Origin of the sequence: Chelativorans xinjiangensis, from assembly GCF_009812055.1 — a bacterium.
Taxonomy (GTDB): domain Bacteria; phylum Pseudomonadota; class Alphaproteobacteria; order Rhizobiales; family Rhizobiaceae; genus Chelativorans; species Chelativorans xinjiangense.
Map to the genome: position 1 here is coordinate 1 of NZ_WQNH01000009.1, position 109,761 is coordinate 109,761.

Sequence of the window (109,761 nt, forward strand, 5' to 3'; positions counted from 1 at the left end):
CGTGAGGATCATGTCGCCGATCCGGGTGTCCCCGTTGTCCAGAACCTCGGGTCCGCCGTGGCCGGCCCCCAGGTTGACCCCCGTTTCGTTCGGGTAAAGCGCTGGGCGTTGCTCCGGCGTGAGGATCATGTCGCCGGTCCGGATGTCCCCGTTGTCCAGAACCTCGGGTCCGCCGTGGCCGGCCCCCTGGTTGACCTCCGTTTCGTTCGGGTAAAGCGCTGGGCGCTGCTCCGGTGTGAGGATCATGTCGCCGATCCTGGTGTCCCCGTTGTCCAGAACCTCGGTTCCGCCGTGGCCGGCCCCCAGGTTGACCCCCGTTTCGTTCGGGTAAAGCGCCGCGCGCTGCTCCGGCGTGAGGATCATGTCGCCGATCCTGGTGTCCCCGTTGTCCAGAACCTCGGGTCCGCCGTGGCCGGCCCCCAGGTTGACCCCCGTTTCGGTCGGGTAAAGCGCTGGGCGCTGCTCCGGCGTGAGGATCATGTCGCCGATCCGGGTGTCCCCGTTGTCCAGAACCTCGGGTCCGCCGTGGCCGGCCCCCAGGTTGACCCCCGTTTCGTTCGGGTAAAGCGCTGGGCGCTGCTCCGGCGTGAGGATCATATCGCCGATCCTGGTGTTCCCGTTGTCCAGAACCTCGGGTCCGCCATGGCCGAACCCCAGGTTGACCCCCGTTTCGTTCGGGGCGCGCGGGAAGCCCGGACCATCGGAGTTGCTCTCTTCCGCGGCATGTATCGCTGGGGCGGGCGGGCATATTACCAGGCGCTGCTCCGCCGTGAGGATCATATCGCCGATCCTGGTGTTCCCGTTGTCCAGAACCTCGGTTCCGCCATGGCCGGACCCCTGGTTGGCTTCCGTTTCGGTCGGGGCGCGCGGGAAGCCCGGACCATCGGAGTTGCTCTCTTCCGCGGCATGTATCGCTGGGGCGGGCAGGCATATTGCCAGAAGCCTCTTTATTGTCGGCGCAATCCAGAGCTCTGGTATATTACGTATCATAGCAATAACCTTTAATATCTATAATAATTGTATAGTTAAATTGCCATCCGGAGAATCAAAATTCGCAAGCCGAAAGACAATGGAAAGCTAACATGGGCCGCATGAAGGGGCAAATCCTGAATTTGAGTTTCAGGCGGCAGTTTCCGACCCAGCATGTAAAGTATCATAGCGATAGAGGCGGTAGCGGACGGAGCGGTGGGACTATATGGCCATCCTTCTCGTCCTGATGGCGAGGGGGGTGACAAAGTCGTCTGTTTCCGCCGCATTTACGTTCAGGTGCCGTTCAGCAAGAGGGCGCTAGGTCTCGCCTGAAGCCGCAAACGATCCCCCCTGGCGGCGTGTTGAAGATGAGGTGAGTTCGATGAAGAACATTCTCAAAACCGGCGTCCTGTCCCTGGCTGTCGCCGCCACCGCGCTGACGTCCATCCCGGCCGAGGCCGGCGATTGGCGCCGCGGCGGTTATGGCGACCATCACCGCTACGAGCGCCATGGCGGGTACGAGCGGCACTACGTGCGGAAGAAGAGGAGGAGCGACGGCGACATGCTGGCCGCCGGCGTGATCGGCCTTGCGGTCGGCGCGATTGCCGCCGGTGTCCTGACGCAGCCGCGCCAGCCCGAACGGGTCTATATCGACCCGCCGCGGCCGGCACCGCAGCCCAGCTACCGCTACGGGCGCGATTACTATCCCGCCGCCCCCACCTACCGCAGCACGGTAAGCTATACGCTGGAGCCCTGGAGCCCCGAATGGTACCGCGCCTGCGACGCGCGCTACCGCAGCTTCGATGCGAACTCGGGCACCTTCATGGGCTATGACGGCCAGCGCCACTTCTGCACGCTGCGCTAGTTTTACAGTTACGATTTACCGCCGCGCCCTTCGCGCCCCCCTCTGTCCTGCCGGACATCTCCCCCACACGGGGGGAGATTGGCCGTCGCGGATGGCTTCGCCAATCGCCAGCGTTACGGGAAAGGCGCCGAAGCAAGCGGCAAGGCAATCTCCCCCCTCGTGGGGGAGATGTCCGGGCCGATGCTGTAAGCGGCACAGCCTCACACCAGAAACGGATTGCTTCGCCGCTCGTCGCCGAACCGGCCGCCCGGCCCATGGCCGCACAGGAAGCCGATCTCGTCGCCGAGCGGCAGAAGCTTTTCCTTGATGGAGCGGATGAGGGCGGCGTGGTCGCCGCCCGGCAGGTCCGTGCGGCCGATGGAGCCGTTGAACAGAACGTCGCCCACATGGGCGAACTTGGCATCGGCGTTGTAGAAGACGATGTGGCCCGGCGCATGGCCGGGGCAATGCAGAACCTTAAAAGAGTGGCCGGCGAAGGAGACGGTCTCGCCCTCGGCAAGGAAGCGGTCGGGCGTGACGTTGCGCACCGGGCCGGGCAGGCCGAACATCTGCGCCTGGGTTTCGAGGTTCATAAGCAGCTCGCGGTCGGCCTCGTGCGGACCGATGATGTCGACGCCGAGCGCCTCCTTCAGGTCCATCGCCCCGCCGGCATGGTCGATATGGCCGTGGGTGAGCCAGATGGCCTCGATCCTCACGCCTGCCTGGTCGATGGCCGCGCGGATGCGCTCCACCTCGCCGCCGGGATCGACCACCACCCCTTTCTTTTCCTCGTCATCGAAGAGGATGGCGCAGTTCTGCTGGAACACCGTGACGATGACGATGGCGGCTTTGAGGGTGGTCATGGCAGTGTCTTCTCTGTTGAGTCTGAAGACGGGGCGCCAACGCCCCTGCCCTATCTATAACGGAACGGGCGGCACCAGCCGCCCGTTCGCGTTCTTCCCGGAGAAAGGTCAGCTTTTCTTCATGCCACCCATGACAGCGCCGACGACCGCGCTCAAGACACCGCCGCCGACGACGCCGCCTACAGCATCGCCCAACAGGCCGCTCAGCGCGCCGGCATCGCCGCCGAGAGAGGAAAGCAGAACGCCGCCGCCCACGCCGCCGACGGCGCCGCTGATGATCTTGGCAGCGTGTCCCATCGCCGCGTTCTTGAACGCCGTACCGACGGCCTCGCCGCCGATGATGCCGGCGATCGCCTGCACGATGATCGGAAGAAGTGCTTCCATAACTATCCCTCCAATAGCGCCGGCCTCGCGTGCCGGCGCCATCATGAAACGCCGAATTAGACCAAAGTCAAATACGGGAGGGCAAGATCAGGGGCCGGCGGCTGGAGGGCCAAGTGCCTCTATTCCGCCGCCATGCGCTGGCTGGGGCGCACCTCGTCGGCATAGTCGTTCATCAAAAGACGAGCGATTTCACCGACTTGGAAGCTATAGGGCCCGATCTCGGAAACCGGCGTCACCTCCGCCGCAGTGCCGCACAGGAAGCACTGCTCGAAGCCTTCCATCTCCTCGGGCATGATGGCCCGCTCGACCACCTCGATGCCCCGGCGGCGCGCCAAACCGATGACCGTGCGGCGGGTGATTCCATCCAGGAAGCAGTCCGGCACGGGCGTGTGCAGCACCCCGTCCTTGACGAAGAAGACGTTGGCGCCGGTAGCCTCGGCCACCCGTCCACGCCAGTCGAGCATCAGGGCGTCGGTATAGCCCTTGGCCTCGGCCGCGTGCTTGGACAGCGTGCAGATCATGTAGAGGCCGGCGGCCTTCGACTTCGAGGGCGCGGTGCGCGGATCGGGGCGGCGGTACTCGGCCATGTCGAGACGGATGCCCTTCAGCCGCTGTTCCGGATCGAAGTAGCTCGGCCACTCCCAGATGGCGATGGCGAGGTTGATACGGTTGTTCTGCGCCGAAACGCCCATCATCTCGCTGCCGCGCCAGGCGATGGGGCGCACATAGGCGTCCTCAAGCCCCTGCTTGACGAGGAGCTGCCGGCACGCCTCGTCGATCTCCTCGACGCTGAAGGGGATGCGGAAACCGAGGATGCGGGCCGATTCGTGCAGACGCTCCGTATGCTCGGTGAGCTTGAAAATCTCGCCGCCATAGGCGCGCTCGCCCTCGAAGACGGCGCTCGCGTAGTGCAGCCCGTGGGTGAGTACGTGCACCTTCGCATCCGCCCATTTGACGAACTCGCCATTGAACCAGATAAAGCCGTCAAGCTGGTCGAAAGGAACCGATGCCATCGTAACCTCTCCTGCGGGAACACGCCCTGAACAACACCCAATACGAAACCGGCGAAAAACCGATTATGCCGGAACACCGCATCCCGAAGCAAACGCATTTGCAGGAAGTTCCGGAAAACCCGCCTCGACGCACCTTTTTGTTCGCCATGGGCCGAAAAGCTTGGCAAAAATTATCAAACGGTCTTAATTATGTCAATATGGCTGACATAATTTTCGTTCACCGGGAAAAACAACGATGAAAAGCCCCATGATGAAAAGGCCCATGAAGCCGAGCCAGCCGCAGGAGGCGACACGGGAAGACGAGGAGGTGGATTTCGCCATCATCGAACTCCTCTTCTTCGCCTACAGGGACTTCACCTCCGACCCCGACGCGATCCTGGCACGCTATGGCTTCGGGCGGGCGCACCACCGGGTGCTGCACTTCGTCAACCGGCGGCCAGGACTGACGGTGGCGGAACTTCTTGAAGTGCTGAGAATTACCAAGCAGTCTCTCGCACGTGTGCTCAAGCAGCTCATCGATACCGGTTATGTGGTGCAGGTGCAGGGACCGCGGGACCGGCGCCAGCGCGAGCTCTACGCTACAAAGAAAGGCCATGCGCTCGCCCTGGCGCTGGCCTTGCCACAGTCCCGCCGCATCCATGCGGCACTTGAGGAGGCGGGCATTGAGGACCGTGCCGCCCTCGAGCGCTTCCTGAAGGCGATGGTGAACCCGGAGCTCAGGGCGCAGGTCGACAGGCCGCCTTCCGGCGGCGACCGTACGAGCGAGAGAGGGAAGATGGAATGATCGAAGGCAACGTTGCCGAAAATGGCGCAGGCGTGCTGCCGAACGGCGCGCTGCCCGACGACGCCCCGCATCTGCTTGTCGTCGACGACGACAAGCGTATCCGCACGCTTCTTCACCGCTTTCTGGGCGAAAACGGCTTCCGGGTGACGATCGCCGGCGATGCGTCGGAAGCGCGCCGCAAGCTCGAAGGGCTGGACTTCGACCTCATCATCCTCGACGTGATGATGCCGGGCGAGGACGGCGTGGCGCTGACGCAGAGTCTGCGGACGCAAAAGACGATGCCCATCCTGATGCTGACGGCGCTCTCGGAGACGGAGAACCGCGTCACCGGGCTGGAAGCCGGCGCCGACGACTATCTGCCGAAGCCCTTCGACCCGCGCGAGCTGGTGCTTCGGGTCAACAGCATCCTGCGCCGCAGCGGCCAGCAGATGCCGCCCAAGCTGGAGCAGGTGGTATTCGGCCCCTACACGTTCCAGATCCCGCGGCGCGAATTGAAGCGCGCCGGCGAGCCGCTGAAGCTTACCGACCGCGAACGCGAGATCATGGCCATCTTCGCCGAGCGCGCCGGCGAGACCATCCCCCGCCACGAGCTCGTCGGCGATGAATCGGAAGTGGGCGAGCGCACCATCGACGTGCAGATCAACCGCCTGCGCCGCAAGATCGAGCGCGACCCGTCGAACCCGGTATGGCTGCAGACCGTGCGCGGGGTGGGGTATCGACTGAGCGTGGAGTAGGGCTGGTTAAGGCGATTTCTGGAGGTGTCGGCGCCCCTTCGCGCCCCCCTCTGTCCTGCCGGACATCTCCCCCGCAAGGGGGGAGATTGCCTTGGCCGCCTGCTCCGGCGCCTCTCCTGCAACGCTGACGATTGGCGAAGCCATCCGCGACGGCCAATCTCCCCCCTCGTGGGGGAGATGTCCGGCAGGACAGAGGGGGGCGCGAAGGGGCGCCGTTTCCACGCCGCCGTGCCGGGGCATGTCCATGTGGTTTGCACCCGGAAGGAACCCCCTCCAGCCACGCAAAATACATCCTTCCCGACCGCCGGGGCGGTCGGGGCATACCCGCGAGCGGCGGGAAGAACGCCGGTCAGGCCGCCGATGTCCGGTGGCGCGCGAACCACAACTCCAGGCCCGCGAGCACGGCGACGATCAACCCGGCGATCACATGCGCCCAGACGGCGGCGGTGATCACGGCGAAGCCGAGGATCCAGGGCGAGATGATCGCCCAGATGCCGAGGACGAGGTTTGCCCATTCCTCCCACTCGGCGAACGAGACCAGGGCTCCGATGGCGACCAGCCCGATGAGGGCACCGGCCACCCAGGCGTTCCAGGCGGCCACCGTTTCGGCCGTGTAACCCAGCATCCAGGGCGTGAGCATCAGGCCGATGCCGACGACGAGGTTGACCACGTCGAGGGCGGTTTCCTGGGTACCACGTGTAACGTCGTTTGCCATGACGACTGCTCCTTTCATTCAACAGGCAACGGGGCCCGCGCTGCTTGCGCCTGCTCGGTCTTCGGCAGGGTCGCAGACGGCGCGTGGGCGTTGTCGCAGGTCTTGGCGATGTCGTAGGGAGGCCAGTTGTCGACGGTCTGCGAACGGGGTTGGATTTTCCGGCAGACCGGGTATCCGGTCAAAGCCGATGCTTGACCGGTAGAGAGAGAAGAAAGGTCGAACGTCCTCATAGCCATATCCTCGTTCGAGCAACATGGTACGAGGGCGCCAAAGAGCTGGCGCCCCTTGACGGTGTCGGCCCCATTCTCGGCGACCGACACAGAAAATTTGGGTGCGAACGTCGCAAGTTTCAAGGACGAGGCTTTCAAGGACGAAGCGGGCCGTTTCCGCCCGCAGGCGGAAACGGCCCTGCACGTGCGGGCTTTTTATGCCGGCAAGAACGACGATGCGCGTGCCGAAGCGGTCGCTTGCCATGCCCCAGCCGAAATTGCCGAGGGCCATCACCAGGACATTGAGGGTCATGGCACTCGATATGGCGGCGCGCGACCAGCCGGTCTCGGTCGACATCGGGTCGAGGAAAACCGCCAGCAAGAACATCGCCCCGATGGCGACGCAGGTCATCAGCGCGCCCGCGCCGACGATCACCCAACGATAAGGAATAGACATGTCCGATTGTCCCCTTGGTCTTCACAATCATCGTTCGGACACCACTTAGTGGTGCGATCCTGACAGATGGTACCCATCTGTTTGGGTCGGACCACTTGCGGTATGCCGTGCAGCGTCGCTTGCGGCCACAGGACGATAGGCCGGTGCCGATCCGACATTTTTTTCAGGCTACGCCTATGGCTGGATAGGGTTCGACCTCCGTGACGCTGCCGGAAAACGCGGCTAGACTGCCGGACGCAGGCGACGTCCCGCTTTACGCGGGCCGCCGCGGCGGGGTAATGCGCCAGTGCGAGCGTTGCCGGTTTCTCAAGGAGCTCCGGCATCCGCAGCACGCGGAAGAGTGAATGGCAAGATACGATCTATCCTGGGGCGAGAGAGACGACCTGCTGGCGCGCGTGGTGCGCGGGCTGCATGCGGCGCGCAAACTGTGGCGGCGGGCGGGGCGGGGCGTGTCGCGCTACCTGCCGAAGCGGCTTTACGCGCGCTCGCTCATCATCGTCATCGCGCCGATGATCCTGCTTCAATCGGTGATCGCCTTCGTCTTCATGGAGCGCCACTGGCAGACGGTGACGCAGCGCCTCTCCCAGGCCGTCACGCGCGACATCGCCGCCGTCATCGACGTCATCGAGACCTATGAGGATGCGCCGGAGGGGGGCGGAGAGGGAGAGGGAGGAGAACAGGACGTAGATTATTCCGAGGTCATCCGCATTGCCCAGGAGCGGCTGGGGCTGCAGATCAGCATCGAGCCGCCGGACCCCCTGCCCCCGCCGGGGCCGAAACCCTTCTTCTCCATCCTCGACCGGGCGCTCAGCGAGGAGATCACGGGCCTGATCAACCGGCCGTTCTGGCTGGATACCGTGGGCAACTCCAACATCATCGAGATCCGCATCCAGCTCGAAGGCAAGGTGCTGCGCGTCTTTGCCCGGCGCAGCCAGGCCTATGCCTCCAATACGTCCATTTTCCTCTTGTGGATGGTGGGAACCTCGCTTGTGCTGCTCACCATCGCCGTCGCCTTCCTGCGCAACCAGATCCGGCCCATCCTGCAATTGGCCGAGGCTGCCGACAGCTTCGGCAAGGGGCGCCCGACGCCGAGCGGCTTCCACCCGCGCGGGGCCGAGGAGGTGCGCCGCGCCGGCTCCGCCTTCCTGTTGATGCGCGAGCGCATCGAGCGCCAGATCGAGCAGCGCACCGCCATGCTGACCGGGGTAAGCCACGACCTCAGAACCATCCTCACCCGCTTCAAGCTGCAGCTTGCGCTGGCCAAGTCGAAGGCGGATATCCATGCGCTGGACCAGGACATCGAGGACATGCGCCTGATGCTCGAAGGCTATCTCGCCTTCGCCCGCGGCGAGGCCGCCGAGGACCCGGGCAAGTTCGACCTCGCCGCCTTTTTCGACAAGATGCGGGAAGAGGCGCGGCTGATGGATTGCGGGTTCAAGGCCTCGCTGTCGGGCAAGCGCGAAGTGCTGGTACGCCCCAACGCGTTTTCGCGGCTGTTGACCAATGTGATCAGCAACGGCTTCCGCTATGCCTCCACCATCTCCGTCGATGCCGTGCACGGCAACGGGAGCCTTGTCATCACCATCGACGACGACGGCCCCGGCATCCCGGCAGAAAAACGCGAGGACGTCTTCAAACCCTTCGTGCGGCTGGACGCGGCGCGCAACCAGGACGAAAGCGGCACCGGGCTCGGCCTGTCGATCGCCCGCGACATCGCACGCGGCCACGGCGGCGATATCACGCTCGAAGACAGCCCGCTGGGGGGCTTGAGGGTGATTGTCCGGGTGCCGGCTTAGGGAAAACGGGAGACCGGACCATGCTCGAAGCGACCTGTCATTGCGGCGCGGTAAAGATTCGAGTGTCGGTAGAGCCTGCCTGGCTAAACGAATGCAATTGCTCGATTTGCCGGCGGCTGGGGACGCTTTGGTCCTACTACCACCCGAGCAAGGTCACCTTCGTGAAGGGCGCGGGCACGACGGTCGCCTATCTCTGGGGCGACCGCGGGCTGGAATTCCACCACTGCCCGACCTGCGGATGCACGACGCATTGGGAGCCGGTGCGGAAGGAAGGGGCGGAGCGCATGGCGGTCAACGCGCGGCTGATGGACCCGGAGAGGATCGCCGGCATCAGGGTGCGGCACTTCGACGGGGCTGAGAGCTGGAAATATCTGGATTGAAGGATGCCTTTGCTCCTTGCGGGCAGGACTATCGCATGTGGGTTCTGAGTCCTTGATAGAACCCTCACCCCTCACCCCTCACCTCAAGGGGGACGAAGCCGTGCTCGGCCTGCCTCCTCCCCCTTGAGGGGAGGGATTGAGAGTGGGGGTTCCGGCGAAGCCGGCAAAAAGGAAAAACTCAATGCAGCCGGCTGCCGTTGGGCACCTGCTTGTCCACCGCGGCAAGCACCACCGCGCCTGCCTCGTCGGCGAAGCCCAGCGTGAGCACCTCGGACATGAACTTGCCGATCTGGCGCGGGGGGAAGTTGACGACCGCCATGACCTGGCGGCCGACGAGGTCTTGCGGCGTATAGTGTACGGTGATCTGGGCGGAGGATCTTTTTATGCCGATCTCAGGGCCGAAATCGATCTTCAGCTTGAACGCGGGCTTGCGCGCCTCCGGATAGGGCTCGGCCTCGACGACGGTGCCGACACGGATGTCTACCTTGAGGAAATCGCCGAAGCCGATTTCCGGTGCCTTCCCGCCGTTCATTGCGCTCACGCCGTGCCGAAGGTCTCGAACAGAACGCTGTGGAGCGCGTCCTGCGCCGAGGTGCCGGACCAGATGACGTACTGGAAGGCCTGGTAGTAGCATTCGCAGGCTTCGAGCGCGCTGTTGAGCATCACCTCCACCTGCAGCCCCGTCGGCTCCACGCCGCCGGCCAGCACCAGCGACTGACGGAACATGATGACGCCCTCGCGCTCCCAAAGGTCGAAGTGGCCGAACAGCATCTGCTCGTTGATGAGCGAGAGGAGCCGCATCACCTCGAGCGCGCGGCCTTCCGGCACCTTGAGGTCGAAAGCGCAGGCAACGTGCAGCGCCTCGAACTCCTCCATCCAGGAGAAGGAGACCTGGTAGTCCGTCCACGTGCCGGCGACCGAGATGGCAATCTCGTCGTCGCCGTTGCGCTCGAAGCTCCAGTCGTTCGTGTGGGCGACATGCTCGATGACATCAACCGGATGGGCGTCACGCGCCATGTCGAGTTCAAGAAGGCTCATAAATCTGCTTTCCCGTTTTTGAAGGCGCTGCGCGCCCCGCCATCTGGCACATGCGGTTTTGAAGCACGCGACCGACGCAATTCGATACTGAGCGGAGCGAGAGAGAAACGAGAGACTTAAAGAACGGGCCCGCCCCAGCCCGGCACATGACTGTTTCGAATCATGTAGCAAATTCAGTCTATTGATGAGAGAAGCCGTGGCCAGTCCTTTTTTCGAATAGACAATCGACGGTGTGGATAGTTCGCTCCGCGACGCGATTGCCCACGGCTTCTAAGCGACTCTCGCGCCAGCATTTTTTGCAATTGCACACAGGCTGGCGACGGCAACAAATTATTTTTTGGATCGCCCGCCGGAGGCCGGTTTCCCACCTCCTTCGCCGGCAGGAAGTTGGGCCTCCAACGCCTCGATTCGTGCTTGAAGGGCAGCGTTCTCCTCGCGCGCCTTGATCGCCATCTCGCGCACCACCTCGAAATCCTCGCGCTGGACGAGGTCCATGGAGTGGAGCATGCGCTCGGCCTGGGTGCGGAAGAGCGTCTCGAACTCGCGGCGGACGCCTTGCGCGGCGCCGGCCGCGTCGGTCATCATCTTGGCGAATTCATCGAGGATGCGGTTCGTGCCGTTGGTCATGTCGTCGCCTCTCCTGATCCCATGATTTGAGGTAGGGCCGGGCGGCGGCGAATGCAAGCGGAGAGAAGGGAGTGGTGGGGAGTGAATTGTGAATAGTGAATAGCGAGTAGTGAGTGGTGAATAGAAGCCGGCGGGAGGCGCTCGCAGCCTGTTCCCGAACTCCCATTCACTATTCACTACTCACTATTCACCATCCGAATTCACCACCCGACGCTTGACCGCGCGCCGGGCCTTACGCATACCGGATGCCGACCGACCGCCGGCGGCGCGAAACAGGAGGCACGATTGAACGACTATCTTCTCCTGCCGCTGGCCGCACTCCCCTTCCCGCAGATCGACCCGGTGATCTTCCAGATCGGGCCCTTTGCGGTGCATTGGTACGGGCTCGGCTACATCGCCGGCATCCTGTTTGCCTGGTGGTATGCCAAGCGGCTGGTGGCGACGGAGCGCCTGTGGGCGCACGACACGCCGCCCATGAAGCCGACGGACCTCGACGATTTCGTCGTCTGGGCGGCGATCGGCGTGGTGCTGGGCGGGCGGCTCGGCTACGTGCTGTTCTACGACCTGCCGCGCTACCTGGCCAATCCGCTCGACATCTTCGCCGTGTGGCAGGGCGGCATGTCGTTCCACGGCGGCATGCTGGGCACGATCCTCGCCATGGTGCTGTTCGCCCGCTCGCGCGGCATCAACGCCTGGAGCATGATCGACACCATCGCCGCCACCGCGCCCGTGGGCCTCGGCCTGGTAAGGCTGGCGAACTTCATCAATTCCGAGCTTTGGGGCCGGCCGACGGACATGCCCTGGGGCATCGTCTTCCCCGATGGCGGGCCGCTGCCGCGCCATCCGAGCCAGATCTATGAAGCGGCGCTGGAGGGGCTGGTGCTCTTCCTCGTGCTTCGCCTTTTGACCCATTCGCGGCTGAGGCTGAAGACGCCGCGCTTCGTCGGCGGCGCCTTCATCGCCGGCTACGGGTTGTCACGCATCTTCGTCGAGTTCTTCCGCGAGCCGGACGCGCATATCGGCTATCTGGCGGGCGATTGGCTGACGATGGGCATGGTGCTGTCGACGCCGATGGTGCTGGTCGGCCTCTGGGCCATGATGACGGCACGCGAGCCTGCCCTAGTGGTGCGATCCTGACAGATGGTATCATCTGTTTGGGGCAGACCACTGGCACGCCAGGAGCCATGACCGAGCTGAAGGAAAAGATCGCCCGTCTTATCGAGGCAGCGGGGCCGATGAGCATCAGCGGCTATATGGCGCTCTGCCTGTTCGACCCCGAGCACGGCTATTACACGGCACGCGAGCCCTTCGGGCGGGGCGGCGACTTCATCACCGCCCCGGAGGTGAGCCAGATGTTCGGCGAGCTTGTCGCCGTGTGGCTCTATGCGGCGTGGCAGGCCTGCGGCGCGCCCGAGGACGCAATCATCGCCGAGATCGGCCCCGGCCGCGGCACGCTGATGAAGGACATGCTGCGCGCGCTCGACCGGCTCGACCGCGGCTTTGCCGCGCGGCATGTCGCCATGATCGAGGCAAGCCCTCGGCTTGCCGCCGTGCAGAAGGAGATGCTTTCGGGGGTGCCTGCGCCAGGAGCATATGGGCGGCCGCAGTGGTACAGGCGCGTGGAAGACCTGCCGGAGGGGCCGCTTTTCATCGTCGGCAACGAGCTCTTCGACGCCCTGCCCATCCACCAGTACGTGAAAAGCGCCGCCGGCTGGCGCGAGCGGGTGGTGGGTGTCGGCGAGGACGGGGCGCTTGCCTTCATGGCCGGCGCCGGGGCTCCGGACCCGACATTGCTTCCGCCAGGAGCCGACGCCGCGCCCGAGAGCGCCGTCTTCGAGGCCGCCCCGTCGCGCGAGGCGCTGATGGAGACGATTGCCGGACGGCTGGCGGCGCAAGGCGGCGCCGGGCTTTTCATCGACTACGGCTACGAGGGGCCGGCACTGGGCGATACGTTGCAGGCGGTGCGCCGCCATGCCTATGACGATGCCCTGGCCCATCCTGGCGAGGCGGATCTGACGGCGCATGTGGATTTTGCGGCGCTTGCGAGGATTGCCGGCGGAGAGGGGCTGGGAGCGTGGCTGATGCCGCAGGGGGCGTTTCTCCTGGGATTGGGGCTCCTGGAGCGCGCCGGGCGGCTGGGCGCGGAAAGGAGCGCAGAGGAGCAGGAGCGCATCCGCGGCGAGGTCGAACGGCTGGCAGGACCGGAGGCGATGGGGACGCTGTTCAAGGTGCTTGCGGTGATGCCGAGGGGCGTTGCCGTTCCGCCGTTCGGCGGGGGTGGCTAGCGGAGTGTTCGGGTGATCGAGCTGGAGGGCTCTACACGCGCTGCACCGACCCCGGATACCGTGACAGATACGAATCGGCGGTCAGCAGCGTGATCCCCTCGACAGTCGCCTGCGCGACCAACATCCGGTCAAACGGATCCTTGTGGATTGGCGGGAGACTGCCTACGGCTGTCGCATGCTCGCTGGTGATCGGCAGTTCGAGATAGCCGTTATCGACGAGCCCGCGGCGCAGAACGCTGGAATCCACTTGGAAATCCCTGCGGCCTAGACTGCTTTTGATCGTGACCTCCCAGAGGCTTGCCGCGCTGAAGACGAGCTCGTTCGAGGCCTTCTCCAGCAATTCCCGAGCTGCCGCGGAAAGACGGTCGGGCTCGCCTGCCGCCCACAGGAGCAGTTGTGTATCCAGGAGCAGTTTCAACGCTCGTCGCCAAAAAGCTCGGCGATCTCTTCTTCGCCCATGCGGTCAAAATCGTCCGGCACCTTTATGTGGCCGGAAAGGAACCCCAACCGACGGATCTCGCCGGCGCCGGGGGCGGCCAACCCGGTCACCTTCACCAGCGGCTTCCCGGCTTTGGCGATGATGAAGGGCTCGCCACCAACAGCACGTTCGATCAGGCGCGACAGATGCGTCTTCGCTTCGTGGATGTTCACAGTGCGCATGGGTTCTACCTATAGACTTAGTCATACAAACTTAGTCTTATACTGCGCCAAGTGCAAGCCCCCGAGGAGAAGCCCATTACCCCCAGGCGATTGCACCGCCCCGCCTCGACGCGGATTGACTTGCCCCCTCCCCTGCCCCACGATCCGCCGCCGAACGAAGCAGGATCGCAAGGCGGCGCATGCTGGATATGACGAAGCCGGAACCGCTCCGGTCGCCCCTCCTCGACGGCGCACGCGCAAAGGGCGTGAAGCATGGGTTCTTCACCCGCGCCGGCGGTGTGTCGGAGGGTATCTATCGCGGCCTCAACATCGGCCTCGGCTCGAACGATTCGCGCGAGGCGGTGCTGGAGAACCGGCACCGGGTGGCGACCTGGATGGGCGTGCCGGCGGAAAACCTGTGCACGCTGCACCAGTGCCATTCGGCCGATGTGATGGTGGTCGAGGCGCCGCTGGGCAAGGTGCGGCCGAAGGCCGACGCCATGGTGACGCGGCTGCCTGGGCTGGCGATCGGCGTTTTGGCGGCCGATTGCGGGCCGGTGCTTTTCGCCGATGCCGAGGCGCGCGTCGTCGGCGCGGCGCATGCCGGCTGGAAGGGCGCCTTGACGGGCATCATGGAGAACACCGTTGCCGCCATGGAGCGCCTGGGCGCCGAGCGCGAGCGGATCATCGCCGTGCTGGGGCCGGCGATCAGCCAGGACAACTACGAGGTGGGGCCGGAATACCGGGAGCGCTTCACGGATGCCGATGCCGGGAACGCGCGCTATTTCCGTCACTCCGCGCGGCCCGGCCATGCCCTCTTCGACCTGAACCGCTATACGCTCGACCGGCTCGCGCGCGCCGGCGTGACGGCAGGGATGCTCGACCGCTGCACCTACGCGGACGAGGAGCGCTTCTATTCCTATCGCCGCGCCACCCATCGCGGCGAACCCGATTACGGACGCCAGATTTCGGCGATATGCCTGGAGGAGTTCTGATGGCGCTTCACTTCGACCGTGCCGAATTCGACGCCCGCCGCGACCGGCTGGTCATCGAGATGTCCGAGCGCAAGCTGGACGCGCTGCTGCTTTTCGCCCAGGAGAGCATGTACTGGCTGACCGGCTTCGACACCTTCGGCTTCTGCTTCTTCCAGTGCCTGGTGGTGAAGGCCGACGGCGAGATGGTGCTCATGACCCGCTCGGCCGACCTCAGGCAGGCGCGCCATACCTCCATCATCGACAATATCGTGGTGTGGAACGACCGTCACGGCGCCAATCCGGCCACCGAGCTGCGCGATCTCCTGAACAACCTCGATCTTCTGGGATGCCGCATCGGCGTCGAATACGACACGCACGGGCTGACGGCGAAGAACGGGCGGATGCTCGACGAGCAGCTGCAGACGTTCGCCAAGATCGAGGATGCCTCAGATGTGGCGGCCCGCCTCAGGCTCCTGAAGAGCCCGACCGAGACGGAGAAGGTCAAGCGCGCGGCAAAGCTCGCGGACGACGCGTTCGATGCCGCCCTTCCGCTGATCAAGCAGGGCGGCGACGAGGCGGCGATCCTGGCGGCCATGCAGGGGACGGTGCTCGCCGGCGGCGGCGACTACCCGGCCAACGAGTTCGTCATCGGCTCGGGCGCCGACGCGCTGTTGTGCCGCTACAAGGCGGGGCGCAGGAAGCTGACCAAGAACGACCAGCTCACGCTGGAGTGGGCCGGCGTCTACCATCACTATCACGCCGCCATGATGCAGACGGTGCTGACGGGCAAGGTCTCCAAGCGGCATCAGGAGCTGTTCGAGGCCGCCCGCGACGCGCTTGTGGCCTGCGAGAAGGCGATGGCGCCGGGCAACACCTTCGGCGACGTCTTCGACGCCCATGCCCGGGAGATGGAAGCGCACGGGCTGACCAAGCACCGTCTGAGCGCCTGCGGCTATTCGCTGGGCGCGCGCTTCGCGCCCTCCTGGATGGACCCGCCGATGTTCTACAGTGGAAGTCCGGAACAGATCGCGCCGAACATGACGCTCTTCGCGCATATGATCATCATGGATTCGGAATCGGGCTGCGCCATGTGCCTTGGCCGTACCTACCTGACCACGGAAGCCGAGCCGGCGCCGCTTTCTCGCCACGGGCTCGAATTGATCGTTAAGTAAGACTTTTGCGGTAGCGCGAATGGGCTTGAAGCGGGGAAGAGAAACGGAATGAGGCAGTTTGCAACGATTATCGGCCTGATGCTGCTGGCGCCGCTTTTCAGCGCCTGCGCGGGAACGGACGTCAACGGCCTCAACCCGCAGCCCGGCCGCGGGATTGCGGCGGTAGAGGCGCAAGGAGGCGATGCCGGCGCCGCGGGCTCCGCAAGCGAGGCGGGCGCGCAGGCGGCGCAGGAAGGCCAGGCGGTCGCCGCCGTCAGCACCGACGCACGCGTGCAGTTCGCCCCGGTGATCGGCGCCACCGAGGAGGCCCTGCCCCCGCTTTCCAGCCGGCTTTCCGCACGTGCCCGCCAGCGCGGCATTCCCATTGTGCAGGGCTCCGGCGCCACGCATATCGTCAAGGGCTATTTCTCCGCCATCGCCGACGGCAACGAGACCACCGTCATCTATGTCTGGGACGTGCTCGACCCTTCGGGCAACCGCCTGCACAGGATCCAGGGCCAGCAGAAGGTGCCCGGCGCCCAGGGCGACGGCTGGTCCTCGGTCACCGGCCAAACGATGGAGACGATCGCCGACAGGACCATCGACGATCTGGCGGCGTGGCTTACGCGGGGCACGGGCTGACGGCAGTTCCGGAACAAAACCCATGCACCGCGCTCACCCAGCCATCAACTGATCCAGGAGACGCAGACCACCGCGATTCCGTGGCTTCTGAACTGTTTGACACAGTCCGCGAAATGCGCGCCGCTTGTGGCAACGTCGTCTACCAGCAATCCAAAGGTGCCTTCGAGCGCGTGTCCCACGTAACTCGACCTGAAATGCATACTCTGTTTCGGATGACTGGATGAGCGACCTCCCGCCACCCTCGTGATGAGAGGCGCGCAGTATCCGATGTTCAGCTCATCGGCGACGTAGCGCGCGACCAATGAGCCGAAATTCTCCTTCTTGGAGGAACTCCCGCCTGGCACACCACAAATAAAGTCGTATGGCTTGCCGTTCGTGATTGTGGACGCGCAGGCTGCGACTTCCCGTGCGATCCCGCGTACAGTCGTTTCATCCGGTACACCTTTAAGGTTGCGCATCGCTGCAACCTGTAGTCGTTTTATGGGCGTCCTCCAGCTTCGTGGAGAAAAAAAAGAGATATCAGAGCGGCTCCGGCGCCTTATACTAGACAACAAAGTTTCATCAAGAAATAAGTAATTTGGGTTTTTATTAAGTAAATACTCTTCAGTTAAATCAACAAACCTAAGAACATCAGTAGGCCCATCTGAAACGCATATACTACTACTTCTCATGCTACCTGCCCCACCAGTGGTAAACATTGAGTTATACATTCATGTACCACAATAAAACAGAATATGTCAAACACGTACAAATTGGCGGAGAGACAACTCCTGGCTACCAGCGGCACATCGGGAGCGGAGCTATCGAGGCTGCGGCCGAGGAAGCATTCACTTCGGCGGAGGATTTTTTCCGCCGATGCTTGCAATAGCCGGCCACCCCGCTAAAAGCCGGACAGAAGTCGAGGCGCTGGCCGGGAACATTCCATGAAGCTCTTTGCGGGCAATTCCAACCGGGTTCTGGCGGAGGCCGTTGCCCGCTATCTCAACATCTCCCTTGGAAAAGCCACGGTGCGGCGCTTCGCCGACCAGGAGATCTTCGTCGAGGTGCAGGAGAACGTGCGCGGCGAGGACGTCTTCGTCCTGCAGTCCACCTCCTATCCCGCCAACGACCACCTGATGGAACTGCTGATCATGATCGACGCCTTCCGCCGCTCCTCGGCGCGGCGGATCACGGCGGTGCTTCCCTATTTCGGCTATGCGAGGCAGGACCGCCGCACCTCCGGCCGCACACCCATCTCGGCCAAGCTGGTGGCCAACCTGATCACCCGCGCCGGCGCCGACCGCGTCTTGACGCTGGACCTGCACGCCGGCCAGATCCAGGGCTTCTTCGACATCCCGACCGACAACCTCTTCGCCGTGCCGGTGATGGCGCGCGACATCAAGGCGCATTACAAGCTGGAAAACGTGATGGTGATCTCGCCGGACGTCGGCGGCGTGGTGCGCGCCCGCGCGCTCGCCAAGCGCATCGACGCGCCGCTCGCCATCGTCGACAAGCGCCGCGACCGGCCGGGCGAATCCGAGGTGATGAACGTCATCGGCGACGTGCGCGGCCGCGACTGCATGCTGATCGACGACATCGTCGATTCCGGCGGCACGCTGTGCAACGCGGCCGAGGCGCTTTTGAACAGCGGCGCCGCCAGCGTAACGGCTTACATCACCCACGGCGTGCTTTCAGGCGGCGCCGTGGCACGCATTTCGGCGTCCAAGCTGAAGGAGCTGGTCATCACCGACTCCATCCAGCCCACCTCCGCCGTCGAGGCGTCGAAGAGCGTCCGCGTCGTCACCATCGCCGACCTGATCGGCGAGGCGATCTCGCGCACGGCGACGGAAGAATCGGTGTCGAGCCTGTTCGATTGAGGGCGGCGCCCTTAGACCAGTTCATCGTTTCATGGAATCGATGAACTGGTCTAACTCATTGTTTTGCCGCAATTCCGGACGGGAAACCGGTTTCCACTTTTCCTGGAATTGCTCTAGCCGATCTTCGCCCCTCGCTCCGCCAAAAGCTCGCGCAGCACCGAACGGTGGCAGCGGGATTCGTCTTCGCAGTAGCAGCCGATCGAGAAGTCGGCGTCGCGCGAAAGCGCGGCAAGAAGGTCCAGGGTGTGCCGGGGCGCCGGCGCGTTCATCTCCACGCGGAACGCCTTGACGAAGGCCGCCCACTCGCGCTCCGTCTTCGCCGCCTGGGCCTTCGCGACCAGTTCGGCGCTGGGCGAAAGCTCCGGGTACCAGAGGTCGAACCAGTCGTCGGCGGAAAAGCGCTCCTTGCGCACGCCGCGCGGCGGGCGCCGCACGGTGCCGATCCGCGTCCCTTCCCCCGAAAGGCGTGGCGTGCCGAGACGAACGATGCGCAGGGTCATGCTTAAAGCTCCGCTTGAATGGCGGGGCGACGATAGCATATTCCGACGACGCCCCGGTACGGCCGGGGTAATCCTTGCGCATGCCCTTGCACCCGCCCCTCCCATCCGCTATAGACCCGCCGTCCGTGCAGACACCCTTGGAGGCAGCGCGGATGGAGGCCGGCCTTGCGCGATGCGCCTGGCGGCTTTCTCGTTTTCAGGGTCCGTTTACGTCCGGAAAACGCTCCGAAACTTGAAAGGAAAAGCCAATGAGCCGTCAGTCATATGAGCTGAAGGCCGAGGCGCGCGAACGGGTCGGTAAGGGGTCCGCCCGGGCAATTCGGCGCAGCGGTAAGATTCCCGCCGTCATCTACGGCGACAAGAAGCCCCCCATGACGATCGCCCTGCCCTACAAGGAAGCGTTCCTGCGCATCCATGGCGGCGGGTTCCTGACCACCATCGCCACCATCGACGTGGACGGCGAGAAGATCCAGGTCCTGCCCAAGGATTACCAGCTCGATCCCGTGCGCGGCTTTGCCGAGCACATCGACTTCCTGCGTATCGGCCGCAACACCATCGTCACCGTCAACGTGCCGGTGCACTTCACGAACGAAGAGTTGGCCCCCGGCATCAAGCGCGGCGGTGTCCTGAACGTGGTGCGCCACGAGGTGGAGTTCACCTGCCCGGCGACCGCCATCCCCGATCACATCGAGATCGACCTGACGGGGCTCGACATCGGCGATTCCGTGCACATCTCGGCGGTGAAGCTGCCCGAGGGCGTGGCGCCGACGATCACCGACCGCGACTTCACCATCGCCACGGTCGCCGCCCCGGCCGGCCTGAAGGCGGAGGAAGAGGAAGCGGCTGAAGCCGAGGCCGAAGAGGCCGAGGAAGAGGCGGAAGAGAAGGAGACGGAAGGCGAGGACAAGGGCGAGGAATAGCCCTTTCCCCTCCGTCGAGGGTAATTTCCCATGCTCCTCATTGCAGGGCTCGGCAATCCCGGCCGGCAATACGAGAACTACCGGCACAATGTCGGTTTCATGGCGGCGGATGCCATTTTTCGCCGCCATTCCTTTTCGCCCTGGTCGAAGAAGTTCAGCGCGCTGGTCTGCGAAGGCCGGCTGGGCGGCGAGAAGGTGCTGCTGATCAAGCCGCAGACCTATATGAACCTCTCCGGCCAGGCGATTGGCGAGGCGATGCGCTTTTACAAGCTCGAGCCCGCCGATCTCATCGTCCTCTACGACGAACTGGACCTGGCGCCGGCGAAGGTGCGCGTGAAGGTCGGTGGTGGCGCCGGCGGCCATAACGGCATCAGATCCATCGACGCGCATTGCGGCAAGGACTATCGCCGCGTGAGGATCGGCATCGGCCATCCGGGCGACAAGGCGCGTGTCACCGGCCATGTGCTGGGCGATTTCGCCAAGGCCGACCGGGACTGGCTGGAGCCGCTTCTGGAAGCGATCGCCGACAACGCCGAGATGCTGGTGAAGGGTGACGATTCCGGCTTCATGAACAAGGTGAGCCTGGCCGTCAAAGGCAAGGCGGAGCCGGCCGGCAATGAGCGGAAACCGGCCGCCAAGGGGCAGAGCCATATCCGCCAGGCACGGCCGCAAAAGCCGTCCGCGCCCTTGCCCGAGACCGGGCCTATGGCAGCCATGCTGAAGAAGCTCTTCGGGGAGAAGAAGTAGCGCCGGTTCAGCACCTGGCCACGGCCGGGCGATGCTTCCAGGGCTTGACGATGGCCGCTCCCTTCGCCCATAGCCCTGCCAACATTCTTTGAACAGCCTTCACCTTACAGGACAAAGCACAAGATGGGTTTCAAATGCGGCATCGTCGGCCTGCCCAATGTCGGCAAGTCGACGCTCTTCAACGCGCTGACGAAAACGGCTGCGGCACAGGCCGCGAACTACCCCTTCTGCACCATCGAGCCTAACACGGGCGAGGTGGCCGTGCCCGATCCGCGGCTGAAGAAGATTGCCGCGATCGCCCAATCGAAGGCGGTCGTGCCGACGCGCATTTCCTTTGTCGACATCGCAGGCCTCGTGCGCGGCGCTTCCAAGGGCGAAGGGCTGGGCAACCAGTTCCTGGCCAACATCCGCGAGGTGGACGCCATCGTGCATGTGCTGCGCTGCTTCGAGGATGACGACATCGCCCACGTCGAAGGCCGCATCGACCCGATGGCCGACGCCGAGACGGTGGAGACGGAGCTGATGCTGGCCGACCTCGAAAGCCTGGAGCGGCGCATCGTGCAGACGCGCAAGCGCGCCACCGGCAAGGACAAGGAGGCGATCGCCGTCCTGCCGATGATGGAGAAGGCGCTGGCGCTGCTGCAGGACGGCAAGCCGGTGCGCCTGCTTCTGCCGGAGCTTGCGGCCGAGGACCTGCAAATCCTGCGCTCGCTCAACCTATTGACATCGAAGCCGGTGCTTTACGTCTGCAACGTCGCCGAGAGCAATGCGGCGGGCGGCAACGCGCACAGCGCGGCGGTGGAAAAGATGGCCGAGGCGCAAGGGGCGAAATCCGTGGTGATCTCGGCGGCCATCGAGGCGGAGGTGGCGCAGCTTCCGGACGAGGAGGCGGCGGAGTATCTGGACGCCATGGGGCTCGAGGAACCCGGTCTCGACCGGCTGATCCGCGCCGGCTACGAACTGCTGGACCTCATCACCTTCTTCACCGTCGGCCCCAAGGAGGCGCGCGCCTGGACCGTGCAGAAGGGCGCCAAGGCGCCGCAGGCGGCGGGCGAAATCCATACGGACTTCGAGCGCGGCTTCATCCGCGCCCAGACCATCGCCTATGACGACTTCGTGCGGCTGGGCGGCGAGACGGCGGCGCGCGAGGCCGGCAAGGCGCGCGACGAAGGCAAGGAATACGTGGTGGCGGACGGCGACGTGATGCTGTTCAAGTTCAATGTGTGACTTGTGCCGGCAGGCCTTGCATTGACCGCCTGGTGAACGGAGCCTTTCAGGGTCGATTATCGAGGCCGCTGGTCCTTGTATCTGGAAGGAAGATGCGATGAGCGGGAAGCGCTGGGCCTACGAGGACTTTTACGAGGGCTGCGTCATCGCCCTTCCCGAGAAGCGCGTCGGCAAGGAGGAGATTGTCGCGTTCGCCTCCGAGTTCGACGCCCAGCCCATGCACCTCGACGAGGAAGCGGGCGAGGCGAGCCTGCTCGGCGGGCTTGCGGCTTCGGGCTGGCACACCTGCTCGATATTCATGCGCATGATGTGCGAGGCCTTCCTGCTCGATTCCACCTCGCAAGGCTCGCCCGGCATCACCGACATGCGCTGGCAGCGCCCGGTGCTGGCCGGCGACCGGCTTTCGGGCGCCTCGACGGCGCTTTCCCGGCGGCTTCTGAAGTCGCGGCCCGGTCTCGGCCTCGTCACCTTCCGGCACGAAGTGAAGAACCAGAATGGCGAGAGGGTGATCCTGTGCGAGAACCCGATCCTGTTCCGCCTTCGCGAGAAAGGTGCGGCATGAGCCTTGAGGCCTACCTGCGGCTCGGCGAGACGGTCACGCTCGGCAGCCACACCTTCACGGCGGACGAGATCAAGCGTTTCGCCGAAAAGTACGACCCGCAGCCCTTTCATCTGGACGAGAAGGCGGCGGAGGAAAGCGTGTTCGGCCGGCTGTGCGCGTCGGGCTGGCATACCTGCGCCATGTGGATGAAGTACAATCTGCAAAACGCGCGGACCGACGACGGCGCCTGGCGGGAGCCGGGGCCGCGGCCGGAATTCGGGCCCTCGCCGGGGTTTTCCAACTTGAAATGGCTGAAGCCGGTCTATGCCGGGGATACGATCACCTTCACGCGCACCGCGGTGTCGCACCGGGCGTTGGCCTCGCGGCCTGGGTGGCGGCTTTTGTCATTGAAGGCGGGGGCGTTCAACGGCGACGGGCAGGCGGTGCTGGAGTTTGATAATGCGGTGCTTTTGAGGGTTGGGTAGGCGAATTCAGCGAGGAATGCCGGCGCCTCCAAGGCACCCGATAGACAGCCTCAATCCCCCTCGAACGCGATGAGCGTGCGCACGTCCACGCCCAGCCCTTCCAGCCTGGCGCGGCCGCCGAGGTCCGGCAGGTCGATGACGAAGCAGGCGGCGACGATATCGGCGCCCATCTGGCGCAGAAGCCGGACGGCGCCTTCGGCCGTGCCGCCGGTGGCGATGAGGTCGTCGACGAGGATGACCTTCTCGCCCGGCTCCACCGCGTCGACGTGCATCTCCATCTCGTCGAGCCCGTATTCCAGGCTGTAGGCGACGCGCACCGTCTCGTGCGGCAGCTTCCCCTTCTTGCGGATGGGGACGAAGCCGGAGGAGAGCTGGTGGGCGATAGCGCCGCCGAGGATGAAGCCGCGCGCCTCGATGCCGGCGATCTTGTCGATCTTGGAGCCGGCATAGGGGTGGACGAGCTCGTCCACGGCGCGGCGGAAGGCGCGCGCGTTGCCCAGAAGCGTGGTGATGTCGCGGAAGAGAATCCCCGGCTTCGGATAGTCGGGAATGGTGCGAATGGCTGAAAGTAGCGTGTCTTCGAGGGAAGGTTTCATCGGCAGCCCCGGCCCGTTGCAGCCCCTTTTGCCCTTTTGCGCGCCAAAAGAAAAGGGCGCCCGGCGGCGCCCCTGGCTTTTTGCCGCGGCCTTAGACCGGTTCATCGTTTCATGGAATCGATGAACCGGTCTAAGTCGTTGTTTTGTCGCAATTCCGGACGGAAAACCGGTTTCCACTTTTCCTGGAATTGCTCTAGTGAACTTCGGCCCACACCTTGCGCTTGGTGAGGTAGACGAGGCCGCCGAAGAGGACCAGGAAGACCATCACGGTGAAGCCGGTTTCCTTGCGCGCCTCCATGTGCGGCTCGGCGGCCCACATCATGAAGGCGGCGATGTCGCGGGCGTACTGGTCGACCGTCTCCGGGCTGCCGTCCTCGTAGGTCACCATGCCGTCCGAGAGCGGCGGCGCCATGGAGAGCGAAACGGCGTTCAAGAAATAGGGATTGTAGTAGGTGCCCTCGGGCACCTCGTGGCCTTCCGCGTCTTCCTCATAGCCGGTCAGGAGCGCGTGGATGTAGTCCGGACCGCCCTCGGCGTATTGGGTGAAGATGTCGAAGACGAAGGTGGGAAAGCCGCGCTCCACGGCGCGCGCCTTGGCGAGAAGCGAGAAGTCCGGCGGCGCGGCACCATTGTTGGAGGCGGCCGCCTGCTGCGGATTGGCGAAGGGCGCGGGGAAATGGTCGGACGGCGTGGCGGGACGGGTGAACATGTCGCCGTTCTCGTCCGGACCGTCTTCGACCTCGTATTCGGCGGCGATGGCGCGAACCTGCTCTTCCGTGTAGCCGAGATCCTCCAGGTTGCGGAAGGCGACCAGGTCGAGCGAATGACAGGAGGAGCAGACCTCGCGGTAGATCTTCAAGCCGCGCTGCAACTGGCCCTTGTCGTAGGCGCCGAAGGGGCCGTCGAAGCTCCATTCGAGCTGCGGCGGCTTCTTCAGCGGGTATTCCGCCGCATCCGCGGGGGTGGCCATGGCAATGCCGAGGCCGAGCGCAGCCAGCCCGTTTAGAAACGTCTTCATTTCCAAGATCCTCTTGCGCATACGCTCGCTCATGCCTCGCCGGCGGTCTGGGCGGCCGGGGTCCCGGGCTTGTTCTTCTCCAGCACCGCCTCGGTGATCGAGTTCGGCGGCCGGCGCGGCGTCTCGACGAGGCCGAGGACCGGCATGACGACGACGAAGAACGCGAAATAATAGAGCGTGGCGGCCTGCGCCATGGCCACATAGGTGCCCTCCGCCGGCCTCGAGCCGAGCCAGCCGAGGAAGATGGCATCGGCCACGAAAAGCCAGAAGAACAGCTTGTACCACGGCCGGTAGACCGCCGAGCGCACCTTCGAGGTATCGAGCCAGGGCACCACGAACAGGACAGCGATGGCGCCGAACATGGCGAGCACCCCGCCCAGCTTGGAATCGATCGGCCCGATGTTGAAGGTGATGGCGCGCAGGATCGCGTAGAAGGGCAGGAAGTACCACTCGGGCACGATGTGCGCCGGCGTCTTGAGCGGGTTGGCCTCGATGTAGTTGTCGGGGTGGCCGAGATAGTTGGGGATGTAGAAGACGAAATAGGCGAACACCAGGAAGAACACGACCATGGCAAAGCCGTCCTTGATGGTCGCGTAGGGCGTGAAGGCCACCGTGTCGGTCTTCTGCTTCACCTCGATGCCGGTCGGGTTGGACTGCCCGGTCACATGCAGCGCCCAGATGTGCAGGACGACGACGCCGGCGATCATGAAGGGCAAGAGATAGTGCAGCGAGAAGAAGCGGTTGAGGGTGGGATTGTCGACGGCGAAACCGCCGAGCAGAAGCTGCTGGATCCAGTCGCCGACGAGCGGGATCGCCGTGAAGAAGCCGGTGATGACGGTGGCGCCCCAGAAGCTCATCTGCCCCCACGGCAAAACGTAGCCCATGAAGGCGGTGGCCATCATGAGGAGGTAGATGATGCAGCCGAGGATCCACAGAAGCTCGCGCGGCGCCTTGTAGGAGCCGTAGTAGAGACCGCGGAAGATGTGCACGTAGACGGCGATGAAGAAGAACGAGGCGCCGTTCGAGTGCAGGTAGCGCAGAAGCCAGCCGGAATTGACGTCGCGCATGATCTTTTCGACGGAGTTGAAGGCGATCTCCGTGTTCGAGGCGTAATGCATGGCGAGCACGATGCCGGTGAGGATCTGCACCGCCAGCATGAGGGTGAGGATGCCGCCGAAGGTGTAGGCGTAATTCAGGTTGCGCGGCACCGGATAGGCGACGAAGGAATCGTAGACGAGGCGCGGCAGCGGAAGGCGCGCATCCATCCAGCGCCCGAAGCCCGTCTTGGGGGTGTAGGTAGAATGTCCACCGCTCATCTTGAAATACGCTCCCTTGCCTACCCGATCTGAACGACCGTGTCGGAGATGAATTCGAATGCCGGGACGGCCATGTTTTCCGGCGCGGGCCCTTTGCGGACGCGCCCTGCCGTGTCGTAATGCGAGCCGTGACAGGGGCAGAACCAGCCGCCGAAATCGCCCTGCTGACCGAGCGGCACGCAGCCCAGATGCGTGCAGATGCCGATCATGACCAGCCAGTTCTCCTTGCCCTCGCCGGCCGAGCGATCGATGTCGGTGGCCGGCGCGTCGGCCGGCAGGTTGTCGTTGCGGGCGATGGGATCCTTGAGGTCGTCGAGAGGCACCTGGCGGGCCGCCTCGATCTCCTCATCGGTGCGGTTGCGGATGAAGACGGGCTGCCCGCGCCACTTCACCGTCAACGACATGCCGGGCTCAACGCCCGAAACATCGACCTGGATGGAGGCCAGCGCCCTGGTCGAGGCGTCGGGGCGCATCTGGTCGATGAACGGCCAAATGGCGCCGGCCGCGCCCACGGCGCCGGCCACGCCGGTTGCCACGTAGAGAAAGTCGCGACGGGTGTGTTCGGTCGAATCAGTAGCGCTCACGGGGCTGCGGTCCTTTCACCTAATGCCTGCCGGGAAGAAGCGTATGTCGACACGCGCCTGCCCCTCGGATTCGCCACGACGGGCCGGCCGTTCCCCCGGCAATTGGCGATGGTTTCTATGCTCGACGGTCAGACTTGTCCAGACGCCGGAGAGCCGCAGGGCAGATTGTCGCGGGGATAACAACCGTCGGCCGCTACCGCGCGCCGAGCCGCGCCAGGACGGCGCGCGGGATGGCCAGGTGGCGCACCACCTCGTCGTGCCGTTTCAGCCCGCATATCTCGCGCTGGATGAAATAGGCATAGACGGCATCCGCCGCCTCGCGCAGCAGGTGCGCGCGTTCCGCACCCTTGCCGTCGTGCGCGGCAAGCCGGACAAGGCTCTCCTCGGCGCGCCGGCCAGCGCGGCCAAGCGCGGCCGCCATCTCTTCGGCAAGCTCGTAGTCGAGCGCACCGATGCCGGTGTTGGGTGCGCGGGAGGGGCTTGATGAGGCAGGGGGTCGCGGCATGAAACGCTCCTGATGCTTGCCGTCTGTTTCCGCCTCAACAGCGAGGGAAAACCGGTTCCCATTTTTCCTGGAATTGCTCTATTGTGCCCGTCCTGGCGTATGTCATCAACCGCGAGAGTTGGGCCGGGCCGGGGGTCCTGGAGACCACGGATATCCATGCCAGCGAGCGATTCGTCACCGAATGGCTGGAGTGACGGCGGGTGCAGCAGAAAGGAACTTCCCGATGACGCTTCTGGAGCTTTCGGCCTTCAGCCTTGTCGCAGCCCTTCTGGTGATCTCGCCCGGTCCCAACGGTGTGCTGATCGCCAAGACCGTGCCGACCTCCGGCAAGGCGGCGGGCTTTGCCAACATCGCCGGCTTCTTCGCCGCCTTCTACCTGCACGGCGCGCTGTCGATCCTCGGCATCTCCATCATCCTCGTGCAGTCGGCGCAGGCCTTCTTCCTCGTCAAGATGCTGGGCGCGGCCTATCTGTGCTTCATCGGCGTCAAGGCGCTGTGGCAGGCCTGGAAGGGCGTGACCGCGCCGGCCCATGTGCCGCCGGCCAGACGCAGGCGCACCCTGGCGCGTGCCGTCGCAGAAGGCTTCCTCACCAACGCGCTGAACCCGAAGGTGTCGATGTTCTACCTTGCTGCCTTCCCGCAGTTCATCCCCGCCAGCGCCGACGGCGTGAAGTGGGCATTCCTGCTGGTGGCGATCCACTCGCTCATCAACATCGTCTGGTTCTCCACCCTGGTGCTGCTCTTCTCGACGCTCAAGGGGCTTGGCGGAAGGGCTTGGGTGCAGCGGTGGGTGAAGGCAGCGACGGGAGCGGTATTCGTCGCTTTCGGGCTGAAGCTGGCGACGTTGAGGCCCTAGAACGGTTCATCGTTTCATGGAATCGATGAACTGTTCCAACCCGTTGTTTTGTCGCAATTCCGGACTGAAAACCGGCTTCCACTTTTCCTGTAATTGCCCTAAGCCGCGTTGCGCCGCTCCAGCCGTTCGCGCATGCCCTGCGGGTCGGCGAAGATGAGATCGATCAGCGTCTTCGCCGTTGCGTCGGGCTCTGTGCGCCGTTGCTCCCAATTGCGGAGCGTGGCGAGTGGGATGCCGAGTAGATGGGCGAAATCGGCCTGATTCATTCCAAGCAGAGCGCGCACGAAATTTAGCTTCGCGGGCGCGTCGAGCGGGCGTGTATTGCTCTCGTCCCACTCGGGGTTGTCGTCCCAATCTTCATCGACCATGTTTCCTGACCTCCCGGTCATTGGCTTTTCTTACGGAGATAATTCGAAAGACCGCGTCGCGTATCGTGAAGGCGCAAACGTGAAGCCTGTCTCCCACATATCCGTACGACACATACCGGTCTTCGCCATATTCTCGCCTGTCATCCAAGAAGATTGCCACCTGGTTTCGGATGACTTCGCGGCCAAGGGCGAGTGAAAGCCCGCGTTCCCGACGATTCTTCTCGTCCTTTTCCGGATCGAACGCTATCTCCACCTACTTGGGACTATACGCTTCTAGCGTACCATCCGCAAGCCTCCTCATGGCCACTTCACCACTGGCGGCATGCTGGAGAGGATGGCGTCGACGTTGCCGCCGGTCTTCAGGCCGAAGATGGTGCCGCGGTCGTAGAGGAGGTTGAACTCGACGTAGCGGCCGCGGCGCACGAGCTGTTCCTCGCGGTCGGCTTCGGTCCAGTTGGTGTCGAAGTTCTGGCGCACCAGATAGGGGTAGATGACGAGGAAGGCGCGGCCGAGATCCTGGGTGAAGGCGAAGTCGGCGTCCCAGCCGCCCTTTTCCTCGGGGCTCTTCAGCCAGTCGTAGAAGATGCCGCCGATGCCGCGCGGCTCGTCGCGGTGCGGAAGATGGAAATATTCCTCGCACCAGCGCTTGAAGCGGTCGTAGTCGGCGATCTGGCCGTGCCGGTCGCAGACGAAGCGCATCGCCTTGTGGAAAGCGATCGCGTCGGGATCCTCCTGGGTGCGGCGGCGGTCGAGCACCGGGGTGAGGTCGGCGCCGCCGCCGAACCATTGGCGCGTCGTCACCACCATGCGCGTGTTCATGTGCACGGCCGGCACGTTGGGGTTCTGCGGGTGGGCGATGAGCGAGATGCCGGAGGCCCAGAAGCGCGGATCCTCCTCGGCGCCGGGAATCTGCTGGCGGAATTCGGGCGAGAATTCGCCGTGGACCGTGGAGGTGTGCACGCCCACCTTCTCGAACACGCGGCCGTGCATGAGCGCCATCACGCCGCCGCCGCCCGCGCCCTCCTCGCGCTGCCAGGGCGTGCGCTCGAAGCGGCCGGGTGCGCGGGTCGAGAGCGGGCCGGTGAGCGCATCCTCGAGTTCCTCGAACGCGGCGCAGAGGCGGTTGCGCAGGGTCTCGAACCAGGCCTTCGCCGCCGCCTTCTTGTCCTCGATATCCTCGGGCAGTCCGGCCGGTATATCGGGTCTTTCCATGATCGCTCCTCCGGCGTCCGGCGCCGCGCGTGGCGGACAAAGGACTCGCATTTTTCTCTCGCGATCCCTAATCTCCTCGTCCAACGGGTCAAGGAGTTCTTTCGTGCGTGTGCCCGCCAAGCCTCCGCTCGAGGGCCTGAAACATGCCCTCGACAAGAAGCGCGCCAACGGCCATCGCCTGCCGCGCGACGGCTTCCTGCGCGAGACCTTCTCGCTGCCGCGCGCCGAGGCCCGCGCCAAGGCGCGCGAATGGCTGGAACGCTGGCCCAAGCAGGCCTACTGGACCGAGATCGAAAGCTGGTGCGAGCGCCCCGGCGACGTGATCGAATTCACCATGCGCCGGCTGCCGAGCGCTGATTAGTTTTACAGTTGCCCCCTTCCTCCTCTTGACCTCAACTTAAGTTGAGGGTGTAGCCGGCCCTCCTTCGAATGCCGTGAAGGAGAAGCCGCGCATGCAGAACAACCGCAGCCCCGCCCTACCCCACCTGCCTGCGCGCCTCGCCGCAGGCCATGGCGACGGCGACCGCGAGGTTGAGGCTGCGCGCCTTCTCGCGCATGGGAATGACGAGCCGGTGATCGGCCGCCTCGTGCACCGCCTCCGGCACGCCCGACGATTCGCACCCGAAAAGGAGGATGTCGCCGCCGCGGAAGCAGAAGGCCGTGTAGGGCACGGCGGCAGCGGTGGTGAACAGGATGAGCCGGCGCTCCTCCTCTCGACGCCAGTGGTCGAAGGTTTCCCAGGAGGTATGGCGGTTGAGGGAGGCCATCTCCAGATAGTCCATGCCCGCCCGTTTCAGCGCCCGGCTCGACAGGTCGAAGCCGGCCGGCTCGATCAGGTCCACCGTCAGGCCCAGGCATGCAGCGATGCGCAGGACGGCGCCGGTGTTGCCGGGGATGTCCGGCTGGAAAAGGGCAATGCGGATATCGTTTCCGTTCATAGCATGACCAATTGTAGCCTTCGGGCCACAGTGGCCCGTGAAGGTGACTATACGGCGACGAGGCCTCTGGCCATCCCCGGCCTCTTCGGATATAAGGCCGCCGCAACCGACGTAAACTGCTGGAGACAGACATGGATAACCGGATGTTCGTTTCCATCGTCCGTGAACGCCCCTTGCCCGGGGCCGGGCTCACGGCCTGACGGCGGTTTTCGTTCCGAAGCTTACTTCTCCCCTGTAGAACACGCACGAGCGAATCCGCCGGAACCTTTTCCGGAATTCCGCAAGGATTCGCTCCATGTCTGCAAAATTTCCCAAGGGGCGCAAAGCGCCCGAAACAGCCATCGCCCCCGCCGCGACCGCACTGCCGCCGGACGTTGCAGGCAGGGTTCCTGCCAAGACCCTGTCAGGAGCCTTCTCCGCCGCCCTTGGCGCAAAGGCGCAAAGGGCGCATTCGGGATCAAAGGCGCCGCTGGAGAAAGGCGCCGACCCGAGGCAGCTCGCCGGCAAGGCGGGCGCTCGACCGATCAAGAATTCAAAGCCCGGCGCACCGACCGTGCCGCGCAAGGGGCACCGCTGAGTGCCTGACGACGCTATCGAGGATTAAGACGATGCTGAGCTGGTTCGAAAGACGCCTTCCCCCCTTTCCGGCCGATGAGCCGGAGGAGCCGCCGAAGACGCTGATCGCCTTCTGCCTGCATTTCATCAAGGGCGCCTGGGGGTATCTGACGCTCCTGGCGATCCTGACGGCGACGATCGCGATTACCGAGGTCTGGATGTTCTCCTTCCTCGGCAACATCGTCGACTGGCTGGCGGACCGGAACCGGGAGACATTCCTAGAGGAGGAGGGCTGGAAGCTGGCGGGTATGGCCTTCGTCATCCTGGTGTTCCTGCCCCTGACGGTGGTCCTCCACTCGTTGACCAACCATCAGGTGCTGCTCGGCAACTTCCCCATGCGCATCCGCTGGCAGGTGCACCGCTATCTGCTCAAGCAGTCCATGACCTTCTACCAGGACGAGTTTGCCGGGCGCATCGCCACAAAGCTGATGCAGACGGCGCTCGCCGTGCGCGAATGCGTCATCAAGCTGATCGACGTGTTGAACTATGTGACGGTGTATTTCGCCGGCATGCTGTTCATCGTGGCATCCGCCGACCTGCGGCTGGCGGCCCCGCTCGCAGTCTGGCTCGTCGGCTACATCGTGCTCCTGCGCAACTTCGTGCCGCGGCTGGGGCGCGTGGCCAAGGAACAGGCCGACGCACGCTCCGTCATGACCGGCCGCGTGGTCGACAGCTACACCAACATCCAGACGGTGAAGCTGTTCTCCCATGCCCGCCGCGAGGCGGCCTATGCGCGGGAGGGCATGTCCGGCTTCCTGAAGACGGTCTACAAGCAGATGCGGCTGGTGACGGGGCTCTACGGGCTGCTTTATCTGCTCAACTCGCTGTGCCTGTTCACCGTCGGCGCCTTGTCCATATGGCTGTGGATGGGTGAGGTGGTGTCGATCGGCGCCGTTGCCGTGGTGCTCGGTCTGGTCCTGAGACTATGGGGCATGTCGCAGTGGATCATGTGGGAAATGACCATGCTGTTCGAGAACATCGGTACCGTGCAGGACGGCATCGGCTCGATCTCGCTGCCGCGCGTGGTCGACGACCGGCCGGACGCCAAGGAACTGCGGGTCGACAAGGGCGAGATCGCCTTCGATCGCATCCGCTTCCACTACGGCAAGAAGGGCGGCGTGATCGAGGACCTGTCGCTGACCATCCGGCCGGGCGAGAAGGTGGGGCTCGTCGGCCGCTCGGGTGCCGGCAAGTCGACGCTGGTCAACCTGCTCCTGCGCTTCTACGACCTGGAAGGCGGGCGCATCCTGATCGACGGGACGGACATCGCCGACGTGACGCAGGATTCGTTGCGCGCACAGATCGGCATGGTCACCCAGGACACCTCGCTGCTGCACCGTTCCGTGCGCGACAACATCCTTTATGGCCGGCCTGACGCCGACGAGGCCATGGTGCGCGAGGCGGCAAGGCGCGCCGAGGCACTGGACTTCATCAAGGACCTGTCCGACATAAAGGGACGGAAAGGGTTCGACGCCCATGTCGGCGAGCGCGGCGTCAAGCTGTCAGGCGGCCAGCGCCAGCGTATCGCCATCGCCCGCGTCATGCTGAAGGACGCGCCGATCCTGATCCTGGACGAAGCGACGTCGGCGCTCGATTCGGAAGCTGAAGCCGCGATACAGGAGAACCTGGCGACGCTGATGCAGGGCAAGACGGTGATCGCCATCGCCCACCGCCTGTCGACCATCGCAGCGATGGACCGGCTGGTGATCATGGACGAGGGCCGCATCGTCGAGGAGGGTACCCACGACGAGCTGATCGCCAGCGGCGGCATCTACGCCCAGCTCTGGCAGCGCCAGTCGGGCGGGTTCCTCGACGTCGAACAGGCGGCGGAGGCAGCGGAGTGACGATGGACGCGGACGAAGGAAGGCAAGGCCTGAACGAGCGCCTGTGGCGGCGCGCCGAAGGGGTGATCGACCCCTTCGGCGACACCGAGCGCGAGGTGCTGCCGACGGATGCGTTCAGGTTCATTCTCTTCTTCGCCACCCAGGCCAAGTGGCCGTTCGTCCTTCTCCTCGTCATCGGCGGTCTGGCGGGCGTGGTGGACGCCGGGCTTTATTGGGGGCTGGGCAAGCTGATCGACCTGCTCGACACCTCGACGCCGACCACCCTTATCGCCAACCATTGGCCGATGCTTCTGGGGCTTGCCTTCCTGGTGCTTTTCGCGCGTGCCGGCGTCATGCTCGTCAACACGGTGATCGAGGAGCAGGTGATCGCGCCCTCCTTCTATCAGCGGGTGCGCTGGCAGTCCTTTCGCCGCGTGATGGACCAGCCCTACGAGTTCTATCAGAACGACTTCGCCGGCCGCATCGCCACCAAGATCATGCAGGGCGGCGAGGCGACGGGCGACTTCATCGTCTCGGCGCTGCAGACCATGTGGAGCTTCTTCACGTTCCTGCTGCTTGCCGGCACCATCCTGACCGCACTCGACCCCCTATTGGGGCTGGTGCTCGGGCTATGGTTCGCGGCCTTCGTGATCGCCGCGCGCTACCTGCTGCCGCCGCTGCGCGAGGCCGGCAGGTGGCGGGCCGACGAGCGCTCGATCCTCAACGGCCGCATGGTCGACGCCTTCACCAACATCATGGCCGTCAAGCTCTACGACAGCGGACGGCGCGAGCACGCCTATGTGCGCGACGGCATGGCCCGCCTGCTCAAGGCCGTGCGCACCCTGACGCGCGCCATCACCCGGGTGCGTGCCGCCGTCTTCATCCTGAACGGCATCATGATGACGGCCGTCGGCACGCTCGCCGTCATGAGCTGGATGAACGGCAACGCCTCGACCGGCGAGATCGCCGCCGCCATGGGCCTCGTCTTCCGGCTCAACCAGATGTCCGGCTACATGATGTTCTCCGTCAACGGGCTCATCCGCGCCTATGCCACCGTGCAGGACGCCACCGGCGTGATCTCGCGCCGGCCGGCCATCCAGGACGCGCCGGATGCGCGGGCGATCGCCCACGCGACAGGCGACATCCGCTTCGAGAACGTCACCTTCAACTACGGCAGGAAGCGCGGCGTTCTGGAGGAGCTGACCCTTCACATCCGCCCCGGCGAGCGTGTCGCCCTTGTCGGCCCCTCGGGAGCGGGGAAGACGACCATCGTCAACCTGATGCTGCGGCTTTTCGACATCGAGGGCGGCCGCATCCTGCTCGACGGCGAGGACATCCGCGAGGTTACGCAAGCCTCGCTGCGCGCCCAGTTCGGCGTCGTCAGCCAGGAGCCGATGCTGATGCACCGCTCGATCCGCGACAACATCGCCTACGGCAAGCCGGGCGCCAGCGAAGCGGAGATCGTGGCCGCCGCCAAGCGGGCCTCGGCGCATGATTTCATCCTCGAGGTTGCCGACCTCAAGGGCCGCACCGGCTATGACGCCCATGTGGGCGAGCGCGGGGTGAAGCTCTCGGGCGGGCAGCGCCAGCGCATCGCCATTGCCCGCATGATGCTGAAGAACGCGCCGATCCTCATCCTCGACGAGGCGACCTCGGCGCTCGATTCGGAGATCGAGGCGGTGATCCAGGAGAACCTGGGACGCCTGATGGAGGGCAAGACCGTGGTCGCCGTGGCCCACCGCCTCTCCACCATCGCTGCGCTCGACCGCGTGATCGTGCTCGACGAGGGCCGCGTCGTCGAGGAAGGCTCGCACCAGGAGCTGATCGCGCGCGGCGGACTCTATGCGCAGCTGTGGAAGCGCCAGTCGGGCGGGTTCCTGGGCGAGAGGCTGGCGGCGGAGTAGGCGATTTGCCAAGGCGCGGCACTGGTGCTTCTCCGGGAGCAGTGCTCAAGCCGCGGCCGATATCTCCCTCAGCGCTCACATACGCCCGTCTTGCGCTGAAGGGGCAAATCCGCAAGTTCCCCTGGGCTCATACGGGCAATGTCGGGATGCGACAGGGGATCGCGGTGCCATCTCTCCTCATCCGCATAGTTCTCGATCACCTGGAACTGCTCCATGCGGCGACGGAGGTGGGCGGCAATGCTCAAGAAAAGTTGCATCATGGATTTGTCCTCCAAGTTTCATGCGAGGAGAATCCGGCCAAAACACCATGATTTCAATGGAGATTGCCTGCAGATTACTTTAGAAAGGCTATATGCAGAACCTGAACCGCGTCCATCTCAACGCGCTGCGCGCCGTCGAGGCGGTGCTGCGGCTCGGCTCGCTGGCGGCGGCTGCGAACGAGCTTGGCGTTTCCATCGGCGCGGTGAGCCAACATGTCATCCGCTGCGAGCGCCAGCTCGGCCAGGGCGTCTTCGACCGAACGAAGCGCGGGCTGGTGCCGACGGCCTTCGGGCGGCAGATCGCCGGGCGGCTGAACGAAGGCTTCGGCAACCTTGACGAGGCCGTGGCCGCCGCGCGGCGGCACGCCGACAACGTGCTGACCATCTCGGTCGCGCCGGTCCTCGCGTCGAAGTGGCTGGTGCAGCGGCTCGCGGGTTATTCGCGGCAGCACCCTCAGATGCGGCTCAGGCTCGATGCCTCGGTGGCGCTGGTCAATCTCGACGCTTCCGACATCGACCTGGCGATCCGCGTCGGCGAAGGCGGCTGGCCGGGGGTGAACGCGGAGTTCGTGCTGGCGCAGGAGGTCTTTCCCGTGTGTGCGCCGGCGCTGGCGGAGCGGCTGAAGACGCCGCGCGACCTTATTTCCGCGCCCATCGTGCGCGACGCCAACTCGACCATAAGCTGGGACGTGTGGCTTGCCCCGCACGGGCTCGCCGACAAGGACCTCGGCGAGGGCAGCGCCTTCACGGATGCCTCGCTGGCATTGGATGCAGCGATCGCCGGCCAGGGGGTGATGCTCGCATGGCAGACGCTCGCCCACGACGCGCTGGCCGCGAATTGTCTGGTGCGCCCGTTCGAGGGGTTGGCCGAGACGAAGTTCGGCTATTGGCTGGTGACGTCGAAATCGCGGCCGGAGCCGAAAAAGGTCAAGGACTTCAAGGCATGGCTTCGCCAGGAGATCGCCGCCACGGCTTCCGCCTATAAAACGTAATCGCGCGCCCTGTCCGCTCTCGGCCATGCGCCCCATATCGTGCTATATTGTCGGCTTCCGCCGACGCGAAACGAAGGAGGATCGAACGATGAAAGAATTTCATTGCGGATCGCTTGTCCCCGGTTGCGACTGGCACACGAGGCATGAGGAGGAGGCGGAGGTCATCCGCCGCGCCGTCGAGCATATGCGCGAGGCCCATGGCGAGACGATCATCCGCGAAAGCATGATCGAGGCGATCCGCTCGCGCATTACCCAGGAGAGGGATGCGGCATAGCGCCGTATCCTCCCTCCCACTCGAAGTGGCAAGGCATCGCATAGTTCGTGTATGACCCCCACCCTCCATCTCTCCCCTCAAGGGGGAGGGCTATCGCATATGGATGGAGTCTTTGTTCGGCTTCGCCGGCCCCCCACCCCTCACCCCTCCCCTCAAGGGGGAGGGGAATTCTGAGGCGTCGGCGCCCCCTCCCCTTGAGGTGAGGGGTAGGGGTCCGGCGAAGCCGAACAAGACCCTATCCACATACGATGTCGAGCGGGGCCGGGGCGACCCACCCGGCCCGTCGCTAGCGCTCCGGTTCACCCTCCCCTTCGACAAGCTCAGGAGGGAGGGGATGAACGTGCAGCTTTTTCCAACAGCTCCTTGCGTGTCATCTTGAAGCCGGAATCGACCCAGGCCTGCTCCAGCTTGGCGAGCAGTGCGCCGAGCTCTTCGCCGGGCGCGTGACCGGCGGCGACGAGGTCTTTTCCCTTGACCGGCAGGACCGGTCGTTCCCAGCGCCCGAGGATGTCGATCAGGCGCTGGGAGCCGGCGGCTTCGATAAGCGCCTTGTCGTCCTCTGCTGCGCGGGCGCGGGCGGTGGCGAGTGCCAGACGCAAGCGCTTGTCGATGCCTGCGAGGCTGCCGCGGTAGAGCAGCTTCGCGAAATCGGCTTCGCCGAGCGCGGGGTCGGGAAGAGGCGCCTCCGCCCAGGCGACCAGGCAGGACGCCTCGGCTTTCGACAGCCGCAGCCGCGCGGCAAGCGCCTTAAGGCGCCCGGCATCGGGCGGCAGGATGGCGGCCAGCCTCAGCAGCGGGTCCGGCGGCCATGAAAGCGCCTGCTCCACGGCCATTAGCGGGTGGATCGTGTCGATACCCCATTTCTCGCTTTCCGGCAGCACCATGGTCAGCGCGTTGGTCGTGCGCATCCACAGAAGCGCCCGCGAGGGGTCGGGGGCGGAAAGCAGCTTTCTGAGTTCGCTCCAGACGCGCTCGGCCGAAAGCCGGGCAAGGCCCTCCTTGAGCCGGGCGCAGGCTTTCAGGCCCTCGGCGTCCGGCCGGCCGGAGCCGTACCAGGCGAAGAAGCGGAAGAAGCGCAGGATGCGCAGGTAATCCTCGCGGATGCGCGTTTCGGCATTGCCGATGAAGCGCAAGGTGCTTGAATTGAGATCGTCGAGGCCGCCGACGAGGTCGACCACGCGCCCGTCGGCATCGGCGTAGAGCGCGTTGATGGTGAAGTCGCGGCGTTCCGCGTCGCTCTTCCAGTCGCGGCCGAAGACGACGCGCGCGCGGCGGCCGTCGGTCTCCACGTCGGCGCGCAAGGTGGTGACTTCGTAGGGTTTTCCCTTGGCGACGACGGTCACCGTGCCGTGCTCGTAGCCCGTGGGGACGACCTTGAAGCCGGCAGCCTCCGCCCGCCGCGTCGTCTCGTCGGGCGCGGTGGTGGTGGCAACGTCGACGTCGGTCACCGCCTGGCCGAGGAGTGCGTTGCGCACCGCGCCGCCGGCAATCCGCGCCTCCTCGCCGTCCGCGTTGAGAACGGCAAGCAGCGCCTGCAGGCCCGGTTCACGCAGCCAGTCGGCGCCGGCGATGGTGGCGGAGGTCATTGCGCGTAGAGCCTTTCATAGAGCATGTGCAGGATGCCGGCGGTGACTCCCCATATGAAGCGGTCACCGTAAGGCATTGTATAATAAAAACGTTCCCGCTCCTGCCAGATGCGGCTTTCGCGCCGGTGGTTGGCCGGATCCATGAGGAAGGACAGCGGCACCTCGAACGCGGCATCCACCTCGTGCGGGTTGAGGGACAGCCGGAAGCCGGGTTCCACGACCGACAGGATCGGCCGGATGCGATAGCCGCTGCCGGTCGCGTAGTCGGGCATGCGGCCGACGATTTGGATGCGGGCGGGGTCGAGGCCGATCTCTTCCTGTGCTTCGCGCAGGGCGGCATCCTCGGGCGAGGCGTCGGTGGGATCGATGCGCCCGCCCGGCAGGGCGATCTGGCCGGAATGGCTGCGCAGATTGGCGGTGCGCTGGGTGAGGATGACGGTGGTCTCGACGCCGTGATCGACCACCGGAACGAGGACGGCGGCGTCATGCAGGCTGTCGCGGATGATGAGGTGCTTCAGGTCCGGGTTGAGGCGATGGTCGCCATAGGCGTCGGGATCGTGCTCCGGGTCCTGCGCGGCCGCGCGGCGGCGGAATTCTTCCGCCGAAAACAGGCCTTTGGTGCCGGTCGGCTGGGTCATTCGGAGAGCGCCTTGAGCTTTTCGGCGGGCATGATGGGGAAGACGGCGCCGCCGGAGCGGACGGCGAACATCGCCCGGCCGCCGATCTCCACCTCCTCGCCCAGGGCGGCGAGCTCGTACATGACGGGGCGCGCCACCAGCGCCTCCAGCCGTCCGCGCACGAGGACGTAGGGCTTCATGCCGCCGGTGCCGTCCTCGTCGACGAAGCGGATGGGGTGGTCCGGGCCCGCCTCCACCACGTCGCCCACATTGGTGCGGAAGGTCAGACGCTGATTCCCGCCCTTGCCCGTGGCAACCATCTCGACGGCGAGGAAAGGCGCGTCCTCGACGCGGATGCCGACTTTTTCCACCGGCGTTACGAGGTAGGTCCTGCCGTCCTCGTCCTTGCGCAGAACGGAAGAGAAAAGCTGCACCAGAGGCATGCGGCCGATGGGCGTGCCGAGATAGAACCAGGTGCCGTCGGCTTTGATTTCCATGTCGAGGTCGCCGCAGAAGGCCGGATTCCAACGCTCCACGGGGGCCGCGCCCTTGCCTGCGCGCGCCGCGCGCGCGATCAGCGCCGACAGCGCGCCGGCATCGGCGGCCTTGGCGAAGGTGCCTTCGTCGGCGGAACTGTGGCGGGGTGCAGGGGTCATGGTCACGAAATAGTCACTGTTCTTCGGCTTGTCAGCCTTATGAACTGATTTAAGCTCCCTAGTGGTCTGACCCAAACAGATGTACCCATCTGTTTGGAGAAGTCAGCCCACAAGCGATTAATCTGGTGGGGCGATTTGTCCTGACAGATGGGTACTATCTGTCAGGATCGCACCATTAGGGTGGCAATGCTGCGTACCCTGAACCATGTATCGCAGACTGGGCCAGTTCGGCAAAGCAAGGAAAAAGCCGCATGAGCATCATCGCCAGGGACAGCCAGGCCGGCATCATCGGTGCCAGCGAGAAGGAAATGGTGGCGCAGGCCGAAACCGCCCTTGCCGACATCGCCCGCGTGCGCGAGGGCGTCGGCCGGGTGATCTTCGGCCAGGAGATGGTGGTCGAGCGGGTGCTGGTGGCGCTCATGGCCGGCGGGCATGCGCTTCTGGTGGGCGTGCCGGGCCTCGCCAAGACCAAGCTCGTGGAGACGCTCGGCATCGTTTTGGGCCTCGACACCAGGCGCATCCAGTTCACGCCGGATCTGATGCCATCGGATATCCTCGGCTCCGAGGTGATGGAGCAGGACGAGAAGGGCCGCCGCGGCTTCCGCTTCCTGCCCGGGCCGATTTTCGCCCAGCTTCTGATGGCCGACGAGATCAACCGCGCCAGCCCGCGCACCCAGTCCGCGCTTCTGCAGTCCATGCAGGAATATCACGTGACGGTGACGGGCCACCGCCACGACCTGCCCTCCCCCTTCCACGTGCTGGCCACCCAGAACCCGCTGGAGCAGGAAGGCACCTACCCGCTGCCGGAGGCCCAGCTCGACCGCTTCTTGATGCAGGTCGACATCCTGTACCCGGAACTGGAGGCCGAAAAGCGCATTCTTCTGGAGACGACAGGCGTCGAGGAGGCGCGGCCGGAGAACGTGCTGGCGCCGGAAAGGCTGAAGGAAGTGCAAACGCTCATCCGCCGCATGCCGGTGCCTGAAAGCGTGGTGGAGGCCATTTTGGCCCTGGTGCGCTCGGCCCGCCCCGGCCTCGGCCATCCCGAGACGGACCGGCACGTGGCCTGGGGGCCGGGCCCGCGCGCCAGCCAGGCGCTGACGCTGTGCGCCCGCGCCCGGGCGCTCTATGACGGGCGGCTTGCCCCGTCGGTCGACGACGTGCGCGCGCTGGCCGAGCCGGTGCTGCAGCACCGCATGGCGCTCACCTTTGCCGCCCGTGCCGAGGGCATGAGCGTGCGCGACGTCATCGCCCGGCTGGTCAAGGGGCTCGGCTGATGCAACGGCGGAAGGCTGATGGCGCGGATCGGTGAAGTCACCACCCCGGTTGAGACCCGGGATGCGCTCGTGCGGGCACGCACACGGGCCGCGCTTGTGCCCGATCTGCTGGTGGAGGCGCGGCGGGTCGTCAACAATGTGATCGCCGGCTGGCACGGCAGGCGGCGGCGCGGCATCGGCGAGAATTTCTGGCAGTTCCGGCCCTATGTGGAGGGCGAGGCGGTGTCCCGCATCGACTGGCGCCGCTCGGCCCGCGAGGAAGACCACATCTATGTGCGCGACCGCGAATGGGAGGCCGCCCATACGGTTTGGCTGTGGGCCGACCGCTCACCGTCCATGCTGTTCCGCTCCAGCCAAGCGGATGTCTCCAAGGAATCGCGGGCGCTGGTACTGATCCTGGCCCTGGCCGAGCTCCTGTCGCGCAGCGGCGAGCGCATCGCCTGGCCGGGGCTTTCCGATCCCTTCGCCGCGCGCAACGGGGCGGAGAGGCTGGCCCAGCATATCAGCCATGCCGAACCCGCCACCGGGCGCCCGGACCTGACGGTCGTCCGCCGCTTCTCCGATCTGGTCGTCACCGGCGATTTCCTCGAAGCGCCGGAAGAGACCATGCGCTGGCTCGACCCGCTGGCGCGCACCGGCGCCAGGGCGCATCTGATCGAGGTGGCCGACCCGGCGGAAGAGACCTTCCCCTATTCCGGCCGCACCGAGTTCCATGACCCCGAGACGGGCGAGCGGCTGACTGCCGGGCGTGCCGAGACGCTGGGCGACGACTACCGCCGGCTCTACCTTGCCCGGCGAGAGACGCTTGCCCGGTGGTGCAAGAAGCTCGGCTGGAGCTATACGGTGAACCATACGGACCGGCTGGCTTCCGAGGCGCTCATCCGCGTACACACGGCGATGACGGCCGAAATGGATATCGGCCGATGAATTTCCTCCCCCTCTCCTTCGGCGCGCCGATGGTCCTGTGGGGCCTCATCGCCCTGCCCGTCATCTGGTGGCTTCTGCGGCTCACCCCGCCCAGGCCGCAGCAGGAGACCTTCCCGCCGCTCGCCATCCTGGCGCGCATCGTGAAGAGGGAGGAGACGCCGCACCAGAGCCCGTGGTGGCTGACGCTTCTGCGGCTGGCGCTCGCAGCCCTCGTCATCCTGGCGCTCGCCGCTCCCGTCTTCAACCCGCGCGAGAAGATCGCCGTAGGCGGCCAGGCGCTTGCCGTCGTGATGGACAACGGCTGGTCGAGCGCGCCCGACTGGGAGCGGCGCGTGGCCACGGCGACGCGGCTGATCAACGACGCCAAGGAAAGCAGCGTGCCGGTGATCGTCGCGCTGACGGCGGAAAAGCCGGCGCAGGACATCGGCCCCTTCGACGCCGACACGGCCATCGAGCGGCTGAACGCGGCCGAGCCTCGGCCCGTGCCGACGGATCGGCCGGCGACCTATGCCCGCGTCGCCGATGCGCTTGCCGATATGCCCGGCGCGACCTTGGCCGTGCTGGCGGACGGGCTCGCGGGACCCGACGACGAAGCGGCGTTCGAGACGCTGTTTTCCGCCGAGCTTTCCGACGTTCTCTGGGTGACGCCGGACCGGCTGCCGACCGTTGCGCTTTCCGACGGCGCCAACGAGCCGGAGCGCTTTGTCGTGACGGCGGTGCGGCGCCAGGACGAGAGGGGGCCGCACCAGGTGGTCGCCTATGCTTCCGACGAGCGCGGGCGCCGGATCGCCGAGACGACAATCACCTTCGGCCCCGGCGAGGCGCGGGCCGGCGGAGAGATGCGCGTTCCCTTCGAATTGCGCAACGACTTCGCCTCCATCGGCCTTGCCGGCGAGAGCCATGCCGGGGCCCTGCGCATGCTGGATGAGAATGCGCGCCGCCGGCGCGTCGGGCTTCTGTCGCAGCACGAGGCGGACCAGGCGCAGCCGCTGCTCTCGCCGCTCTATTACATCGAGCGCGCGCTCGGCCCCTATGCCGACCTCATCCAGCCCTCCAACCCGGAATTGACCGAGGCCATCCCGCAGCTTCTGGAGCAGAAGCCGGCGGCGATCGTCATGGCCGATGTCGGCACCCTGCCGGACTCGGCGCGCGAGGCGCTGGTCGAATGGATGCACGAGGGCGGCACGCTGATCCGCTTCGCCGGGCCGCGGCTGGCGGCGGCGGAGCATGACGAAGAGCTGCTGCCCGTGCGGCTGCGCGCCGGCGAGCGCTCGCTGGGCGGGGCGTTGTCGTGGTCCGAACCGCAGCCGGTGGACGAGTTTCCCGCAGGCGGCCCCTTCTCCGACTTGACGCCGCCGCGCGACGTGGCGGTGACCCGCCAGGTGCTGGCCGAGCCGTCGGCCGATATCGTCGAGCGCACCTGGGCCAATCTCGCCGACGGCACGCCGCTGGTAACCGGCGCGGGGCGCGGGGACGGCCGTGTCATCCTGTTCCACGTCACGCCGGAGGCCACCTGGTCGAGCCTGCCGATCTCCGGAAGCTTCGTCGAGATGCTGCGGCGCATCGTGCAGCTTTCGCGCAACCAGGGGAGCCTCGCCGCCGACCAGGAGGAACAGAGCGGGCGGCTGCCGCCTTACCGCATGATCTCGGCCACCGGCACGCTGGTGCCGCCCGGACCCGAGGCCGAGCCGCTGCAGCCCGCCGGCGACGCGCCGGTCACGCTTGCCAATCCGCCGGGGCTCTACGGCTCGGAAGAAGGCGTGGTGGCGCACAACCTTCTGGCGCCGGACGCGCAACTCACCGCCCTTTCCCGCCCAACGGCGGCGGTGACGACGAGCGAGGCACGTTACGCCTTCGACCAGTCGCAGCCGCTCAAGGGACCGCTGATGGCGGCGGCGCTGGCGCTTCTGGCGCTCGACACGCTGGCCGTGCTGTGGCTGGGCGGGCTGTTGCAGCGGCGCCCGGCGCGCCGCGCCGCCTCCGCCGCCTCGGTGCTGCTGGCAGCCGCGCTCGTGCTCTCCCTGCTGGCACCGCAAGAGGCGCTGGCGCAGGATGATACCCAGCCAAGCGACGTGGAGGCGATTGAGGCCATATCGGCCACCCGCATCGCCTATGTGAGGACTGGCATCTCCTCGGTCGACGCCATCAGCCGCGCCGGCGTGCAGGGCCTGTCGCGCTTCCTGGCCGAGAAGACGGCGCTGGAGCCCGGCGCGCCGGCGGGTCTCGACATCGCCACCGACGAACTGTCGTTCTACCCGCTCATCTACTGGCCCATCGACCCCAGTGCCGAGATGCCTTCCGAGGAGGCCATCGCGCGCATCGACGCCTATATGCAGCAGGGCGGCACGGTACTCTTCGACACGCGCGACCAGTATTCCTCGGGCTTCGGCTCCTCCGGCTCGGTGAGCCCGGAGACGCAGCGGCTGCGCGACATCCTTTCCGGCCTCAACGTGCCGCCGCTGGAGCCGGTGCCGGACGACCACGTGCTGACCAAGGCGTTCTACATCCTGTCGGAGTTCCCCGGCCGCTACCGCGGCAGCGATCTGTGGGTGGAGGCCTCCGCCGATGCCGAGAGCCGCGCCGACCGGCCCGTGCGCACGGGCGACGGGGTGTCCCCCATCATGATCACGGCCAACGACCTTGCCGGTGCATGGGCCATGGGCTCGAACGGCGAGCCGCTGCTGCCTACCGTGCCTTCGGACCCGATACAGCGCACTTACGCGCTGCGGGCGGGCGTGAACATCATGATGTACATGCTGACCGGAAACTATAAATCGGACCAGGTGCACGTGCCTGTCCTGCTCGAACGGCTGGGCCAATGATGAACTGGTCCCTGAGCTTCGATCCGCTGTTTTCCTGGGGGGTTCTGGCGCTTCTCGTCATCCCGCTCGCCTGCCTGATGGCGCTCAGCCTGTTCGTTGGCCGGCGCGGCGCGCTGCTTCGCCTGGCCGCGCTTGTCGCGCTGGCGCTGGCGCTCCTCAATCCGGTGCTTCTGGAGGAAGAGCGGGACCCGCTCAAGAGCGTCGTTGCCCTGGTGATCGACGAAAGCCGGAGCCAGAACATCGGCGACAGGAGCGAGACGACGCGGCAGACAGCGCAAGCGCTGGCGGAGCGGCTGGAGCGCTTCGACCAGTTCGAGGTGCGCATGGTCGAGGCCGGCCGCAGCCAAGCCGTCGACGAGAACACCGAGACCCGTCTCTTCGATGCGCTGGAAGGCGCTCTGCGCGACGTGCCGTCCTCACGCGTGGCCGGCTCCGTCATGATCACCGACGGCCAGGTGCACGACGCGCCGCCCAACGCCTCGGGCCTCGCCGGACCGCTGCACGCGCTGATCACCGGCCGGGAGGGCGAGCGCGACCGGCGCATCCGCTTCGAGCGCGCGCCGCGCTTCGGCATCGTCGGCCAACCCCTGGAAATGAGTTATCGCGTCATCGATACCGAGGGCGAGACCGGCCAGGTGGAGGTCGAGGTTCTCGTCAATGGCGAACTGGCGCTGGTCGAGCAGGCGACGATCGGCCAGGAAATGCCGCTGGAAGTCACCGTTCCCACCGCCGGGCGCAACATCGTGGAACTCAGGATCCCGGTAGAAGAGGGCGAGATCACGGAGACCAACAACCGCGCCGTCGCCCTGATCGACGGCATCCGCGAGAACCTGCGCGTGCTACTCGTTTCCGGCGAGCCGCATTCGGGCGAGCGGACCTGGCGCAACCTCTTGAAGTCCGACGCTTCCGTCGACCTCGTCCACTTCACCATCCTGCGCCCGCCGGAGAAGCAGGACGGCACGCCGATCAACGAACTGTCGCTGATCGCCTTCCCGACGCGCGAGCTGTTCGTCGAAAGGATCGAGGACTTCGACCTCATCATCTTCGACCGCTACCAGCACCGCGACGTGCTGCCGATCCTCTATTACGACTACATCGCCGAGTATGTGGAGCATGGCGGGGCGCTTCTGATCGCCGCCGGGCCCGAGTTCGCAGGCGACCAGTCGATCGCCCACACGCCGCTGATCTCCGCACTGCCGGCGCTGCCCAGCGGCGAGGTGATGGAGGCCGGCTTCTACCCTCGTCTGACGGACACGGGCGCCCGCCATCCCGTCACGCGCGGCCTTGACGGCTCGGCCTCCGAGCCGCCCGGCTGGAGCCGCTGGTTCCGCGCCGTCGGCATCGGCGAGACGGATGGCCAGGTGGTGATGCAAGGGCCGGGCGAAGCGCCGCTTCTCTTGCTGGCGCGCCGCGGCGAGGGCCGGGTGGGCATGTTCCTGTCCGACCAGGGCTGGCTGTGGGCGCGCGGCTTCGAGGGCGGCGGCCCCTACGTCTCGCTTTACCGCCGCATCGCCCACTGGCTGATGAAGGAGCCGGACCTTGAAGAAGAGCGCCTGACGGCGGCCGGCCGCGGCATGCGGCTCGAGATCACCCGCCAGTCCATGGAGGACGAGGTGGGCACGGCCACGGTGACCGCCCCTTCGGGCGAGACGCGCGAGGTGCCGCTGACGGCAGGCGAACCCGGCCTCTTCCGCGGTACGCTGGAGGCCGACGAGATCGGCCTTTACCAGGTCGAGAACGGGGATCTGTCGGCGCTTGCCCATGTCGGCCCGGTCAACGCTCCGGAATTCGCGGATACGGTGTCGACGGAAGAGGTTCTGGCGCCGGTGGCGGAGGCGACCGGCGGCAGCGTGCGCCGGCTGGAAGGCGGCGTCGGCGGCCCCGCCCTCCCCAACATCGTGCCGGTGCGCAGCAACGCCACAACGGCGGCCGGGCGCGACTGGATCGGCCTCCGGAGCACCAACGACAGCGTCTTGCAGTCCATCAGGCGCGTGCCACTGTTCGCCGGGTTCCTGGGCCTCGGCATGCTGCTCCTGGCGCTCGGCGCCATGTGGTACCGCGAGGGGCGGTAAGGCGCGATCCGGCTTCCCGTTTCAGTGGCGCGGCCTTCTTTCTTCGCAATGCCATATTTCAACCGCGCTCTGTCATTAGGCATGTTTTGCCAGCTATGTCATTGATTTAAATTATTATTCGAGAGGACAAGATGCGGATTTCGACATCTATTGGAGCCGTCGCTGCCGTATTGGCAGCACTCTGCGGCCCTGCTTCTGCGGGAAGTGGGGATGCACCGGCAAACTTTCTCTATACGAGTTCGGGGAGCCTTGAAGAACTGCGGCCTGTTCTCGAACGGCCCGACATCGACGGCGTTCAAATCGTCTACAACTGGAAGTCGCTGGAACCCAGCATGGGGCAGTACGACTTCTCGGCGATCGAGGGGGATCTGGCGGTTGCCGACAAGCTGGGCAAGAAGCTTTTCATCCAGGTGCAGGACCGCTTCTTCTCGGTCGAGGCGAGGAACGTGCCCACCTATCTGACGACCGAGCCGCAATATGGCGGCGGCCTCGTGGCTCAGGTCGACAACGCCGGCGAGGGACAGCCGGTCGGCCACGGCTGGGTGGCGATGCAATGGAACCCTGCCGTACGCGGCCGCTTTCAGGCCCTCATCGAAGCCTTGGCCGAAACGTTCGACGGCCGGGTGTTCGGTGTGAATCTGTCCGAGACCGCCGCAGATATCGACATGAAGGGCGATCGGACCGGCTTTACCTGCGACGCCTATTTCGAGGCGGAGATGGATAACCTGGCCGCGGCCTGGGCGGCCTTCACCGAATCGCATGTCGTGCAATACGTGAACTTCTGGCCCTGCGAGTGGGCGAACGACCACGATTACATGGGGCGTCTGTTCGAATACGCCGCCGGCCACGGTGTCGGCCTTGGCGGCCCCGACATCGTCCCCTACCGCAAGGGCCAGATGAAGAACGCCTATCCGTTTTTCAACCGGTACAAGGGGAAGCTCGGCCTGGTGGCGATGGCGGTGCAGGAGCCCACCTTGATCTACACGAACCCGAAGACCGGCAGGCCGTTCACGAAAGACGAGTTCGTCAGCTTCGCTTCCGATTATCTGGGGGCAGACGTCATTTTCTGGAGCGCGGAATCGCCGTGGCTGAAGGGCTGACCGCCACCGGAGCCCATTCCTTGCGTATTTCATCCACCAGACCGCCGGGCGCTGGCCCGGCGGCATAGGAACGTGGTCCGGGATCTCTGCTTAATCCCCGGCCCTGTCGGCAGCCAGTGCCGCGTGCGTCACCGCGCCCGAAAGTGCCGTCAGCGCGCCCTCCTTCAATTCCACCGCCAGGAGGCGGTTGGGATCGACCGGGCGCGGCATGCGCAGTTGGCCGGGTGGAATGCGCTTGAAGCCGAGCGGGCCGTAATAGGGCTCGTCCCCCACCAGCACCACCGCCGCGGCGCCCCCCTCGCGCGCCGCCTCCACGGCGATCTTCACCAGCTTCTTGCCGATGCCCTTGTTCTTGTAGACGGGACGCACGGCAAGCGGCCCGAGAAGCAGCGCCCTGCCCTTTCCCGCCGCGATGCGCGTCAGCCGTACCGAGGCGACGACATGGCCGGCGTTGAGGGCGACGAAGGACAGCGCGCGCTCGTGCGGCCCGCCTTCGCGGATCTTGTAGGCAGCGCGCGTGAAGCGGCCGGGGCCGAAGGCCTCGGCGTTGATGTGCTCTATTTCGGCGTCGTGCGCCGGGTCTTCCGGCAGAAAGGTGATGTCGGCAAGGGACATGGAGAGATTTTCCGGTGATAGGACAGGGATATGCGGCATCAGGCGCACCCGCGAAGGCGCGTCGGCCCTATCGTCGTCGCTGCACCGGAAAGAGAACCATCGCATTCATCTCCAAGGAACGGTTCCGCTAGCACCAAACGCACGCCCCGTCCACTGGAATGATGCGCCCTCCTTGCGGAGACTTTCGCAATTGTTGACGATGCGTTCATGCCCGCCGGGGTTGGGAAGCAATCGTCGATGTCCTAGTGGTCTGACCCAAACAGATGGTACCCATCTGTTTGGAAAAGTCAGCCCACAAGATATTGGTCTGGTGGGGCGATTTGTCCTGACAGATGGGGACCATCTGTCAGGATCGCACCACTAGATGCGGGTGGCAGATAGAAGGAGAATGACGATGGGCCTGCTCGTCGACGGCGTATGGCACGACCAGTGGTACGACACCTCGAAGACCGGCGGCCGCTTCGAGCGGTCGAAGTCGCAGTTCCGCGATTTCGTGACGAAGGACGGGCAACCGGCCGAGGGGCGCGAGCGCGGCTTCAAGGCGGAGCCCGGCCGCTACCATCTCTACATCTCCTACGCCTGCCCCTGGGCCCATCGCACGCTGATCTTCCGCAAGCTGAAGAAGCTGGAGGACGTCATCTCCTTCTCCGTCGTGCACCATTTCATGGGCGAGAACGGCTGGACCTTCAAGACGGGCGACGGGGCGACGGGGGACCGGCTTTACGGCCTCGACTTCCTGCACCAGATCTATACCAAGGCCGACCCGCACTATTCGGGCCGGGTGACGGTGCCGGTTCTGTGGGACAGGAAGACGGAGACGATTGTCTCGAACGAATCGGCCGAGATCATCCGCATGCTGAATTCGGCCTTCGACGAATGGGGCGACGCCTCGGTGGACCTTTATCCGGCACCCCTGCGTGCCGAGATCGATGCCGTCAACGACCTCGTCTACGAGAACATCAACAACGGTGTCTACCGCGCCGGCTTCGCCACCACGCAGGAAGCCTACGAGGAGGCCTTCGGCCAGCTGTTCGCCGCCCTCGACACGGTGGAAGAGCGCCTGTCGCGCCGGCGCTATCTCGCCGGCGAGCGCCTGACGGAAGCCGACTGGCGGCTTTTCACCACGCTGGCGCGCTTCGACCCGGTCTATGTCGGCCACTTCAAGTGCAACCTGCGGCGCATCGCCGACTATCCGAACCTGTCGAACTATCTGCGCGAGCTCTATCAGGTGCCGGGCGTCGCCGAGACGGTGAACATGCGCCACATCAAGGCGCACTATTACGGCAGCCACGCCTCCATCAACCCGACGCGCATCGTGCCGGTGGGGCCGGAGGTGGACTACTCGGCACCGCATGACCGGGGGAGGCTTGCCAAGGCGGCGTGAGCATTTCCGCTCCGTGTGGGTGGAGTCTTTGTTCGGCTTCGCCGGACCCCCACCCCTACCCCCTCCCCTCAAGGGGGTGGGGGACATGGCGCGCTCGACCGGACTTCCCTCCCCCTTGAGGAGAGGGATTGAGGGTGGGGGTCCCGGCGAAGCCGGCAAAAAGACCTACATGCGATAGCCCTGCCCTCAACGGGAAGGAAAGGCGCCTACCACTCCGCCGACACCGGCGCCCCCTCGAAGATCTCCGCCAGGCGCTGCCGCGTTCCCTCGGTCGTCTCCTCCGGCAGGGCGTCGAGGGGGAAGAACCGGGCCTCGGCGATTTCCCCGTCGGGCCTGTGCGGGCGGGTCTGGCGGAAATCGGCGACGAGATAGACGGCGACGTGGTCGCGGCGGCTGGCCTTGCGGTTGAAGTGAACCGACTTCAGCTCCGGCATGCCTGTAAGGGCGATGTTGCCCTCCTCTTCCAGTTCGCGCGCCAGGGCCGCTTCCATGGTCTCGCCCGGCTCGACGCCGCCGCCGGGCAATTGCCAGCCGGCCACATAGGTGTGGCGCACGAGGAGAACGGCGCGGGCTTGCGCGCCGTAGACCACGCCGCGCACGCCGAGCGTCATCGGGCGACGCAAGAGGAACCACAGATGGAAGAGACGCACGAGGAGGCGCATCTTCCCGGCGGGGCGCGGCGCGAAGAGGCGGCCGTTCATGCGGGGCTCCGCGAGGGCTGGAAAGGCGGGCGGGGCTGCATTACACACGGAGCATGTTTCGCCTTGCACATTTTTCCGACATCCATCTGGGGCCGCTGCCCGACATAACCTATCGCGAACTCGCCAACAAACGCATTACCGGCTACATCCACTGGCAGCGCCGCCGGCGCATCCATCTCGACCACGGCATCATCGACCGCATCACCGACGACATGCTGGCCGCAAACCCCGACCACATCGCGCTGACCGGCGATCTGGTGAACCTGGCGCTTGCCAAGGAGATCGAGACGGCGCGGCTGTGGCTGGAGGGGCTTGGGAGCCCTGAGGACATTTCCGTGGTGCCGGGCAACCACGACGCCTATGTGCCGCGGGCGCTCGCCAGGGCTTGCCTCGCCTGGGGACCTTACATGACGGGCGACGGAGCGGCGCCGCCCACCGACCGCCATGGCTTTCCCTATCTGAGGGTGCGCGGGCCGGTGGCGATCATCGGTGTGTCTTCGGCACGGGCGACGGCGCCGTTTCTGGCCAGCGGCTATTTCGCCGAAAAGCAGGCAAGGGAGACGGCGGAACTCCTGGATGAGACCGGCGCGCGGGGCCTGTTCCGCATCGTCCTTATCCACCATCCGCCCGTGCGCGGCGCCACAGGCCCGCACAAGCGGCTTCTTGGGATTTCACGCTTCCAGAAGATGGTGCGCCGGCATGGCGCGGAGCTGGTGCTTCACGGGCACACGCACCTGCCCACCGTGCACCGCATCGACGGGCCGGACGGCACGGTGCCGGTCGTCGGCGTGGCGGCGGCCGGCCAGACGCATGGCGGAGCGAAGCCTGCGGGGCACTACAATCTCTTCGAGATCGTCGGCATGCCGGGGGCGTGGCAGGTGCAGTTGACGCGGCGCGGGGCGGTCGAGGGGCAAACGGAGATCGGCGAAATCTCTTCTCAGATACTGGTCTCAGGCGTGCGGGCGCCGGCCTAAGAGGTAGTACCAAGGCACCGGCCCTATCGGAGAAGGCTGTCGATCTCCGGAAAGCGATCCGAGAGGAAAAAGAGGACGCCGGCGATGCCGACGGCGCCGCCGGCCAGAACCAGCAGCAGACCACCGAAGAACGCCTTCCACGGGCTGCGCGCAGCCGGCGTGGCCTCTCCTATTTCTTCCCGTCCGCGAGGCAGCGCCTCCACCTCGCCCTCGACGGCGCGCTGACGCTCCACCAGGCGCTCGGCGATATAACGGGTGACCTGGTCGGCCACCGGCGCCATGTCCGTCGATTCCGCCAGCACCACGCGGCCCAGCCGCGTATCGCGCAGGAAGCGGTAGGTGCGCCGGTCGCGGCCCATGGTGACGTGCGCCACGGCGTCGATCCACAAGCGCGGCTGCTCGCCGGACGAGATGACGAGGTCGAAGGCGGGATCGTCCTCGGGCACGTCGGCGAAGACGGGTCCCAGTTCCTGCGCCAGAAGCTCGAGCCGTGTGCGGCTCGCCTCGCGCATCTCGACGACCACGTCCTCGCGGTCGGCGGCGGCGTTCTTCATCTCGCGGACGGCGTCGGAGAGCTTGCGCACATTGGCGATGGGAGCGACGTTCTGGTTAGCCTCGCTCATGATGGTCCTCCAGACCAATAAAGATCGTTAACCTACCGTTAACACGGGCGGGAAGGGAAATCATCCTGATTTGTTCCGCTTTCGTGCCTGTTGAAAACCTGCGTACAGCGCCGTGCGCCCTTTAGGACGCACGGCGCTGTACGTGATTGAATCTGCGCATCGTGCTTTCCGAAAATCGATTCCGGTTTTCGGGCCGATGCGTTAGCCGAGGGCGCGGACGAGGATGCGCGCCATCTCTTCCGGCGCTTCCTCCGGCAGCATGTGGCCGAGATCCGGGAAGGTGTAGAGGACGAAACCCGGCGGCAGATCGCGCGCCTGCCGAACGGGCAGAACGGTGTCGAGCCCGCCCCAGGCGACATGCACGGGCATGGGGAGCGCGGCCAGCTTTTCGCGGGGGATGACGCCCTGGCGGCCGTCGCGGGCTATCAGGCCGCAGACATGCCGGAGCATGGCGCGTTGGCCCGGGATCGCGCGCATGGCCTCGGCCTCGTGCACGGCGTCTTCCGCAACCAGGGGCCGGCGCCCGGACATGAGGGTGAGACAGTCGCGGATGGCGGCGGCGCTCCCGGCCTCGGCATAGCGCCCAAGCAGCGGGGCATTGATCTCCGGACCGAGGCCGCCGGGGGCGAAAAGCGTGAGCGAGAGGACGCGTTCGGGCGCGCCGAGGGCGGTGAGCGCGGCCACCGCGCCGCCGAAGGAATGGCCGGCGAGGTGGAAGCGGTCGATGCCGCGACCTTCGAGGTCGGCGAGAACGGCCTTGGCGGCGGCGCCGGCCCGGCCTGCATCGGGGAAATGAAGCGAGCCGCCGTGGCCCGGCAGGTCGTAGGCGAGCACTCGGGGAGTTCCGCCGAGTGCCGCGCGCACGCCGTTCCAGACGCGGTGGGTGCCGGCAAAGCCGTGCAGGAGGACGAGGGCGGGAGCGCCCTCGCCCGTCCGGCTGAGGTAGAGCCCGGTGCTCAACCGACGATGCGGTTTGCCGCCGACGTCACCGCCTCCAGGGAGGCCGTGACGATGTTGGTATTGATGCCGACGCCGAAGAGCTTGCCGCCGGGATGCTCCACCTCGACATAGCTGACGGCGGAGGCATCCGCCCCGCGCTGCAGCGAGTGCTCGGAATAGTCGAGCACGGTCATCTCCACGCCGACATGGGCCGACAGCGCGTTGACGAAACCATCGATGGGGCCGGTGCCGGTGCCCTTGATAACCATCTCCCGACCGTTGTCGACGATCGTCGCCTCGACGATGCGCCGGCCCTTGGCCTCCGGGTGCGGGAAGGTCTGGTGGTCGAGGAATTTGAGCCGCCCGCCCGGCTGGTCCACATAAAGCTCCAGGAAGCGCTCATGGATGCGCTTCGACGGCAGCTCCTTGCCCTCGGTATCGGTGATCGCCTGGATGTCCTCGCGGAACTCGACCTGCAGGTTGCGCGGCAGGTTGAGCCCGTAGTCGGCCTGCAGCACATAGGCGATGCCGCCCTTGCCGGACTGCGAGTTGATGCGGATGATCGCCTCGTAGGTGCGGCCGACATCCGCCGGATCGATGGGCAGGTAGGGGACTTCCCACAGTTCCTTGTTGGCCTGGCGGAAGGCCTTCATGCCCTTGTTGATGGCGTCCTGGTGGGAGCCGGAGAAGGCGGTGTAGACAAGCTCGCCGACGTAGGGATGCCGCTCCGGGATGTGCAGCTGGTTGCAGTGCTCGAAGACGTCCTTGATGCGGTTGATGTCCGAGCAGTCGAGCATCGGGTCGACGCCCTGCGTGTACATGTTGAGCGCGAGCGTGACGATGTCGACGTTGCCTGTGCGCTCTCCGTTGCCGAACAGGGTTCCCTCCACCCGGTCCGCGCCCGCCATCAGGCCGAGTTCGGTGGCGGCGATGCCGGTGCCGCGGTCGTTGTGCGGGTGCAGTGACAGGATGATCGAGTCGCGCCGGTCGAGCTGGCGGCTCATCCATTCGATCTGGTCGGCGTGGATATTGGGGGTGGACATCTCCACCGTCGCCGGCAGGTTGAGGATGAGCTTGTTGTCGGGCGTCGGATCGATGATCTCGGTGACGGCGTTGCAGATCTCCAGCGCCACCTCCAGCTCGGTGCCGGTGAAGCTCTCGGGCGAATACTGGAAGCGGTAACCCTGATGTCCTGATTCCCTGGCGGCCTTGGCCGCCATGTCGGTGATCATCTTGGCGGCGTCCGTGGCGATCTGTTTGACGCCGGCTACATCCTTGGCGAAGACAACGCGGCGCTGCAACTCGCTGGTCGAGTTGTAGAAATGGACGATGGGCCTCCTGGCGCCTTCGAGAGATTCGAAGGTGCGCGCGATCAACTCAGGCCGGCATTGCACCAGGACCTGCAGCGAGACGTCGTCGGGCACGTTGCCCTCTTCGATGGTCCAGCGCGCGAAGTCGAAATCCGTCTGCGAGGCGGACGGGAAACCCACCTCGATCTCCTTGAAGCCCATGTCGAGCAGGAGGGCGAACATGCGCGCCTTGCGCTCGTGGCCCATGGGGTCGATGAGCGCCTGGTTGCCGTCGCGCAGGTCGACCGAGCACCAGATGGGCGCCTTGTCGATGCGTTTGCCCGGCCAAGTGCGGTCGGCAAGGCCGACTTGCGGATAGGGCTGGTACTTGCGCGGGGCGTCGGGCATGCCCTTGTGCCCTGCGTTGCGGTTGGCGGTCTCGTTCTTCGCGTCCATATCGTTCACTCCGGCGGCCGCAGGCTTGCTCCAATGCAAAGCGCCGCCTGTCAAGGCTTCACTGAAAAAGGTTTAGCGGAAGGAGCAGGCCAGCGCGTCCGGCGACACCGATCGCCGGGTGCCCCTTCAACGGACCCGGCGATCGCCGATAAGGCCGAGAAGCAGCAGGCCGGGGGCGAGCGCACGCGTGGCCGTGCCGCCAAAAGCGGACGGGCAGGAATAGCTTATGCGCTCAATGTCCAACATGAGGTTTTGATAGCCGAGGCGGTGGCACGGCGCAAGAGGCCGCTTGACAGGGTCAGGGCCTTTCTGTATTTCACCAAATAGCTAATTAACTTAATGGTGAACTATATGAAGTCGGATCCCCTCAGCACCGCCTTTGCCGCCCTGGCCGACCCGACGCGGCGTGCCATGCTCACCCGGTTGTGCGAGGGCGAGGCGACGGTGAACGAGATCGCCGCGCCGTTCGACCTGTCGCTTCCGGCCATCTCCAAGCATCTCAAGGTTCTGGAGGGCGCGGGACTGATCTCGCGCGGACGCTCCGCGCAGTTCCGCCCCTGCCGGCTCGAACCGGGGCCGCTCAAGGACGTGGCCGACTGGGTGGAGCGCTACCGCCGCTTCTGGGACGAGAGCCTCGACCGCCTGGACAATTACCTGAAGGAAATCCAGTACAAGGAGAGATCCGATGACGCATGAATTCGCCGCCGCCCGGCACTCCGACGCGGAACTATACATCTCGCGCCTTTTCGATGCCCCGCGGGCGCTCGTGTTCGAGGCATGGACGAAGGCGGAGCATCTCAGCGGCTGGAGCTGCCCGACCGGCTTCACCATCCCCCACTCCGAAGGCGACATCCGCACGGGCGGCTGGTTCAAGACCTGCATGCGCTCGCCGGACGGCGAGGAACACTGGCTGAGTGGCACCTATCGCGAGGTCACGCCGCCCGAGCGCCTCGTCTTCACCCATGCCTGGCATGACGAGAGCGGCAGGCCGGAGCACGAGACAGTGGTGACGGTGACGCTGAAGGAGGAAGGCGGCAGGACGCGGCTGACCCTGCACCAGGCCTTCTTCGCCTCCAAGGCCTCGCGCGATGGCCACGAGGGCGGCTGGAACGAGACGCTCGACAATCTGGCCGCGTATCTGCCGACCATCGCCGGCGGTGGTTAAAGCGGCACTTGAGGAAAGCTGAATCGGAATGTCAGCCACTGCAGCCAACCGCGCGGAATGACTCGACGTTTCGCTCATATCTTGATCCGATGGGGAGAAGGACGATGATCCGGACGACCACCGCCATAAACGACCTCGCACTTTCCATCACCCGCATCTTCGACGCCCCGCGCAGCCTCGTCTTCAGGGTCTGGAGCACGCCGGAGCATCTCGCCCGCTGGTGGGGGCCGAAGGATTTTTCCGTGCCGTCGGTCAAAACCGACTTTCGCGAGGGCGGCGCGTGGCGCGCCTGCATCCGCTCGCCAGAGGGACAGGACTACTGGGCGAGCGGGGTTTACCGCGAGATCGCCGAGCCTCACCGCATCGTCTTCACCTTCACCTGGGAGGAGGAGAACGCCATGGAAACGGTGGTTACCGTGACGCTGGAAGAGGTTGGAGAGAAGACACGGCTCACCTTCCACCAGACGCCCTTCCCCACCCCCGAAAGCCGCGACGGCCACACGGAGGGCTGGGAGGAATGCATGGACCGGCTTGGCGCCTATGTCACCGCACAAAAGGAGGAGATGGGATGAGGAAGACCTATCACGGGAGCTGCCATTGCGGGGCTGTCCGCTTCGAATGCCGGCTTGACCTGGCGCCGGAAGGCCAGCGCTCGGAGCCGGCGCGGGAGGGCGTCTATTGGACATCGACCTTCCGCTGCAACTGCTCCTCCTGCCTGAAGACACGGTTCTGGAAGGCGTTCGTCGTACCGGAGGACTTCAAGCTGCTTAAGGGCGAGGAAGCGTTGACGGAATACCGCTTCGGCGCGCGCATGATCAGACATGTCTTCTGCAAGCACTGCGGCGTCCACCCCTTCGCCAGCGCCGATTTCGACATGATGGGCGGGGCGTTTTATGCCGTCAACCTCGTCTGCCTCGACGATGCCAGCGACGAGGAGCTGGCGGGCGCGCCGATCATCTATGAGGACGGCCGACATGATGCCTGGGACAGGGCGCCGGAGGTGGCCTCATACCTTTAGGCAGGCGCACGCCCCCGCGCCATCACCTCCTCATAGGCCGCGCGCAGCCTCTCACGCACGCCCGGCCCTGACCTGGGCTTCGCCGGAATCCCCAGATGCTCCTGGCGCAGCTCCTCCATGAACTCTTCCCACAGGTCCGGCCCGCCCTCCTCCAGGAGCTGCGCACGGATGGAGAGCGCCTCCGTCACTGGCAGCCATTTGCGCCCCCAGGCGCCGATCATGGCGAAGACCGGCAGAAGCTCGATCCCCTTCTCCGTCAGGCTGTAGATCGCCTTCTGCTTGTGGCTCGGGTCGTCCTTTTTGGAGATGACGCCTTCCGCCATGAGCCGGCGCAGGCGATCGGCCAGGATGTTTGAGGCGATCCCCTCCTCGTTCTGCGCCAGAAGCTCGCGGAAGTGGCGGCGGTTTCCGAACATCATGTCGCGCACGATGATGAGGGACCATTTGTCGCCCAGAACCTCCAGCGTGAGGTTGATGGGACAGCCCGAGCGGTGGGCGGATGCTTCCTTGTCGGCGGCCAATTTTACTTTCTCCAAAAAAAACCGGTTGCGAAATAAAATCAGTTCGACTAACCTGCAACCGGTTGTAAGTTGCAATCATCTGCACATGAGGTCAAGGGAGAGAATGAGATGAACGCCTGCGCCTCGATCACCATCACGCCGATTCTCGTCGCCGACCTGCACGTCGAGGGCGAGCGGATGCCAGTCTACGTGCACGTCATCGACCATCCCGATGCGCGCATACTGGTCGATACCGGTATGACGGAGCTGCACCCGGCAGTGGTGGCTGCTTTCGATCCCCGCCTCTATCCACTGAGCAAGCAGGACTTCGACGTCGCCGGGATCGACATCGTCGTCAACACGCACCTGCACGCCGACCATTGCGGCGGCAACCACCTCTTCGCCGGCAAGCCGATCTATGTCCAGCGTCGGGAGCTCGACGACGCCCACGGCGAGGACGACTACACGATTCGCGAGTGGGTCGATGCGCCCGGCGTGCGGTATGTGCCGGTCGACGGCGAACTCGAGCTGCTTCCCGGGCTCCGGCTCGTCCCGGCGCCGGGCCACACAGCCGGCATGCAGGTCGTCGTCGTCGAGACTGGCGGGCGCCCGGTTGTCGTTGGCGGCGACGTGGCGGTTTGGTTTGGCGAGCTTGATGAGCCGCGCACCGAAGGCCAGCTGCTTGCGCGCGCGCTCGACCCCGAGCTGATCTGGCTCGCGCACGAGCACGAGCCGTGGCGGCCCCGCGGCGTCTAAAGCGCGCGGCCTTTTGTGAGGAGAATGGGACTATGGCCAAGCTTGTTTTTGGAATGAACCAGTCGCTGGACGGCTACGTCGACCATATGGCGTTTGCACCAAGTCCCGCGCTCTTCCGCCACTTTATCGAAGAGGCTGAGCGGCAGGTGGGTAGCATTTACGGGCGCAAGATGTATGAGATCATGCGGTACTGGGACGATGACCATCTCGACTGGGAGCCGGAAGGAGCGGCCTTTGCGGCTGCGTGGCGGAAGCAGCCGAAGTGGGTCGTCTCGCGCTCGTTGAAGTCCGTCGGCCCCAACGCCAGGCTTGTCGCGGGCGATCTCGAGGACGCGATCCGTCAGCTGAAGGCCGAGCGCGACGGGGAGATCGAAGTGGCCGGCCCCGATCTGGCGCATAGCCTAACCGAACTAGGGCTGATCGATGAATATCGCATCTACCTGCACCCAGTAGTGCTTGGCCATGGCAAGCCATATTTCGCCGGCCCCCGGCCGCCGCTCCGCCTCGTGACCCATGATCGAATCGGCGAGGACACGGTCAGGCTGACTTACGTTCCCGCCTGATCGCGCCGCGCCGTTCAACGCAGTCCACGGAGCAGAACATGAATGCGCGCACCATCAGGATCGACGATGTCGAGTTCGTCACTGAAGCGTTCGGCGATCCGGTAAATCCGCCCGTGCTTCTGATCATGGGCGGGATGGCTTCCATGCTGTGGTGGCCCGAAGAATTCTGCCGACGCCTGGCCGAGCGCCGCCGCTTCGTCATCCGCTACGACCAGCGCGACAGCGGCCTGTCGACGAAATATCCGCCCGGTCAGCCGGGCTATATCTTCGAGGATGCGGTCGATGACGTCTTCCGCGTGCTCGACGGCTACGGGATTTTTGCCGCCCATATCGCGGGCTTTTCCCTCGGCGGCATGGTGGGCCAGGCCGCCGCGCTGAAGAATCCCGAGCGCGTGCTTTCGCTGACGACGATCAGCAGTTCGCCGGTCGGGGTGGACACGTCCCACCTCCCGGCGAGCGGCGAGGCCTGGATGGAACATATGAAAGTGGAGGCGGACTGGTCGGACCGGGCAGACGCGGTCGCGTATTTGGTGGAGGATGCGCGCCTGACGGCGGGCACGGCACATCCGTTCGACGAGGCCGGGACCCGAGCCTTCATCGAACGGGATTTCGACCGCTCAGGCGGCTATCTCAGCGCCACCAACCACAGCATCCTCTTCGAGGTCGGCGAGGCATGGCGGGACCGGCTGCACGAGATGAAAGCGCCGCTTCTCGTCGTTCACGGCACGGCCGATCCGGTTTTCCCGCCGGAACACGGCGAAGCGCTGGCCGCTGCCGTTCCCGGCGCCCGCCTGCTGAAGCTCGAAGGTGGCGGCCACGAGTTGCACCCCGGCCATTGGGACCGGATCGTCGCGGCAATCGCCGAACATTCGGGCAAGATTAACTGACCCCACAGCAGCGAAACCATATCCGAAGGAGACAAGCAATGAGACGATTGGTGGTTTGGAACGTGATGACGCTCGACGGCTATTTCGAGGGCAAGAGCCCGTGGGACCTCGGCTTCCACGAGACGGTCTGGGGAGACGAACTGGCTGCGTTTTCGCTCGAGCAGGGCAAGGAGATCGGCACGCTGCTTTTCGGGCGGCGCACATATGAAGGCATGGCCGGCTACTGGAGCAAGGAGACCGGGGAGATTGCCGACATGATGAACTCGATCGAGAAGGCGGTGGCGACCCGCACGCTCGACGAGGCGACATGGAACAATACCCGGCTCTTGAAGGGCGAGGCCGCGGAGGCGGTCAGCGCGCTGAAGGCGGAGGAGGGCAAGGACGTCTATATATTCGGCAGCGCCGACCTGCTCGACTCCCTCCTCAAGGCCGGGCTCGTTGACGAATACCGGATCTGCGTCGCGCCGGTGGTGCTGGGCGGGGGCAATCCGTTGTTCAAGCCGCAGGACCAGCAGGTCAAGATGCGCCTCGAAGGCTCGCGCCCGCTCAAGACCGGCGGGGTGATGCTGACCTATGCGGTAGGCGGGTAAGCCGATGTGTTCGGGCGTTCGTCCCGACTGTGGCTCATTGTGAGGAGGTCGCCATGCCACACCCAACCCGAAGCGAAACCGTGAAAGACGTCTTCCGCGCCTATCGCACAAGAGACCGCCGTCTGATGGAGCAGACGCTGACGGAGGACTTCACCTTCACCAGTCCCTATGACGACGCCATCGACAGGAAGGCCTTCTTCGAGCGGTGCTGGCCGGCAGGCCAGCGCATGGCCGAAATTTCTCCGGAAGAAATTGTCGAGAACGGCGACCGCGTATTCGTCTTGTACAGGTGCCGCACTCGGGAAGGGAAGGAATTCCGCAATGTCGAGACGCTCGATTTTACGGATGACCGCATCCGCGCCGTCAATGTCTATTTCGGCGCGGCCTATATCGACGGCGTTTTCCAACCCTCCTGAGGGAGCCGGCACTTGAACTTCGAACCATGGAGGAACCGAAGATGAGCCTGCCAAAAGTTGTTTCGCGAGAGGAATGGCTGGAAGCCCGCAAGGCGCTGCTGGCCAAGGAGAAGGAGATGACGCGGGCGCGCGACACCTTGAGCGCGGAGCGGCGGCGCCTGCCGATGGTGAAGATCGAGAAGGACTACGTCTTCGACGGGCCGGACGGCAAGAAACGACTGATCGACCTCTTCGAAGGCCGCCGCCAGCTCATCATCGGCCATTTCATGTTCGATCCGCGTTGGGAGAAAGGATGTCCCGGCTGCACGGCCGGCGCCGAGGAGATCTCGGACGGGCTGATACGCCACTTGAACCACCGCGACACCTCCTATGCCTGCGTATCGCGGGCGCCGCTCGAAAAACTCGAGCGCTACAAGGCGGAGAAGGGCTGGCGCTTCCCCTGGTATTCGTCCCACGGCAGCGACTTCAACTACGATTTCGGCGTGACGGTCGACGAAAACCGTGGACAGGCGACCTACAACTACCGCACCAAGGAGGAGCACGAGAAGGCCGGGACGGGCTATTATTTCGAAGGCGAGCAGCCGATCGAACAGCCCGGCAGCAGTTTCTTCCTGCGCGTCGGCGACGACGTCTACCACACCTACTCGACCTTCGGACGGGGTGCGGAGACGACGGGCGGCTCCTACTACTGGCTCGACCTGACGGCACTCGGCCGCCAGGAGGAATGGGAGGAGCCGAAGGGACGCGTGGAGAGCGCGCGGGCCAACCTGCCCTTCTTCGACGATTGATTGAGGACATGGACCCGCGCCTATCGGACCATCGGATAGGAAGCGCGGCCGCCCTCCGGCGAAGAAGAAACCTTACGGGCGCGGTCGGACAGCGCCCTTTTTCTTCGTCCTAGTGGTCTGGTGGGGGTACGTCGGCACAGCCGGCGTGCCGGAAAGGGAGGAAGGGACGATGAATACCGAAGCGGCTCCGATCGCATTGGTGCTGACTGCCCTGCGCCTGGGCCGGCGGTGCGCTGTATCTAAAGACCCGTTCCCCATCCTGAGGAGGAAACCATGCGCTACATGATGCTGATGATCCCCGCCGGCTACGAGGCAGCCGCACCCGGCACCATGCCCGACGACCCCAAGGCCGTCGAGGTCATGATGCGATACAATGAGGAACTGCAGAAGGCCGGCATTCTGGTGGCAGCCGAGGGGCTGCACCCGCCCTCCATGGGCGCCCGCGTTTCCTTCGCCACGGGAGAGCCGGTGGTGACCGACGGACCGTTCGCCGAGGCCAAGGAAGTGGTCGGCGGCTACTGGGTCATCGAGGTCGGCTCGCGCGAAGAGGCTATCGAATGGGCCAAGCGCTGCCCCGCGCAGCCCAACGAGACCATCGAAATCCGCCGCATCATGGAGATGGACGACTTTCCCGACGACGTGCGCGCTGCCGCCGAAGGTTACGCGGATATGCAGTCGAAACGCAGCTGATCCGGCGCCGGCGGGAAATTTTCCATCGCGGCGAAGAAATCCCTTGCGTATGTTCTCTTTTTGTTCCAATCTTCTCGATTATCAGAAGGGATGGGGCATGAGGGACCCGGTACAAAAAGCCGCAACGGCCGGACGAACCTGGCCCGCGTTCCGGCCGGCGGCTGTGGAAGGCCGGTTGTCCGCGCCTCTTCTGGCATTTCTCCCGAATTCGCCCCCGGCGCAACGGAATGACGTGGCGATCCTATCCGTGCTTGGCCTTGTGTTCCGGCTCCACGTGGATGGTGACGCGGGCGCCGGGAAGCTCGTCCTCCAGCACATCCTCGATGCGATCGCAGATCTGGTGCGCGCGCTCCACCGTCATGTCCGAGGGCACCACCAGGTGAAACTCGATGAAGCGAGCGCGGCCGGCCTCGCGCGTCTTCAGGTCGTGGAACTCCAGCGCGCCGTCGCTGTTGGCGCGCACGAGGCGCTCGATCTCGGCCAGTTCCGCAGGGTCGACCGCAACGTCCATCAGCCCCTGGACGGAAGCGCTGACCATGTGCCAGCCGTGCCACAGGATGTTGGCCGCGACGATGACTGCCATCAGCGGGTCGAGCCACAGCCAGCCTGTGGCGAGCGCCAGGAGAAGGCCGACGATAACACCGGCCGACGTGATGACGTCGGTCCACAGATGACGGCTGTCGGCCACCAGCGCCGGCGAGCGGGCGGTGCGGCCGACGCGCATGAGGACGACCGCCCAGATGCCGTTGCCAACCGCCGCGACAGCCGTAATCGCAAGGCCGATCCCCGGCGCCTCCAGCGCGTGCGGCAGGGAGAAGGCGAGCCCCGCCTCGCGCAGGATGAGGAGTGCCGCGACGACGATCAGCACGCCTTCCAGCACTGCGGAAAGGTACTCCGCCTTGTGGTGCCCGAAGGGGTGGTTTTCGTCGGCCGGGATGTACGCCACGCGGATGGCGAAAAAGGCCGCACCCGACGCCACGACGTTGACGATGGATTCCATCGCGTCGGAGAACAGCGCGACGGAGCCCGTCAGCCACCAGGCGCCGAGCTTCAGGGCGAAAATCGCCATGCCGACGACGATGGACCAGAAGGAGAGGCGCCGGACTGTCTTTGCGGATGTCATGGTTCGCCGCACCCTCGCAAATTTGCCGTCACGCGCGGGCGTCGCGGCCGGCACCCCTCACGCCGCCTTCACCTTCGCCTTGCCCGGCAGATGCGCGACCACGTTCTCGATCATGCGCATGCCGGCGTTCTGGCCCAGCGTCATAATGGATTCGGGGTGGAACTGCACGGCCGCCACCGGCTCGCTCTCGTGCTCGATGGCCATCACCACGCCGTCCTCGGTTTCCGCCGTGACGACGAAGGCCTCGGGCATGCGCGAAGGATCGGCGAAGATGGAGTGGTAGCGCCCCACCGTCACCTCGTGCGGCAGGCCGGAGAAGACGAGGCTGTTGCCGCCGGCACGGATGCGCGACGGCTTGCCGTGCACGGGCTCGCGCAGGTGGCGCAGCGCGCCGCCATAGGCCTCCACCAGCGCCTGCAGCCCCAGACACACGCCGAAGATCGGCAGGTTGCGCGCCCGCGCCTTGGCGATCGTCGCTGCGCAATCGAAATCGGCCGGCGTACCCGGTCCCGGCGAAAGCACCACGAGATCGGGATCGACGCGGTCGAAGACGGCCTCGGCCACCGGCGTGCGCACGGTGGTGACGGCCGCTCCCGTCTGGCGGAAATAGTTGGCCAGGGTGTGGACGAAGGAATCCTCGTGGTCGACAAGCAGGATCTTCACGCCCTCGCCGACCTTCGCCGCCTCTCTCGCCTCTTGTCCCATGTTGGTTTTCCCTGCCTCGCGGATGGCCGACAGCATGGCGGAGGCCTTCAGCTCCGTCTCTGCCTCTTCCTCCGCTCCGTCGGAATCGAAAAGGAGCGTTGCACCCGCCCGCACCTCGGCCGTGCCGTCCTTGATGCGGATGGTCCGGAGTGTCAGCCCCGTGTTCATGTCGCCGTTGAAATGGACCATGCCGACGGCGCCTCCGTACCAGGCGCGCGGACTCTTCTCGTTGTCCTCGATAAAGCGCATGGCCCACAGCTTCGGCGCGCCGGTGACGGTAACCGCCCAGGCATGGGAGAGGAAGGCATCGAAAGCGTCCATGCCCTCGCGCAGGCGGCCCTCGATGTGGTCGACCGTGTGGATGAGGCGCGAATACATCTCGATCTGGCGCCGGCCGATCACGCGCACCGAGCCCGGCTCGCACACGCGGCTCTTGTCGTTGCGGTCGACGTCGGAGCACATGGTCAGCTCCGACTCGTCCTTCTTGGAATTCAGGAGCTTCAGGATCTGCTCGGAATCGGAGATGGCATCGCCGCCGCGCTTGATGGTGCCGGAAATAGGGCAGGTCTCCACGCGCCTTCCCGACACGCGCACGAACATCTCCGGAGAGGCGCCGATGAGATACTCGCGCTCGCCAAGGTTGATGAAGAACGAATAGGGCGAGGGGTTGATCTGTTTCAGGCGGCGGGAGATTGCCGACGGGCGGTTCTGGCAGTGCTCGAAGAACATCTGCCCCGGAACGACTTCGAAGAGATCGCCGCGCCGGAAGCTTTCCTTCGCCTTTTCCACCAGTTTCGCGTATTCGCCTGGCTCGTGATCGGCGCGCGGCGGCACGCGGATTCCTGGCTGGAACGGCTCTTCACGGCCCTCGCGCGGCTGGCCTTCGGTGGAAAAACCCTTGCCCGAATAGTCGTAGCGGTCGTGCCAGGCCTTGGCCGCATGGTGGTCGACGACGAGGATTTCGTCCGGCAGGTAGAGAACGAGGTCGCGCTGGCTTTCCGGCCGATCGAGCTTCAGCGCCACGGGATCGAACTGGAAGGCGAGATCGTAGCCGAAGGCGCCGTAAAGCCCGAGATTGTCATCGTTCTCCGTATGGAAGAGGCTCGTGACGGCCCTGAGCACGGTGAAGACGGAAGGAACGCGCGAGCGCTCCTCCTCCGATACGATTTCCCTCGGCTCGGCAACCGCAACCTCGAGCAGACGCGGGCCTCGCGCCGTCATGGCGACGTCCGGCAGGCCTTCGATGGCCGTGCCCAGCGCCGGCAGCATGACCTCCCCACGCCCGTTCAGCGCCTCGACCTTCATGGCCCGTCCGCGCGCCGAAATCACCAGCGGCGGGTCGATGATGGCGGTATCCCAGCGCGTATAGCGGCCCGGATATTCGTAGTTGGAGGAGAAGACGGCGCCGCGGCGCGCATCCAGCGCATCGATATAGGTGTCGATGGCGCCGCCATAGGGCGTCTCGCTGCGGGTGCGGACAACGCTTATGCCGCCCGCCGTGACGAACCGCTCGCCGCCGTTTTCCAAGACTTCCACGCTCATTCTCCGCTCCCTTTCAAGCGCCGCCGGGAAGCCCTCATAATGAAAATGGCCGCCCGGTTTTCACCTGCGGCCAATCGTCGAAGTTGCACGCAAATGCTTGCGCCGGCCGCAGTCAGCGGGCCCACCACCAAAGCTTTGCGTTCGCAACCGTGTTCATGCGCCTTCCATAGCCGCGAAAGGGCGCATGCGCAACTGCTTTGGTCATGCACCGCCATCCTGGCCGTCGCCGTCCTGGCGGTGCCCGCTCCTCTTCGCCGCATTGCCGCGGCGGTACTGGAGCAGCGAAGCGACGAGCCATGTGAGGCTTGCCCAAGCCGCGCCCAGCGCCCAGCCGGCCGCCACATCGCTCGGCCAATGGACGCCGAGATAGACACGGGTGATGCCGACGGCGACCGAAATGACGAGAGCCATGAAGAGCACATAAAGCCGCACCCGCAGATCGCCGAAGAAGCGTATGACGAGGGCGGCCAGCGTAAGATAGGCGACGGTGGCCACGAGGGCGTGGCCGCTCGGGAAGCTGGGCGTGTGGACGATGTCGAGATGGGCGGCGAGATCGGGCCTCGGGCGCTCATAATACCGCTTCAGAAAATGCGATACGAGCGCGCCCGATCCGACCGAAAGCACGGCGTAAAGCGCCGGCCCGTGGCGCCGTGTGACAACCAGCAGGCCGACGACAGCGGCAAGCGCGAGAAGGACGAGCGTGTAGCCGCCGAGCGCGGTGATCTCCAGCGCCACCTCCTCCAGCCAAGGCGGTCCGAGCGGATCGGAGGGGTCGGCGGGATTGCGCAGGGCGAGGAAAAGCCACCGGTCGAGGGCGCGGATCTCGCCCTCGGCCACCTCGTCGGCGATCGCGAGAAAGGCATAGACGCCGAAGGCGAGCACCGCCAGCACGACGACCGGCCCCACGGCCTCCCGGCGCTGCTTCATGCCGCGCACGAGGCCGGTCACGGCCGTAACAATCGCGTTGTCCGCCAAATGCCTGCGCCTCCACATCGAAATGCCGCGCTTGAAAATGGTGCCGCGGCGACAAATGTCCCCTATGTTGGGATATAGGTCCCGCGGGAGCATGATGCACGATGATATGGTCTTTCAATATCGGCAGGATCCTCGGCACGACGGTGCGCATCCACGTCACCTTCCTGCTCCTGCTCGTCTGGATCTGGTTCATGCACTACCGGATCGGCGGCGCGGCCGCTGCCTGGGAGGGCGTGGCATTCATCCTTGCCGTCTTCGCCTGCGTGGTGCTGCACGAGTTCGGCCATGCCCTTGCCGCGCGCCGCTACGGCATCAGGACGCCGGACATCACGCTTTTGCCGATCGGCGGACTGGCGCGTCTGGAACGCATGCCCGAGGAACCGGGCCAGGAGTTCGTCATCGCCGTGGCAGGCCCTCTGGTCAATGTCGTCATCGCCGTCCTCATCTTCCTGGCGCTCGGCGGTTCGGCCGGCATCGAACAGATGATGCAGGTGGAGGACCCGCGCGCCGATTTTCTCGTGCGGCTTGCCGGCGTCAACGTCTTCCTGGTGCTGTTCAACATGATCCCCGCCTTTCCCATGGACGGCGGGCGCGTGCTGCGCGCCCTTCTCGCCACGCGGATGACCTGGGCGCGGGCCACCCAGATCGCGGCCAATATCGGCCAGGGGCTCGCCTTCCTGTTCGGCTTCCTGGGGCTGCTCTACAATCCACTGCTCATCTTCATCGCCATCTTCGTCTATCTGGCAGCGGCGGCCGAGGCGCAGAACGCGCAGATCCGCGACATCGCCAACAGCGTTCTGACGGGCGACGTGATGGTGACGGAGTTCGCCGCCCTCGACCGCTCCGCGAGTATCGGCGAGGCCATCGAGCGGCTGCTCGCCACCACGCAAAACGAGTTTCCCATCCTCGACGCATACGGCCGCATGGAAGGACTTCTGACGCGCAACGACATGATCGCCGCGCTGAAGGAGACCGGCCCCGAGACGCCCGTGGTCGGCGCCATGCGCACCGACCTTCCCTCCGTCCATCGGCGCCAGAGCCTGACGGAGGGTTTTCGCCTGATGCAGGAGAAGAACGCGCCTGCCGTCGCCGTGGTCGACAGCGACGGCCGCCTGGTCGGGCTGCTCACCCACGAAACCATCGGTGAGATGATGATGGTGCGGGCGGCCATGCCCGAAGGCTTCCGCTTCGGCCGCCTGAGAAGGCCGCCGCCGATGCCCCGCCGTCCTTGACACGGGCCCCGCCCTGACCCACTTTCTTTTTATGGTGCGGAATTTGATTTCTCCCCTCTACCTTCTTCGGGTGTGTCCCCTCGCGGGACGCTAACCCCGGGGTCCGGTGCCATGCGCCTCCGGATCGCGGGGCGCAACGAAGCCGCAGCCCTAATGGGATCGTGGCGGACAAGAGCACTTCCAGGCGCAATCACAAAAGAACAAAAGCCGCAGATGGCGGCAGTCCTTGGATCGAAAGCCATGCAGAAGAAGGCCGGACGCAAGCCCAAGATCATCGTTTCCAGAACCGACCACGACCGCCTGCTCGGTCTCGCCACGGCGATGGAGGAGCACGACCCCGTGTTTGCGGAAACCATGATCGCCGAACTGGAGCGCGCCCGCGTGGTCGAGGATTCCGCACTCCCCGAAACGGTGGTGCGCATGGGATCCACCCTCACCTACACGGCCGATGAGGCCCCGCCCACCACCGTGACACTCGTCTTCCCCGTGGAGGCGGATATCGCCCAGGGCAAGATTTCCGTGACGACGCCGGTCGGCGCCGTGCTGGTCGGTCTGTCGGCCGGCCAGTCGATCGACTGGACAGCGCGCAACGGACGTACCCACCGGCTTACGGTCACCGACGTTCGCCAGCCGGTGAAGAAGGCGAGCTAATGCCAGCGGCCCTTATGTTTGACCGCTGGTGGTGCGTCGATGTTCAGGCATGGATCCTCGGGCTTGACCCGAGGATCCATGCCTGAACGGTCCAATAGACAAAACAGTCAAGCTAAGGGCCATTGGTTGGGAAGCCCGTTCGAGTGGGCTCGGCTGGACGAAAAGGCGGAGCCGCACCGCCCTCGGCCGTCAGTCCTCCCCGGGGCTGCCCCTGACGATCGCCTTCAGAACGTCGCGCACGCCGATGGCGCCGAGAAAACGGGAGGCTTCGTCGAACACCGCAACGGGCGCCGTTTCCGACTGGTGCATGGCCTGCATCACCGTCTTCAGCGATGTGCCGGCATGCGCCCAGTAGACCTTCGGCTTGTTTTCCGGCAGCTCTTCCGTGTTGTCGCACGAGACCCAGATGGCCGGCTGGCCGTCACGCTCGGCGTCCACCACGAGCATGTTCTCGTCGAACTTGAAACGCGTCGTCTGCCGGCGGTCGAGCCACAGCCAGCCCTCGCCGGCACCTTTGAGATCGCGCGCGTCCCGCATCACGTTCCACGCCGTCAGCACCGACAACGGGTTCACATTGGCGATGAAGTCGCGCACGTAGTCGTTCTGGGGCCTGAGCACGATGTCCTCCGGAGTGCCGGTCTGGACGATGCGCCCGCCCTCCATGATGGAGATGCGGTTGCCGATCTTCAGCGCCTCCTCGAGGTCGTGGCTGACGAAGAGGATGGTCTTCTTCAGCCGCTCCTGCAGTTCGATCAGCTCGTCCTGCAGCTTGGTGCGGATCAGCGGGTCGAGCGCGGAGAAGGGCTCGTCCATCAGGAGGATGGGCGCCTCCGTGGCAAAGGCGCGGGCAAGGCCCACGCGCTGCTGCATACCGCCGGAAAGCTCATGTGCGTATTTGCCCGCCCAATCCTCCAGATGCACCAGCTCGAGCTGCGCCATCACGCGCTCCTGGCGCTCCTTCGCCGGCACGCCCGAAAGCTCCAGCCCGAAGCCGACATTCTCCGCCACCGTGCGCCAGGGCAGAAGCGCGAACTGCTGGAACACCATGGCTACGCACTCGCGGCGGATCTTCCTGAGCTCGCTCTCCGAGCAGTTTACGACGCTGGCCGACCAGTCGCCGTCGTGAACGATCACCTCGCCGCGCGCCACCTTGTTGAGCCGGTTGACGGCGCGCAACAGCGTCGATTTTCCGGAGCCCGAAAGCCCCATCAGCACGGAGATCTCGCCGCGCTCGACCGCCAGGTCGCAACCGGCGCAGCCGAGCACCGCGCCGGTCTTCTCCAGGATCTCGGCGCGGCTCGCGCCTGCGTCCACCATGGGCAGTGCCGCGGCGCGCTCCCGGTCGGTGCCGAAGATGATATCGACGGCACGGAAATCGACGGCCGGTCTCATCGCTCGCCCTCCTTGCCGATGCGGGCCATGCGGTCGAGGATGATGGCCAGGACGACGATGGCGAGCCCCGCTTCAAGCCCCAGCGGGATATTGACGGAGTTCAAGGCCCGCACCACCGGCTTGCCGAGGCCGTTGGCGCCGATGAGGGCGGCGATGACCACCATGGACAGCGACAGCATGATGCACTGGGTGAGCCCCGCCATGATGGAGGGAAGTGCCGCCGGCAGCTCCACCTTCCACAGAAGCTGGTTGCGCGTCGCCCCGAAGGCGTGGCCCGCCTCCAGCATCGGCTTCGGCACCGAGGTGATGCCGAGATAGGTGAGCCGGATGGGCGCCGGCGAGGCGAAAATGACGGTGACGATGAGGCCCGGCGCCGCACCCAGGCCGAAAAGGATAAGCACCGGAATGAGATAGACGAAGGTCGGCAGGGTCTGCATGAGGTCAAGGACGGGGCGCAGGACCTGGTAGACCCGCTCGCTGTGGGCTGCCCAGATGCCGACGGGAACGCCGATCGCCATGGAGGCAGCGGCCGCGGCGACGACGAGGACCAGCGTCTCCACCGTCTCCTTCCACAGGCCCTGATTGACGATGAAGAGGAGCCCGATGGCGACGCCCAGCGCCAGTTTCCACGAGCGCTGCAGGAGAAAAGCGAGGACGGCGACCGCCACCACGACCACGCTCGGCGGCAGCCACAAAAGGAACCCGGCCATCCCGTCGAGGACGGTTGCAAGCCCGCTGGCCAGATTGTCGAAAAGCCAAGCGAAATTGGTTGTCAGAAAGTCGAAAAATTCGCGGCCCCATCTGCCGATGGGAATTTTCCAGGCCGCGATCCATTGTGTCAGGGGATCCATTGGGTTGGCGGTCTCCTGTTATCGGTGGAGGAAGGGAGGCGGGAAAGCGGACGCCCGAGAGGCGGCGCCCGCGCTCAACTCACATCCCCAGATGCGCCTTGACGGCTTCCATCGCGTCGCCGCCATCGAAGGTGGTCACGCCTTCGAGCCAGGGGCCCAGCGCGTCCGGGTTCTCCTTCAGCCAGGCGGCGGCCGCGGCCTCGGGATCCTCGCCCTCGTCGAGGATGGCACCCATGATCTCGTTTTCCATCTGCAGCGAGAAGACCATGTTCTTCAGAAGCTGTCCGAGATTGGGGCACTCCTCGGTCAGCCCCGCGCGCACGTTCGTGTGCACCGTGGCGCCGCCGTAGTTCGGGCCGAACACCTCGTCGCCGCCTTCCAGGTAGGCCATGTCGATATTGGCGTTCATCGGGTGCGGCTCCCAGCCAAGGAAGACCACGTGCTCTTCGCGCTGCACGGCGCGGCGCACCTGCGAGAGCATGCCTGCCTCCGAGCTTTCCACGACCTCGAAACCGGCAAGATCGAATGTATCGTTCTCGATCATGTCGAGGATCAGCCGGTTGCCGTCGTTGCCCGGCTCGATGCCGTAGATCTCGCCACCCAGCTCGTCGCGGAATTTGGCGATGTCGGCGAAGCTCTTGAGGCCCGCGTCATAGGTGTATTGGGGCACGGCGAGCGTGTATTTGGCACCTTCCAGGTTGGTGACGACGGTCTCCACCGAGCCGTCCGCGCGATAGGGCGCGATGTCGGCTTCCATGGTGGGCATCCAGTTGCCGAGGAAGACGTCGACGTCGCCGTTCTTGAGCGAAGCGTAGGTTACCGGCACGGAGAGCACTTGCGTTTCCGGCTGGTAGCCGAGCCCTTCCAGAACCGTGGAAGCCGTCGCCGTGGTGGCGGTGATGTCGGTCCAGCCGACATCGGAGAAGGTGATGGAGCGGCATTCCTCCGGCTCGGCGGCAAGGGCCGTACCCGTGCAAAGGCCGATGGCCACGCCGAAGCCGGCCGCGGTGCGTTTAAGGTAGGACATGACGGTTCTCCCCTGGAAAGTTGTTCGACATATTTTTTTGCACCAGCGCCGTTTAACCGGCTTCACTGTTTTGTTCAAACGCAAGCATCATTTGAGGCCGGCCGCAAGCAGAAAGGACGATCTCAAAGCCGCGCTGCCCCGCCCGCCGCGGCGCCATTCCGGTGGAAGACCGTCGTCGCCGCGTTTCACAAGCCGCTGATGCTGTTATCAGGCAATGGACCGGAACGGCGAAGACGATGGCCAAGCTCTATTTCCACTACGCGACGATGAATGCCGGCAAGACCACCATGCTCCTGCAGGCGTCCTACAACTACCGCGAGCGCGGCATGTCGACCATGCTGTTCGTCGCCGGCCACTACCGCAAGGACGGGGCCGGCCACATCGCCTCGCGCATCGGGCTGGAGGCGGATGCCGAGATGTTCCGCGACGGCGACGACCTCTTCGCGCGCGTCGCCGAGCATCACCGGCACACCACCACCCACTGCGTCTTCATCGACGAGGCGCAGTTCCTGGCCGACGAGCAGGTGTGGCAGCTTGCGCGCATCGCCGACCGGCTCGACATCCCCGTCATGTGCTACGGCCTGCGCACCGATTTTCAGGGCAAGCTCTTCACCGGCTCGCGCGCGCTTCTGGCGATCGCCGACGAGTTGCGCGAGGTGCGCACCATCTGCCGCTGCGGCCGCAAGGCGACCATGGTCGTGCGGCTGGGCCCCGACGGCAAGGTGGCCAAGGAAGGCGAGCAGGTGGCCATCGGCAAGGACGTCTACGTGTCGCTGTGCCGCAGGCATTGGGAGGAGGAGATGGGCCGCTGGCGGGCGGAGGACCTTATCGGCTTTACCGGGGCGGAATAGCGGCGGACGGTCCAGTGGTGCGATCCTGACAGATGGTACCCATCTGTTTGGGTCAGGCCACCAGGTTGTGGAAGTGCCGAAAAGTGCTTATCTCAACGCACTTGGCGCTTCTGAGGCGTCTCTGCGGTTTCGCCTGAGGGAGGCGCTTGGTGTCCGGTTCGATCGTCGATTTCTTTGCCCGCATATTCGCCGCGCTCGGCCGCGGCATCGGCCGCTTCCTGGCGTGGCTTGTCTGGCCGTTCTTGGCGCTCGGCCGCTGGTACAAGCGCCGGGGGTGGATCGTGCGCGGCGTGGTGGGCGCCGTCGTTGTCCTTTTCATCGGGCTTTACGCCTATTTCTTCTGGCAGACCCAGGTGTGGACCGGCTTCGACCGGGATTACGTTCAGGCCTATGATCTGACGAACCGAGGCGTATCGGCCGGCGAGCCGGTGGCCGCGACGGGCGAGGAGGGACCGCGCACATGCGGCCGCGCGGCCATCGCCGACGTCGCCGCCGATCTCACCGATATCAACGTCAACCAGAACGCGTGGATATCCTCCATGCTTCTCTACAAGCTCGGCTTCTTCGGCCTCGACTGGGACGACACGCCATTCTTCGACAACAAGGCCTCCTTCCAGCGCGGCGTCAACCAGGCGGTGCGGCGGACCTCGGTGGAACTGGTCGACGCGCTCGGCCGCGTGCGCGGCACCTCGCAGATCGACGGCGACCTGCAGAAGGCGCGCGAGAGCATCCAGTTCTCGGAGGACGCCTGGTATTTCGGGCTTTCCCCGTTCGGCCCCAAGACGCCGACGCCGGGATTCTACCGCACGGCGATCACCTCGCTGCGCGCCTTCAACGACCGGCTGGAGGCCTGCGACGCCGTGTTCGACGCACGCGCCGACAATCTCATCCAGTTTCTCGACCGCATCGCCAACGACATCGGCTCCACCTCGGCCATCCTGCGCGAGCGCTCGGAGAACTATAACAGCGGCTGGTTCGACACACGCGCCGACGACCGCTTCTGGTTCGCCTACGGCCAGCTCTACGGCTATTACGGCCTGCTTCACGCGGCACGGGCGGATTTCGAGGATGTCGTGGCGCAACGCTCGCTGGGCTCGCTGTGGGACACGACAGAGAACCAGCTCCGCGCCGCCCTCAACATCACCCCTTTCATCATCTCCAACGGGCGCGAAGCCGGCTGGATCATGCCCACGCATCTGGCGACCATGGGGTTCTATATCCTGCGGGTTCGGTCGAACCTGGTGGAGCTGAGGCAGGTGCTGGATCGGTGACACGGAGTGAGTGGTGAATAGTGAGTAGTGGGACGCGGAGATGCCGGCGCTTCCCTCTACAACGCAAGCACGGCAACGCCGCTCGGCACCACTACTCTCTACTCACTATTCACCACTCCCTCCCTCTGTCGCATTTCGCGCATTATCCGCCTTTTTCGGGATGGCACGGAGCAGCCTTGCGGGCCCTTATTGCCTGAAACCGGCAGGTGTGGCAGGCACATCCCAGCCGACGGCAATCGAGGAGGAGACGCATGGCCGAGGTGAAGTCCGATATTGAAATCGCGCGCGCGGCAAGGAAGAAGCCGATCCAGGAGATCGGCGCGAGGCTCGGCATCCCGCCTGAGCACCTTCTGCCGTACGGCCACGACAAGGCGAAGGTCTCGGCCGAATTCATCGCCGAGGCGCGCAGGAACGGCGACGGCAAGCTCATCCTCGTGACGGCCATCAACCCCACGCCCGCCGGCGAAGGCAAGACGACGACCACCGTCGGCCTCGGCGACGGCCTCAACCGCATCGGCAAGAAGACTGCCGTGTGCATCCGCGAAGCCTCTCTCGGCCCCTGCTTCGGCATGAAAGGGGGAGCTGCCGGCGGCGGCTATGCGCAGGTCGTGCCCATGGAGGACATGAACCTGCATTTCACCGGCGATTTCCACGCCATCACCTCGGCCCACAATCTTCTGTCCGCCCTCATCGACAATCACATCTACTGGGGCAACGCGGAAAACATCGACACACGCCGCATCGCCTGGCGCCGCGTCATGGACATGAACGACCGGGCACTGCGCCAGATCGTCGTCTCGCTAGGCGGCGTGGCCAACGGCTTTCCGCGCGAGACCGGCTTCGACATCACCGTCGCTTCGGAGGTGATGGCCATCCTGTGCCTTGCCACCGACTTGCATGATCTCGAAAAGCGCCTCGGCGACATCATCGTCGGCTACCGCCGCGACAAGAGCGCGGTCTTCGCCCGCGACATCAAGGCCGACGGCGCCATGGCCGTGCTCCTGAAGGACGCGCTGCAGCCCAATCTCGTGCAGACGCTGGAGAACAATCCCGCCTTCGTCCACGGCGGGCCCTTCGCCAACATCGCGCACGGCTGCAACTCCGTCATGGCCACCACGACGGCCTTGAAACTCGCAGACTACGTGGTGACGGAGGCCGGCTTCGGCGCCGACCTCGGCGCGGAAAAATTCTTCGACATCAAGTGCCGCAAGGCCGGCCTCAAACCCTCGGCCGCCGTCATCGTCGCCACCATACGGGCGCTGAAGATGAACGGCGGGGTGAAGAAGGAGGAACTGGGCGCGGAGGATGTCGAGGCGGTGACGAAGGGCTGCGCCAATCTCGGCCGCCACATCGAGAACGTGAAGCAGTTCGGCGTGCCGGCCATCGTCGCCATCAACCATTTCCATACCGACACCGAGGCCGAGATCGAGGCGGTGAAGGCTTATGTGGCGGCGCAGGGCGAGGAGGCGGTGCTGTGCCGGCACTGGGCCGAGGGCTCCGCAGGGATCGAGGAATTGGCGCGCAAGGTGGTGGCGCTCGCCGAGGGCGGCACCTCGCAATTCGCCCCGCTCTACCGCGAGGACATGCCGCTCTTCGAGAAGATCGACACCATCGTCAAGCGCATCTATCGCGGCTCGGAGGCGATCGCCGACAAATCCGTGCGCGCCCAGCTCAAGCAGTGGGAGGATCAGGGCTACGGCAACCTCCCGGTATGCATGGCGAAGACGCAGTATTCCTTCTCGACGGATCCGAACCTGCGCGGCGCGCCGACGGGGCACGTGGTGCCGGTGCGCGAGGTGCGGCTTTCGGCGGGCGCGGGCTTCATCGTCGCCATCTGCGGTGAGATCATGACCATGCCGGGCTTGCCCCGCACGCCATCGGCGGAGAAGATATTCCTTAACGAGCAAGGCTATATCGAAGGGCTGTTCTAGAGACGGCCGCAATCCAAGGGAGGCAATTCATGAACCCATCCGGCATCACCGCGTTCGTCACGGGCGGCGGTTCGGGCCTTGGCGAGGCGACGGCCAGGGCGCTGGCGGAAAGAGGCGCCAAGGTGGCGCTTGCCGATGTCGGCATGGAACGGGCGGAAAAGGTGGCCGGCGAGATCGGCGGGCTGGCGGTCAGGTGCGACGTGACAAGTGCGGAGGATGGCGAGGCGGCGATTGCCGCGGTCACGGAGAAGCTCGGTAGCCCGCGCATTCTCGTTAACTGCGCCGGCATTGCCGTCGCCATGAAGACGGTGGGCAAGGAGGGGCCGCATCCGCTCGACCTCTACCGCAAGGTGATCGAGGTTAACCTCATCGGTTCCTTCAACATGATCCGCCTCTTTGCCGCTCAGGCGCAGGAGTTGGAGCCGCTCGAGGGCGAGGAGCGCGGCGTCATCGTCAACACGGCGTCCGTCGCAGCTTTCGACGGGCAGATCGGCCAGGCCGCCTATTCGGCCTCGAAGGGCGGCATTGTTGGCATGACGCTGCCTGTCGCGCGTGACCTCGCCCGCGCCGGCATCCGCGTGTGCACCATCGCGCCCGGCATCTTCAAGACGCCGATGCTGGCCGGCCTGCCGGAAGACGCGCAGGCCTCGCTCGGCCAACAGGTGCCCTTCCCGCCGCGGCTGGGCGAGCCTTCGGAATATGCAGCGCTTGCCTGCCACATCGTGGAGAACCAGATGCTGAACGGCGAGACGATCAGGCTCGACGGCGCCATCCGGATGGCGCCGCGATAGGATGGGAGACGCCGGCAGAAGCGGCCCGCTATCCGGCCTGACCGTTGTCGAGATGGCGGGACTTGGGCCGGTGCCGCTGGCCGGCCTGATGCTGGCGGAGATGGGCGCGGACGTGCTGCGCATCGAACGCAAGAACGCCGGCCGCGCCTTCCTCGACGCGCCGCGCGAATACGATCTTGAACGCCATGGCCGGAAGATCCTGAAGCTCGATCTCAAAAACCCGGAGGGCTGCGCGCTGCTGCTGCGGCTCCTTGAGGGTGCGGACGTGCTTCTGGAGGGGTTTCGCCCGGGCGTGATGGAACGGTTGGGAGCCGGGCCGGAGGTGGCGCTGACGCGCAATCCACGGCTCGTCTACGGCCGCATGACTGGCTTCGGCCAGGACGGGCCGCTCAGCGCCCGCGCCGGCCACGACCTCACCTACCTCGCCTGGGCGGGCGTCCTTTCCACAATCGGGCCGAAGGGCGGCAAGCCCGTGCCGCCGCTTAATCTCGTCGGCGACTATGGCGGCGGCACCATGTTTCTCATTGCCGGCGTGCTGGCCGCCCTTTTCGAGCGGGAGCGGTCGGGCAAAGGGCAGGTGGTGGACGCGGCGATGGTCGACGGGGCGTCGATGCTGGCAGCCCCCTTCTTCGGCTTCATGGCGGCGGGGTTCTGGCGCGAAGGGCGCGGTGAAAACCTGCTCGACGGCGGCGCGCCGTTTTACGATACCTACGAAACGGCGGATGGCGGTCATGTCGCGGTCGCCTGCCTGGAGCCGCAGTTCTTTGCCGAATTCGCACGGCTCCTGCCGCTGGAGGAGCGGTTTGTCGAGGGACAATACGAGCGCGCGTTGTGGCCGGAGATGCGGGCGGCGGTCGCTGCGCGCTTCCGCGAGAAAAGCCGCGACGCGTGGACGGCCCTGTTCGAGGCGACGGATGCATGCGTGGCGCCGGTGCTCTCGCTCAAGGAAGCGACGGATCATCCGCACAATCGCGTCCGCGCGGTGCATCAGACGCGGGACGGCTTCACCCGCCCTGCGCCCGCGCCGCGCTTTACACGCACGCCCTCGCAGCGGGCGGAGCCGGCGGAGCCCGCCGTGTCGCTTTCTCGTTTCGGCGTCTCCGCCGCGGAACGGAAAACCCTTGAAGAGGCAGGCGTTATCGGCGAAGGCTCCGAATAGAAGGAGCATGGGCTATGGCGAAGGCCGATCCATTTCTTGAAACCGACGCGGAGGCGATCCGGCTGGCGAAGACGCTTCTGCGCACCGCCCGCTTCGGCGCGCTGGCCACGCTCGACGCCGACGGCGCGCCGCTGGCAACGCGGGTGGCGGTTGCGACCGATATGGATGGAGCGCCGCTGATCCTCATCTCCGCGCTATCGGCCCACACGGCGGCACTTGCGGCGGACCCGCGCTGTTCGCTGCTGGTCGGCGAGCCCGGCAAGGGCGACCCGCTCGCCCACCCGCGCCTGACGCTGAAAGCGCGAGCGGAGAGGCTGGCGCGCGGTACTGCCGATGCGGCGCATGCGGAACGGCGGTATCTGAACCGGCATCCGAAGGCGAAGCTTTATGCCGGCTTTGCGGATTTCTCCTTCTTCCGCCTGGAGCCGGAGGGCGGACTGCTCAACGGCGGCTTCGCCCGCGCCTATAGGCTGAAGCGCGAGGAGCTTCTGGCCGAGGGCACTGCCTCGGCGGCGCTTCTGGAGATGGAGCAGAGGGCCGTCGAGCATATGAACGAGGACCACGCGGACGCGGTGGAGAACTACGCAACCGCATTCGGCGACGCCGAGGCGGGAAGCTGGGTGCTGACGGGCATCGATCCGGAAGGTATCGACCTTGCCAAGGGCGACGAAGCGCGGCGCGTCTTCTTCGAGGCACCGCTGAAGGATGCCTCCGAGGTGCGGTCGGTGCTGGTTGCGATGGCGAAGAAGGCGCGCGGCGGCTGAGGCCATGTCCCGCGCGCTCATCCCCATAGACGATCCGCAAGACCCACGGATTTCCGCCTACCGCGACATCCGCGAGCGTGACCTTGTCGGCCGCGAGCGCCGGTTCGTCGCCGAGGGCAAGGTGGTGCTGAACGTACTCTTCTCCACCGCCCGCTTTAAAGCCGAGTCCGTGCTTCTGCGCGAGAGCCGGGTGGCTGGGATGGGCGAACTCATCGACCACGTGCCGCAGGACGTGCCGGTCTATGTGGCGGGCGGTGCGGTGATGGACGCCATTGCCGGCTTTCCGATGCATCGCGGCGTGCTGGCCATCGGCAAACGCGGAGAGGAAGAGAGTGTGGAGGCGCTTATCGCCCGCCTGCCGGAGCGGGCGCTGGTGGTGGCGCTTTCGGGCATTGCCAACCACGACAACATGGGCGCGATCCTCCGCAACGCGGCTGCCTTCGGCGCCGACGCGGTGCTGATGGACGCCGGCTGCTGCGACCCGCTCTACCGCAAGGCGATCCGCGTTTCGGTGGGCGCTGCGCTCAAAGTGCCCTTTGCGCGGGGCGACAGCGCGGAAGCGCTTGTCGAAGCACTCTCAGAGAGCGATTTCAAGATTCTCGCTTTGAGCCCCCGGGGGACGCGGGAGATCGACACCGTGAAGCGGGCACCGCGTACAGCGCTCCTGCTCGGTGCGGAGGGGCCGGGACTGCCGGCAACGCTGCTCGACCGCCTTCCCTCGGTGCGCATCGGCATGCGCGAAGACTTCGACAGCCTGAACGTGGCCGCCGCATCGGCCATCGCGCTGCATCGGCTTTGGGTGGAAACGTAGAGCCTATCTCTACAGTTGCCTTTTGTCGGCATTGGTAAAGCGACCCGCATGCGCTTTTCTCGCGCTCTTTAGGTGCAACTGTAGTGCTACTCTGCCGGCGCCGAGCCCTCGCGGAGGGTGCGGACGCGATCGGCCAGGCTTGGTGGGCGGATCTCGTCCTCGGGCGGTGCCGGCGGCAGCTCCGAAAGCGCCTTTTCGATGGGCGAGCCGGGACCTTCGAGGGCGGCGGCCATGTTCACCACTTCCGCCGCCAAGCTGGAGATTTGCTCGCGCAGGGCGTCGTCGCCCGGCCCCTCGTCCGCAGCGGCGATCGCCGCCCGCAGCTTCTTGTTCTCGCGCATCAAGGCGGCAAGCCGCGACTGCAGCCGTTCCACCTCCGATTTCCTTGCTGTGGACATCTCACCTCCTTCCCCACCTTCCTGGGCCAGTAGGGTCGATATTTGCAGTGAAAGATCGGCCACCTGCATCTCCAGCCGCGCCTTTGCCTCTTCCGCGTCAACGAGCAGGCTCGACCTCCCGTCATCGCCGCCCGCGGCTTCCCTGATCTTCCGCTTCAGGCGCGCGATCTCCTTTTCCTGCCGCTCCAACCGTTCGTCGCGCGTCGACAGATTGGTCATCATACGCTCGAGCTTGCGTTCCAGTTCCTCGGAACGCTTGCGCGCGACGTTCAGGGCCTCCTCCACCTTGGTCTTCTCGGAGGCCGCGGCACGTCTCGCCCGATCGGCTTCCCTGGCCTCGTTGCGCAAGCGCGTGATCGTGTCGTTGAGCCGCTCGATATCGGCTTCGCGCGCCACCAGCTCTACCTGGTGGCTGCTGGCGATAAGGCTCGACTCCTCGTAGAGGCGCGAAAGCTCCTCGACTTCCGCCGTCCGCTCGGCCAGGCTCCGCTCGGCCGCCGGCAGTTTCGCCGACAATGCCTTCATCCCCGCCTCACGCTCGGAAAGCTGCCTGGCGATATCGTCGTGCCGCGCCTGCAGGGCGGCCAGCGCCTCGTCGCGCGCGGCGCACTCTTCGCCAAGCCGCCTCGCCTCCTCGCGCTGGACGTTGATCTCAACCAGATCCTGGGCGGCCTTTTTCTTGATGGCTTCCGCCTTCATCTCCAGCCGCCGCGTCGTCATGGCATACCCGGCCCTGACGGCGTCGATCTCGGCCTGCAATTCCTCGCGCGACAGCGGCATCGACGCCTCGATGCGCTTGCGCGCGAGCACGCCGGCACGCCGCCACAGCGCCGGCGCCACCGCTAGAGCCAGCGCGGCCGCGACGAGGAAACCGAGAATGAATGATAGAACGGTCTGAATCACAGGGGCATATCCGTCGGCGATTGTCGGCCGCTACTGTGCCACGGCGGGCAGCGGCAAATCCAGTGTCCCGGTGGATTTGCCGGTTTGCCCGCCAGTCCGCCTCAGAAAGGATTCCAAGTCGGCCGTTGGGTTATCTTCAAATAACCGAGATTGACGCCCAACCGGGCGCCGACGCCGGTGCGGATCGGCACGATGAGCACGGGGCCGTTCTTGAGCACGTTGAAACCCAGGCCGGCGACGAGATAGGCGGAGCCGGCAACGCCCGCATAGCGCCGATAGAGCTCGCCCACGTCGTTGAGATTATAGACCAGAACCATGACGCGCGAGCCCTGGCCGCCAAAGTCCCAGCCGATGGACGGTCCCTGCCAATAGGTTGGATGATCGCCCGCATTCTTGGTGTAGAGCGTCCCCTCGCCATAGGTAAGGCCGCCGATGAGGGCACCGGATCCCTCCTCGCCCAGCACGTAGCCGTTGGGCAGCCCGTAGGTGGAAAAGACCTTTTCCACCACCGTCGCCAGGCCGCCGGTGGTGGTGCCGAAGAAATTGCTTCCGGCGTCGATGATCTCGTCCATCGTATAGCCGTTCTGGGCGTGAGCAGAGGGCGCGGGCAAGAGGATCGCCGCGCCCAGCATCGCCAGCGCCACAACGGCAAGGCGCGCCTTGGCGCGGCTAAAGAGGCTGGTTAGCATCGCTTTCATCTCCATTGCGAAGCGGCAGCAGCTCGAGGCCCATTGCGGCTTGGCTGCCTCTTACGAAAATTGGAAGGTAATCCGTAATCCTTTTTCAACCATTAAGCTGACGCCAAAAATGGCGTCGCCATGGTACGTTTCAGAGGGCATGCCGCGCCGAATATGGCCGCGCTTTGTTGCCGGCCAGCCCGCGATATGTAACGACAGTCGCGCCTGTCGATATGGCGATTCGCAGGCGTGGGCCCGGTTTCGCCCGCTAGGGGATTGGGATTTTGACTGGGGACGGTTCAAAGATGAATGACATTCTCTCGCTGAGTGCAACCGATCTGGCTGCGTTGCTGTGCAGCCGCGTGTGCCACGACATCATCTCGCCGGTGGGGGCGATCAGCAACGGCCTGGAGCTTCTGGACGAAGGGGGCGCGGACGAGGATGCGATGCAGCTCATCCGTACCAGCGCCAGGAATGCCTCTGCACGGCTGCAATTCGCCCGCATCGCCTTCGGCGCAGCGGGTTCGGCAGGCATGCAGATCGACACCGGCGATGCGCAGACTGTTGCCATGGCCTTCATCCACAATGAAAAGCCGGAGCTGGAATGGATCGGCGGCCGGGCGCTGTTGCCCAAGAACAAGGTGAAGCTGCTCCTGAACCTAGTCCTGGTGGCCAATACGGCCATTCCGCGCGGCGGCAAGCTGACGGTGCGGCTCGAGGATGTCGAGACGGCGCCGAAATTCACCGTCGCCGCGCACGGACCCATGATGCGTGTACCGCCAAAATTCCTCGAACTGCATTCGGGCCGGCCGCCCGAGGAGCCGATCGACGCGCACAGCGTGCAGTACTACTATACGCTGCTTCTTGCCCGCGAGACGGGCATGACCGTCTCCATCCATGCTTCCGCCGAAGAGATCGTGCTGACGGCAAATTAGCGAACAATTTACCAAGCCCGTTTGCGACGAATTTACCAGGCTTCGTTACCATACGCTCCCGGGGGTTGCGGCCACCGCCGGTTTGAAGGGAGCGGAAGATGAAGCGCTGTTTGATCGTCGACGACTCGAGCGTGATCCGCAGGGTCGCCAAGCGCATTCTTGCCGGTCCCGACATGCTGGTCGGGGAAGCCGCCACCGCTCACGAGGCTATCGACATCTGCCGGCACGAGATGCCGGAGATCATGATCGTCGACGGCCTTCTGCCCGACATGGATTCGGCCGACCTCATCCGGCGGCTTGTGGCGCTCGATCCCGAGGCCAAGCCGCACATCGTGTTGTGCATCAGCCAGTTCGACGTCGGCCGCATCATGCGCGCCAAGCGGGCCGGCGCCAGGGGGTTCATCCTGAAACCCTTCACCCGCGCCCAGCTTCTGGAAAGTTTTCGCGAGTTGGATGTGGCGGCATAGGGCGCTGTGTTTTTGCGGGGGTCCGGCCCTTCGGAAAAGCTCAGGACGGAGGGGGGCGCGAAGGGGCGCCGAGCCGGCCAATAAAAAACCCGGCATAAGCCGGGTCTTTCGGGGGACGCGCGTCGCCGATCAGGCGCTTTCGCGGATTTCCTCGGGCTCACGCAGCACATAGCCGCGGCCCCACACGGTCTCGATGTAGTTCTGGCCACCGGATGCCGTGTCCAGCTTCTTGCGCAGCTTGCAGATGAAGACGTCGATGATCTTCAGCTCCGGCTCGTCCATGCCGCCATAAAGATGGTTGAGGAACATTTCCTTGGTCAGCGTGGTGCCCTTCCGCAGGGAAAGCAGCTCCAGCATCTGGTATTCCTTGCCCGTCAGATGCACGCGCTGGCCGGCGACCTCGACGGTCTTGGCGTCCAGGTTCACCACCAGGTCTCCGGTGGTGATGATCGATTGGGCGTGACCCTTGGAGCGGCGCACGATGGCGTGGATGCGGGCGACCAGCTCGTCCTTGTGGAACGGCTTGGTCATATAATCGTCGGCACCGAAGCCGAGCCCCCTCACCTTGTCCTCGATGCCGGCCATGCCCGACAGGATGAGGATCGGCGTCTTGACCTTGGAAAGGCGCAGCGTCCTGAGCACCTCGTAGCCCGACATGTCGGGCAGGTTGAGGTCGAGAAGGATTATGTCGTAGTCGTAAAGCTTGCCGAGATCGACGCCCTCCTCGCCGAGGTCGGTCGTATAGACGTTGAAGCTTTCCGATTTCAGCATCAATTCGATGCTTTGTGCGGTCGCACTATCGTCTTCAATCAGCAGAACGCGCATTTCCTGTCCCCTTTCCGCCGCCGAACCGGGTCTGGCAGACATCCGGGCACCGCAGCAGTGATGCCTTGAATCGGAAGCTGCCATTTAATGGTTAACAAAATCTGATTCGTCCTTGCAAGTGCTAAGATCGCCTTTCAGCTTTCCCAGTCACACTGTTGAATCCAAATACGGAATCGCGCCCACCCATTTTCCTGCTCCAGCCGCCTTCTCACATCGATCACGGAGCCCGGAAAGCGGGCGATGAACCTTTGATCCCGTGCGCATCTTTACCGCGCCTTAAGTCCTGCGCCTTATGATTAACAACGCCCGTAAACGAATGGTTACCGTCGGCGGCGATTCTTAGGGTTTTGTTTTCCAAGATCGGCGGGATCGAGGCTGACGGGCACAAAAGACACGACGTTGGCCGGTGACGGATTTGCAGTATGGGGCCGCGTTTTCTGGGAGTCTGGAGATGAAGTCACGTACGAACCTCGTCCGGCTGAAGCAGTTTCAGGTGAACGAAAAACGCCGCCGTATCGCCCAGCTCGACGCCATGATCGCCGAGTTCAACCGCATGGCAGACGAGCTGGAAGCACAGGTTGCCGCCGAGGAGGCCAAGGCCGGCATCACCGACCAGAACCATTTCGCCTACCCCACCTTCGCCAAGGCGGCGCGGCTGCGCCGCGACAACCTGCGCACCTCCCAGACCGAGCTCGCCCAGCAAAAGGAGCAGGCCGAGGACGAACTGGCCGAGACCGAAGTCGAGCTCAGAAAAGCCGAGGCGCTGGAATCGCGCGACGGCAAGCAGCGCGGCGGCGAGGAGGGCGCGCACGCGCTGACCGGTTGAGACGCGGGCACTAGCAGCGCTTGGAATCCTCATCCTTTCCCGGAACGCGGCACGATTTCCACGCGACCATATCCCTCTCCCGGTAATGCCTCATTGGTGCCGGAATTGCTCGTTCCTCGATGGCCGGTCCGCCCCGCAATCGATTCGGAGCCTCGCATGACAGTCGGTATCTCCCGGCGCACGGTGCTTGCCGGCATTGCGCTTCCCCTTTTTGCCGCGACTCCGCTTGCCGATGCATATGCCTCGGAGAACCAGTTGCGCGAACGCATCGCCGCACTGGAGAAGCAGTCGGGCGGCAGGCTCGGACTGGCACTGCTCGACACGCGGAGCGGCACCAGCATCGCCCACCGCGCAGACGAGCGCTTTGCGATGTGCAGCACTTTCAAATTGCTTGCATGCGCGGCGGTGCTGGCGCGCGTGGATGCGGGCAAGGAACGGCTCGACCGCCGCATCGTCTATTCGAAGGTGGATCTGGTCGAATGGTCGCCGGTGACCGAAAAGCACGCCGATGGTTCGGGAATGGCACTGGCGGATATTTGCGAGGCGGCGATGACGCTGAGCGACAACACCGCAGGCAATCTTCTGCTCCAGAGCCTCGGCGGCCCCGCCGGCCTGACTGCCTTTGCGCGCTCGTTGGGCGACGAGGTGAGCCGGCTCGACCGGTACGAGACGGCACTCAACGACGTGTCCCCCGGCGATCCGCGCGACACGACCACGCCCGCCGCCATGCTCTCCAACCTGCGAAAGATCGTCCTCGGAACGGCGCTGTCGGCCCCGTCCCGCAAGCAGATCACACAATGGCTGCTCGCCAACAAGACCGGTGACAGGCGCCTTCGTGCCGGCCTCCCCTCCGGCTGGCGCGTCGGCGACAAGACCGGCACCAACCGGGACGGTGCCAACGATATCGCAATCGCTTGGCCGCCCGACCGCGCGCCGATCGTCATTTCCGCCTATCTGGCGGAAATGGATGTTCCCATGCGGGAACGAGACGCGGTTATCGAGAAACTTGGAGCGATCGCAGCGGCACTGGGCTGACCAGCCGGTGCCGGCGGCCCGCCGCCCTGGCGCTCAGTGGCGGTATTGCTGGATGCGGGTCGTGCGCAGGCCCTGAAGGCCGTATTCGTCGATGGAGGCCTGCCAGGACAGGAACTCCTCCACCGTCAGGCGATAGCGCTGGCAAGCCTCTTCCAGGCTCAACAGACCGCCGCGCACCGCGGCCACCACCTCCGCCTTGCGGCGGATGACCCAGCGACGCGTATTGGACGGCGGCAGGTCGGCTATCGTCAGCGGGCTGCCGTCAGGCCCAATCACATATTTCACGCGCGGTCGCACCAGATCGGTCATCGTACTCTCTACACTGAACCAAGACCCAATCAATCGCTGGGACGATATCGCCGCAGCTTTAAGAATTGCCTAAACGCGTGGTAAGAGTAGCGTAATACAAGTGAATCCGGCGTTAGGGATTTGCTCGGATTTTGATTCGAATGCCGACAATGCGCCGAGGCGGCATGGCGGCCATCTTGACCCGGCCGCGCCGCGTTGCCATTTAGCTTGGGCCATTTAGATTGGCCATGTAGCTTGCGATCAGGAACGGAATTGAGAGCAATGAACAGCCTCGACCTGCCGGGAGCGCCCAAGGACACACGCGTCGTCGTCGCCATGTCGGGCGGCGTCGATTCTTCCGTCGTGGCCGGCATTCTGGCGAGCGAAGGCTATGAGGTGGTCGGCGTCACGCTGCAGCTCTACGATCACGGTGCGGCCGTCCACCGGGCCGGCTCCTGCTGCGCCGGCCAGGACATCGACGACGCGCGCCGTGTGGCCGAGACGCTGGGCATCGCCCACTATGTGCTCAACTACGAGGAGCGCTTCCGCAAGGCCGTCATCGACCCCTTTGCCGAGAGCTACGTGTCCGGCGAGACGCCCATCCCTTGCGTTTCCTGCAATCAGACGGTGAAGTTCTCCGACCTTCTGGAGACCGCCCGCGACCTCGGCGCCGACGCGCTGGCCACCGGCCACTATATCCGCTCGAAGACCAACGGCGCACACAGGGCGCTCTATCGGCCGGTCGACGCCGACCGCGACCAGAGCTATTTCCTCTTCGCCACGACACAGGAGCAGATCGATTATCTGCGCTTTCCGCTGGGCGGTCTTTCCAAGCCCGAGGTCCGCAAGATCGCCGGGGAGATGGGCCTGTCCGTTGCCGCCAAGCAGGACAGCCAGGATATCTGCTTCGTCCCGCGCGGCAAGTATTCCGACATCATCGCCAAGCTGAAGCCGGAGGCTGCCACCCCCGGCGAGATCGTGCACATCGACGGCCGCGTCCTCGGTCGGCACGAAGGCATCCTGCGCTACACGATCGGCCAGCGCCGGGGCATCGGCATAGCCGCCGGCGAGCCGCTCTACGTCGTGCATCTCGACGCCGAACGGGCACGCGTCGTGGTCGGCCCGCGCGAGGCGCTGGAGACGCGACGGCTCACCCTGCGCCAGGTGAACTGGCTGGGCGACGGGCCGCTGGAGACGATACCCGAGGAAGGCATGGATCTCTACGCGAAGGTGCGCTCGACCCGCCCGCCGGCGCCGGCCACCCTTTACCACCGGGACGGCACCGCGTTCGTGGAGTTGCACGAGGGCGAGGCCGGGGTGGCGCCGGGCCAGGCCTGCGTGCTCTATTCCGACGACGGAGAGGAAGCGCGTGTCTTCGGCGGCGGCTTCATCGAGCGCTCGGAGCGACGCGCCGAGGCGGAGGCACAATTGGCGCGCCTGGTAGGCCTGCCGGCCTGAGGGCCGTTCAGCTCAAGCTCGTCTTGCCCGTCCACCGGTCGCCTCAGCGGCCGGTGAAAGGCGCCTTCAGTCGTGCGACACCGTGCCGGCGGTGAGGATGCGCAGCACCTCGATCGCTTCCTCGCCCGTGGTGCGTGGCTCGCTGCGCGTCTCGATGCAGTCGATGAAATGCTCCAGCTCGCGCGTCAGCGGCATGCCCTCCTCGACCGGCACGTAGGTCGGCTCGTTGGTCGTGAAGGCCCACTGGCCGCTGTCCTGCCAGACGGCGTGGCGATAGACGGCGAGCTTGCGCCCCCACGGCTCGACATCGTCGAACACGGCCATCGCCTTGGTGCCCACCACCGTCAGCCGCCGCTCGCGATAGGGATTGAGGCGCGAGGCGAAGAGGTGGCTCCTCAGCCCGTTCTCGAAAAGCATGTGCAGATGCGCGAAGTCGCTTAAATGATCGAGCAGCGCCGCCCCCTCGCCCCGCACCTCGACCGGCGCAGAACCGGTGATCGCCAGGATCATCGAGAGATCGTGCGGCGCCAGGTCCCACAGCGCATCGTTCTCGGTGTGGAATTTTCCAAGCCCCAGGCGGTGCGAGTGGATGTAGCGCACCTCGCCGAGCTCGCCCGCATCGATGAGCGTTTTCAGCGTCTCGAAGGCAGGGTGAAAGCGCAGCACGTGGCCGACCATGTAGATGCGGTTCGCCTTGCGCGCGGCCTTCACCGCCCTTTCGGCATCCTCGACGGTCAACGCGATCGGCTTTTCGACCAGCAGGTCCTTGCCGGCGGCGATGGCCTTCATCGCATAGTCGGCATGGAACTGCGGCGGCAGCGCCATCACCACGGCATCGATTTCCTTGTCCTCGAACAGGTCTTCCGGGTCGACGACGCGGCAGTCCTGCTCGCTGGCGAAGCCCTCGGCCCGCGGCCGATTGGCATCCGACACGGCGCTCAGAACGTCGAGCGACTTAAGCGTGCGGATATGGTTCGACCCCCAATACCCGCACCCCAGGACTGCGATTCGCGGCTTCATATAATCGTCACAAGATTTAGCGTTGCCGACACATATCGGCGCCGGCGCCGCAACTCAAGCCCCAGGCTGATGAAGGCCACGACGAAGGGTCGCAGCCACCCAGCCGAAATGCTTCTTTGCAAACAGCCGAGCCGCTTGACACCACCACGCGCACAACCTTATATCCGCCCGTCCTCGAAGGCGCCTGGCCCCGTCACCCACCGGCGATGCCCTGTGCGCCTCCTGCGGCGGAGTAGCTCAGTTGGTTAGAGCAGAGGAATCATAATCCTTGTGTCGGGGGTTCGAGTCCCTCCTCCGCTACCACATAATAAAATCAGTAACTTAGCTGAATTTCCAATCCGCTACCACCGTTCCCCCCGATGCTGGGGCGAGGTCATGCCGTCAGCACGAGGCCAGTTGCCCATCAGTGGTCGCTCTGCGACGGGAGAATGACCGTCTTGGGGCCGAAAGACTGTCCGCTATCGGGACGAACTTACCAGCAAGCGGCCGTTCCTTTAACCTCGCTACCGCGACAAAAACGAACCGGAAGTTCCGACCCGTTGCTGTCATTGGCGTCCGGGGCTACGAACGGTGCGATTGAGCCCACAACTGCATAATGGTGCACTTTGCCTAACCGACAGCGATCTCGCGCAAAGCTGCCATTGTGCAATACACAGGCAGCATTTCAAAAGCACGCCAAGAGCGTCTACCATCGCACCGCCTTGGATTGCGGGACATCTAATCATCCGTATGTTTGCGAAAAAGAGCTTTCATGTAGAATGGTCAGTCAGCTTCTGGCTTGTCGACGCGCTGAGGATGATGGGCCGGCTGGATGAGGCGGAGGCGCTATTCGAGCATTTGCTGTCGCTGCGGAACGACCTCGGGTTGCTTCCGGAAGAGTACGATTCCGGCGCGCGAAGGCAGCTCGGCAATTTCCCGCAGGCGTTCAGCCATGTCGGTCTTGTGAACGCGGCCAACAATTTGATCTCGGCTCGGGGCCCGGCGGAGCAGCGGGCGGACCGGACTGGTCCTGGTGGACACGCGTCCGACGACGCGGGACAGGAGCCAAGAAAGGTGGAACAAGGCCCCAGGCTCCGCTCCTGAAGCGGAAGCCGGGGTACGGCGCCATCCAGTTCGATGGTGCCGCAATCGGGTCATACCCGCACACGCGGATAGCGCAACCCGACTTCATTCCTTCCCGCTCGATGGAGTCTCACCCCTGGTACTATCCGCCTTCGATCTGATCGCGATCCTCCTGGTGCTCACGGCCACCTTCGGCTGGATCAATCATCGTCTCATCGGATTGCCGCACACAATCGGCGTGCTCGCGATGAGTCTTGTCGCCTCTCTCGTGCTGATCGGGATCGAACTCGCCGTCCCTGACATCGCGCTCTATGAAGATCTCACCGGGCTGGTGCGGCGGGTCGATTTTCAGGACGCGGTCCTCGACGGTATGCTGGCCTTTCTCTTGTTCGCCGGGGCGCTTCATGTGGATCTCGCGATCCTCCGCCGGCGAGCATGGGCCGTCGGTTCGATGGCGACCATCGGGGTGATGATCTCGACGGTGATCGTGAGCGTCGGGTTCTGGTTCGCAGCTGGCGCGATCGGCGCGAACGTATCTTTCGCTTGGGCCTTGGTCTTCGGCGCGCTCATCAGCCTGACTGATCCGGTCGCGGTGCTCTCCACGCTGAAGGAGGTTCAAGTACCCGAGACCCTGGAGATCGACATGGCCGGCGAGTCTCTCTTCAACGATGGCGTGGGCGTGGTGGTCTTCACCGTGCTGCTGGCGGCGGCCGTTGGAGAAGGAGGCGGCGGTCTCAGTGCTCTCCAAATTGGGGAGATGTTCTTTGTCGAGGCGCTCGGAGGCGCTGCCCTTGGCATTGGCGCAGGGTTCGTTTCCTACAGAGCCATGCGAGCGATCGACGATTATCCGGTCGAAGTCCTCATCTCGCTCGCGCTCGTCGCGGGCACCTACACGCTCGCAACCAAGGTCCACATGAGCGGCCCGATCGCGGTCGTCGTCGCCGGATTGCTGATCGGCGGCCGCGGTCCGCGTGATGCGCTGAGTGAGGAAACGCAGAGATATCTTTTCGGATTCTGGACGCTCATCGACGAGGTGCTCAACTCGGTGCTATTTCTCCTCATCGGGCTTGAGGTCCTGGTAATACGATTCAGCCCAGATTTTGCCTGGTTGGCTCTGATCGCGGTCCCGCTGGTCCTCTGCGGACGCTTTTTCGCCGTGGTGGTTCCGGTTTCGGCGCTGAGGGCGACCCATTCCTTCGTTCATGGCACCATCCCAGTTCTGACGTGGGGTGGATTGCGAGGCGGGATATCCATCGCGTTGGCGCTTTCGATCCCGGAAGTAGCGGAAAAATCGGTGATCCTCGCCGCCACCTACGCTGTGGTTCTCTTCACCATCATTGTTCAGGGTCTGAGTCTGCGGGCTCTGGTCAAACATGTCGTCAGGTGAGAGGGGCTTGAGTACCATCATGGCATCCGAGGCACGGAGAACGCCCTGACCGACCTTGTCACCGGCTATCAACCCTATCTTGCCCTTGGGCTGCTGCTGATCCTGTTTGCGGGATTCGTGTATGGGCGCTTCGCGCCAGACGTGACCGCCGCCGGGGCCGCGGCGCTGTTTGTGGTCTTCGGCCTGGTGCCCACCGAAGAGGTTCTGGCGGCGTTCGCGAATCCGGCGCCCATCACGATTGCGGCAATGTTCATAATCAGCGGTGCGCTGGTCCGGACCGGGCTACTCGATGCGCTCGCGAACCGCGTCGTCGCCGCAGCGAGCCATAGACCGGGCGTGGGTACAGCCGTGTTCCTGTTGGCGACGCTGCTGGCGTCTGCCCTGATGAACAACACGCCGGTTGTGCTCGTCCTGATCCCGGTGGCGATCCGTCTGGCGCAGAGCCTCAATCTTGCGGCGACGCGTCTGCTGATTCCGCTTTCCTACATGGCGGTTCTGGGTGGAACCTGCACGTTGATCGGAACCTCGACGAACCTGCTTGTGGACGGCGTGGCCCGCGAGACCGGGATGGAGCCATTCTCAATTCTCGAGATCACTCCGGTGGGCCTGATTGCCGCGGCCACGGGAGGGTTAGCCCTGCTGATCCTGGGCCCGCTGTTGTTGCCCGACCGGAGGGATCAGGCTGACCCGGGAGATGAGGGAGAAGCGACCTTCCTGACGGAGCTGCGTCCGCGGGAGGGGTACGGAGGTCTCGGCACGCCCATCGGCCAGATCGACGACCTGAACCGCCGGGGAGTGGAGATCGTCGGCATCCGCACGCGATCGAGTGTCATACGGGAGGGCGTGAACAAACACGTGCTCGAGCTAGGCGACAGGATCATCGCCATGGTGACGACGTCCGAACTTCTGACCTTCAGGAACCTCCGAGGCCTGGATATCGGACTGCGTCAGGGACCGGTTGCCGAGGATGCCTCGAATCTGACGGTTGCCGAGGCCATCGTGACTCTCTCGCGCCGAAGCCGGGGCCTGCGTATTGCCCAGCTTGCGATGGGTCACCGCTACGGAATGCGCGTGCTTGGCGCCCACCACCATGGCGAGAGTCTCGGCCCCGACCTGTCGACCGCACTCCTGCGCCCGGCAGACAAGTTGCTGCTGGAAGGAACGCCCGAAGGCTTCGCCCGCCTGACCGAGGCGGGCGATCTTGCTGCGATCACACAAGCAGGGGGTCGTGCTTTCCGTCGACGCAAGGCGCCGCTCGCTCTGCTTGCGCTTATCGCGGTTGTCGGGCTCGCCGCCGTCGGCCTTGCCGAGATCAGCGTGCTCGCCCTGATCGCGGTCGCCTCAATTCTCGTGCTTCGGTGCATAGACAATGACGAAGCGTGGGCCTCGATCGACGCTGGTGTCCTGGTGCTCATCTTCTCCATGCTGATCGTTGGGACGGGATTGCAGCACTCGGGGGCCGTCGCCCTCATCGTCGAGGCGATGGCGCCGGCGCTGGAGGGGCTACCACCGCTTATGGCGCTGGCCGCGGTGTATGTGCTGGCGTCGGTGCTGACCGAAGCGGTCACCAACAATGCCGTGGCGGTCGTGGTGACGCCGCTCGCCATCGGCCTCGCCGCTCAGCTCGGGGTCGACCCGCGCCCATTCGTGGTGGCGGTGATGTTCGGCGCGAGCGTGAGCTTCGCGACCCCGATCGGCTACCAGACCAACACGCTGGTGTATGGCGCCGGAAACTACAGGTTCACCGACTTTGTGAAGATCGGGCTGCCGATGAACGTGATCGTCGGCGTGGCCGCGGTCCTGTCGATCCCTGTATTCTTCCCCTTATAATTCGGCTCGGAGGCTTTTCGCCGGCGATAATCCCGTTGATCAACGCCGTCGCGGCGCGATCCATCTCTCTGTCAGCGTCGGCACCGGCGGCGATGGCGGCGTTCTCGTGCGTCGCGGCGGCGTCCTTGAGAACACCCACGATTTCGCTCTCGGGAAGAAGTCTGCGGTCGTTCAGCGCAAGGAAGACCGGCCGGCAGATCGATCGGGACGCAACCGACGTGCCTCTGACGCAAGCCTTCAAGCCGCCCGCGCTGACCGGTTTAAGGTCTGGACAGAGAAGACCGCATAGATTGCAACGATGATTCCCGGCGCTCCATAGGAAAACCTCTGCTGAGTACCTACATCATTTCGGTGTGCAGATGGCTGCAGACACCCATAGGAGCTATGCCATGTCGTTTGCTTGAAAACGAGCAGCAGGCCACGCCAATGAAGTCTGTGCCTCCCACGGGCTCTAAAGCAGAGGCGGAGATGAAAGCACCGGCTTCTGGACCGCCTGGCGTACGCAGCGCCGGCCGGTACAGGCGGCTTGCGGCGGCGATGAAGCGATCTGAACTGGCGGGGATCACTCGGACCGGAATTTCCGCGTGCAACTGCTGACCACGTTCCACAGGGCGGTCTATTCCTATCGCTACCCGGTCTCGCTCGGCCCGCATCGGCTGATGCTGCGCCCGCGCGAAACCCGTGACCTCAGGCTCGTCTCGCACGAGATCGACCTCACGCCGGGGGCCGAGATCGCGTGGTCGGAGGACGTGGCGGGCAACGCAATCGCGTCCGTAACGTTTCGCTCCCAGACTGATCGTTTGACGATCAATCATAGCCCTGCTGCGCAAGCCTGTTCCACTAGCGTTCCGACGCCATCTATCCGGGCGGCACTCACGCTGACAGAACAGACTTGCGACCTCATGCAGCGCCACGGTACCGCGATTTAGAACAACCACTGGCTCCACACCTCCCGCGAACGCTAGATAGGGTGCATAATCAAGCTAGGTGATCTTGATCGGGACCCTAACACCGTGCCCTCCGTCTCTCTCGGGAAGCAACGACCAACGTCCCGCCGAAGAAGAAACGAAGCACGCGAAGAGAAAGGCTGGCTTGAGCTGTCGACCCGCATCGCGCCACTGCCAAACTCGCCCATTGGCACCGGCAGGCCAAACCCAGGAGGATGGCGCAAATGACCCAAGAGCTACGCGAAAGAATGGCGCGCGCCATCGCGGCCGCGATGTTCAGATCGCAAGGCGGCACGGAGGATGACCAGAAAGAGCCTGTCATGGCGGACAGGCGTCTAGCCGCGGAAAGCGCCGCCGATGCCGCCCTCTCGGTCATCGAAGCCGGCGATGATCTCGGCAATGGACTGGTCGCGGTTGACGCGGCCAACAGGGAGCGCCCACCGGTGAGGAAGGAAGCCCTCTCGATCGGTATCGGCCGAAGCGCCGCGCATAGCTCCTGGTGGGAGAATGCTGCTCGAAGTATCCGGTCCCGACTTTTCGATCTGCTGTTGGCCGTGTGGACCGGATTGTTCGGCCTCGCCGTTCCCATTCTGACGCTGTTGCGCGCGCGCGATCACACGATCAGGATGGTCACGCGGTATTGGGCTCGCGGCGTGCTCTTCGGCTTGAAGCACGTCGTGGGCCTCGATCACGTCGAACACGGACGTGAAGCCCTCCCCGACGAACCATCCCTGATCGTCTGCAACCATCAATCAACGTGGGAGACAATCGCCTTCCTCCTTCTCGTTCCCGACGTGGCGATCATTGCAAAGGACGAGCTCATCCGGATTCCGGTCTTCGGCTGGTATCTGAGGCGATCCCCCATGATCGTCATCGATCGAGAGGAGGGCATGCGCGCGCTGAAGACCATGGTTGATGAAAGTCGAGCAGCCCTGGCACAGGGCCGTTCGGTTCTTGTCTTTCCGGAAGGCACGCGCGGCAGCGGCAAGGACGAATTGGCCTTCAAGCGCGGCGTGGGGATGCTCTACTCCAGGCTGAACGTTTCCGTGGTGCCCGTTGCGGTGAACTCTGGCAGGTTCTGGGGCTGCAATCAGCCGTTCAAGCGGCCGGGGACGATAATCGTCTCGTACCGTCCTCCGATCCCCCCAGGTCTCTCGGCCAAGGAGTTCATCAGAGCCGCCGAAGCTTCGGTCGAACCTGGACGGGAGGGCCCTGAACGGTGATCGTGGACTGGCACGCGATCTTAGCGCGCAATGCGGCCGGCCGGTGTGACCGGCAAAGCCGGCTCCGCAGATATCAGGCACCTTGGGTGAAAGCGCCCTCCAATCCTCCCCGTGTCGCGCCAGAATGGCACTGACGATACTCCCAACCCAGAGAAGGTTTGACGATAGTCGCGTTCCCTCCGCCGTTTGCCGCACAAACTGATCCATTATCTCTCTGATTATTAAACATGATAGTCGGGCGTTTTGCGGTGCGATCAAAACTGCGGTTCACGCACCCCACCGGGCGGAATAGCTTCCGCCGGGTATAACCGCCGATCATACGCCACAGCCCGCCTCTCTCAGCCACCGTGGCTGGGGCATGACAGCTTGACGCCAAGGCGTTATTCAGGTGCGTGACCGGATTGGGGCCGGAACCGGACGGTCCGTCATCGGAACGAAATAGCGATAAGCGGCCGTTCAGCTGACGGACCCTGAGCCATTCTAGCCTCTTCGGGTCGAAGGCCGCCCTTTTTCATGTCATGTGCTTGGGCAATGCTGCCGCCAGCGCGTCGATGGAGAGACGGGTCTTCAACGGCAGGTGAGGGGTCTCCAGCCAAAGCGCATAGGCGTTGTAAAGAAATCCTGGCTCATCGGGCAGGAGCTCGACCAGTGCGCCAGCCAGAATGCGTTCGCGAACCAACCAATAGGGCAGCCAAGCCAGTCCGATGCCAGTGGTTATGGCATCTGCGATGGCGTCGAGGTCATCAAGCCGCAACCGGTTGGGCGGCGTGACCGCCACGTCAGGCTGGCCGCTGCGCGGAAACAGCCACGGCGGAACTGGGCCCGACCGGCGGTAGACGACGGCTTGGTGCCTGCTCAAATCCTCGATCTGCCGCGGCCGGCCGTGCCTCTCGATATAATCCGGCGATGCACAGACCACCATGCGCTGGTTCGCGATGCGGCGCGCAATCACCCCGGCCTTGTCCTGCAGACTGCCGGTCCGGATGGCGAGATCGTAGCTACCTTCTGCAAGGTCGACGATACTGTCATTGAACGACAGATCGAGCTCCAATGCAGGATATTGCTGCGCGAGGTCCAGCAGCACGGGGGCAACGCAGCGCCGGCCGAAGTGCACGGGCATCGTGACACGCAGCTTCCCGCGCGGCTCGGCAAGCTGGTCCGCCGCAAGGGCATCGGCCGCTTCGGCTTCGGCCAGCACCACCCGGCAGCGTTCGTAGTAGGCACGCCCGAGCTCCGTCAGGCTCTGGCGGCGGGTGGTGCGGTTGATGAGGCGCACGCCCAGACGGTCTTCGAGAAACCGGATGTGCTTGCCGACCATCGGTCCCGACAAATCGAGCGCCATTGCGGCAGCCGCGAACGATCCCAGGTCGGCGGCCTTGACGAACACGGCCATGCTGGTCAGGCGATCCATGATTAAAAACCTTTGGTTCCGACTGCGCTGCTCTTGCAGCTCTTTATCCGCGTTTTGCGCCTTGGCATAGCTCATTCAGTTCAAACGTTTTGGAGTTGTAGCCGGATGGCACGCGTTGTTCGCATTCACGAGCATGGTGGTCCCGAAGTTCTGCGCATCGAGCATGTTGATGTTCCGCCGCCCGGTCGGGGAGAGATCCAGATCCGTGTAAAGGCGCTGGGCCTCAACCGCGCGGAGGTTCTTCTGCGCAAGGGCACCTACATCGAGACCCCGACGCTGCCGTCCGGTCTCGGCCTTGAGGCTGCCGGCCGCGTCGAAGCGATCGGCGAGGGGGTGGATGGTTTTGCGCCGGGCGACGCCGTCAGCGTTGTACCGCCGGTATCGATGGTCCGCTGGCCGGCCTACGGCGAAATCGCTACGTTTCCCGCCGAACTGGTCGTCAAGCACCCGCCGTCGCTTGGTTGGGAGGCAGCGGCGGCCGTTTGGATGCCGTTTCTCACTGCTTACGGTGCACTGGTCGACCTCGCCAAGCTTCGCAGCGAGGATTTCGTTGTCATCACTGCGGCATCAAGCAGTGTCGGTCTCGCTGCAATCCAGATCGCCAATATGGTTGGCGCAACTCCCATCGCGGTCACGCGGACATCTGCCAAGAAAGGGGCCTTGCTCGAAGCCCGCGCGGCCCATGTCATCGCCTCCGACGAGGAGGATCTGAAATCCCGGCTGAAGGATATCGCCGGGCCGGAGGGTGTAAAGGTCGTGTTCGATCCTATAGGCGGCCCGATCTTCGAGCCATTGACGGCCGCGATGTCACGGGGCGGCATACTCATCGAATATGGCGGATTGAGCCCCGAGGAAACGCCATTCCCGCTATTCGCCGTCTTGAGCAAAACACTGACGCTGCGCGGCTACCTCGTCCATGAGGTCGTCGGCGATCCGGCGCGGCTGGAGGCGGCCAAGGCATTCATCCTCGAAGGCCTGGAGGTAGGCGCTCTTAAGCCCGTCATCGCCAAAATCTTCGCGTTCGACCGGATCGTCGAGGCGCATCGCTTTTTGGAATCGAATGAACAATTCGGCAAAATCGTCGTGACGGTTTGACCGATCCTACGCACTTCGGTTCGCAAGGGCCGAGTGCGGTCCGCCCGGTTCCGGTACGCATTCTTCGGCAAGCTGCGAGCGCGTATTGACGCACGCCCACTCCCATGTCACTCTGCGAATAGACCGACCGGTCTAATAGTGCGTGAATAGCCGCAATCGACGCCAATTCGTCATTAGGTAGCAGAGAGGATGATGTCATGACAGCAATTGAGACTCGCCGCTTCGATAAACCCGACGACCTGCTCGATATGAAAGAATGCGGCGGTATCGCCATCGTCAATATGGGGACCGGAGCGACCGGCATGCACGCGGTGTTCGAACCGGGCTGGACCTGGGAAAAGAACGAAAAGCCCCTGCTCGGCAATCCGGATTCATGCCCGATGCACCACACCGGTTATTGCATCGCCGGCACCCTCGTCGTTCGCATGCTCGATACCGGAGCGAGCACGAGGATTACACCCGGTGATTTTTTTGAGATCCCGCCAGGCCACGACGCGCATGTCGAAGGGGATAACCGAGTGGAACTGATCCTCTTCGCGCCGCCCGAACACCAGCACTGACCGGCGGTACCGCTGGTGCTATGCATGCGTGAGAACCTTGACCTTCGGCGCCCGAAGACCGACCTTTTGTGTCGAAGGATGATGGACTGGATATTTCTTGATGAGTGATTCCACCAAGGAACGCATGCTCAAGGCGGGATTAAGCATGCTTCTGCGCCACGGCTACAACGACCTCGGCATCCAGGCGGTGCTCAAGGAAACGGGTACGCCCAAGGGGTCGTTCTATCACCACTTCGCCAGCAAGGAAGATTTTGCCCTGCAGGTGGTCGAGCGCTACATGGTCGAGGTCCACGATGGCCTCGATCAAACGCTCGGCGACCGTTCCCTTCCGCCGCTCGACCGTGTTCGCAAATTCTTCGAGTCGACGCGCGACAAGTATCACGACGATGGCTATCTCGGATGCATGCTCGGCGGGCTCGGCCAGGAGCTTTCGGGCGTTAGCCCCGTCTTCCAGGAAAAGATCGAGGAGTGCCTGAGCGCTATCGCCAGCCGCATCGCTGACTGCATGGAGCAGGCGCAAGCCAGGGGTGACCTGCCGCCGGACGCAGATCCGCGCCACATGGCTAACCTTGTGGTCAATTGCTGGGAGGGCGCCGCCCTGCGCAGTCGCCTGTGGCGGGATCCGGCGCCGCTCAACGCGATGCTCGACTTCTATTTCTCGGCCGTTGCTGCGGTACCGAAATCCCGATCCGATCCCGCCGCGGCACAGCATTGAAAAAAGAGCCAACGCGGTGGGGCCAGCCGCTTGTCGGCCCAAATACAGCAGAGCGAGAAGCGTCAGCATTCTGCCGGGGTCGAACCAAAAACCGACCGCATACGGGCAAAAGCAAAGCCGCCCTCTACGGCCGACTTGGGGCGCACAGCTGCCGTTCACCCCGCAACAGGTGAGTCGGCTTCAAGGTCGAAGTGCGCCACTGCGTCGCGAATTCCGACTACCGATAAATCGTCATCTGCTGCGAACAAATCAGGGCGCGCTGCTTCCGGCAAGTTGAATCTCGGCGGCCAAACTACTCCAAATCAGGCTACGTTGATCTGTTCAATTTCGAGTGAAAACACCGGTTCTTGCTGTCGGGGGGAACGGCGGTAGCGGACCTCCGCTACCACCTTTCCCCACACTCCTTTCACTCCGTTCGGGTACGCTTTTTCACCCAGGAGCGCGGTTAGACGGCCAGAGATTTCGATCTCGATACCTCCCTTTCGAGACGGGTCTCGAAACACTGTGACCGTCTCCACCAGATCTCGCATTGCTTCAGCGGATTCCGTGTCACCTGCCCGGATACCTTGCGACAATGCTTCTTGTAGACGAGTAAGTTGCTGCTCATATCGAGCCAGCATCGCAGGATGCAGAGCGACGACTTCAGTGGGCGGAGGGACCTTATCAAGCTCCGCTTCAATCCCCTTTCGCTCTTCATGCAATGCCGTCGAGCGTGGCCCCAGTACGGCGGGATCCCCCAAGCCCTTTGCGATAGCGTCGACCAGACGGTCAATTTCTCGAGTGAGTTCGCCCAGGCGCCGCTCGAGACGTATGCGGTTCGCGTCGGCTTCGGCTGCGAGGCGCTTTCGTTCCTCATAGAGCTCGTTCTGAAGGATCCCAGTCCCGCGCTGCGCGTTGCCGTTAATCGTAGATGCGTTCCATGCCCGGCCTCTCGGCGGCGCTATCCGCTCTCGATTCAGCCAGTGTGCGATATCGCGGGGCGTGCTGCCCGCCACATAGTCGTGAAATATCTGCCGAACGATTTCGGCTTCGGTTTCAACGATCTTTCTTCTTCCGGGATCACCTGGAACGGCAGCGTAGCCATATGTCAGACCACCGGCGTTGAGGCCTTGGCCCACACGGCCAGACTGACCCCGGCGCACCTTATGCGCATTATCTTCACGGTAGAGCTGACCAACCAATCCACGCAGGCCAACTACCACAGTGTTGATCAGGCCTTCGTGCACGGCTCGTATTTCGATGCCCAGAAACGTGAGCCTCTTATGAATGCCCGCCAGGTCCTCCATATCTCGGGACAGCCGATCGAGTGCCTCTACGACAAGCACGTCAAAGCCATGCTCGCGCGCTCGATCCAGAAGATGCAGCAACCCGTCACGTCCCAGTACCGACCCGCCCGATCGAGCGCGGTCCTCGAATACTGCAACTACGTTCAGGTTTTCCCGCTCAGCGTATTTTCGGCAAAGGGCAACCTGGTCCTCGATCGATCTCTCATCTTGCAGATCGGTCGAGAACCGAGCGTAGATCGCGGCGCTTTTCATGGCAGGCCTTCCGGGCTTGTTCACGCGCGTGATCTTCTCGCGCTGCTTGGCGTGCGAGGGCGCGTGCAAGCCGCAGGATCACCTCATTTGGCGGCTTCCGCAAGAGTCTTGGGTCGCGCCTTGCAGCCATTTCAAGCCGAAGCCATCCGAGCAATTTACCCGGTGGATGGCTTATGAACTCTCGCGGCGGACGGCCCTGCGGCAACGCGCACGCAAATCCGCAGGGACCACTCATCCGGAACGATGCAAATGTGTACCCGCAGGCGGCTGATGATTTCGCGTCCAAACAGCATCGCCTGCATGGTGGCGATCTGCAGCAACAAGAAAAGCTCGGCATAAGGCGATGCGCGCCATGACCTGCAAAAGCCTGTTATTGGGATTGGAGGCCTGCCCCAATCAAACTACTGCCAATGCTCCGCTCCGACCCAGCCAATCTGCGTGAATTTGGGGTCGAATAGGTTCAAATCGAGGGCTCGCAACGACCGATACCGACACTCGCTATCCATATCGGTGTGAGATCGCCCATGCCCTACGCGGATCAGGAATGATTGTGCTTCTGTAGTTCCTCGATCCGCCGTATCGCCTCCTTGCGGAAGATCGAGATGAACTCGTTAGTGTGCCGCGACGGCACCCGTTGCTTCGGCAGGATCGCCGACAGGTGCAGCCGCACACGCGGCTGGAACGGTCGGATTGCGAGGTCCGAGTAACGTCCGGTCGACACCGTCATCTCATCGAGCAACGCCGAGCCCCAGCCCTCCTGCACGAGCCGCGCCGCCACGTTGAGGAAGCGGACCTCGACGGAGGGGGAGTAGGGGGTAGACGCCTTGGCGAAGGCCTCCGCGATGAGCACGCCGATGCTGTTGCTCGTGTGCGGTGCGATCAGCGTCTGGTCGCGAAGGTCGGCCGGCGTGACGAAAGGTAATGTCGCCAGCGGACTGCCGGGCTGGCATACGCACGCGGTCGTCAGTTCCGCGATCGGCCGCAGGGTGATGCCATGCTGGTCGTGCGCCTCCATGCCGAAGCCGACATCGGCGAGACCCATCTCGACGGCATCGAGCACGCTGGTCAGCGGCCTCGTGTCGAGCGAGAGATAGACCGACGGATGCGCTGTGAGGAACTTCCTGATCACGCTCGGAAGAATCGATTCCGAGAGCTCCGCGGTCGAGGCGACACGGATACGGCCGATCCGGCCCGCGCGCAGATCGGCGGCACGCTGGTTGACCGCCTGCTGGTGCATGAACAGGGGCTCGGATTCCTCAAGCAGAATCTTCGCCTCCTCGGTCGGGACGAGCCGGTTGCTGACACGCTCGAAAAGCCTGAACCCGAGTTGGGATTCCATGTGCTTGATGGCGTTGCTGACGGCCGACTGCGACATCGACAACTCCTCAGCCGCTGCGATGGTCGTGCGGAAGCGCATCACCGCGCTGAAAATCTCAAGCTGCCTGAGGTTCATGCCGGTTCTTGTAGCGCTATCGCGCCGGCCCTAGTCTGGCGACGCCGGGAGCGCGAGGGGTGAGAGGCGCAGTCGCTTGAAATTCGAGACATGGCTTTCAAAAGGTCCGAAACCCTTGATGGCATGAAATTCCGGCGTCTCATAGGCGTCCGAGCCGGTGATCTCGTAGACGGCAGCATATTTCGGCCCGCCCTCTACACAGACGTGGCGTTGCGCCGAGAGCCATCCCGGACAGGCGAGTATCTCGGGGATATGCACCGTCTCGTACCACTCGTTGAACGCGTCTTCGACCGCGGGGTCGACATCGACAAGGACAATGTGGAACTGCGACATCAGCTCGCCGGTCCCTATGCAAAAGCACCGGCGGCGATGAGCGCGTTGTGCAACTGCCCGATCTCCTCGTCCGACAGCGCGGCGATCGGGGAACGGGACGTCGCGGCGCCAAGCCGACCGAGCAGAACGAGGCACGTCTTTAGCCTCAAGGTCGCCAGGTGCCCCGGCACGCCGTACACGACGCGCGCCAGATCATAGAGCCTGTCATGGATCGCCCTTGCCTCGGCCAGATCGCCGCCCGCCACCGCCCGGTCGAGCGCGACAATCAGTTCCGGAACGACCGTTGCGAGGCTGACCAGGCTGCCCTCGCTGCCAATTGCGAAGCAAGCGAACAGATGTTCGTCGCCCGACGCCATCACGCCGACATCCGGGCGCAGACGCTTCGTCAGCCTACGGGTTAAGTCATAGGCCGCCGTCTCCCAGCTTCCCTCCTTGATGCCGATGACGCTCTCGATCTCGAGCAGGCCGGCGAGCGTGCGCGCCGAGAATGCCGTCTTGCCCGCGCCGACCGCGCCCTGGAACAGAAACAGCGGCAGGCCCGAGGCGCGCGCCACCGCCCGGTGATGCTCCTGGATCACGCGCTCGTCGGCGCCGAGCGCCCAAGAGAAGGGCGGAAACACCATGACGGCGTCGGCGCCGGCGCGCGCCGCATCCTGCGCCAGAACCGCGGCGCGGTCGGTCCGCTCCACGTTGATGCCGGCAACGATCCGTCGCGTTCCCGCGACCGCGCGGGCCACACGCACGACCAGCGCGAGCTCGTCGCGGTCGAGCGCGGCGTTCTCGCCGGCATGGCCGTTGACGAGCAGCCCCGCCATGCCGTCGGTGCCGACGACATCGCCGAGATGGCGGGCGAGCATTTCCTCGTCGATGCAGCCGTCGGGGCGCATCGGACAGACCGTGGAGGCATAGACGCCGCCAAACGGGTGCGGTGCAGCGGACGCACGGGGGGCAGGCCTCTCGCCTGCAATTACGGAGTTGCGCAGGTTCATCGTCTTAGCCCGCTTTCCTCGATCGCCGCCCGGACCAGGGTCTCGGCCTCCGCCGATGCCGGTATCAGCGGCAGGCGCGGCCGCGCATTGGCGATCACGCCCAGCGCCTTCAGGCCGACCTTGATACGCGTGTGCATGTCGATGATCGGCGCGGGACCGTAGATCGCCCGCACCGCCGGATGGAGCCTGTCGCTGGCCTTGCGCATGGCGGCGAGGTCGAACGCCTCCGCCGCCGTCCAGAGATCGGCGAGCCAGTGTGGGGTGAGGCTCGCCAGGCCGGACAGCAGCCCGTCCGCGCCGACTGCGAGCTGCGGCAGAAACCAGTCGTAGTTGGAGGGCAGCATCGCCACGTCCGGCGCGGCAGCCCTGAGCGCCCGGAAATTCTCCTCATAGGCGAGCATCATGTTGCTGCCCTCCTTGACCGCGATGACGCGCGGCAGCGCGGCGATGGCCGCGAGCACGCGCGTCGAATAGCCGAAACCCGAAGCGAGCGGGAACTGGAAGACCGAAGCCGGAATATTGACCGCCGCGGTCACCGCCTCGAAGAACGCGCGCGGTGCATCGGTCGCCGCCGCGCCGCCGCCGAGCGCAGCCGGCGGAAAGACCACGTAGCAGTCAGCGCCGGCCGCCTGCGCAGCCCTGGCCTGCGCGATCGCGTCGTCGACGCCGTGCGGAATCACCCCGGCGAGCAGCGGCTTGTCCTTCCCGATGAGTGCCCTCGTGCGGCGGATCACCTCGGACCGCTCCGCCTCGGAGAGCGACGTCGCCTCGCCGGCATGGCCGTTGACGAAGATGGCCGTCGCGGACCCGGAGCAGTAGGCGATGAGGTTCTCGTAGCCGCGCCAATCGATCGCGCCTGCGTCGTCGAAGGGAAGCACGGTCGCGACGGTGACGCCGCGCAGGTCGGAGGATGTCAGTGTCATGTCATTGAACTCTTGGTCGTGGATATTTGAGGGTGGCGCGCGCCTTGAGCACCTCCCTGCCCTCTTCGTTGACGGCCGAGGCTTCCCAGATGAGTGTGCGAGTCTCCTCGTCGCGCTCGGCGATCCAGACATGGATCGCGATGGTGTCGCCGTAGAAGACGGGGCCGGTGAACCAGAACCGGTCCTCGATCGAGACGCCGAGCACGCCGGCGAGCTCGGCCGTCAGCACGCTCGTGCACAGGCCTGCGACCATGATGCCGGGTGCGAGGCGGCGGCCGAACCGCGTACCGGCGGCATAGGCCTCGTCGATGTGCACCGGCCCGAAATCGCCCGTCGCGGCGATGTAGAGCGCGCCGTCGGCCTCGGTCACGGTCTTGGTCACGACCGCCCTGTCGCCGACGTTCAGGTCGCTGAAGGGGATGACGTCATACATCGCCCGACCTCCTCAGACCGGCTCCAGCCGCGCCTCGCCGGCCGTATAGGCGGCGCCGTCGGCGGTCATCGACAGCGCGCAGACGAAGCTCGCGCCCTGCCGCCCCGACACGGTCGCCGTCGCCTCGATGTTCGCGCCGACGGGGATCGCCCGGTCGAAGGCGAGGCTGACGGCGCCGATGCGGAAGCCGGGCCCGGCCAGCCGCGCCAGGCAGGTGGACAGGAGAGACGAGGCGGCCATCTCGAAGACGGCCATGTCAGCGAGCCCCGCCGCGCAGGCCCAGGTGCGGTCGACATAGAGGCCGCCCAGATTGCCGCTGATGCCGGTAAACATCGCCTGTTCGGCGACCGTCATCGTCTTGCGGAAGGTGACGCGGGCGCCGACCTTCGGCCCTTCGGATGGTGTCGCTGACGTCATGATTTCGTCCTCACAGCGACAGGCCGTTGCGGATCACGCCGCGCGCGACCAGCATGCGGTGGATCTCGGAGGTCCCGTCATAGATGCGCGTCACGCGCGCGTCGCGGTAGATGCGTTCCAGCGGCAGTTCCTTGGTGAAGCCGTAGCCGCCGAAGACCTGGATGCCGCGGTCGGCGACGCGTCCGAGCGTCTCGGAGGCATGTACCTTGATCATCGACACCTTGTTGCGCGGGTCGAGCCCGGCGTCGATGTCGGCCGCGCAGTCGAGCACCATGCTGCGCGTGGCATAGATCTCGATCGCGGAGTCGGCGATCATCTGCTGGATCATCTGGTAGTCGCCGATCGGCTGGCCGAACTGGCGGCGCGTAGCGGCGTGCTGGCGCATCATCTCCAGCACGCGCTGGGCCATGCCGGCGCAGCGGGCCCCTATATGGGCGAGCCGGATCGCCGAGACGCTCTGCATGATCAGCTTGAAGCCCTGGCCGACCTCGCCCAGCACCGCGTCACGGGGTATGCGGCAATCCTGGAAGACGAGTTCGGCATGGCCGTAACCCCGATGGCCCATCATCGGCTGCGTGCGGGCGACCGAGAAGCCGGGCGTGTCCCGGTCGACGAGGAAAAGCGTGATGCCGCCGCGCGCGCGCTTTTCGGCGTCGGTCAGGGCCATGACGATGACGTAGTCGGCGATGTCGCCGTCGCTGATGAAGTGCTTGCTGCCGTCGAGCACGAAGTGGTCGCCGTCGAGGCGCGCCGTGGTGGAGATCGAAGCGGCGTCGGAACCGGCGCCAGGCTCGGTGATGGCCATGGCGCAGATCAGGTCGCCGGCGACCGTGGGCTTCAGGTAACGCTCGCGCTGGGCGGGATCGCAGGCCATCAGCATCGGATAGACTTGGCCGAAGATGCGCCGGATCAGCGCGTCGGAAGTCTGGCCGAGCTGTTCCTCGACCAGGCACATGTCGCGAGCGCCGAGACCGCCGCCGCCGACCTCGGCCGGCATGTTGAGAGCGTAGAGGCCGAGTGCGATCGCCTCCTGCTTGAGCGCCGCCAGCTTCTCCGGCGGGATACGGCCGAGCGCCTCGACCTCCATCTCCAGCGGTTGGACCTTGTCGCGGACGAAGCGGCGGACCGTCTCGACCACCATGCGGCATTCGTCGGTCGTCATCTGGGTCATCGGGCAACAGCCTCCCGTCGCGTCATGGTTTCGGCAGCCGCCTCCGGCGGTAGGCCGATCGCGCCTGCTGCCGCGAGCCGCGTGATCTCTTCGCCGGAGAATCCGGCCTCCGCGAACACCTCGCGCGTCTGCGCGCCAAGCGGCTGCGGCACGCGCGAGATGTCGGGCGCCGCGCCGTCGTAGCGGACGGGGTGGGCGACCAGCGTCACCGGCGCGCCGGTCGCGCCCTCGACGGTGCGGAACACCTGGAGATGACGAAGCTGGGGATTGTCCGGGAGCGCGTCGTAGTCCTCGACCGGCGCGTTCCAGATGCCGCCGGCGTCGAGACGTGCGGCAGCCTCGGCGGTGCTCTGGCCAGCGAGCGCCTCGCCGACGAGGCGGTTAACCTCCTCGCGGCGGGAGAGACCGTCGCCCGCGGACATCGGCAGGAGCGCCTCGACACCGAGAGCCTTGCCGAGATCGGCCGGCGTCGCCATCGACACGGCGATGTGGCCGTCGGAGGTGGCATGGATGCCGTAGCCGCCGGCGCTGAACCAGCCGGCCACGCCGCCCGGACCGCGCGGCGAGGAATGCGGTGCGCCGTTCATCCAGGCCGTGATCGGCTCGCCCTGGAGGTCGATCGCCGCCTGGAGCAGGTTCGCCTCGACGCGGCCGCCCTTGCCCGTCCGTTCACGCCGGTAGAGCGCGGTGACGATCCCGATGACCAGAAGCGCCGCCGTGTGGTGATCGATGACGACGGAACCGACCGCGACCGGGGGCCCCTCGGCCCTGCCGGTATGCGCGGCGAGGCCGGACATCGCCTGCAGCAGAAGGTCCTGTCCCGGCCGCGCGGCATACGGACCGTCGGACCCGTAGCCCGTCGCCGCCGCATAGATCAGGCGCGGATGCTCTTTGAGCAGAGCGTCCGGATCGAAGCCCAGCCGGGCCATGGTGCCGGGCCTGAAATTCTCCATCACCACGTCGGCCGAGGCGATGAGACGGCGCACCGCCGCCCTGGCGTCGGGATGTTTGAGGTCCACGGCGACGCTGCGCTTGTTGCGCCCCGTCGAGAGGAAGTTGACGCTCTGCCCGTCGACATAGTGGCCGGCAACCGCCCAATTGCGCTGGAAGGCGCCTTCGAGCGGTTCGATCGCGATGACGTCGGCACCAAGATCGCCGAGGATCTGCGCCGCGGCGGGACCGGCGAGGAAGTGGTTGAAGCTGAGAACCCTGACGTCTCTGAGCGCGTCCATCGCTGATGTCCCTATTTCGACCGACCTTAACAAGCGGTCCGGAGCGGCATAAGTATCGAGACTTATGATGTTTCAGGCCTGATGTATTTGCTGTATGAATAGTCTCGAGAAGCCGGCGTCAGTTCGCGTAACTGCCGACCTCCCGCTGCAGGATGCCGCCATGGCCCTTCGCGCCGACGATGCGTCCTTCCTCCATCACGACCTCGCCGCGCACCAGCGTCATCACCGGCCAGCCGGTGACCTCGAACCCCTCCCAGGGCGTGTAGTCGGCGCCGTGATGCAGGATCTCCTGGCGGATCGTCTCCTTGCGATTCGGATCCCACAGCGCGATGTCGGCGTCGAAGCCAATGCCGATCGAGCCCTTGCGCGGGTAGAGCCCGTATATCTTTGCATGATTGGTGGCAGAGAGTTCCACGAAGCGCTGCAGCGAGATGCGGCCCTTGGAGACGCCTTCGGAGAACAGGACGGGCAATCGCGTCTCGACGCCCGGAATGCCGTTCGGCACCCAGCGGAACGAGGACCGCGCCTTCGGGTTCAGCTTGCCGTCAGCCGCCTCGTAGCGGAACGGGCAGTGATCCGAGGAAAAGGTCTGGAAGACGCCCTGGACGATGCCCTCCCAGATAGCCTTCTGGCTCTCGGCGTCGCGCGGCGGCGGCGAGCAGACATATTTGGCGCCTTCCATGTCGAGACCCTTCAGATCGTCGGCGGTCAGCGTGATGTATTGCGGGCAGGTCTCGGCCAGCACCTTGAGCCCGCGCCGCTGCGCCCAGCGGATCTGCTCCATTGCCTCGCGCCCGGAGACGTGGACGATCATCATGGGCAGGTCGACCAGTTCGGCGTGGCTGATGGCGCGGTGCGCCGCCTCGCGCTCGACGATCTCAGGCCGCGACAGCGCATGCCCGTAGGGTTCGGTGCGGCCCGACCGTTCCAGCCTCTCGGTCATGAAGCGTATCGCGTCGTATCCCTCGCAATGGACCATGACGAGCGCCCTCTCGCGGCGGGCGAGGTCGAACACCTCGAGGAGCTGGCGGTCGTCGAGGACGAGATCGTCATAGGTCATGAAGACCTTGAACGAGGTGTAGCCGTCCTTCACCAGCGCCGGCAGTTCCTGCCCGAGCACTGCAGGCGTCGGGTCCGAAACGATCAGGTGGAAAGACGCGTCCACATGGCACTCTCCTTCGGCCTTGGTCCGGTAAGCCTCGACCGCTCCGCGCAGCGACTGGCCGCGCTGCTGGAGCGCAAACGGCATGACCAGCGTGTTGCCGCCCGCCGCGGCCGCCGCCGTCGCCGAGGCAAAATCGTCTGCCATGACGATGCCCGGCCCGGACGGCTGGGCGATATGGACATGGCTGTCGATGCCCCCCGGCATGACGAGTAGCCCCCTGGCGTCGATCTCCCGCGCCGCCCCCTTCACCTCGTCGGCAATGAGGCAGATGCGGCCGTCGGCGATCCCGACATCGGCCCGGAAAGTGTCGCTGGCGGTGACGACGGTGCCGCCGCGGATAGCGAGGTCGATCTTGCTCATGGTTTCTGTTCCCCTGCCGGACATGGCATCTCTCAAACGTGGTTGTCTTCGTCCGGCGCTGCCGGAGCGCTACGCACCTTGAAAAGCCGCGCCGGATTGTCCGCGGACATGGCCCGCAGTTCGTGACCGAAGAAGCCGCAGCTCTCGAACATGACTAGGAACTCGCGGAACGCTTCCACCGGTGGCGGCAGCACGACCGCCCCACTGTCACTGGACAGGATGACGTTCCCGACCCCTACGGACCGGACGATCGAGAGCGCGCGGGAGAAATCGGCGCGCGCGAAGCGATGCCGTTCGGCGTCGATCATCGTCTGCGGGATGTCGGTGGCGTGGGTGAAAACGAAGAAGGAATATTCGAGCAGACAGCCGGCCCCGACAATCGCAGTCGCTTCGTCCGGCGACAGATAACCGGCTGGCGCGAGCAAACGACGACAGCCCCGCCTGGCCGCCTGTTCCGCGACCTTGACCGCCTCAGGTCCCGAAATGTGCCCCAGGTTGAAGACGACATCCGCCTCGACACAGAGATCAATGATCTCGGGTAGCGGATCGGGCAGTTCGCCGGCTTCGGGGATGGCGAGGCAGGTGTCGACATAGGCGGGGCTGCGCCTTTCCGAGCAGGCGACGAAGGCGGTGTGGTGGCAGGGCAGAGAGACAAAGCGCGCGCCGCCGTCCCCATAGCCCATACCGAGCGCCGTCCTCACCGATCGTGGCGACAAACCTCCGGCATAGGGCTCGAGGATGATGCCGCCGAACACATCGACGCCGAGCCGCCCCAGTTCCCGGTTGGCGAGCGCCGCCAGGCCGGAAGTGTTGGCGAAGACGTCCATCAGGCCGAGCCCGCGCAGGCCCGCCCGGGCGGCCTGCCTGACGGCTTCGAACACGCTCACGGTGCGGCGGTTGATGTGCGGACAACAATGGACGTGGCTGTCCACCGCGCCGGCGAGGAGGTCCATGCCGGGAACGCCGGATGCAGCCTGAGGCTCCGAGTCCGTCGTGGGTTGATGGATCATGACCATGCGGCTGAGCTGGAAATCGAGAGTGCCGGCGCCGGGCGGTGCGACCCGGTGCCGTCGCACCGAGCTGTCTTCACTCGCCTTTTGCCAACGCCTCGAACAGCTTACGCTGGGATTCAGTCTCGAGGAACTTCTCGTAGAGCGGCTTCGAGGCCTCCTTGAATGCCGCAAGCTCCGGTTGGACGATATTGACGCCCTTGCCCTTCAGCTCGGCCAGAAGCGGTTGCTCCTGCTCAATCACGTACTGGCGCTGCCAGACCGCCGATTCCTGGCCTGCCTCGAGCAGCGCCGTCTGCACGTCCTCAGGCATACTCTCGAACTTGGACGTACTCATGGCGACATGCGCCGTCAGGTTGAGCCAGCCGACCAGCGAGAAATGGCTGGCGACCTCGTAGAAGCGCTGGGCGTTGTAGTCGGAGGTGGCGCCTTCGGCGCCGTCGACCACGCCGGTCTGCAGCGCGCCGTAGAGTTCGGCATAGGCCATCGGGGTCGGATTGGCGCCATAGGCCCGGAAAGCCTCGACATGCATCGGCTGCTGCATGGTGCGGATCTTCAGGTTGGCGAGGTCGCCGATCGAGGCGATGTCCTTCTTGGTCATCAGGTGGCGGATGCCCGAGGAATAGGTGCCAATGAGCTGGAAGCCGGAGGCTTTGGCCGCCTCCTGCATCAGCGGCTTGGCCGGTCCCTCCAGCGCGTCGCTGAGGACGGCGATGTTCTCGAACATGAACGGCATGTCGAGCACGCGGAAGTCGTTGACGAAGTTGCTCAGGATCGAATTCGACGTCATCGACATCTCCACTGTGCCGAGCACCACCCCCTCGACGAGCTGGCCCTCGTCGCCTAGTTGGCCGTTCGGGAAGATCTCGATCGTCGCCTTGCCGCCGGTCTTGGCTTCCAGCAGCTCGCGCAGCTTCTGCAGCCCCATGTCCTGGATCGCGTCGGTCTTGTTGGTGTGGCCGACTTTGATCGTGATCTCGGCGGCCTGCGCGGCCGGCGCCGGCGACAGCGCAAGCAGCGAAAGGAGTGCAGCCTTCACAAGCGTTTTCATCGGAGTTCCCCTTTTTTGAAGTTGATTGAGACCGACCGCATGGATTGCGACCTACCGAAAGAACAGGCGCGGCAGCGTCAGCACGACCGCCGGCACATA

General features: G+C 65.0%; 118 protein-coding genes, 1 tRNA gene and 2 pseudogenes (1 of these 121 only partly in view). 64 read left to right on the forward strand and 57 right to left on the reverse strand.

All coding sequences use genetic code 11. The annotated features are described in order from the left end of the window. A partial coding sequence (locus GM910_RS08170) for a hypothetical protein (protein WP_159587034.1) occupies positions 1-780 on the reverse strand: 780 nt, incomplete at its 3' end. A 571-nt stretch (positions 781-1,351) separates the two neighbouring features. On the opposite strand from GM910_RS08170, the gene GM910_RS08175 reads away from it, so the two are divergent. Next, a complete protein-coding gene (locus GM910_RS08175; RefSeq protein ID WP_159587035.1) occupies positions 1,352-1,834 on the forward strand; it encodes a BA14K family protein in 483 nt (160 codons plus the stop codon). Positions 1,835-2,034: 200 nt separating this feature from the next. Here the strand turns inward: GM910_RS08175 and GM910_RS08180 are convergent, their stop codons facing one another. The 3 genes from GM910_RS08180 to GM910_RS08190 all read right to left on the reverse strand — a co-directional run bounded on the left by GM910_RS08180 (position 2,035) and on the right by GM910_RS08190 (position 4,073). Further along, complete coding sequence (locus GM910_RS08180; protein ID WP_159587036.1) at positions 2,035-2,676, reverse strand: MBL fold metallo-hydrolase; 642 nt, start codon at positions 2,674-2,676, stop codon at positions 2,035-2,037. A 108-nt stretch (positions 2,677-2,784) separates the two neighbouring features. After that, positions 2,785-3,060 (reverse strand): hypothetical protein, encoded by a 276-nt coding sequence (locus tag GM910_RS08185; RefSeq protein ID WP_159587037.1) that lies wholly within the window; start codon positions 3,058-3,060, stop codon positions 2,785-2,787. A 119-nt stretch (positions 3,061-3,179) separates the two neighbouring features. Continuing rightward, entirely contained in the window at positions 3,180-4,073 is an 894-nt protein-coding gene (locus tag GM910_RS08190) for a branched-chain amino acid aminotransferase (RefSeq protein ID WP_159587038.1), read from the reverse strand. 250 nt (positions 4,074-4,323) lie between these two features. On the opposite strand from GM910_RS08190, the gene GM910_RS08195 reads away from it, so the two are divergent. Further along, complete coding sequence (locus GM910_RS08195; protein ID WP_159587198.1) at positions 4,324-4,857, forward strand: MarR family winged helix-turn-helix transcriptional regulator; 534 nt, start codon at positions 4,324-4,326, stop codon at positions 4,855-4,857. Beyond that, entirely contained in the window at positions 4,854-5,591 is a 738-nt protein-coding gene (locus GM910_RS08200; protein ID WP_159587039.1) for a response regulator, read from the forward strand. The genes GM910_RS08195 and GM910_RS08200 overlap by 4 nt, the downstream gene beginning before the upstream one ends. Positions 5,592-5,940: 349 nt before the next feature. On the opposite strand, the gene GM910_RS08205 is transcribed toward GM910_RS08200, so the two are convergent. After that, positions 5,941-6,306, reverse strand: a complete 366-nt coding sequence (locus GM910_RS08205) for an SPW repeat protein (RefSeq protein ID WP_159587040.1) — start codon at positions 6,304-6,306, stop codon at positions 5,941-5,943. A gap of 429 nt (positions 6,307-6,735) precedes the next feature. Continuing rightward, a pseudogene (locus GM910_RS08210) lies at positions 6,736-6,972 on the reverse strand (MFS transporter); the annotation flags it as partial. A gap of 344 nt (positions 6,973-7,316) precedes the next feature. Here GM910_RS08210 and GM910_RS08215 point away from each other — a divergent pair. Further along, positions 7,317-8,768 (forward strand): sensor histidine kinase, encoded by a 1,452-nt coding sequence (locus GM910_RS08215; protein WP_159587041.1) that lies wholly within the window; start codon positions 7,317-7,319, stop codon positions 8,766-8,768. A gap of 20 nt (positions 8,769-8,788) precedes the next feature. After that, entirely contained in the window at positions 8,789-9,148 is a 360-nt protein-coding gene (locus tag GM910_RS08220; RefSeq protein WP_159587042.1) for a GFA family protein, read from the forward strand. A 178-nt stretch (positions 9,149-9,326) separates the two neighbouring features. Here the strand turns inward: GM910_RS08220 and GM910_RS08225 are convergent, their stop codons facing one another. The 3 genes from GM910_RS08225 to GM910_RS08235 form a co-directional block, all read right to left on the reverse strand. After that, positions 9,327-9,680 carry a tRNA-binding protein gene (locus tag GM910_RS08225; protein ID WP_159587043.1) on the reverse strand — a complete coding sequence of 118 codons (354 nt, stop codon included), beginning with the start codon at positions 9,678-9,680 and terminating at the stop codon, positions 9,327-9,329. Between the two features lie 5 nt (positions 9,681-9,685). After that, complete coding sequence (locus GM910_RS08230; RefSeq protein WP_159587044.1) at positions 9,686-10,186, reverse strand: type III secretion system chaperone family protein; 501 nt, start codon at positions 10,184-10,186, stop codon at positions 9,686-9,688. Between the two features lie 330 nt (positions 10,187-10,516). Continuing rightward, positions 10,517-10,813, reverse strand: coding sequence for an accessory factor UbiK family protein (locus tag GM910_RS08235; protein ID WP_159587045.1), 297 nt, complete (start codon positions 10,811-10,813; stop codon positions 10,517-10,519). A gap of 285 nt (positions 10,814-11,098) precedes the next feature. Between GM910_RS08235 and lgt the strand changes: the two genes are divergently transcribed. Both lgt and GM910_RS08245 read left to right on the forward strand, forming a co-directional pair. Beyond that, complete coding sequence (lgt, locus tag GM910_RS08240; protein WP_159587046.1) at positions 11,099-11,950, forward strand: prolipoprotein diacylglyceryl transferase; 852 nt, start codon at positions 11,099-11,101, stop codon at positions 11,948-11,950. A gap of 47 nt (positions 11,951-11,997) precedes the next feature. Next, positions 11,998-13,098: a class I SAM-dependent methyltransferase gene (locus GM910_RS08245; protein ID WP_159587047.1), complete on the forward strand. Its 1,101-nt coding sequence runs from the start codon at positions 11,998-12,000 to the stop codon at positions 13,096-13,098. A 31-nt stretch (positions 13,099-13,129) separates the two neighbouring features. Here GM910_RS08245 and GM910_RS08250 read toward each other — a convergent pair whose 3' ends face one another. Further along, positions 13,130-13,516 carry a type II toxin-antitoxin system VapC family toxin gene (locus GM910_RS08250; protein WP_159587048.1) on the reverse strand — a complete coding sequence of 129 codons (387 nt, stop codon included), beginning with the start codon at positions 13,514-13,516 and terminating at the stop codon, positions 13,130-13,132. Next, positions 13,513-13,758 carry a type II toxin-antitoxin system Phd/YefM family antitoxin gene (locus tag GM910_RS08255; protein ID WP_159587049.1) on the reverse strand — a complete coding sequence of 82 codons (246 nt, stop codon included), beginning with the start codon at positions 13,756-13,758 and terminating at the stop codon, positions 13,513-13,515. The genes GM910_RS08250 and GM910_RS08255 overlap by 4 nt, the downstream gene beginning before the upstream one ends. A 179-nt stretch (positions 13,759-13,937) precedes the next feature. Between GM910_RS08255 and pgeF the strand changes: the two genes are divergently transcribed. The 3 genes from pgeF to GM910_RS08270 are packed head-to-tail and all read left to right on the forward strand — an operon-like array spanning position 13,938 to position 16,504. Then, positions 13,938-14,732 carry a peptidoglycan editing factor PgeF gene (gene pgeF, locus GM910_RS08260; RefSeq protein ID WP_159587050.1) on the forward strand — a complete coding sequence of 265 codons (795 nt, stop codon included), beginning with the start codon at positions 13,938-13,940 and terminating at the stop codon, positions 14,730-14,732. After that, positions 14,732-15,883, forward strand: coding sequence for a M24 family metallopeptidase (locus GM910_RS08265; RefSeq protein ID WP_159587051.1), 1,152 nt, complete (start codon positions 14,732-14,734; stop codon positions 15,881-15,883). The genes pgeF and GM910_RS08265 overlap by 1 nt, the downstream gene beginning before the upstream one ends. Positions 15,884-15,931: 48 nt before the next feature. After that, positions 15,932-16,504, forward strand: coding sequence for a hypothetical protein (locus tag GM910_RS08270; protein ID WP_159587052.1), 573 nt, complete (start codon positions 15,932-15,934; stop codon positions 16,502-16,504). A 44-nt stretch (positions 16,505-16,548) separates the two neighbouring features. On the opposite strand, the gene GM910_RS08275 is transcribed toward GM910_RS08270, so the two are convergent. Next, positions 16,549-16,962, reverse strand: coding sequence for a hypothetical protein (locus tag GM910_RS08275; protein WP_159587053.1), 414 nt, complete (start codon positions 16,960-16,962; stop codon positions 16,549-16,551). 465 nt (positions 16,963-17,427) lie between these two features. Between GM910_RS08275 and GM910_RS08280 the strand changes: the two genes are divergently transcribed. Next, entirely contained in the window at positions 17,428-18,360 is a 933-nt protein-coding gene (locus tag GM910_RS08280) for a ribose-phosphate pyrophosphokinase (RefSeq protein ID WP_159587054.1), read from the forward strand. A 113-nt stretch (positions 18,361-18,473) separates the two neighbouring features. Here GM910_RS08280 and GM910_RS08285 read toward each other — a convergent pair whose 3' ends face one another. Continuing rightward, positions 18,474-18,860 carry a DUF488 domain-containing protein gene (locus GM910_RS08285; protein WP_159587055.1) on the reverse strand — a complete coding sequence of 129 codons (387 nt, stop codon included), beginning with the start codon at positions 18,858-18,860 and terminating at the stop codon, positions 18,474-18,476. 248 nt (positions 18,861-19,108) lie between these two features. On the opposite strand from GM910_RS08285, the gene GM910_RS08290 reads away from it, so the two are divergent. The 5 genes from GM910_RS08290 to GM910_RS08310 all read left to right on the forward strand — a co-directional run bounded on the left by GM910_RS08290 (position 19,109) and on the right by GM910_RS08310 (position 22,780). Continuing rightward, on the forward strand, positions 19,109-19,780 hold the full coding sequence (locus GM910_RS08290) for a 50S ribosomal protein L25/general stress protein Ctc (protein ID WP_159587056.1): 672 nt from the start codon (positions 19,109-19,111) through the stop codon (positions 19,778-19,780). 30 nt (positions 19,781-19,810) lie between these two features. Further along, entirely contained in the window at positions 19,811-20,527 is a 717-nt protein-coding gene (gene pth, locus GM910_RS08295; RefSeq protein ID WP_159587057.1) for an aminoacyl-tRNA hydrolase, read from the forward strand. A 123-nt stretch (positions 20,528-20,650) separates the two neighbouring features. Beyond that, a complete protein-coding gene (gene ychF, locus GM910_RS08300; RefSeq protein WP_159587058.1) occupies positions 20,651-21,754 on the forward strand; it encodes a redox-regulated ATPase YchF in 1,104 nt (367 codons plus the stop codon). Between the two features lie 97 nt (positions 21,755-21,851). Beyond that, the gene (locus GM910_RS08305) at positions 21,852-22,316 is read left to right on the forward strand and encodes a MaoC family dehydratase (RefSeq protein ID WP_159587059.1); all 465 of its coding nucleotides are present in this window, start codon (positions 21,852-21,854) and stop codon (positions 22,314-22,316) included. Further along, positions 22,313-22,780 carry a MaoC family dehydratase gene (locus tag GM910_RS08310; RefSeq protein ID WP_159587060.1) on the forward strand — a complete coding sequence of 156 codons (468 nt, stop codon included), beginning with the start codon at positions 22,313-22,315 and terminating at the stop codon, positions 22,778-22,780. The genes GM910_RS08305 and GM910_RS08310 overlap by 4 nt, the downstream gene beginning before the upstream one ends. A 50-nt stretch (positions 22,781-22,830) precedes the next feature. Here GM910_RS08310 and GM910_RS08315 read toward each other — a convergent pair whose 3' ends face one another. The 5 genes from GM910_RS08315 to GM910_RS08335 form a co-directional block, all read right to left on the reverse strand. Then, positions 22,831-23,376 (reverse strand): adenine phosphoribosyltransferase, encoded by a 546-nt coding sequence (locus GM910_RS08315; protein WP_159587061.1) that lies wholly within the window; start codon positions 23,374-23,376, stop codon positions 22,831-22,833. Between the two features lie 193 nt (positions 23,377-23,569). After that, the gene (locus tag GM910_RS08320; RefSeq protein WP_159587062.1) at positions 23,570-24,394 is read right to left on the reverse strand and encodes a cytochrome c1; all 825 of its coding nucleotides are present in this window, start codon (positions 24,392-24,394) and stop codon (positions 23,570-23,572) included. A 29-nt stretch (positions 24,395-24,423) separates the two neighbouring features. Continuing rightward, positions 24,424-25,710 carry a cytochrome b gene (locus GM910_RS08325; RefSeq protein WP_159587063.1) on the reverse strand — a complete coding sequence of 429 codons (1,287 nt, stop codon included), beginning with the start codon at positions 25,708-25,710 and terminating at the stop codon, positions 24,424-24,426. A gap of 20 nt (positions 25,711-25,730) precedes the next feature. Then, positions 25,731-26,294 carry a ubiquinol-cytochrome c reductase iron-sulfur subunit gene (gene petA / locus GM910_RS08330; protein ID WP_159587064.1) on the reverse strand — a complete coding sequence of 188 codons (564 nt, stop codon included), beginning with the start codon at positions 26,292-26,294 and terminating at the stop codon, positions 25,731-25,733. Between the two features lie 193 nt (positions 26,295-26,487). Further along, on the reverse strand, positions 26,488-26,799 hold the full coding sequence (locus tag GM910_RS08335; RefSeq protein ID WP_159587065.1) for a DUF6665 family protein: 312 nt from the start codon (positions 26,797-26,799) through the stop codon (positions 26,488-26,490). Between the two features lie 223 nt (positions 26,800-27,022). On the opposite strand from GM910_RS08335, the gene GM910_RS08340 reads away from it, so the two are divergent. Next, positions 27,023-27,655: a LysE family translocator gene (locus tag GM910_RS08340; RefSeq protein WP_159587066.1), complete on the forward strand. Its 633-nt coding sequence runs from the start codon at positions 27,023-27,025 to the stop codon at positions 27,653-27,655. 98 nt (positions 27,656-27,753) lie between these two features. On the opposite strand, the gene GM910_RS08345 is transcribed toward GM910_RS08340, so the two are convergent. The 3 genes from GM910_RS08345 to hemF are packed head-to-tail and all read right to left on the reverse strand — an operon-like array spanning position 27,754 to position 29,235. Beyond that, complete coding sequence (locus tag GM910_RS08345; protein ID WP_159587067.1) at positions 27,754-28,023, reverse strand: helix-turn-helix domain-containing protein; 270 nt, start codon at positions 28,021-28,023, stop codon at positions 27,754-27,756. Beyond that, positions 28,013-28,276: a BrnT family toxin gene (locus GM910_RS08350; protein ID WP_159587068.1), complete on the reverse strand. Its 264-nt coding sequence runs from the start codon at positions 28,274-28,276 to the stop codon at positions 28,013-28,015. Before GM910_RS08350 ends, GM910_RS08345 begins: the two co-directional genes overlap by 11 nt. Before the next feature lie 44 nt (positions 28,277-28,320). Then, the gene (gene hemF / locus GM910_RS08355) at positions 28,321-29,235 is read right to left on the reverse strand and encodes an oxygen-dependent coproporphyrinogen oxidase (RefSeq protein WP_159587069.1); all 915 of its coding nucleotides are present in this window, start codon (positions 29,233-29,235) and stop codon (positions 28,321-28,323) included. A 103-nt stretch (positions 29,236-29,338) separates the two neighbouring features. Here hemF and GM910_RS08360 point away from each other — a divergent pair, with 103 nt between their 5' ends. Continuing rightward, positions 29,339-29,596: a hypothetical protein gene (locus GM910_RS08360; protein ID WP_159587070.1), complete on the forward strand. Its 258-nt coding sequence runs from the start codon at positions 29,339-29,341 to the stop codon at positions 29,594-29,596. A 115-nt stretch (positions 29,597-29,711) separates the two neighbouring features. On the opposite strand, the gene GM910_RS08365 is transcribed toward GM910_RS08360, so the two are convergent. Next, positions 29,712-30,173 (reverse strand): tRNA (cytidine(34)-2'-O)-methyltransferase, encoded by a 462-nt coding sequence (locus GM910_RS08365; RefSeq protein WP_159587071.1) that lies wholly within the window; start codon positions 30,171-30,173, stop codon positions 29,712-29,714. A 295-nt stretch (positions 30,174-30,468) separates the two neighbouring features. Here GM910_RS08365 and GM910_RS08370 point away from each other — a divergent pair, with 295 nt between their 5' ends. The 3 genes from GM910_RS08370 to GM910_RS08380 are packed head-to-tail and all read left to right on the forward strand — an operon-like array spanning position 30,469 to position 34,515. Further along, positions 30,469-30,750, forward strand: a complete 282-nt coding sequence (locus GM910_RS08370) for a hypothetical protein (RefSeq protein ID WP_159587072.1) — start codon at positions 30,469-30,471, stop codon at positions 30,748-30,750. A 31-nt stretch (positions 30,751-30,781) separates the two neighbouring features. Next, the gene (locus tag GM910_RS08375) at positions 30,782-32,632 is read left to right on the forward strand and encodes an ABC transporter ATP-binding protein (RefSeq protein WP_159587073.1); all 1,851 of its coding nucleotides are present in this window, start codon (positions 30,782-30,784) and stop codon (positions 32,630-32,632) included. Between the two features lie 2 nt (positions 32,633-32,634). After that, entirely contained in the window at positions 32,635-34,515 is a 1,881-nt protein-coding gene (locus tag GM910_RS08380; RefSeq protein WP_159587199.1) for an ABC transporter ATP-binding protein, read from the forward strand. A gap of 68 nt (positions 34,516-34,583) precedes the next feature. Here GM910_RS08380 and GM910_RS08385 read toward each other — a convergent pair whose 3' ends face one another. After that, the gene (locus tag GM910_RS08385; protein ID WP_159587074.1) at positions 34,584-34,775 is read right to left on the reverse strand and encodes a hypothetical protein; all 192 of its coding nucleotides are present in this window, start codon (positions 34,773-34,775) and stop codon (positions 34,584-34,586) included. A 92-nt stretch (positions 34,776-34,867) separates the two neighbouring features. On the opposite strand from GM910_RS08385, the gene GM910_RS08390 reads away from it, so the two are divergent. Next, on the forward strand, positions 34,868-35,767 hold the full coding sequence (locus tag GM910_RS08390; RefSeq protein ID WP_159587075.1) for a LysR substrate-binding domain-containing protein: 900 nt from the start codon (positions 34,868-34,870) through the stop codon (positions 35,765-35,767). A gap of 88 nt (positions 35,768-35,855) precedes the next feature. Then, the gene (locus GM910_RS08395; protein WP_159587076.1) at positions 35,856-36,041 is read left to right on the forward strand and encodes a DUF1059 domain-containing protein; all 186 of its coding nucleotides are present in this window, start codon (positions 35,856-35,858) and stop codon (positions 36,039-36,041) included. Positions 36,042-36,361: 320 nt separating this feature from the next. On the opposite strand, the gene GM910_RS08400 is transcribed toward GM910_RS08395, so the two are convergent. Genes GM910_RS08400 through GM910_RS08410 form a run of 3 tightly spaced genes read right to left on the reverse strand, consistent with a single transcriptional unit; the run spans position 36,362 to position 38,900 of the window. Beyond that, positions 36,362-37,627, reverse strand: a complete 1,266-nt coding sequence (locus tag GM910_RS08400; protein ID WP_159587077.1) for a CCA tRNA nucleotidyltransferase — start codon at positions 37,625-37,627, stop codon at positions 36,362-36,364. After that, positions 37,624-38,265, reverse strand: a complete 642-nt coding sequence (locus GM910_RS08405; protein ID WP_159587078.1) for a CoA pyrophosphatase — start codon at positions 38,263-38,265, stop codon at positions 37,624-37,626. Before GM910_RS08405 ends, GM910_RS08400 begins: the two co-directional genes overlap by 4 nt. Beyond that, positions 38,262-38,900, reverse strand: coding sequence for a DUF1285 domain-containing protein (locus tag GM910_RS08410; protein ID WP_159587079.1), 639 nt, complete (start codon positions 38,898-38,900; stop codon positions 38,262-38,264). The genes GM910_RS08405 and GM910_RS08410 overlap by 4 nt, the downstream gene beginning before the upstream one ends. Before the next feature lie 251 nt (positions 38,901-39,151). Here GM910_RS08410 and GM910_RS08415 point away from each other — a divergent pair, with 251 nt between their 5' ends. From GM910_RS08415 to GM910_RS08435, 5 genes are all read left to right on the forward strand, one after another. Beyond that, a complete protein-coding gene (locus GM910_RS08415; protein WP_159587080.1) occupies positions 39,152-40,174 on the forward strand; it encodes an AAA family ATPase in 1,023 nt (340 codons plus the stop codon). Between the two features lie 18 nt (positions 40,175-40,192). Beyond that, the gene (locus tag GM910_RS08420) at positions 40,193-41,101 is read left to right on the forward strand and encodes a DUF58 domain-containing protein (protein ID WP_159587081.1); all 909 of its coding nucleotides are present in this window, start codon (positions 40,193-40,195) and stop codon (positions 41,099-41,101) included. After that, on the forward strand, positions 41,098-43,923 hold the full coding sequence (locus tag GM910_RS08425) for a DUF4159 domain-containing protein (protein WP_159587082.1): 2,826 nt from the start codon (positions 41,098-41,100) through the stop codon (positions 43,921-43,923). The genes GM910_RS08420 and GM910_RS08425 overlap by 4 nt, the downstream gene beginning before the upstream one ends. Beyond that, positions 43,923-45,995, forward strand: a complete 2,073-nt coding sequence (locus tag GM910_RS08430; RefSeq protein ID WP_159587200.1) for a hypothetical protein — start codon at positions 43,923-43,925, stop codon at positions 45,993-45,995. The genes GM910_RS08425 and GM910_RS08430 overlap by 1 nt, the downstream gene beginning before the upstream one ends. A 131-nt stretch (positions 45,996-46,126) precedes the next feature. Continuing rightward, a complete protein-coding gene (locus GM910_RS08435) occupies positions 46,127-47,095 on the forward strand; it encodes a hypothetical protein (RefSeq protein ID WP_246225916.1) in 969 nt (322 codons plus the stop codon). A 90-nt stretch (positions 47,096-47,185) separates the two neighbouring features. On the opposite strand, the gene GM910_RS08440 is transcribed toward GM910_RS08435, so the two are convergent. Beyond that, entirely contained in the window at positions 47,186-47,710 is a 525-nt protein-coding gene (locus tag GM910_RS08440) for a GNAT family N-acetyltransferase (RefSeq protein ID WP_159587083.1), read from the reverse strand. 394 nt (positions 47,711-48,104) lie between these two features. Here GM910_RS08440 and GM910_RS08445 point away from each other — a divergent pair, with 394 nt between their 5' ends. Next, positions 48,105-49,094: a glutathione S-transferase family protein gene (locus GM910_RS08445; protein WP_159587084.1), complete on the forward strand. Its 990-nt coding sequence runs from the start codon at positions 48,105-48,107 to the stop codon at positions 49,092-49,094. A gap of 206 nt (positions 49,095-49,300) precedes the next feature. On the opposite strand, the gene GM910_RS08450 is transcribed toward GM910_RS08445, so the two are convergent. Further along, entirely contained in the window at positions 49,301-49,795 is a 495-nt protein-coding gene (locus GM910_RS08450; RefSeq protein WP_159587085.1) for an NUDIX domain-containing protein, read from the reverse strand. Between the two features lie 53 nt (positions 49,796-49,848). On the opposite strand from GM910_RS08450, the gene GM910_RS08455 reads away from it, so the two are divergent. Next, a complete protein-coding gene (locus GM910_RS08455; RefSeq protein WP_159587086.1) occupies positions 49,849-50,769 on the forward strand; it encodes a metallophosphoesterase family protein in 921 nt (306 codons plus the stop codon). A 23-nt stretch (positions 50,770-50,792) separates the two neighbouring features. Here the strand turns inward: GM910_RS08455 and GM910_RS08460 are convergent, their stop codons facing one another. The 3 genes from GM910_RS08460 to leuA all read right to left on the reverse strand — a co-directional run bounded on the left by GM910_RS08460 (position 50,793) and on the right by leuA (position 54,076). After that, complete coding sequence (locus tag GM910_RS08460; protein ID WP_159587087.1) at positions 50,793-51,392, reverse strand: hypothetical protein; 600 nt, start codon at positions 51,390-51,392, stop codon at positions 50,793-50,795. Between the two features lie 201 nt (positions 51,393-51,593). Continuing rightward, positions 51,594-52,352 (reverse strand): alpha/beta fold hydrolase, encoded by a 759-nt coding sequence (locus GM910_RS08465; RefSeq protein WP_159587088.1) that lies wholly within the window; start codon positions 52,350-52,352, stop codon positions 51,594-51,596. Further along, a complete protein-coding gene (leuA, locus tag GM910_RS08470) occupies positions 52,349-54,076 on the reverse strand; it encodes a 2-isopropylmalate synthase (RefSeq protein ID WP_159587089.1) in 1,728 nt (575 codons plus the stop codon). Before leuA ends, GM910_RS08465 begins: the two co-directional genes overlap by 4 nt. A gap of 351 nt (positions 54,077-54,427) precedes the next feature. On the opposite strand from leuA, the gene GM910_RS08475 reads away from it, so the two are divergent. The 4 genes from GM910_RS08475 (at position 54,428) to GM910_RS08490 (ending at position 56,259) form a co-directional block, all read left to right on the forward strand. Continuing rightward, entirely contained in the window at positions 54,428-54,772 is a 345-nt protein-coding gene (locus GM910_RS08475; RefSeq protein WP_159587090.1) for an ArsR/SmtB family transcription factor, read from the forward strand. Continuing rightward, a complete protein-coding gene (locus GM910_RS08480) occupies positions 54,762-55,241 on the forward strand; it encodes an SRPBCC family protein (protein ID WP_159587091.1) in 480 nt (159 codons plus the stop codon). Before GM910_RS08475 ends, GM910_RS08480 begins: the two co-directional genes overlap by 11 nt. A gap of 104 nt (positions 55,242-55,345) precedes the next feature. Further along, complete coding sequence (locus tag GM910_RS08485; protein ID WP_159587092.1) at positions 55,346-55,813, forward strand: SRPBCC domain-containing protein; 468 nt, start codon at positions 55,346-55,348, stop codon at positions 55,811-55,813. Then, entirely contained in the window at positions 55,810-56,259 is a 450-nt protein-coding gene (locus GM910_RS08490) for a GFA family protein (protein ID WP_159587093.1), read from the forward strand. Before GM910_RS08485 ends, GM910_RS08490 begins: the two co-directional genes overlap by 4 nt. Here the strand turns inward: GM910_RS08490 and GM910_RS08495 are convergent. After that, on the reverse strand, positions 56,256-56,780 hold the full coding sequence (locus GM910_RS08495) for a winged helix-turn-helix transcriptional regulator (RefSeq protein WP_159587094.1): 525 nt from the start codon (positions 56,778-56,780) through the stop codon (positions 56,256-56,258). The two genes, GM910_RS08490 and GM910_RS08495, sit on opposite strands and share 4 nt — an antisense overlap. A 108-nt stretch (positions 56,781-56,888) precedes the next feature. Between GM910_RS08495 and GM910_RS08500 the strand changes: the two genes are divergently transcribed. From GM910_RS08500 to GM910_RS08530, 7 genes are all read left to right on the forward strand, one after another. Further along, complete coding sequence (locus tag GM910_RS08500; protein ID WP_159587095.1) at positions 56,889-57,515, forward strand: MBL fold metallo-hydrolase; 627 nt, start codon at positions 56,889-56,891, stop codon at positions 57,513-57,515. A 32-nt stretch (positions 57,516-57,547) separates the two neighbouring features. Continuing rightward, positions 57,548-58,078: a dihydrofolate reductase family protein gene (locus GM910_RS08505; protein WP_159587096.1), complete on the forward strand. Its 531-nt coding sequence runs from the start codon at positions 57,548-57,550 to the stop codon at positions 58,076-58,078. A gap of 38 nt (positions 58,079-58,116) precedes the next feature. Continuing rightward, positions 58,117-58,965: an alpha/beta fold hydrolase gene (locus GM910_RS08510; RefSeq protein ID WP_159587097.1), complete on the forward strand. Its 849-nt coding sequence runs from the start codon at positions 58,117-58,119 to the stop codon at positions 58,963-58,965. 38 nt (positions 58,966-59,003) lie between these two features. Beyond that, the gene (locus GM910_RS08515; RefSeq protein ID WP_159587098.1) at positions 59,004-59,555 is read left to right on the forward strand and encodes a dihydrofolate reductase family protein; all 552 of its coding nucleotides are present in this window, start codon (positions 59,004-59,006) and stop codon (positions 59,553-59,555) included. A gap of 53 nt (positions 59,556-59,608) precedes the next feature. After that, entirely contained in the window at positions 59,609-59,971 is a 363-nt protein-coding gene (locus tag GM910_RS08520) for a nuclear transport factor 2 family protein (protein ID WP_159587099.1), read from the forward strand. A gap of 41 nt (positions 59,972-60,012) precedes the next feature. Further along, complete coding sequence (locus GM910_RS08525) at positions 60,013-60,759, forward strand: DUF899 domain-containing protein (RefSeq protein ID WP_159587100.1); 747 nt, start codon at positions 60,013-60,015, stop codon at positions 60,757-60,759. A 273-nt stretch (positions 60,760-61,032) separates the two neighbouring features. Further along, positions 61,033-61,449 carry a YciI family protein gene (locus tag GM910_RS08530; RefSeq protein WP_159587101.1) on the forward strand — a complete coding sequence of 139 codons (417 nt, stop codon included), beginning with the start codon at positions 61,033-61,035 and terminating at the stop codon, positions 61,447-61,449. A 241-nt stretch (positions 61,450-61,690) separates the two neighbouring features. On the opposite strand, the gene GM910_RS08535 is transcribed toward GM910_RS08530, so the two are convergent. From GM910_RS08535 to GM910_RS08545, 3 genes are all read right to left on the reverse strand, one after another. Beyond that, positions 61,691-62,572 (reverse strand): cation diffusion facilitator family transporter, encoded by an 882-nt coding sequence (locus tag GM910_RS08535; RefSeq protein ID WP_159587102.1) that lies wholly within the window; start codon positions 62,570-62,572, stop codon positions 61,691-61,693. Between the two features lie 57 nt (positions 62,573-62,629). Further along, positions 62,630-64,819: an anthranilate synthase gene (locus GM910_RS08540; protein ID WP_159587103.1), complete on the reverse strand. Its 2,190-nt coding sequence runs from the start codon at positions 64,817-64,819 to the stop codon at positions 62,630-62,632. 201 nt (positions 64,820-65,020) lie between these two features. Beyond that, positions 65,021-65,794 carry a phosphatase PAP2 family protein gene (locus GM910_RS08545; RefSeq protein WP_246225917.1) on the reverse strand — a complete coding sequence of 258 codons (774 nt, stop codon included), beginning with the start codon at positions 65,792-65,794 and terminating at the stop codon, positions 65,021-65,023. Positions 65,795-65,895: 101 nt separating this feature from the next. On the opposite strand from GM910_RS08545, the gene GM910_RS08550 reads away from it, so the two are divergent. Next, entirely contained in the window at positions 65,896-67,026 is a 1,131-nt protein-coding gene (locus GM910_RS08550) for a site-2 protease family protein (protein WP_159587105.1), read from the forward strand. Positions 67,027-67,266: 240 nt separating this feature from the next. Beyond that, positions 67,267-67,677 (forward strand): nucleoside diphosphate kinase regulator, encoded by a 411-nt coding sequence (gene rnk, locus GM910_RS08555; protein ID WP_159587106.1) that lies wholly within the window; start codon positions 67,267-67,269, stop codon positions 67,675-67,677. Positions 67,678-67,866: 189 nt separating this feature from the next. Here rnk and choV read toward each other — a convergent pair whose 3' ends face one another. The 3 genes from choV to GM910_RS08570 all read right to left on the reverse strand — a co-directional run bounded on the left by choV (position 67,867) and on the right by GM910_RS08570 (position 70,947). Further along, a complete protein-coding gene (choV, locus tag GM910_RS08560) occupies positions 67,867-69,069 on the reverse strand; it encodes a choline ABC transporter ATP-binding protein (protein WP_159587107.1) in 1,203 nt (400 codons plus the stop codon). After that, a complete protein-coding gene (gene choW, locus GM910_RS08565; protein ID WP_159587108.1) occupies positions 69,066-69,920 on the reverse strand; it encodes a choline ABC transporter permease subunit in 855 nt (284 codons plus the stop codon). The genes choV and choW overlap by 4 nt, the downstream gene beginning before the upstream one ends. A gap of 79 nt (positions 69,921-69,999) precedes the next feature. Further along, positions 70,000-70,947: a choline ABC transporter substrate-binding protein gene (locus GM910_RS08570; protein WP_159587109.1), complete on the reverse strand. Its 948-nt coding sequence runs from the start codon at positions 70,945-70,947 to the stop codon at positions 70,000-70,002. Between the two features lie 236 nt (positions 70,948-71,183). On the opposite strand from GM910_RS08570, the gene GM910_RS08575 reads away from it, so the two are divergent. The 7 genes from GM910_RS08575 (at position 71,184) to GM910_RS08605 (ending at position 78,525) form a co-directional block, all read left to right on the forward strand. Next, positions 71,184-71,798, forward strand: coding sequence for a thymidine kinase (locus tag GM910_RS08575; RefSeq protein ID WP_159587110.1), 615 nt, complete (start codon positions 71,184-71,186; stop codon positions 71,796-71,798). A gap of 149 nt (positions 71,799-71,947) precedes the next feature. Beyond that, the gene (locus GM910_RS08580; protein WP_159587111.1) at positions 71,948-73,069 is read left to right on the forward strand and encodes a DUF2333 family protein; all 1,122 of its coding nucleotides are present in this window, start codon (positions 71,948-71,950) and stop codon (positions 73,067-73,069) included. A 251-nt stretch (positions 73,070-73,320) separates the two neighbouring features. Further along, positions 73,321-75,000, forward strand: a complete 1,680-nt coding sequence (locus tag GM910_RS08585) for a formate--tetrahydrofolate ligase (protein ID WP_159587112.1) — start codon at positions 73,321-73,323, stop codon at positions 74,998-75,000. A gap of 29 nt (positions 75,001-75,029) precedes the next feature. After that, positions 75,030-75,791 carry a 3-hydroxyacyl-CoA dehydrogenase gene (locus GM910_RS08590; RefSeq protein WP_159587113.1) on the forward strand — a complete coding sequence of 254 codons (762 nt, stop codon included), beginning with the start codon at positions 75,030-75,032 and terminating at the stop codon, positions 75,789-75,791. Between the two features lies 1 nt (position 75,792). Continuing rightward, entirely contained in the window at positions 75,793-76,950 is a 1,158-nt protein-coding gene (locus GM910_RS08595; protein WP_159587114.1) for a CaiB/BaiF CoA transferase family protein, read from the forward strand. 14 nt (positions 76,951-76,964) lie between these two features. Continuing rightward, positions 76,965-77,714 (forward strand): HugZ family pyridoxamine 5'-phosphate oxidase, encoded by a 750-nt coding sequence (locus GM910_RS08600; RefSeq protein ID WP_159587115.1) that lies wholly within the window; start codon positions 76,965-76,967, stop codon positions 77,712-77,714. 4 nt (positions 77,715-77,718) lie between these two features. After that, positions 77,719-78,525: a TrmH family RNA methyltransferase gene (locus tag GM910_RS08605; protein ID WP_159587116.1), complete on the forward strand. Its 807-nt coding sequence runs from the start codon at positions 77,719-77,721 to the stop codon at positions 78,523-78,525. Between the two features lie 86 nt (positions 78,526-78,611). On the opposite strand, the gene GM910_RS08610 is transcribed toward GM910_RS08605, so the two are convergent. After that, the gene (locus GM910_RS08610; RefSeq protein WP_159587117.1) at positions 78,612-79,826 is read right to left on the reverse strand and encodes a coiled-coil domain-containing protein; all 1,215 of its coding nucleotides are present in this window, start codon (positions 79,824-79,826) and stop codon (positions 78,612-78,614) included. A gap of 101 nt (positions 79,827-79,927) precedes the next feature. Further along, a complete protein-coding gene (locus GM910_RS08615; RefSeq protein ID WP_425482664.1) occupies positions 79,928-80,458 on the reverse strand; it encodes a DUF1134 domain-containing protein in 531 nt (176 codons plus the stop codon). 350 nt (positions 80,459-80,808) lie between these two features. On the opposite strand from GM910_RS08615, the gene chpT reads away from it, so the two are divergent. Both chpT and GM910_RS08625 read left to right on the forward strand, forming a co-directional pair. Continuing rightward, complete coding sequence (chpT, locus tag GM910_RS08620; RefSeq protein ID WP_159587119.1) at positions 80,809-81,438, forward strand: histidine phosphotransferase ChpT; 630 nt, start codon at positions 80,809-80,811, stop codon at positions 81,436-81,438. Between the two features lie 98 nt (positions 81,439-81,536). After that, positions 81,537-81,905 (forward strand): response regulator, encoded by a 369-nt coding sequence (locus GM910_RS08625; RefSeq protein ID WP_159587120.1) that lies wholly within the window; start codon positions 81,537-81,539, stop codon positions 81,903-81,905. Between the two features lie 129 nt (positions 81,906-82,034). Here GM910_RS08625 and ctrA read toward each other — a convergent pair whose 3' ends face one another. After that, on the reverse strand, positions 82,035-82,730 hold the full coding sequence (ctrA, locus tag GM910_RS08630; RefSeq protein WP_159587121.1) for a response regulator transcription factor CtrA: 696 nt from the start codon (positions 82,728-82,730) through the stop codon (positions 82,035-82,037). 451 nt (positions 82,731-83,181) lie between these two features. Between ctrA and GM910_RS08635 the strand changes: the two genes are divergently transcribed. Both GM910_RS08635 and bla read left to right on the forward strand, forming a co-directional pair. Beyond that, positions 83,182-83,556 (forward strand): flagellar export protein FliJ, encoded by a 375-nt coding sequence (locus tag GM910_RS08635; protein WP_159587122.1) that lies wholly within the window; start codon positions 83,182-83,184, stop codon positions 83,554-83,556. 156 nt (positions 83,557-83,712) lie between these two features. Further along, on the forward strand, positions 83,713-84,591 hold the full coding sequence (bla, locus tag GM910_RS08640; RefSeq protein ID WP_159587123.1) for a class A beta-lactamase: 879 nt from the start codon (positions 83,713-83,715) through the stop codon (positions 84,589-84,591). A gap of 33 nt (positions 84,592-84,624) precedes the next feature. Here bla and sciP read toward each other — a convergent pair whose 3' ends face one another. Continuing rightward, positions 84,625-84,900 (reverse strand): CtrA inhibitor SciP, encoded by a 276-nt coding sequence (gene sciP, locus GM910_RS08645; protein ID WP_159587124.1) that lies wholly within the window; start codon positions 84,898-84,900, stop codon positions 84,625-84,627. Between the two features lie 261 nt (positions 84,901-85,161). On the opposite strand from sciP, the gene mnmA reads away from it, so the two are divergent. Then, entirely contained in the window at positions 85,162-86,337 is a 1,176-nt protein-coding gene (mnmA, locus tag GM910_RS08650) for a tRNA 2-thiouridine(34) synthase MnmA (RefSeq protein ID WP_159587125.1), read from the forward strand. Positions 86,338-86,403: 66 nt separating this feature from the next. On the opposite strand, the gene GM910_RS08655 is transcribed toward mnmA, so the two are convergent. After that, a complete protein-coding gene (locus GM910_RS08655) occupies positions 86,404-87,357 on the reverse strand; it encodes a Gfo/Idh/MocA family protein (protein ID WP_159587126.1) in 954 nt (317 codons plus the stop codon). A gap of 226 nt (positions 87,358-87,583) precedes the next feature. Between GM910_RS08655 and GM910_RS08660 the strand changes: the two genes are divergently transcribed. From GM910_RS08660 to GM910_RS08685, 6 genes and pseudogenes are all read left to right on the forward strand, one after another. Next, positions 87,584-87,660: transfer RNA gene (locus GM910_RS08660), tRNA-Met, on the forward strand. A gap of 465 nt (positions 87,661-88,125) precedes the next feature. Next, positions 88,126-88,440, forward strand: a pseudogene (locus GM910_RS27165) (glycoside hydrolase family 15 protein); the annotation flags it as partial. A gap of 154 nt (positions 88,441-88,594) precedes the next feature. After that, positions 88,595-89,806: a cation:proton antiporter gene (locus GM910_RS08670; RefSeq protein ID WP_246225918.1), complete on the forward strand. Its 1,212-nt coding sequence runs from the start codon at positions 88,595-88,597 to the stop codon at positions 89,804-89,806. Between the two features lie 117 nt (positions 89,807-89,923). After that, positions 89,924-91,636, forward strand: a complete 1,713-nt coding sequence (locus GM910_RS08675; protein ID WP_246225919.1) for a sodium:proton antiporter — start codon at positions 89,924-89,926, stop codon at positions 91,634-91,636. Between the two features lie 584 nt (positions 91,637-92,220). After that, positions 92,221-92,565, forward strand: coding sequence for a transglutaminase N-terminal domain-containing protein (locus GM910_RS08680; protein ID WP_159587127.1), 345 nt, complete (start codon positions 92,221-92,223; stop codon positions 92,563-92,565). Positions 92,566-92,831: 266 nt separating this feature from the next. Continuing rightward, a complete protein-coding gene (locus tag GM910_RS08685) occupies positions 92,832-93,806 on the forward strand; it encodes a lysophospholipid acyltransferase family protein (RefSeq protein ID WP_246225920.1) in 975 nt (324 codons plus the stop codon). A 511-nt stretch (positions 93,807-94,317) separates the two neighbouring features. On the opposite strand, the gene GM910_RS08690 is transcribed toward GM910_RS08685, so the two are convergent. Further along, on the reverse strand, positions 94,318-95,217 hold the full coding sequence (locus GM910_RS08690) for a LysR family transcriptional regulator (protein WP_159587205.1): 900 nt from the start codon (positions 95,215-95,217) through the stop codon (positions 94,318-94,320). Between the two features lie 105 nt (positions 95,218-95,322). Here GM910_RS08690 and GM910_RS08695 point away from each other — a divergent pair, with 105 nt between their 5' ends. The 3 genes from GM910_RS08695 to GM910_RS08705 all read left to right on the forward strand — a co-directional run bounded on the left by GM910_RS08695 (position 95,323) and on the right by GM910_RS08705 (position 97,587). Next, entirely contained in the window at positions 95,323-96,312 is a 990-nt protein-coding gene (locus GM910_RS08695; protein WP_159587206.1) for a zinc-dependent alcohol dehydrogenase family protein, read from the forward strand. Between the two features lie 197 nt (positions 96,313-96,509). Next, positions 96,510-96,872: a cupin domain-containing protein gene (locus tag GM910_RS08700; RefSeq protein ID WP_159587128.1), complete on the forward strand. Its 363-nt coding sequence runs from the start codon at positions 96,510-96,512 to the stop codon at positions 96,870-96,872. A 100-nt stretch (positions 96,873-96,972) separates the two neighbouring features. Then, positions 96,973-97,587 carry a TetR/AcrR family transcriptional regulator gene (locus GM910_RS08705; RefSeq protein WP_159587129.1) on the forward strand — a complete coding sequence of 205 codons (615 nt, stop codon included), beginning with the start codon at positions 96,973-96,975 and terminating at the stop codon, positions 97,585-97,587. A gap of 302 nt (positions 97,588-97,889) precedes the next feature. Here the strand turns inward: GM910_RS08705 and GM910_RS08710 are convergent, their stop codons facing one another. The 13 genes from GM910_RS08710 to GM910_RS08770 form a co-directional block, all read right to left on the reverse strand. After that, positions 97,890-99,125, reverse strand: coding sequence for a recombinase family protein (locus GM910_RS08710; protein WP_159587130.1), 1,236 nt, complete (start codon positions 99,123-99,125; stop codon positions 97,890-97,892). Between the two features lie 538 nt (positions 99,126-99,663). Continuing rightward, a complete protein-coding gene (locus GM910_RS08715) occupies positions 99,664-100,578 on the reverse strand; it encodes a LysR family transcriptional regulator (protein ID WP_159587131.1) in 915 nt (304 codons plus the stop codon). Between the two features lie 30 nt (positions 100,579-100,608). Beyond that, positions 100,609-100,911: a DUF4286 family protein gene (locus GM910_RS08720; RefSeq protein WP_159587132.1), complete on the reverse strand. Its 303-nt coding sequence runs from the start codon at positions 100,909-100,911 to the stop codon at positions 100,609-100,611. Positions 100,912-100,925: 14 nt separating this feature from the next. Beyond that, entirely contained in the window at positions 100,926-101,900 is a 975-nt protein-coding gene (locus GM910_RS08725; RefSeq protein WP_159587133.1) for a dihydrodipicolinate synthase family protein, read from the reverse strand. Then, positions 101,897-102,823: a dihydrodipicolinate synthase family protein gene (locus tag GM910_RS08730; RefSeq protein ID WP_159587134.1), complete on the reverse strand. Its 927-nt coding sequence runs from the start codon at positions 102,821-102,823 to the stop codon at positions 101,897-101,899. The genes GM910_RS08725 and GM910_RS08730 overlap by 4 nt, the downstream gene beginning before the upstream one ends. A 1-nt stretch (position 102,824) precedes the next feature. Continuing rightward, a complete protein-coding gene (locus GM910_RS08735; RefSeq protein ID WP_159587135.1) occupies positions 102,825-103,256 on the reverse strand; it encodes a MaoC family dehydratase in 432 nt (143 codons plus the stop codon). A gap of 12 nt (positions 103,257-103,268) precedes the next feature. Beyond that, positions 103,269-103,673: a hotdog family protein gene (locus GM910_RS08740; protein WP_159587136.1), complete on the reverse strand. Its 405-nt coding sequence runs from the start codon at positions 103,671-103,673 to the stop codon at positions 103,269-103,271. A 10-nt stretch (positions 103,674-103,683) separates the two neighbouring features. Beyond that, entirely contained in the window at positions 103,684-104,844 is a 1,161-nt protein-coding gene (locus GM910_RS08745; RefSeq protein ID WP_159587137.1) for an acyl-CoA dehydrogenase family protein, read from the reverse strand. Further along, a complete protein-coding gene (locus GM910_RS08750; protein ID WP_159587138.1) occupies positions 104,841-106,076 on the reverse strand; it encodes a CaiB/BaiF CoA transferase family protein in 1,236 nt (411 codons plus the stop codon). Before GM910_RS08750 ends, GM910_RS08745 begins: the two co-directional genes overlap by 4 nt. 118 nt (positions 106,077-106,194) lie before the next feature. Continuing rightward, complete coding sequence (gene hydA / locus GM910_RS08755; RefSeq protein ID WP_159587139.1) at positions 106,195-107,601, reverse strand: dihydropyrimidinase; 1,407 nt, start codon at positions 107,599-107,601, stop codon at positions 106,195-106,197. 32 nt (positions 107,602-107,633) lie between these two features. Further along, complete coding sequence (locus GM910_RS08760; RefSeq protein ID WP_159587140.1) at positions 107,634-108,677, reverse strand: DUF6282 family protein; 1,044 nt, start codon at positions 108,675-108,677, stop codon at positions 107,634-107,636. A 10-nt stretch (positions 108,678-108,687) separates the two neighbouring features. Continuing rightward, on the reverse strand, positions 108,688-109,662 hold the full coding sequence (locus GM910_RS08765; protein ID WP_159587141.1) for a TRAP transporter substrate-binding protein: 975 nt from the start codon (positions 109,660-109,662) through the stop codon (positions 108,688-108,690). Positions 109,663-109,713: 51 nt separating this feature from the next. After that, a protein-coding gene (locus GM910_RS08770; protein WP_159587142.1) for a TRAP transporter large permease crosses the window boundary here: on the reverse strand, positions 109,714-109,761 show its 3' end. Its footprint extends 1,233 nt past the window's final position; 48 of the gene's 1,281 nt are visible here — the last part of the coding sequence; its start codon lies off the right edge, out of view — the gene reads right to left on this strand; the stop codon is at positions 109,714-109,716.

Excerpts from the sequence above, each read along its gene's own strand:
- GM910_RS08175 (WP_159587035.1), top strand. The coding sequence starts at position 1,352 with ATGAAGAACATTCTCAAAACCGGCGTCCTGTCCCTGGCTGTCGCCGCC.
- GM910_RS08180 (WP_159587036.1), bottom strand. The coding sequence starts at position 2,676 with ATGACCACCCTCAAAGCCGCCATCGTCATCGTCACGGTGTTCCAGCAG.
- GM910_RS08185 (WP_159587037.1), bottom strand. The coding sequence starts at position 3,060 with ATGGAAGCACTTCTTCCGATCATCGTGCAGGCGATCGCCGGCATCATC.
- GM910_RS08190 (WP_159587038.1), bottom strand. The coding sequence starts at position 4,073 with ATGGCATCGGTTCCTTTCGACCAGCTTGACGGCTTTATCTGGTTCAAT.
- GM910_RS08195 (WP_159587198.1), top strand. The coding sequence starts at position 4,324 with ATGAAAAGGCCCATGAAGCCGAGCCAGCCGCAGGAGGCGACACGGGAA.
- GM910_RS08200 (WP_159587039.1), top strand. The coding sequence starts at position 4,854 with ATGATCGAAGGCAACGTTGCCGAAAATGGCGCAGGCGTGCTGCCGAAC.
- GM910_RS08205 (WP_159587040.1), bottom strand. The coding sequence starts at position 6,306 with ATGGCAAACGACGTTACACGTGGTACCCAGGAAACCGCCCTCGACGTG.
- GM910_RS08215 (WP_159587041.1), top strand. The coding sequence starts at position 7,317 with ATGGCAAGATACGATCTATCCTGGGGCGAGAGAGACGACCTGCTGGCG.
- GM910_RS08220 (WP_159587042.1), top strand. The coding sequence starts at position 8,789 with ATGCTCGAAGCGACCTGTCATTGCGGCGCGGTAAAGATTCGAGTGTCG.
- GM910_RS08225 (WP_159587043.1), bottom strand. The coding sequence starts at position 9,680 with ATGAACGGCGGGAAGGCACCGGAAATCGGCTTCGGCGATTTCCTCAAG.
- GM910_RS08230 (WP_159587044.1), bottom strand. The coding sequence starts at position 10,186 with ATGAGCCTTCTTGAACTCGACATGGCGCGTGACGCCCATCCGGTTGAT.
- GM910_RS08235 (WP_159587045.1), bottom strand. The coding sequence starts at position 10,813 with ATGACCAACGGCACGAACCGCATCCTCGATGAATTCGCCAAGATGATG.
- GM910_RS08245 (WP_159587047.1), top strand. The coding sequence starts at position 11,998 with ATGACCGAGCTGAAGGAAAAGATCGCCCGTCTTATCGAGGCAGCGGGG.
- GM910_RS08255 (WP_159587049.1), bottom strand. The coding sequence starts at position 13,758 with ATGCGCACTGTGAACATCCACGAAGCGAAGACGCATCTGTCGCGCCTG.
- pgeF (WP_159587050.1), top strand. The coding sequence starts at position 13,938 with ATGCTGGATATGACGAAGCCGGAACCGCTCCGGTCGCCCCTCCTCGAC.
- GM910_RS08265 (WP_159587051.1), top strand. The coding sequence starts at position 14,732 with ATGGCGCTTCACTTCGACCGTGCCGAATTCGACGCCCGCCGCGACCGG.
- GM910_RS08270 (WP_159587052.1), top strand. The coding sequence starts at position 15,932 with ATGAGGCAGTTTGCAACGATTATCGGCCTGATGCTGCTGGCGCCGCTT.
- GM910_RS08275 (WP_159587053.1), bottom strand. The coding sequence starts at position 16,962 with ATGCGCAACCTTAAAGGTGTACCGGATGAAACGACTGTACGCGGGATC.
- GM910_RS08280 (WP_159587054.1), top strand. The coding sequence starts at position 17,428 with ATGAAGCTCTTTGCGGGCAATTCCAACCGGGTTCTGGCGGAGGCCGTT.
- GM910_RS08285 (WP_159587055.1), bottom strand. The coding sequence starts at position 18,860 with ATGACCCTGCGCATCGTTCGTCTCGGCACGCCACGCCTTTCGGGGGAA.
- GM910_RS08290 (WP_159587056.1), top strand. The coding sequence starts at position 19,109 with ATGAGCCGTCAGTCATATGAGCTGAAGGCCGAGGCGCGCGAACGGGTC.
- pth (WP_159587057.1), top strand. The coding sequence starts at position 19,811 with ATGCTCCTCATTGCAGGGCTCGGCAATCCCGGCCGGCAATACGAGAAC.
- ychF (WP_159587058.1), top strand. The coding sequence starts at position 20,651 with ATGGGTTTCAAATGCGGCATCGTCGGCCTGCCCAATGTCGGCAAGTCG.
- GM910_RS08305 (WP_159587059.1), top strand. The coding sequence starts at position 21,852 with ATGAGCGGGAAGCGCTGGGCCTACGAGGACTTTTACGAGGGCTGCGTC.
- GM910_RS08310 (WP_159587060.1), top strand. The coding sequence starts at position 22,313 with ATGAGCCTTGAGGCCTACCTGCGGCTCGGCGAGACGGTCACGCTCGGC.
- GM910_RS08315 (WP_159587061.1), bottom strand. The coding sequence starts at position 23,376 with ATGAAACCTTCCCTCGAAGACACGCTACTTTCAGCCATTCGCACCATT.
- GM910_RS08320 (WP_159587062.1), bottom strand. The coding sequence starts at position 24,394 with ATGAAGACGTTTCTAAACGGGCTGGCTGCGCTCGGCCTCGGCATTGCC.
- GM910_RS08325 (WP_159587063.1), bottom strand. The coding sequence starts at position 25,710 with ATGAGCGGTGGACATTCTACCTACACCCCCAAGACGGGCTTCGGGCGC.
- GM910_RS08335 (WP_159587065.1), bottom strand. The coding sequence starts at position 26,799 with ATGCCGCGACCCCCTGCCTCATCAAGCCCCTCCCGCGCACCCAACACC.
- GM910_RS08340 (WP_159587066.1), top strand. The coding sequence starts at position 27,023 with ATGACGCTTCTGGAGCTTTCGGCCTTCAGCCTTGTCGCAGCCCTTCTG.
- GM910_RS08345 (WP_159587067.1), bottom strand. The coding sequence starts at position 28,023 with ATGGTCGATGAAGATTGGGACGACAACCCCGAGTGGGACGAGAGCAAT.
- hemF (WP_159587069.1), bottom strand. The coding sequence starts at position 29,235 with ATGGAAAGACCCGATATACCGGCCGGACTGCCCGAGGATATCGAGGAC.
- GM910_RS08365 (WP_159587071.1), bottom strand. The coding sequence starts at position 30,173 with ATGAACGGAAACGATATCCGCATTGCCCTTTTCCAGCCGGACATCCCC.
- GM910_RS08370 (WP_159587072.1), top strand. The coding sequence starts at position 30,469 with ATGTCTGCAAAATTTCCCAAGGGGCGCAAAGCGCCCGAAACAGCCATC.
- GM910_RS08375 (WP_159587073.1), top strand. The coding sequence starts at position 30,782 with ATGCTGAGCTGGTTCGAAAGACGCCTTCCCCCCTTTCCGGCCGATGAG.
- GM910_RS08380 (WP_159587199.1), top strand. The coding sequence starts at position 32,635 with ATGGACGCGGACGAAGGAAGGCAAGGCCTGAACGAGCGCCTGTGGCGG.
- GM910_RS08385 (WP_159587074.1), bottom strand. The coding sequence starts at position 34,775 with ATGATGCAACTTTTCTTGAGCATTGCCGCCCACCTCCGTCGCCGCATG.
- GM910_RS08390 (WP_159587075.1), top strand. The coding sequence starts at position 34,868 with ATGCAGAACCTGAACCGCGTCCATCTCAACGCGCTGCGCGCCGTCGAG.
- GM910_RS08395 (WP_159587076.1), top strand. The coding sequence starts at position 35,856 with ATGAAAGAATTTCATTGCGGATCGCTTGTCCCCGGTTGCGACTGGCAC.
- GM910_RS08400 (WP_159587077.1), bottom strand. The coding sequence starts at position 37,627 with ATGACCTCCGCCACCATCGCCGGCGCCGACTGGCTGCGTGAACCGGGC.
- GM910_RS08405 (WP_159587078.1), bottom strand. The coding sequence starts at position 38,265 with ATGACCCAGCCGACCGGCACCAAAGGCCTGTTTTCGGCGGAAGAATTC.
- GM910_RS08410 (WP_159587079.1), bottom strand. The coding sequence starts at position 38,900 with ATGACCCCTGCACCCCGCCACAGTTCCGCCGACGAAGGCACCTTCGCC.
- GM910_RS08415 (WP_159587080.1), top strand. The coding sequence starts at position 39,152 with ATGAGCATCATCGCCAGGGACAGCCAGGCCGGCATCATCGGTGCCAGC.
- GM910_RS08420 (WP_159587081.1), top strand. The coding sequence starts at position 40,193 with ATGGCGCGGATCGGTGAAGTCACCACCCCGGTTGAGACCCGGGATGCG.
- GM910_RS08425 (WP_159587082.1), top strand. The coding sequence starts at position 41,098 with ATGAATTTCCTCCCCCTCTCCTTCGGCGCGCCGATGGTCCTGTGGGGC.
- GM910_RS08430 (WP_159587200.1), top strand. The coding sequence starts at position 43,923 with ATGAACTGGTCCCTGAGCTTCGATCCGCTGTTTTCCTGGGGGGTTCTG.
- GM910_RS08435 (WP_246225916.1), top strand. The coding sequence starts at position 46,127 with ATGCGGATTTCGACATCTATTGGAGCCGTCGCTGCCGTATTGGCAGCA.
- GM910_RS08440 (WP_159587083.1), bottom strand. The coding sequence starts at position 47,710 with ATGTCCCTTGCCGACATCACCTTTCTGCCGGAAGACCCGGCGCACGAC.
- GM910_RS08445 (WP_159587084.1), top strand. The coding sequence starts at position 48,105 with ATGGGCCTGCTCGTCGACGGCGTATGGCACGACCAGTGGTACGACACC.
- GM910_RS08450 (WP_159587085.1), bottom strand. The coding sequence starts at position 49,795 with ATGAACGGCCGCCTCTTCGCGCCGCGCCCCGCCGGGAAGATGCGCCTC.
- GM910_RS08455 (WP_159587086.1), top strand. The coding sequence starts at position 49,849 with ATGTTTCGCCTTGCACATTTTTCCGACATCCATCTGGGGCCGCTGCCC.
- GM910_RS08460 (WP_159587087.1), bottom strand. The coding sequence starts at position 51,392 with ATGAGCGAGGCTAACCAGAACGTCGCTCCCATCGCCAATGTGCGCAAG.
- leuA (WP_159587089.1), bottom strand. The coding sequence starts at position 54,076 with ATGGACGCGAAGAACGAGACCGCCAACCGCAACGCAGGGCACAAGGGC.
- GM910_RS08475 (WP_159587090.1), top strand. The coding sequence starts at position 54,428 with ATGAAGTCGGATCCCCTCAGCACCGCCTTTGCCGCCCTGGCCGACCCG.
- GM910_RS08480 (WP_159587091.1), top strand. The coding sequence starts at position 54,762 with ATGACGCATGAATTCGCCGCCGCCCGGCACTCCGACGCGGAACTATAC.
- GM910_RS08485 (WP_159587092.1), top strand. The coding sequence starts at position 55,346 with ATGATCCGGACGACCACCGCCATAAACGACCTCGCACTTTCCATCACC.
- GM910_RS08490 (WP_159587093.1), top strand. The coding sequence starts at position 55,810 with ATGAGGAAGACCTATCACGGGAGCTGCCATTGCGGGGCTGTCCGCTTC.
- GM910_RS08500 (WP_159587095.1), top strand. The coding sequence starts at position 56,889 with ATGAACGCCTGCGCCTCGATCACCATCACGCCGATTCTCGTCGCCGAC.
- GM910_RS08505 (WP_159587096.1), top strand. The coding sequence starts at position 57,548 with ATGGCCAAGCTTGTTTTTGGAATGAACCAGTCGCTGGACGGCTACGTC.
- GM910_RS08510 (WP_159587097.1), top strand. The coding sequence starts at position 58,117 with ATGAATGCGCGCACCATCAGGATCGACGATGTCGAGTTCGTCACTGAA.
- GM910_RS08515 (WP_159587098.1), top strand. The coding sequence starts at position 59,004 with ATGAGACGATTGGTGGTTTGGAACGTGATGACGCTCGACGGCTATTTC.
- GM910_RS08520 (WP_159587099.1), top strand. The coding sequence starts at position 59,609 with ATGCCACACCCAACCCGAAGCGAAACCGTGAAAGACGTCTTCCGCGCC.
- GM910_RS08525 (WP_159587100.1), top strand. The coding sequence starts at position 60,013 with ATGAGCCTGCCAAAAGTTGTTTCGCGAGAGGAATGGCTGGAAGCCCGC.
- GM910_RS08530 (WP_159587101.1), top strand. The coding sequence starts at position 61,033 with ATGCGCTACATGATGCTGATGATCCCCGCCGGCTACGAGGCAGCCGCA.
- GM910_RS08535 (WP_159587102.1), bottom strand. The coding sequence starts at position 62,572 with ATGACATCCGCAAAGACAGTCCGGCGCCTCTCCTTCTGGTCCATCGTC.
- GM910_RS08540 (WP_159587103.1), bottom strand. The coding sequence starts at position 64,819 with ATGAGCGTGGAAGTCTTGGAAAACGGCGGCGAGCGGTTCGTCACGGCG.
- GM910_RS08550 (WP_159587105.1), top strand. The coding sequence starts at position 65,896 with ATGATATGGTCTTTCAATATCGGCAGGATCCTCGGCACGACGGTGCGC.
- rnk (WP_159587106.1), top strand. The coding sequence starts at position 67,267 with ATGCAGAAGAAGGCCGGACGCAAGCCCAAGATCATCGTTTCCAGAACC.
- choV (WP_159587107.1), bottom strand. The coding sequence starts at position 69,069 with ATGAGACCGGCCGTCGATTTCCGTGCCGTCGATATCATCTTCGGCACC.
- choW (WP_159587108.1), bottom strand. The coding sequence starts at position 69,920 with ATGGATCCCCTGACACAATGGATCGCGGCCTGGAAAATTCCCATCGGC.
- GM910_RS08570 (WP_159587109.1), bottom strand. The coding sequence starts at position 70,947 with ATGTCCTACCTTAAACGCACCGCGGCCGGCTTCGGCGTGGCCATCGGC.
- GM910_RS08575 (WP_159587110.1), top strand. The coding sequence starts at position 71,184 with ATGGCCAAGCTCTATTTCCACTACGCGACGATGAATGCCGGCAAGACC.
- GM910_RS08585 (WP_159587112.1), top strand. The coding sequence starts at position 73,321 with ATGGCCGAGGTGAAGTCCGATATTGAAATCGCGCGCGCGGCAAGGAAG.
- GM910_RS08590 (WP_159587113.1), top strand. The coding sequence starts at position 75,030 with ATGAACCCATCCGGCATCACCGCGTTCGTCACGGGCGGCGGTTCGGGC.
- GM910_RS08595 (WP_159587114.1), top strand. The coding sequence starts at position 75,793 with ATGGGAGACGCCGGCAGAAGCGGCCCGCTATCCGGCCTGACCGTTGTC.
- GM910_RS08600 (WP_159587115.1), top strand. The coding sequence starts at position 76,965 with ATGGCGAAGGCCGATCCATTTCTTGAAACCGACGCGGAGGCGATCCGG.
- GM910_RS08605 (WP_159587116.1), top strand. The coding sequence starts at position 77,719 with ATGTCCCGCGCGCTCATCCCCATAGACGATCCGCAAGACCCACGGATT.
- GM910_RS08615 (WP_425482664.1), bottom strand. The coding sequence starts at position 80,458 with ATGCTGGGCGCGGCGATCCTCTTGCCCGCGCCCTCTGCTCACGCCCAG.
- chpT (WP_159587119.1), top strand. The coding sequence starts at position 80,809 with ATGAATGACATTCTCTCGCTGAGTGCAACCGATCTGGCTGCGTTGCTG.
- GM910_RS08625 (WP_159587120.1), top strand. The coding sequence starts at position 81,537 with ATGAAGCGCTGTTTGATCGTCGACGACTCGAGCGTGATCCGCAGGGTC.
- ctrA (WP_159587121.1), bottom strand. The coding sequence starts at position 82,730 with ATGCGCGTTCTGCTGATTGAAGACGATAGTGCGACCGCACAAAGCATC.
- GM910_RS08635 (WP_159587122.1), top strand. The coding sequence starts at position 83,182 with ATGAAGTCACGTACGAACCTCGTCCGGCTGAAGCAGTTTCAGGTGAAC.
- bla (WP_159587123.1), top strand. The coding sequence starts at position 83,713 with ATGACAGTCGGTATCTCCCGGCGCACGGTGCTTGCCGGCATTGCGCTT.
- sciP (WP_159587124.1), bottom strand. The coding sequence starts at position 84,900 with ATGACCGATCTGGTGCGACCGCGCGTGAAATATGTGATTGGGCCTGAC.
- mnmA (WP_159587125.1), top strand. The coding sequence starts at position 85,162 with ATGAACAGCCTCGACCTGCCGGGAGCGCCCAAGGACACACGCGTCGTC.
- GM910_RS08655 (WP_159587126.1), bottom strand. The coding sequence starts at position 87,357 with ATGAAGCCGCGAATCGCAGTCCTGGGGTGCGGGTATTGGGGGTCGAAC.
- GM910_RS08685 (WP_246225920.1), top strand. The coding sequence starts at position 92,832 with ATGGCGCGCGCCATCGCGGCCGCGATGTTCAGATCGCAAGGCGGCACG.
- GM910_RS08690 (WP_159587205.1), bottom strand. The coding sequence starts at position 95,217 with ATGGATCGCCTGACCAGCATGGCCGTGTTCGTCAAGGCCGCCGACCTG.
- GM910_RS08695 (WP_159587206.1), top strand. The coding sequence starts at position 95,323 with ATGGCACGCGTTGTTCGCATTCACGAGCATGGTGGTCCCGAAGTTCTG.
- GM910_RS08700 (WP_159587128.1), top strand. The coding sequence starts at position 96,510 with ATGACAGCAATTGAGACTCGCCGCTTCGATAAACCCGACGACCTGCTC.
- GM910_RS08705 (WP_159587129.1), top strand. The coding sequence starts at position 96,973 with ATGAGTGATTCCACCAAGGAACGCATGCTCAAGGCGGGATTAAGCATG.
- GM910_RS08710 (WP_159587130.1), bottom strand. The coding sequence starts at position 99,125 with ATGAAAAGCGCCGCGATCTACGCTCGGTTCTCGACCGATCTGCAAGAT.
- GM910_RS08715 (WP_159587131.1), bottom strand. The coding sequence starts at position 100,578 with ATGAACCTCAGGCAGCTTGAGATTTTCAGCGCGGTGATGCGCTTCCGC.
- GM910_RS08720 (WP_159587132.1), bottom strand. The coding sequence starts at position 100,911 with ATGTCGCAGTTCCACATTGTCCTTGTCGATGTCGACCCCGCGGTCGAA.
- GM910_RS08725 (WP_159587133.1), bottom strand. The coding sequence starts at position 101,900 with ATGAACCTGCGCAACTCCGTAATTGCAGGCGAGAGGCCTGCCCCCCGT.
- GM910_RS08730 (WP_159587134.1), bottom strand. The coding sequence starts at position 102,823 with ATGACACTGACATCCTCCGACCTGCGCGGCGTCACCGTCGCGACCGTG.
- GM910_RS08735 (WP_159587135.1), bottom strand. The coding sequence starts at position 103,256 with ATGTATGACGTCATCCCCTTCAGCGACCTGAACGTCGGCGACAGGGCG.
- GM910_RS08740 (WP_159587136.1), bottom strand. The coding sequence starts at position 103,673 with ATGACGTCAGCGACACCATCCGAAGGGCCGAAGGTCGGCGCCCGCGTC.
- GM910_RS08745 (WP_159587137.1), bottom strand. The coding sequence starts at position 104,844 with ATGACCCAGATGACGACCGACGAATGCCGCATGGTGGTCGAGACGGTC.
- GM910_RS08750 (WP_159587138.1), bottom strand. The coding sequence starts at position 106,076 with ATGGACGCGCTCAGAGACGTCAGGGTTCTCAGCTTCAACCACTTCCTC.
- hydA (WP_159587139.1), bottom strand. The coding sequence starts at position 107,601 with ATGAGCAAGATCGACCTCGCTATCCGCGGCGGCACCGTCGTCACCGCC.
- GM910_RS08765 (WP_159587141.1), bottom strand. The coding sequence starts at position 109,662 with ATGAAAACGCTTGTGAAGGCTGCACTCCTTTCGCTGCTTGCGCTGTCG.